The sequence below is a fragment of the Streptomyces sp. NPDC020958 genome, assembly GCF_055562175.1.
Genome location: NZ_JBVHFU010000001.1, coordinates 636993 through 749421 on the forward strand (window position 1 = coordinate 636993; position 112429 = coordinate 749421).

At 71.0% G+C, this 112429-nt stretch carries 104 protein-coding genes and 4 pseudogenes (2 of these 108 only partly in view); 45 read left to right on the top strand and 63 right to left on the bottom strand.

The window, feature by feature from the left end; all coding sequences use genetic code 11:
- From ACZ3KP_RS02920 to ACZ3KP_RS02950, 7 genes and pseudogenes are all read left to right on the top strand, one after another.
- Nucleotides 1–529, top strand: a pseudogene (locus tag ACZ3KP_RS02920) (NADP-dependent oxidoreductase) (its annotated part extends 410 nt beyond the left edge of the window); the annotation flags it as partial.
- 30 nt (nt 530–559) lie between these two features.
- A pseudogene (locus ACZ3KP_RS02925) lies at nt 560–1327 on the top strand (nuclear transport factor 2 family protein); the annotation flags it as partial.
- 37 nt (nt 1328–1364) lie between these two features.
- A complete protein-coding gene (locus ACZ3KP_RS02930; RefSeq protein ID WP_387145379.1) occupies nt 1365–2225 on the top strand; it encodes an MBL fold metallo-hydrolase in 861 nt (286 codons plus the stop codon).
- An 89-nt stretch (nt 2226–2314) separates the two neighbouring features.
- Nucleotides 2315–2893, top strand: a complete 579-nt coding sequence (locus ACZ3KP_RS02935) for a TetR/AcrR family transcriptional regulator (protein WP_387145376.1) — start codon at nt 2315–2317, stop codon at nt 2891–2893.
- A 76-nt stretch (nt 2894–2969) separates the two neighbouring features.
- Nucleotides 2970–3752 (top strand): SDR family oxidoreductase, encoded by a 783-nt coding sequence (locus ACZ3KP_RS02940; protein WP_387145373.1) that lies wholly within the window; start codon nt 2970–2972, stop codon nt 3750–3752.
- A 106-nt stretch (nt 3753–3858) separates the two neighbouring features.
- Nucleotides 3859–4671 carry an oxidoreductase gene (locus ACZ3KP_RS02945; protein ID WP_381161678.1) on the top strand — a complete coding sequence of 271 codons (813 nt, stop codon included), beginning with the start codon at nt 3859–3861 and terminating at the stop codon, nt 4669–4671.
- A gap of 285 nt (nt 4672–4956) precedes the next feature.
- Entirely contained in the window at nt 4957–5670 is a 714-nt protein-coding gene (locus ACZ3KP_RS02950; protein WP_467495825.1) for an SDR family oxidoreductase, read from the top strand.
- A gap of 741 nt (nt 5671–6411) precedes the next feature.
- On the opposite strand, the gene ACZ3KP_RS02955 is transcribed toward ACZ3KP_RS02950, so the two are convergent.
- The 8 genes from ACZ3KP_RS02955 to ACZ3KP_RS02990 form a co-directional block, all read right to left on the bottom strand.
- On the bottom strand, nt 6412–6816 hold the full coding sequence (locus ACZ3KP_RS02955; protein ID WP_387140912.1) for an alpha/beta fold hydrolase: 405 nt from the start codon (nt 6814–6816) through the stop codon (nt 6412–6414).
- A 552-nt stretch (nt 6817–7368) separates the two neighbouring features.
- Nucleotides 7369–8325: a thiopeptide-type bacteriocin biosynthesis protein gene (locus tag ACZ3KP_RS02960; RefSeq protein ID WP_387140918.1), complete on the bottom strand. Its 957-nt coding sequence runs from the start codon at nt 8323–8325 to the stop codon at nt 7369–7371.
- An 11-nt stretch (nt 8326–8336) separates the two neighbouring features.
- Entirely contained in the window at nt 8337–9479 is a 1143-nt protein-coding gene (locus tag ACZ3KP_RS02965; protein WP_387140921.1) for a lanthionine synthetase C family protein, read from the bottom strand.
- The gene (locus ACZ3KP_RS02970) at nt 9476–12508 is read right to left on the bottom strand and encodes a lantibiotic dehydratase (protein ID WP_467495827.1); all 3033 of its coding nucleotides are present in this window, start codon (nt 12506–12508) and stop codon (nt 9476–9478) included. The genes ACZ3KP_RS02965 and ACZ3KP_RS02970 overlap by 4 nt, the downstream gene beginning before the upstream one ends.
- Before the next feature lie 70 nt (nt 12509–12578).
- Nucleotides 12579–12773 (bottom strand): FxLD family lanthipeptide, encoded by a 195-nt coding sequence (locus tag ACZ3KP_RS02975; protein WP_387140926.1) that lies wholly within the window; start codon nt 12771–12773, stop codon nt 12579–12581.
- Between the two features lie 64 nt (nt 12774–12837).
- Nucleotides 12838–14064, bottom strand: a complete 1227-nt coding sequence (gene fxlM, locus ACZ3KP_RS02980; RefSeq protein ID WP_387140929.1) for a methyltransferase, FxLD system — start codon at nt 14062–14064, stop codon at nt 12838–12840.
- A 148-nt stretch (nt 14065–14212) separates the two neighbouring features.
- On the bottom strand, nt 14213–14395 hold the full coding sequence (locus ACZ3KP_RS02985; protein WP_387140932.1) for a DUF5999 family protein: 183 nt from the start codon (nt 14393–14395) through the stop codon (nt 14213–14215).
- Nucleotides 14396–14472: 77 nt separating this feature from the next.
- A complete protein-coding gene (locus tag ACZ3KP_RS02990; RefSeq protein WP_387140934.1) occupies nt 14473–14865 on the bottom strand; it encodes a DUF6415 family natural product biosynthesis protein in 393 nt (130 codons plus the stop codon).
- A gap of 310 nt (nt 14866–15175) precedes the next feature.
- Here ACZ3KP_RS02990 and ACZ3KP_RS02995 point away from each other — a divergent pair, with 310 nt between their 5' ends.
- Nucleotides 15176–16450, top strand: a complete 1275-nt coding sequence (locus tag ACZ3KP_RS02995) for a hypothetical protein (protein ID WP_387140937.1) — start codon at nt 15176–15178, stop codon at nt 16448–16450.
- On the top strand, nt 16447–17004 hold the full coding sequence (locus ACZ3KP_RS03000; RefSeq protein WP_387140940.1) for a GNAT family N-acetyltransferase: 558 nt from the start codon (nt 16447–16449) through the stop codon (nt 17002–17004). The genes ACZ3KP_RS02995 and ACZ3KP_RS03000 overlap by 4 nt, the downstream gene beginning before the upstream one ends.
- A gap of 238 nt (nt 17005–17242) precedes the next feature.
- Here the strand turns inward: ACZ3KP_RS03000 and ACZ3KP_RS03005 are convergent, their stop codons facing one another.
- Nucleotides 17243–17566 carry a pyridoxamine 5'-phosphate oxidase family protein gene (locus ACZ3KP_RS03005; RefSeq protein ID WP_387140943.1) on the bottom strand — a complete coding sequence of 108 codons (324 nt, stop codon included), beginning with the start codon at nt 17564–17566 and terminating at the stop codon, nt 17243–17245.
- Nucleotides 17567–18348: 782 nt separating this feature from the next.
- Between ACZ3KP_RS03005 and ACZ3KP_RS03010 the strand changes: the two genes are divergently transcribed.
- The 4 genes from ACZ3KP_RS03010 (at nt 18349) to ACZ3KP_RS03025 (ending at nt 22069) form a co-directional block, all read left to right on the top strand.
- On the top strand, nt 18349–18885 hold the full coding sequence (locus ACZ3KP_RS03010) for a hypothetical protein (protein WP_467495830.1): 537 nt from the start codon (nt 18349–18351) through the stop codon (nt 18883–18885).
- Nucleotides 18886–18888: 3 nt separating this feature from the next.
- Nucleotides 18889–20004: an MAB_1171c family putative transporter gene (locus ACZ3KP_RS03015; protein WP_387140949.1), complete on the top strand. Its 1116-nt coding sequence runs from the start codon at nt 18889–18891 to the stop codon at nt 20002–20004.
- Nucleotides 20005–20032: 28 nt separating this feature from the next.
- The gene (locus ACZ3KP_RS03020; RefSeq protein WP_467495832.1) at nt 20033–21232 is read left to right on the top strand and encodes a metal-dependent hydrolase family protein; all 1200 of its coding nucleotides are present in this window, start codon (nt 20033–20035) and stop codon (nt 21230–21232) included.
- A gap of 312 nt (nt 21233–21544) precedes the next feature.
- A complete protein-coding gene (locus ACZ3KP_RS03025; RefSeq protein WP_387140955.1) occupies nt 21545–22069 on the top strand; it encodes a peptidylprolyl isomerase in 525 nt (174 codons plus the stop codon).
- Between the two features lie 12 nt (nt 22070–22081).
- Here ACZ3KP_RS03025 and ACZ3KP_RS03030 read toward each other — a convergent pair whose 3' ends face one another.
- Entirely contained in the window at nt 22082–22984 is a 903-nt protein-coding gene (locus ACZ3KP_RS03030; protein WP_387140958.1) for a helix-turn-helix transcriptional regulator, read from the bottom strand.
- A 1196-nt stretch (nt 22985–24180) separates the two neighbouring features.
- Here ACZ3KP_RS03030 and ACZ3KP_RS03035 point away from each other — a divergent pair.
- The 9 genes from ACZ3KP_RS03035 to ACZ3KP_RS03075 all read left to right on the top strand — a co-directional run bounded on the left by ACZ3KP_RS03035 (nt 24181) and on the right by ACZ3KP_RS03075 (nt 31362).
- Nucleotides 24181–25122 carry a hypothetical protein gene (locus ACZ3KP_RS03035; RefSeq protein WP_387140961.1) on the top strand — a complete coding sequence of 314 codons (942 nt, stop codon included), beginning with the start codon at nt 24181–24183 and terminating at the stop codon, nt 25120–25122.
- Nucleotides 25122–25829 (top strand): ATP-binding protein, encoded by a 708-nt coding sequence (locus ACZ3KP_RS03040; protein ID WP_387140964.1) that lies wholly within the window; start codon nt 25122–25124, stop codon nt 25827–25829. Before ACZ3KP_RS03035 ends, ACZ3KP_RS03040 begins: the two co-directional genes overlap by 1 nt.
- 100 nt (nt 25830–25929) lie before the next feature.
- Nucleotides 25930–26526 carry a WhiB family transcriptional regulator gene (locus tag ACZ3KP_RS03045; RefSeq protein WP_387140967.1) on the top strand — a complete coding sequence of 199 codons (597 nt, stop codon included), beginning with the start codon at nt 25930–25932 and terminating at the stop codon, nt 26524–26526.
- A complete protein-coding gene (locus tag ACZ3KP_RS03050; RefSeq protein WP_387140969.1) occupies nt 26523–27548 on the top strand; it encodes a DUF2637 domain-containing protein in 1026 nt (341 codons plus the stop codon). Before ACZ3KP_RS03045 ends, ACZ3KP_RS03050 begins: the two co-directional genes overlap by 4 nt.
- Before the next feature lie 92 nt (nt 27549–27640).
- The gene (locus ACZ3KP_RS03055) at nt 27641–27862 is read left to right on the top strand and encodes a hypothetical protein (RefSeq protein ID WP_387140972.1); all 222 of its coding nucleotides are present in this window, start codon (nt 27641–27643) and stop codon (nt 27860–27862) included.
- A gap of 272 nt (nt 27863–28134) precedes the next feature.
- Nucleotides 28135–28485 carry a plasmid mobilization protein gene (locus ACZ3KP_RS03060; protein ID WP_467495837.1) on the top strand — a complete coding sequence of 117 codons (351 nt, stop codon included), beginning with the start codon at nt 28135–28137 and terminating at the stop codon, nt 28483–28485.
- Nucleotides 28486–28487: 2 nt separating this feature from the next.
- Nucleotides 28488–30233: a relaxase/mobilization nuclease domain-containing protein gene (locus ACZ3KP_RS03065; protein WP_387153205.1), complete on the top strand. Its 1746-nt coding sequence runs from the start codon at nt 28488–28490 to the stop codon at nt 30231–30233.
- Between the two features lie 67 nt (nt 30234–30300).
- Entirely contained in the window at nt 30301–30708 is a 408-nt protein-coding gene (locus tag ACZ3KP_RS03070) for a hypothetical protein (RefSeq protein ID WP_387153203.1), read from the top strand.
- A 129-nt stretch (nt 30709–30837) separates the two neighbouring features.
- On the top strand, nt 30838–31362 hold the full coding sequence (locus ACZ3KP_RS03075) for a proline dehydrogenase (RefSeq protein WP_387153201.1): 525 nt from the start codon (nt 30838–30840) through the stop codon (nt 31360–31362).
- Nucleotides 31363–31510: 148 nt separating this feature from the next.
- Here the strand turns inward: ACZ3KP_RS03075 and ACZ3KP_RS03080 are convergent.
- The 3 genes and pseudogenes from ACZ3KP_RS03080 to ACZ3KP_RS03090 all read right to left on the bottom strand — a co-directional run bounded on the left by ACZ3KP_RS03080 (nt 31511) and on the right by ACZ3KP_RS03090 (nt 33956).
- A pseudogene (locus ACZ3KP_RS03080) lies at nt 31511–33175 on the bottom strand (IS1182 family transposase).
- A 137-nt stretch (nt 33176–33312) separates the two neighbouring features.
- Nucleotides 33313–33489, bottom strand: coding sequence for a hypothetical protein (locus ACZ3KP_RS03085; RefSeq protein ID WP_453293010.1), 177 nt, complete (start codon nt 33487–33489; stop codon nt 33313–33315).
- Between the two features lie 242 nt (nt 33490–33731).
- Nucleotides 33732–33956 (bottom strand): hypothetical protein, encoded by a 225-nt coding sequence (locus ACZ3KP_RS03090; RefSeq protein WP_387140533.1) that lies wholly within the window; start codon nt 33954–33956, stop codon nt 33732–33734.
- 518 nt (nt 33957–34474) lie between these two features.
- Here ACZ3KP_RS03090 and ACZ3KP_RS03095 point away from each other — a divergent pair.
- A complete protein-coding gene (locus tag ACZ3KP_RS03095; RefSeq protein ID WP_387140536.1) occupies nt 34475–34648 on the top strand; it encodes a hypothetical protein in 174 nt (57 codons plus the stop codon).
- A gap of 80 nt (nt 34649–34728) precedes the next feature.
- On the top strand, nt 34729–35202 hold the full coding sequence (locus ACZ3KP_RS03100; RefSeq protein WP_387140539.1) for a hypothetical protein: 474 nt from the start codon (nt 34729–34731) through the stop codon (nt 35200–35202).
- Nucleotides 35203–35368: 166 nt separating this feature from the next.
- On the opposite strand, the gene ACZ3KP_RS03105 is transcribed toward ACZ3KP_RS03100, so the two are convergent.
- The 23 genes and pseudogenes from ACZ3KP_RS03105 to ACZ3KP_RS03215 all read right to left on the bottom strand — a co-directional run bounded on the left by ACZ3KP_RS03105 (nt 35369) and on the right by ACZ3KP_RS03215 (nt 56043).
- Entirely contained in the window at nt 35369–36406 is a 1038-nt protein-coding gene (locus tag ACZ3KP_RS03105) for an SPDY domain-containing protein (protein ID WP_467495841.1), read from the bottom strand.
- Nucleotides 36407–36504: 98 nt separating this feature from the next.
- Complete coding sequence (locus tag ACZ3KP_RS03110) at nt 36505–37299, bottom strand: winged helix-turn-helix transcriptional regulator (protein ID WP_387140545.1); 795 nt, start codon at nt 37297–37299, stop codon at nt 36505–36507.
- A 32-nt stretch (nt 37300–37331) separates the two neighbouring features.
- Nucleotides 37332–37817, bottom strand: a complete 486-nt coding sequence (locus ACZ3KP_RS03115) for a type II toxin-antitoxin system RelE family toxin (protein WP_387140548.1) — start codon at nt 37815–37817, stop codon at nt 37332–37334.
- Nucleotides 37814–38620: a hypothetical protein gene (locus ACZ3KP_RS03120; RefSeq protein WP_387140550.1), complete on the bottom strand. Its 807-nt coding sequence runs from the start codon at nt 38618–38620 to the stop codon at nt 37814–37816. The genes ACZ3KP_RS03115 and ACZ3KP_RS03120 overlap by 4 nt, the downstream gene beginning before the upstream one ends.
- A gap of 1 nt (nt 38621) precedes the next feature.
- On the bottom strand, nt 38622–39221 hold the full coding sequence (locus ACZ3KP_RS03125; protein ID WP_387140553.1) for a DUF4913 domain-containing protein: 600 nt from the start codon (nt 39219–39221) through the stop codon (nt 38622–38624).
- A gap of 95 nt (nt 39222–39316) precedes the next feature.
- Nucleotides 39317–40246, bottom strand: coding sequence for a DNA cytosine methyltransferase (locus ACZ3KP_RS03130; RefSeq protein WP_467496759.1), 930 nt, complete (start codon nt 40244–40246; stop codon nt 39317–39319).
- Nucleotides 40239–40529, bottom strand: coding sequence for a DNA cytosine methyltransferase (locus ACZ3KP_RS03135; RefSeq protein WP_387140556.1), 291 nt, complete (start codon nt 40527–40529; stop codon nt 40239–40241). Before ACZ3KP_RS03135 ends, ACZ3KP_RS03130 begins: the two co-directional genes overlap by 8 nt.
- On the bottom strand, nt 40519–41121 hold the full coding sequence (locus ACZ3KP_RS03140; protein ID WP_387140559.1) for a hypothetical protein: 603 nt from the start codon (nt 41119–41121) through the stop codon (nt 40519–40521). The genes ACZ3KP_RS03135 and ACZ3KP_RS03140 overlap by 11 nt, the downstream gene beginning before the upstream one ends.
- The gene (locus ACZ3KP_RS03145; protein WP_467495845.1) at nt 41118–42305 is read right to left on the bottom strand and encodes a DnaB-like helicase N-terminal domain-containing protein; all 1188 of its coding nucleotides are present in this window, start codon (nt 42303–42305) and stop codon (nt 41118–41120) included. Before ACZ3KP_RS03145 ends, ACZ3KP_RS03140 begins: the two co-directional genes overlap by 4 nt.
- The gene (locus tag ACZ3KP_RS03150; RefSeq protein WP_387140564.1) at nt 42302–42538 is read right to left on the bottom strand and encodes a hypothetical protein; all 237 of its coding nucleotides are present in this window, start codon (nt 42536–42538) and stop codon (nt 42302–42304) included. Before ACZ3KP_RS03150 ends, ACZ3KP_RS03145 begins: the two co-directional genes overlap by 4 nt.
- Before the next feature lie 101 nt (nt 42539–42639).
- Nucleotides 42640–44433: pseudogene (locus tag ACZ3KP_RS03155) on the bottom strand (type IV secretory system conjugative DNA transfer family protein).
- A 115-nt stretch (nt 44434–44548) separates the two neighbouring features.
- On the bottom strand, nt 44549–45250 hold the full coding sequence (locus ACZ3KP_RS03160) for a hypothetical protein (RefSeq protein WP_387140570.1): 702 nt from the start codon (nt 45248–45250) through the stop codon (nt 44549–44551).
- Between the two features lie 19 nt (nt 45251–45269).
- The gene (locus ACZ3KP_RS03165) at nt 45270–45767 is read right to left on the bottom strand and encodes a hypothetical protein (RefSeq protein WP_387140573.1); all 498 of its coding nucleotides are present in this window, start codon (nt 45765–45767) and stop codon (nt 45270–45272) included.
- A 33-nt stretch (nt 45768–45800) separates the two neighbouring features.
- Nucleotides 45801–46571, bottom strand: coding sequence for a hypothetical protein (locus ACZ3KP_RS03170; protein ID WP_387140576.1), 771 nt, complete (start codon nt 46569–46571; stop codon nt 45801–45803).
- 29 nt (nt 46572–46600) lie between these two features.
- Nucleotides 46601–47320, bottom strand: coding sequence for a hypothetical protein (locus tag ACZ3KP_RS03175; RefSeq protein WP_387140578.1), 720 nt, complete (start codon nt 47318–47320; stop codon nt 46601–46603).
- A gap of 86 nt (nt 47321–47406) precedes the next feature.
- The gene (locus tag ACZ3KP_RS03180) at nt 47407–48537 is read right to left on the bottom strand and encodes a hypothetical protein (protein ID WP_387140581.1); all 1131 of its coding nucleotides are present in this window, start codon (nt 48535–48537) and stop codon (nt 47407–47409) included.
- A 264-nt stretch (nt 48538–48801) separates the two neighbouring features.
- A complete protein-coding gene (locus tag ACZ3KP_RS03185) occupies nt 48802–50319 on the bottom strand; it encodes an ATP-binding protein (protein ID WP_387140584.1) in 1518 nt (505 codons plus the stop codon).
- Between the two features lie 21 nt (nt 50320–50340).
- Nucleotides 50341–50796 carry a DUF6238 family protein gene (locus tag ACZ3KP_RS03190; RefSeq protein WP_387140587.1) on the bottom strand — a complete coding sequence of 152 codons (456 nt, stop codon included), beginning with the start codon at nt 50794–50796 and terminating at the stop codon, nt 50341–50343.
- A 43-nt stretch (nt 50797–50839) separates the two neighbouring features.
- A complete protein-coding gene (locus tag ACZ3KP_RS03195) occupies nt 50840–52309 on the bottom strand; it encodes an SCO6880 family protein (RefSeq protein WP_467495850.1) in 1470 nt (489 codons plus the stop codon).
- Nucleotides 52310–52416: 107 nt separating this feature from the next.
- Nucleotides 52417–53799, bottom strand: coding sequence for an SCO6881 family protein (locus ACZ3KP_RS03200; protein WP_387140594.1), 1383 nt, complete (start codon nt 53797–53799; stop codon nt 52417–52419).
- A 31-nt stretch (nt 53800–53830) separates the two neighbouring features.
- Entirely contained in the window at nt 53831–54517 is a 687-nt protein-coding gene (locus ACZ3KP_RS03205; RefSeq protein WP_467495853.1) for a hypothetical protein, read from the bottom strand.
- Nucleotides 54517–54816: a DUF6112 family protein gene (locus tag ACZ3KP_RS03210; RefSeq protein WP_387140609.1), complete on the bottom strand. Its 300-nt coding sequence runs from the start codon at nt 54814–54816 to the stop codon at nt 54517–54519. Before ACZ3KP_RS03210 ends, ACZ3KP_RS03205 begins: the two co-directional genes overlap by 1 nt.
- A gap of 84 nt (nt 54817–54900) precedes the next feature.
- The gene (locus ACZ3KP_RS03215) at nt 54901–56043 is read right to left on the bottom strand and encodes a C40 family peptidase (protein ID WP_387140600.1); all 1143 of its coding nucleotides are present in this window, start codon (nt 56041–56043) and stop codon (nt 54901–54903) included.
- Between the two features lie 634 nt (nt 56044–56677).
- On the opposite strand from ACZ3KP_RS03215, the gene ACZ3KP_RS03220 reads away from it, so the two are divergent.
- Nucleotides 56678–57427, top strand: a complete 750-nt coding sequence (locus ACZ3KP_RS03220) for a DNA-methyltransferase (RefSeq protein ID WP_467495855.1) — start codon at nt 56678–56680, stop codon at nt 57425–57427.
- A gap of 96 nt (nt 57428–57523) precedes the next feature.
- Here the strand turns inward: ACZ3KP_RS03220 and ACZ3KP_RS03225 are convergent, their stop codons facing one another.
- The 7 genes from ACZ3KP_RS03225 to ACZ3KP_RS03255 all read right to left on the bottom strand — a co-directional run bounded on the left by ACZ3KP_RS03225 (nt 57524) and on the right by ACZ3KP_RS03255 (nt 67590).
- Nucleotides 57524–58465 (bottom strand): DUF5655 domain-containing protein, encoded by a 942-nt coding sequence (locus ACZ3KP_RS03225; protein WP_387141384.1) that lies wholly within the window; start codon nt 58463–58465, stop codon nt 57524–57526.
- A 1241-nt stretch (nt 58466–59706) separates the two neighbouring features.
- Nucleotides 59707–60672: a pirin family protein gene (locus ACZ3KP_RS03230; protein ID WP_467495858.1), complete on the bottom strand. Its 966-nt coding sequence runs from the start codon at nt 60670–60672 to the stop codon at nt 59707–59709.
- Nucleotides 60673–60844: 172 nt separating this feature from the next.
- The gene (locus ACZ3KP_RS03235; protein WP_467495860.1) at nt 60845–62578 is read right to left on the bottom strand and encodes an RICIN domain-containing protein; all 1734 of its coding nucleotides are present in this window, start codon (nt 62576–62578) and stop codon (nt 60845–60847) included.
- Between the two features lie 39 nt (nt 62579–62617).
- A complete protein-coding gene (locus tag ACZ3KP_RS03240; RefSeq protein ID WP_358983331.1) occupies nt 62618–63379 on the bottom strand; it encodes a carbohydrate ABC transporter permease in 762 nt (253 codons plus the stop codon).
- A gap of 44 nt (nt 63380–63423) precedes the next feature.
- On the bottom strand, nt 63424–64383 hold the full coding sequence (locus ACZ3KP_RS03245) for a carbohydrate ABC transporter permease (protein WP_467495862.1): 960 nt from the start codon (nt 64381–64383) through the stop codon (nt 63424–63426).
- 7 nt (nt 64384–64390) lie between these two features.
- Entirely contained in the window at nt 64391–65629 is a 1239-nt protein-coding gene (locus ACZ3KP_RS03250) for a sugar ABC transporter substrate-binding protein (RefSeq protein WP_467495864.1), read from the bottom strand.
- A 32-nt stretch (nt 65630–65661) separates the two neighbouring features.
- The gene (locus tag ACZ3KP_RS03255) at nt 65662–67590 is read right to left on the bottom strand and encodes a glycoside hydrolase family 127 protein (protein ID WP_467495866.1); all 1929 of its coding nucleotides are present in this window, start codon (nt 67588–67590) and stop codon (nt 65662–65664) included.
- A 289-nt stretch (nt 67591–67879) separates the two neighbouring features.
- On the opposite strand from ACZ3KP_RS03255, the gene ACZ3KP_RS03260 reads away from it, so the two are divergent.
- On the top strand, nt 67880–68902 hold the full coding sequence (locus ACZ3KP_RS03260; protein ID WP_467495868.1) for a LacI family DNA-binding transcriptional regulator: 1023 nt from the start codon (nt 67880–67882) through the stop codon (nt 68900–68902).
- Between the two features lie 6 nt (nt 68903–68908).
- Here the strand turns inward: ACZ3KP_RS03260 and ACZ3KP_RS03265 are convergent, their stop codons facing one another.
- From ACZ3KP_RS03265 to ACZ3KP_RS03290, 6 genes are read right to left on the bottom strand one after another with little or no spacing between them, the layout of a single operon-like run.
- Complete coding sequence (locus ACZ3KP_RS03265) at nt 68909–69607, bottom strand: GntR family transcriptional regulator (protein WP_360565938.1); 699 nt, start codon at nt 69605–69607, stop codon at nt 68909–68911.
- Between the two features lie 31 nt (nt 69608–69638).
- The gene (locus ACZ3KP_RS03270) at nt 69639–70640 is read right to left on the bottom strand and encodes a proline racemase family protein (RefSeq protein ID WP_467495871.1); all 1002 of its coding nucleotides are present in this window, start codon (nt 70638–70640) and stop codon (nt 69639–69641) included.
- Nucleotides 70641–70688: 48 nt separating this feature from the next.
- The gene (locus tag ACZ3KP_RS03275) at nt 70689–71588 is read right to left on the bottom strand and encodes a dihydrodipicolinate synthase family protein (RefSeq protein WP_467495872.1); all 900 of its coding nucleotides are present in this window, start codon (nt 71586–71588) and stop codon (nt 70689–70691) included.
- 32 nt (nt 71589–71620) lie between these two features.
- Nucleotides 71621–73090, bottom strand: a complete 1470-nt coding sequence (locus ACZ3KP_RS03280) for an FAD-dependent oxidoreductase (protein WP_467495874.1) — start codon at nt 73088–73090, stop codon at nt 71621–71623.
- A complete protein-coding gene (locus ACZ3KP_RS03285; protein ID WP_467495876.1) occupies nt 73083–73382 on the bottom strand; it encodes a (2Fe-2S)-binding protein in 300 nt (99 codons plus the stop codon). The genes ACZ3KP_RS03280 and ACZ3KP_RS03285 overlap by 8 nt, the downstream gene beginning before the upstream one ends.
- Complete coding sequence (locus tag ACZ3KP_RS03290) at nt 73379–74530, bottom strand: NAD(P)/FAD-dependent oxidoreductase (RefSeq protein ID WP_467495878.1); 1152 nt, start codon at nt 74528–74530, stop codon at nt 73379–73381. Before ACZ3KP_RS03290 ends, ACZ3KP_RS03285 begins: the two co-directional genes overlap by 4 nt.
- A gap of 201 nt (nt 74531–74731) precedes the next feature.
- Between ACZ3KP_RS03290 and ACZ3KP_RS03295 the strand changes: the two genes are divergently transcribed.
- Nucleotides 74732–75097, top strand: a complete 366-nt coding sequence (locus tag ACZ3KP_RS03295) for a cupin domain-containing protein (protein WP_467495880.1) — start codon at nt 74732–74734, stop codon at nt 75095–75097.
- Between the two features lie 54 nt (nt 75098–75151).
- On the opposite strand, the gene ACZ3KP_RS03300 is transcribed toward ACZ3KP_RS03295, so the two are convergent.
- Both ACZ3KP_RS03300 and ACZ3KP_RS03305 read right to left on the bottom strand, forming a co-directional pair.
- Nucleotides 75152–76552 (bottom strand): VWA domain-containing protein, encoded by a 1401-nt coding sequence (locus tag ACZ3KP_RS03300; RefSeq protein WP_467495882.1) that lies wholly within the window; start codon nt 76550–76552, stop codon nt 75152–75154.
- Nucleotides 76549–77406, bottom strand: a complete 858-nt coding sequence (locus tag ACZ3KP_RS03305; protein WP_132892505.1) for an AAA family ATPase — start codon at nt 77404–77406, stop codon at nt 76549–76551. Before ACZ3KP_RS03305 ends, ACZ3KP_RS03300 begins: the two co-directional genes overlap by 4 nt.
- A gap of 135 nt (nt 77407–77541) precedes the next feature.
- Between ACZ3KP_RS03305 and ACZ3KP_RS03310 the strand changes: the two genes are divergently transcribed.
- From ACZ3KP_RS03310 to ACZ3KP_RS03325, 4 genes are read left to right on the top strand one after another with little or no spacing between them, the layout of a single operon-like run.
- Entirely contained in the window at nt 77542–78222 is a 681-nt protein-coding gene (locus tag ACZ3KP_RS03310; RefSeq protein WP_467495885.1) for an ABC transporter permease, read from the top strand.
- A complete protein-coding gene (locus tag ACZ3KP_RS03315) occupies nt 78219–78890 on the top strand; it encodes an ABC transporter permease (RefSeq protein ID WP_467495887.1) in 672 nt (223 codons plus the stop codon). The genes ACZ3KP_RS03310 and ACZ3KP_RS03315 overlap by 4 nt, the downstream gene beginning before the upstream one ends.
- Nucleotides 78887–79828: an ABC transporter substrate-binding protein gene (locus ACZ3KP_RS03320; protein WP_467495889.1), complete on the top strand. Its 942-nt coding sequence runs from the start codon at nt 78887–78889 to the stop codon at nt 79826–79828. The genes ACZ3KP_RS03315 and ACZ3KP_RS03320 overlap by 4 nt, the downstream gene beginning before the upstream one ends.
- Nucleotides 79829–79871: 43 nt before the next feature.
- Nucleotides 79872–80480 carry a hypothetical protein gene (locus ACZ3KP_RS03325; RefSeq protein ID WP_467495891.1) on the top strand — a complete coding sequence of 203 codons (609 nt, stop codon included), beginning with the start codon at nt 79872–79874 and terminating at the stop codon, nt 80478–80480.
- 17 nt (nt 80481–80497) lie between these two features.
- Here ACZ3KP_RS03325 and ACZ3KP_RS03330 read toward each other — a convergent pair whose 3' ends face one another.
- The 7 genes from ACZ3KP_RS03330 to rhaI form a co-directional block, all read right to left on the bottom strand.
- Nucleotides 80498–81652: an ABC transporter ATP-binding protein gene (locus tag ACZ3KP_RS03330; protein WP_467495893.1), complete on the bottom strand. Its 1155-nt coding sequence runs from the start codon at nt 81650–81652 to the stop codon at nt 80498–80500.
- A 4-nt stretch (nt 81653–81656) separates the two neighbouring features.
- Nucleotides 81657–82355 (bottom strand): LutC/YkgG family protein, encoded by a 699-nt coding sequence (locus tag ACZ3KP_RS03335; RefSeq protein ID WP_467495895.1) that lies wholly within the window; start codon nt 82353–82355, stop codon nt 81657–81659.
- Nucleotides 82352–83830: a LutB/LldF family L-lactate oxidation iron-sulfur protein gene (locus ACZ3KP_RS03340; RefSeq protein WP_467495897.1), complete on the bottom strand. Its 1479-nt coding sequence runs from the start codon at nt 83828–83830 to the stop codon at nt 82352–82354. Before ACZ3KP_RS03340 ends, ACZ3KP_RS03335 begins: the two co-directional genes overlap by 4 nt.
- On the bottom strand, nt 83827–84582 hold the full coding sequence (locus ACZ3KP_RS03345) for a (Fe-S)-binding protein (protein WP_467495899.1): 756 nt from the start codon (nt 84580–84582) through the stop codon (nt 83827–83829). Before ACZ3KP_RS03345 ends, ACZ3KP_RS03340 begins: the two co-directional genes overlap by 4 nt.
- Before the next feature lie 71 nt (nt 84583–84653).
- Nucleotides 84654–86099, bottom strand: a complete 1446-nt coding sequence (locus ACZ3KP_RS03350; protein WP_467495901.1) for a rhamnulokinase — start codon at nt 86097–86099, stop codon at nt 84654–84656.
- The gene (locus tag ACZ3KP_RS03355; protein ID WP_467495903.1) at nt 86096–88135 is read right to left on the bottom strand and encodes a bifunctional aldolase/short-chain dehydrogenase; all 2040 of its coding nucleotides are present in this window, start codon (nt 88133–88135) and stop codon (nt 86096–86098) included. The genes ACZ3KP_RS03350 and ACZ3KP_RS03355 overlap by 4 nt, the downstream gene beginning before the upstream one ends.
- A 102-nt stretch (nt 88136–88237) precedes the next feature.
- Entirely contained in the window at nt 88238–89398 is a 1161-nt protein-coding gene (gene rhaI / locus ACZ3KP_RS03360) for an L-rhamnose isomerase (RefSeq protein WP_467495905.1), read from the bottom strand.
- Nucleotides 89399–89658: 260 nt separating this feature from the next.
- Here rhaI and ACZ3KP_RS03365 point away from each other — a divergent pair, with 260 nt between their 5' ends.
- The 10 genes from ACZ3KP_RS03365 (at nt 89659) to ACZ3KP_RS03410 (ending at nt 100646) form a co-directional block, all read left to right on the top strand.
- Entirely contained in the window at nt 89659–91176 is a 1518-nt protein-coding gene (locus ACZ3KP_RS03365; RefSeq protein WP_467495906.1) for a sugar ABC transporter ATP-binding protein, read from the top strand.
- Nucleotides 91173–92249 carry an ABC transporter permease gene (locus ACZ3KP_RS03370; protein WP_467495908.1) on the top strand — a complete coding sequence of 359 codons (1077 nt, stop codon included), beginning with the start codon at nt 91173–91175 and terminating at the stop codon, nt 92247–92249. The genes ACZ3KP_RS03365 and ACZ3KP_RS03370 overlap by 4 nt, the downstream gene beginning before the upstream one ends.
- Complete coding sequence (locus ACZ3KP_RS03375) at nt 92242–93219, top strand: ABC transporter permease (protein ID WP_467495910.1); 978 nt, start codon at nt 92242–92244, stop codon at nt 93217–93219. Before ACZ3KP_RS03370 ends, ACZ3KP_RS03375 begins: the two co-directional genes overlap by 8 nt.
- Before the next feature lie 116 nt (nt 93220–93335).
- Nucleotides 93336–94418 (top strand): rhamnose ABC transporter substrate-binding protein, encoded by a 1083-nt coding sequence (rhaS, locus tag ACZ3KP_RS03380; protein ID WP_467495912.1) that lies wholly within the window; start codon nt 93336–93338, stop codon nt 94416–94418.
- Between the two features lie 17 nt (nt 94419–94435).
- Nucleotides 94436–94756 carry an L-rhamnose mutarotase gene (locus ACZ3KP_RS03385; protein ID WP_132892476.1) on the top strand — a complete coding sequence of 107 codons (321 nt, stop codon included), beginning with the start codon at nt 94436–94438 and terminating at the stop codon, nt 94754–94756.
- A gap of 29 nt (nt 94757–94785) precedes the next feature.
- Nucleotides 94786–96216 (top strand): BNR repeat-containing protein, encoded by a 1431-nt coding sequence (locus ACZ3KP_RS03390; RefSeq protein ID WP_467495915.1) that lies wholly within the window; start codon nt 94786–94788, stop codon nt 96214–96216.
- Nucleotides 96217–96326: 110 nt separating this feature from the next.
- Nucleotides 96327–97352, top strand: coding sequence for a LacI family DNA-binding transcriptional regulator (locus tag ACZ3KP_RS03395; RefSeq protein WP_467495917.1), 1026 nt, complete (start codon nt 96327–96329; stop codon nt 97350–97352).
- 97 nt (nt 97353–97449) lie between these two features.
- Nucleotides 97450–98751, top strand: coding sequence for an alpha/beta fold hydrolase (locus tag ACZ3KP_RS03400; RefSeq protein WP_467495919.1), 1302 nt, complete (start codon nt 97450–97452; stop codon nt 98749–98751).
- 80 nt (nt 98752–98831) lie between these two features.
- On the top strand, nt 98832–99728 hold the full coding sequence (gene sigJ, locus ACZ3KP_RS03405) for an RNA polymerase sigma factor SigJ (protein WP_467495921.1): 897 nt from the start codon (nt 98832–98834) through the stop codon (nt 99726–99728).
- 84 nt (nt 99729–99812) lie between these two features.
- Nucleotides 99813–100646 (top strand): pentapeptide repeat-containing protein, encoded by an 834-nt coding sequence (locus ACZ3KP_RS03410; RefSeq protein ID WP_467495923.1) that lies wholly within the window; start codon nt 99813–99815, stop codon nt 100644–100646.
- On the opposite strand, the gene ACZ3KP_RS03415 is transcribed toward ACZ3KP_RS03410, so the two are convergent.
- A complete protein-coding gene (locus tag ACZ3KP_RS03415; RefSeq protein ID WP_467495924.1) occupies nt 100605–102143 on the bottom strand; it encodes a cytochrome P450 in 1539 nt (512 codons plus the stop codon). The genes ACZ3KP_RS03410 and ACZ3KP_RS03415 overlap by 42 nt on opposite strands.
- 108 nt (nt 102144–102251) lie before the next feature.
- Between ACZ3KP_RS03415 and ACZ3KP_RS03420 the strand changes: the two genes are divergently transcribed.
- Entirely contained in the window at nt 102252–102857 is a 606-nt protein-coding gene (locus ACZ3KP_RS03420; protein ID WP_467495926.1) for a TetR/AcrR family transcriptional regulator, read from the top strand.
- A gap of 93 nt (nt 102858–102950) precedes the next feature.
- Nucleotides 102951–103679, top strand: coding sequence for a DUF2470 domain-containing protein (locus ACZ3KP_RS03425; RefSeq protein WP_467495928.1), 729 nt, complete (start codon nt 102951–102953; stop codon nt 103677–103679).
- Here the strand turns inward: ACZ3KP_RS03425 and ACZ3KP_RS03430 are convergent.
- The 3 genes from ACZ3KP_RS03430 to ACZ3KP_RS03440 form a co-directional block, all read right to left on the bottom strand.
- Nucleotides 103647–104849: a lactonase family protein gene (locus ACZ3KP_RS03430; RefSeq protein WP_467495930.1), complete on the bottom strand. Its 1203-nt coding sequence runs from the start codon at nt 104847–104849 to the stop codon at nt 103647–103649. The two genes, ACZ3KP_RS03425 and ACZ3KP_RS03430, sit on opposite strands and share 33 nt — an antisense overlap.
- A gap of 107 nt (nt 104850–104956) precedes the next feature.
- Nucleotides 104957–105985, bottom strand: a complete 1029-nt coding sequence (locus ACZ3KP_RS03435) for a hypothetical protein (protein WP_467495932.1) — start codon at nt 105983–105985, stop codon at nt 104957–104959.
- Between the two features lie 116 nt (nt 105986–106101).
- A complete protein-coding gene (locus ACZ3KP_RS03440) occupies nt 106102–107358 on the bottom strand; it encodes an FUSC family protein (RefSeq protein WP_361338995.1) in 1257 nt (418 codons plus the stop codon).
- 214 nt (nt 107359–107572) lie between these two features.
- On the opposite strand from ACZ3KP_RS03440, the gene ACZ3KP_RS03445 reads away from it, so the two are divergent.
- Entirely contained in the window at nt 107573–108499 is a 927-nt protein-coding gene (locus tag ACZ3KP_RS03445) for a DUF3626 domain-containing protein (protein ID WP_467495934.1), read from the top strand.
- On the opposite strand, the gene ACZ3KP_RS03450 is transcribed toward ACZ3KP_RS03445, so the two are convergent.
- Entirely contained in the window at nt 108427–109074 is a 648-nt protein-coding gene (locus ACZ3KP_RS03450) for a response regulator transcription factor (protein WP_467496761.1), read from the bottom strand. The two genes, ACZ3KP_RS03445 and ACZ3KP_RS03450, sit on opposite strands and share 73 nt — an antisense overlap.
- Before the next feature lie 190 nt (nt 109075–109264).
- Here ACZ3KP_RS03450 and ACZ3KP_RS03455 point away from each other — a divergent pair, with 190 nt between their 5' ends.
- Nucleotides 109265–112429, top strand: the 5' portion of a protein-coding gene (locus ACZ3KP_RS03455) for a cytochrome P450 (RefSeq protein ID WP_467495936.1). Its footprint extends 12 nt past the window's final position; the window shows 3165 of its 3177 coding nt (coding positions 1–3165); it begins with the start codon at nt 109265–109267; its stop codon lies off the right edge, out of view.

A 112429-nucleotide genomic window follows, 5' to 3' on the forward strand; every position in this document is an offset into this window, starting at 1 on the left:
CGCCGACGTCCAGCCCGGCCAGCGCGTCCTCATCCACGCGGCCGCCGGCGGCGTCGGCCATCTCGCCGTCCAGATCGCCAAGTCCCGCGGCGCGTACGTCATCGGGACCGCCAGCGCCGGCAAGCACGACTTCCTGCGCTCCCTCGGAGCCGACGAGCTCATCGACTACCACACGGTCGACTTCACCGAAGTACTCACGGACATCGACGTGGTTCTCGACCCGATCTCCCTGGACTCCGCGGCCCGTGCCCGCTCCCTGGCCGTCCTGCGTCCGGGCGGCACCCTCGTGTCGATCCTGCCCGTTCCCGTCGAGGCGGACGAGCTCGCGAGGATCGCGGAGCTGGGCATCCGCTTCGAGTCCCTCCTCGTCGAGGCCGACCAGGTGGGCATGCGGGCCATCGCCGCCCTCGTCGAGGCCGGTGCCCTGCGCGCCCACGTCGAGGCCGTCTTCCCGCTCGCCGAGGCCGCCAAGGCGCACGCTCTGGGCGAGACCGGGCGTACCACCGGGAAGATCGTGCTGACGGTGGAGGGGTCCCGGCCGGCGGAACTCGTCGCCAGGGTGCTGCGGGCCGCCTTCGAAGCGGGCGACACGAGTGTCATCGACCGGTACATCCGGCCCGACTACATCCAGCACAACCCGCTCGCCGCCGACGGCCCCGACGCCATGAAGGCCTTCGGCGCCGCATGGAAGCAGCAGTACCCGGACGCCACGTACGAGGAGAAGCGGGCCGTCACCGACGGTGACATGGTGCTCCTGCACTCCCATGGCGTCCTGGTCCCCGGCAACCCCGACGTCCCTGAGCTCGCGGTCTTCGACCTCTTCCGTTTCCAGGACGGGAAGATCGCCGAGCACTGGGACATCCTGCAGCAGGTGCCCGCTGCCACGGCCGACGGCCACGACCTGTTCTCCACCCTCAGCGAGCCGCGGACCCGCAAGCCCGCGCAGCCGTGGCTCACCGCGTACAACAAGAAGATCGTCACCGACTACGTCGAACGGCTCATGGTGAAGAAGGACCTGAGCGCCATCGACGCGTACATGAGCCCCGAGCGGCACGAGCACAACCCGGGCGTCCCGGCCGGCGCGGCGGAGCTGAAGGCCGGGCTGCAGGCGTACACCGAAGAGTTCCCGGAGCTGAAGATCAGCCTGAAGCGGGTCATCGGCGAGGGCGACCTGGTGGCGGCCCACCTCCACGTCGTCAACACGCCCGGCGAGCGCGGCACGTCGGTCATCGACCTCTTCCGGGTGCGGGACGGAAAGATCGTCGAGCACTGGGACGCCTCGCAGGACGTGCCGGAGACCGCCGCGAACGCCAACACGATGTTCTGACGGCCACCGGTTCGCTGCACCCAGAGAGGACAGATCCATGACCGGACTGCGCTACGACGTCTTCGTGACACCCGCCATCGCGCAGAGCAGCGGCACCCTGAACCTTCCCGACGGGGAGGCGATGGTGTGGTCGCCGATCGCGACGACGCTGATCTACGGCGAGCACGACGCCATCCTCGTCGACCCGCCCTTCACCACCGACACCACCCGCGAGGTGCTGGCCTGGGTGGAGAAGACCGGCCGCACTCTCACGGACATCTACATCACGCACGGCCACGGCGACCACTGGCTCGGCGTTCCCGTCCTGCTCGAACGCTTTCCCCACGCGGTGGTCCGTGCGACGGCGGGAACCAAGGCCCACATGACCGCCCTGTCCACGCCCGAGGCCCGCGCACCCTTCTGGGAGGCCCTGTTCCCGGGCCAGATCCCGACGGGCCCGGTCGATGTGCGGGTCGTCGGGGAGGAGGGGCTGAGCCTGGAGGGCCACGCGCTCATCCCCGTCGAGGTCGGGCACAGCGACGGCGACGACACGACCGTGCTCTGGGTGCCGAGCCTGAAGCTGGCCGTGGCCGGTGACGTCGTCTACAACGGCGTGCACCCGGCGCTGTCCGACTCCGCGGGCGGAGGCCTCGACGCGTGGCGCCGCGCCCTGGACCAGGTCACGGCGCTGGGCCCCCAGTTCGTGGTGGCCGGCCACAAGGACCCCGCCCGCCCGGACGACCCCGCCGACATCCACCGCACCCGGCGTTACCTCGACGACGCGGACCGGCTGTTGCAGGGTTCGCCCACGCCGACGGAGTTCTTCGAGGAGATGCGGCGCCTGCATCCCGAGCGCATCAACCCGGGCATCCTCTGGTTCGGCGCCCTCAGTCTCCTGGGCGCTGAGCCGGCGCCGTAGGCACTGCTCCTCAGGGAGCTCGCCGGCCTGCGGGTCACGGACCGACCGATATTTGACCCGCAGGTACAGAAAAGCTTACGGTGGGTGTCATGGGAAGGCCCAAGCAATTCGATCCGGACGCGGCGGTCGAGCAGGCGATGCAGGTGTTCTGGCGTCACGGCTACGGCGCCACCACACCTCAAGGCCTGGTTGACGCCCTGGGGATCGGCAAGGGCAGCCTGTACAACGCCTTCGGCGGTAAGCGTCAGCTGTTCGACCTGGCACTGCGCCGCTACCTCGATCTGCAGAACGCGACCGTGGCGCAGCTGCTGGACGGCTCCGGGCCGGTCAAGGAGCGGCTGCGTGAGGCGCTGCACTTCATCGCCCAGACGGACCTCGCCGACCCCGACCGCCGTGGCTGCATGGCACTGAACAGTGCCATGGAGTTCGGCCGCACGGACGCGGCTGTGACGGCGCAGGTGCAGGGCATGTTCGACCGCATGGAGGGCGCGTTCTGCGCCCTGATCGAAGAGGGGCAGCGTACCGGGGAGATCGCTCCCGGGCGTGATGCGAAGGCCCTGGCCAGCCTGCTGCTGAACACCGTGAACGGCATGAAGCTCACGGCCCGCGTCGAGTCGGGACCGGACCGCCTCCGCAGGGTGATCGACACCACCGTCGACCTCATCTGACCCCTGCCACCGGCCTGATCGTGCACGGACCACCTGCGGCCAGATTTTGTACCTACGATTCAAAAAAGGATTGATCATGAACTTCGACCTGGCGAACAAGACCGCCGTCGTGACCGGAGCCAGTCGTGGCATCGGACTGGCCACCGTCCAGGCGCTGACGGCCGAGGGGGTCCGTGTCCTCGGCGCCGCCCGCACGATCACCGGCGAGCTCAAGAAGACCGGAGCCATCACGGTGAGCGCCGACCTCGGCACCGCAGAGGGCGCGCGCACCCTGATCGACACGGCCCTGGCCGAGCTGGGCGGTATCGACCTGCTGGTCAACAACGTCGGCGGCGGCGACGACCTCGCCGTCAAGGGCTTCCTCGACACCGACGACGAGCAGTGGGCGTCCATCCTGGGCATCAACCTGTTCAGCACCGTCCGGGTCAGCCGGGCCGCCCTCCCCAGTCTCATCGAGCGCAAGGGCGCGATCGTCAACGTGTCCTCGCTGGTCGCCCACCTGCCGGGTCTCGGCCCCGTCCCCTACTCCACCGCCAAAGCGGCACTCACCGCACTCGGAAAGGCCCTGGCCGACGAGTTCGGCCCCCAGGGGGTGCGGGTCAACACCGTCTCTCCCGGGCTGGTGCGCAGCTCCATCTACGACAGCCCGGAGAAGTTCGGCGGGCAGATCGCGGCGGCATTCGGAATGGACATCGCCACCTTCGTCGAGCAGGCGCCCGCAGCGATCGGCATGACCACCGGCCGCCTGGTCGAGCCGAAGGAAGTGGCATCCCTCATCACCTTCCTCCTGTCCGGCGCCGCCGGCAGTGTCGCGGGTGCGGACTACGTGATCGACGGCGGGCAGCTCAAGGCTGTCTGACCCTGCTGCACGGCGCGGCCGGCCGGCGGTGTCTCTTCTCGGATGCCCGGAATCCGGCTACCCTCATTAAAGTATGAATGTAATTTAAAAGAGCCAGGAGATAGTCATGACAGCAAACAGGCCGGTGGCGCTCGTGACGGGCGCGTCCTCGGGTGTCGGCAAGGAAGCGGCGCGCGCCCTCGTCGACGCCGGGTTCGACGTGGTCGGAACGAGCCGGAAGGCGACAGGGGACACCACGCGCGGCGTGACGTTCCTCCCCCTCGACGTGACCAGCGACGACTCGGTCAACAGCCTCGTCCGGCAGGTCATCGAGCGGTTCGGACGCATCGACGTCCTGGTCAACAACGCCGGGGTCGGCGCCAACGGTGCCGCCGAGGAGATCTCCGTCGCCCAGGCGCAGTACCTCTTCGACGTCAACGTCTTCGGCCTCATGCGCATGACCAACGCCGTCCTGCCGCACATGCGCGGCCAGGGACGCGGACGGATCATCAACGTCTCCTCCGTAGGAGGGTTCGTCCCCAACCCCTTCATGGCCATCTACGTCGCGACCAAACACGCGGTCGAGGGCTACTCCGAGTCCCTGGACCACGAGGTCCGCGAGCAGGGCATCCGGGTGCTGCGCGTCCAGCCCGGCCCCATCAACACCCCCTTCGACCAGAACATGGTCCAGGCCGACAACCCACTGCCGGTCTACGCACGCCAGCGGGCCGTCTTCGACGAGGTGGTGCAGGAGCAGATGAAGGGCGGTGACCATCCCGCCGCGATCGCCAAGGTGATCGTCGCAGCGGCCACCGCAACGAAGCCGAAACTGAGCTACCCCGCCGGCTCGATAGCCGCGCGCGTGAGCGTGCTGCGCCGCATCGTCCCCGCCCGCGCCTTCGACAAGAGCGTCCGCAAACTCAACCGGATGACCGGCTGACAGCCACGGGGAACCAGAAGCGCCCCACACGTAGATCCCGGTGCGCCTGATGCCGCCCGGTCGGCAGCCCGGGTTCTGCGCGAGAGGCCCGCGGCCGCGACAGCGGCGCCGGTCCGCCGGAATCCACCCGGCCGAAGACCGTCCGACACCGGATGGTTCACGGGCTCGGTGTCTCCGCACTCGGGGAAGCTGATGCGGTGGCGCACCGCGCACGCCTCCCGCCGTTCACACCGCCGGTGGCCGACCGGCCAAAGAACCACACCCGTTGGAAAGAAGGAACACCACATGCCCTCCCTCGATGGAGCAGTCGTCCTCGTCACCGGCGCCAACGGCGGCATCGGCACCCACTTCGTCCACGACGCCCTGGCTCGCGGCGCCGCCAAGGTCTACGCCACCGCCCGCTCCCCCCGCACCTGGGACGACGAACGCATCGTCCCCCTGACTCTCGATGTCACCGACCCCGCGTCGATCGACGCGGCCGTCGCCGCCGCGGCGGACGTCACCGTGCTCGTCAACAACGCGGGCGCGAACCCGCCGAGCGCGAGCCTGCTGGACGTCACCGAGGCGGACATCCGGGCGAACATGGAGACGAACTTCTTCGGACCCGTCCTCCTCGCCCGCGCCTTCGCACCGATCCTCACGGCCAAGCCGGCGTCAGTCCTCGTCGACGTGCACTCCGTCGCCAGCTGGTACGCCTTCGGCGGCATCTACAGCGCGGCCAAGGCCGCACTGTGGTCGGCCACCAACTCATTGCGCATCGAGCTCGCACCCAAGGGCGTCCACGTGACGGGTGTGCACATGGGCTACGTCGACACCCGGATGGCCGCGCACGCCGACGGACCCAAGATGGAGCCGGCCCAGCTCGTGACGACGGTCTACGACGCTGTCGAAGCCGGCGAGTACGAGGTCCTGGCCGACGAGTTGACCGCTCAGGTCAAGGCGGCTCTGAGCGGCCCGGTCGAGGCGCTGTACCCGGACCTGCGCGGCACGGACGCCTGAGCATGTCCTTCGGTCCTGACATGTATCTTTCCACGTCGGGCCCCCGCGATCCATGGCGTTGAAACAGCTGACCGGCGTCGAGGAGGTGTGCACCGCCCAGTTCGCCGAGCCGCCGACGACATCGGCCGCTCGACCCGGCAACAGCCCGATCGGCAGCGCGGCAGCGACCAGGGGGAGGAATGCCCGGTTGATCTGGGCTTTGGCTGAGGCGAGTGAGGTGTGGTCGCACACGTTGATCGCGTCCACCCAGGCCAGCTGTGTCTGCTTGCGTCCGTGCAGGTCGCGAGCGCCGACTGGAAGACGACTTGCGCTACACCGTCGATCTTCCGGTTGTCCGGGGGACCGCGGTCTCGATCCCGTCGGTCACCAGCCATAGGACCGGGTTGTGCTCGGCGAGGCGGATCTGACGATGAGCGGTCGGCCTGACGGGCGCAGGCCCTGCGCCCTCAGCGCCGGCTGGCCGTCCACGGGGCCACCACGGCCGGCGTCTGACCGCGCTTCACCGACGCTGCCGGGCACACGGTCGGTGTTCGCTTCGGGCACCGGCCCAACACGTTCCGACGGAGGCCGGGACGAGGACCACATTCGGACCGCCCCGCCATGGGCTGCGCGCCCCGCGCCTGCACGACACCGTGCGCAACGAGACCTGGAAGGCCGCCGCTCGGCCCGGAACCGCCGTGACGGTTCGCCAGTCGGCCTGGCACCCTCACGGCCTGCGGTCCCGGCACTGCGCCGTCGAAGCTACTCGTCGATGAACTGGACCGCGTGCTTCAGGAACCGCTCGGGGTACTGGAACTGCGCTCCGTGCCCGGCGTCGGGGTAGATGATCAGCTGAGCGTCGGGAATGTTCTGGGCGAGATGCCAGGAGTTGATCGAGGGGATCATCACATCGTTCTCGCCGTTGACGACCAGCGTCGGCTGGGTGATCGCGTTCAGGTAGACGAAGGGCGTCTCGCCCGGTCGCATCGGCGCGTAGCCGTGGGCCGCCTCCGCCTGCGCGTTCATGAGTTCGGGGGAGCTCAGCGGTTCCTGGTTAACTCGCTGGTGACGCTGCTCCCAGAAGGCTTTGCCCGCTTGCCGCGCGGCCTCCGAACGGCCGAAGAACAGGTAGAGGAAGTCATCCGCGCTGATCCGCGAGGCATACACCGATCCGGCCCAAGGCGCCCGGGCGATCGCGCTGTGGGCGCGGAGCCGTCGCCTCGGCGGCCGGCCCGGTCGCGGGAGGCGCGGCTCACAAGCGGAGGCTTCACATCGCGGCTCGCCCAATCGGCGAGACCCGGTCCGCTCCGGTCCAGGCCAGAGCGATCGCCCCGTCGAGGAGTGCTCGCTGCGCCGTGTCGCCCACACAGTGCGCTGCGAACTCGTGCTGGTGGTTGGTGGCGTGCGCCAGAGCCACTCACCATACAGACCCGAATCTACCTGGTGGGAGCAGGACCCGCGGCGGGCGCGTTACCGCTTCGCGTGTGGGCCGGAGGACACCAGAGAGGCAAGCCGATCGAACTCGTTGCACTCTGGCCCCTGTCCGGGGCCGTACCCGGATCCATGACGAGGCGGAAGGCCGACCCGATTGGCACCCGATGCACACCGTGCTCGCTTACGTCGCTGACCAGTCCCGCGCGCTCCCCGAGGCGATCCCGGCAGCGGTGGTGGCCGCCCTCCTTGTAGAGCGGGTGGTGCAGCTGCCGCGCGGCCGCTGCCTCACTGACCGAGCACTGCTTCGCGCGCCGCTCGGGACCAGATGGCCTGCTGCTGGGTCGTGAAGCCCATCCGGTTCCAGTGGAAGATGATGTGCCTGGCCAGGATGGTGCGGAGGCCGAGGCCGAGTTGCTTTGCCCCTGCCGCGTCCGCCAGGGCCTTTCCGCCGTGCTCCATGCCTGTCGTCCAGTCCGTCAACGCCGACAGCGGACCGTCAGCGAGCAAGGGGCCGGCGTCGAGTGTGAGGAGCTTCCGCATCGCGTCGACTATGGCGTTGACCTTGTCGGCGGATACGTCAGCGGGCAGCGCCCGTCTGGCCTCGACCTGACCCCACACGTCTCCCTGTTCACCCCACTCAAGGCCTGCGGCACGTAGGAAGAGGGCGAGTATGAGCAGGGATGTGGCCTTGGCGTCGAGCAACCCGCCCGGGCGCCCTTCGGCCACCTGGTCGTAGGTGAGTACCCCTGCGCTGTCGGTGTGAAATAGACGGTGGGCGATGGCCATCCCCGCCAACCCGCCGAACGCGATGGTCTCCGGCTCGTACATGGAGGTCCGCCACTCTTTCACGACGCCCCAGGAGACAGCCGAGTCCAGTGCCTGCTGCACGCGACCGATGGTGTCCTCCATGTGCGCGGCTGGCGCGGGTTGGACCCTCAGCCTCCAGCAGGGGTATTTCCGGACGAACCACCAGGCGCTCACCTCGCCTTCGCTGAGGGAGGGCAGGAGGTAGGTGCGGAACGTCCGAGCGGCGGACGGGTAGTCGGCGAAGGTGACGTTTGCCTGATACCAGCCTGTTGCTGGGTGCGCGAGCGCGGCACGGCCGGCGGCCTGGTAGCGCTGGACTGCGTCGGCCAGGAGGGCTGGGGGTGCCGGTACGCGTCGGGCCGCTTCCTCGATGGGCATGCCGCCGAGGACGGCTAGGACGGCGACCTCGACTGGGTTGGTGTCGTGTTGCTGCATCTGGGTTCCTCCTAGTTCAGCAACAGGCAGGCGTCCCAGTCCGTCGCGGTCACGGCGCCGGGCTCGGCGCTCATGAACGCGAGGGAGGCGCCGGCCGCGCCCTCCAAGAAGCCGGGCTCCTGCGGTGCTGGGGCGGCGAGGAACCGTTCGGGCGCCCGAAGGAGCCAGTCGTGGAACGGCCGAGAGGTCTCGGTCTCCGCGGCGACGCGCTGCACGGTGCGGATCAGACCTCCGACGCCATGGCATAAGCCGCGGCTGGTGAGCTGGTCGAGTTGCCGGGAGTCGGCCAGGCAGTACAGCAGGGCGCGCTCGGCCATGCGTTGACGGTCGCTGTCGTCGAGGGCGATGGCGGCGAGCTGCTGAGCGCGGACGATGCCGGGGGTGCCGTAGCACCAGGACGGCGCGGCACTCAGGGTGGGGGCCTGCCCGGTTTTGCTGACCCAGCGGGGCCAGCGGATTCCGTGGTGGTCGGTCTGTTGGATGCCGTCCAGCCAGCGCAGAATCCGGTACATGGCGAGTTCGTGCCGGTCCACGGTGATGCCGCGGCGCTTGGCCAGAGCGAGCAGCGCGAGGGGGCCGGTGATGCCGTGGGCGAGGCCGGCGTTGGCGTGCCCGCCCGGGGTCGCTGCCGCGTTGTTCGCCGGCGCGTGGCCGACCCACCAGCCGGGCAGTACCTGCCCACCGGCGCCGGTCACCGGCTCGGTGAGCTGGACCAGGTACTCCAGCACGCTGCGCAACTCCTGGCCCTCGGGCTGTCGACGCAGCAGGAGGGCGCCGATGCCCGTCAGCCCGCGGAAGAGGTCGTACTCGGCGAAGGTGGTGTGGACCCCTTGGTCGATGCGTGTGTGCGCCGCGGCCAGGCGGCGCCGGGCGTGCGCCGCGACGATGTGGTCCAGGGTACGGAGAGCCCCGACGTAGCGGTCACTGCCGACGGCGGCCAGTTGTAGCACGTACGTCATCGCGGGAGCGCCGACGAACAGGTTGGCGTCGTGGCCGTCGATGAGCGGACCTGCTCCGGCGAGTTTCCGATGTGCGACCTGGAAGCTGGCGAGCCCGGCGTGGGCTCGCTCGATGTCGAGGAGGGCGGTGCCGAGCGGGCCGCGTGCCAGGGACTGCCGAGTGGCGGGGTTCATGTCGAGCGGGACGGTGGTCACCGCGGGGCTCCTTCTGCGCGGGTGGTCCAGGACAGTGCGGCGGTGCGGGCCAGACGGCGACAGGCCGCTTCGGCATCCTGGTCGATGCCCGCAACGCGGTTGTGGTGCATGTGAAGCAGGGACGGCAGCACCCCGGAGGGGTCCGTGGCGGCCGCTTCGAGGGCGTGCCGGTATTCGCCGAGGCGCCTTCGGCGCAGCGCCCATACGTCGGCCACGTGAGTGCCGCGCGGAAGTGCCCGCAGGGCGGCGGCCTGGTCGGAGTCCGCGCCGGAAAGGCGGACGGCCAGGGCTTGGACGTCGCGGGGGCTCGCGTCACCCTCGTTCTTCAGGAAGTTCGTCGTCAGCCAGGTCCGGCCGGCCGAGGGAGAGCCGAGGAAGGCGGTGGCGATGTCCACCAGGCTGGCGCTGGTGACGGCTGGCTTGTGGCTGTCGGGCACGGGCATGACGATTTGAGCGATGGCCGCGGCGGAGTCAGCGGCGAAGTAGCGTTCAGCGGCCTCCAGGACGATCCCGGTGCCGTACCGGCCGGTCTCGGGTGTATCGGTATCCCACTGCACTCGCTGGATGAGACCTTCGCTGCGCAGCTCGGTCGCCCATGCCGCGGTCCGTTGCACGACCTCACCGAAGGCCTCGGGAGACGGGAGGCGCAGGCGCAGCCGCAGGTGGCTGTCGGGGTCGGCATAGCGGCTGAACCAGACGTCCGGCGCCTGAGAGCCGAACTCCAATAACAGGCGTGGCAGGTGGGGACTCAGTACCTCGGAGGCCCGGTCGGGGTTGCCGTACAGCTTCAGATACGCCCAGGGGGAGGCGCCGGGAAGCCGGCCTGCGTCCCGGCTCACGACAGCGTCGCGGCGGTATGCGGGCGCGGGGACAGGGGTCTGGCCGGCGGCGAACGGGATTGTCACCTCGTGCGCGCGTCCTACCCAGCCGAACGCGTCCTCCGGCGGTGCCTCGTGCAGTACCACGGCGCCTTCGCGGTCCACATCGGCGCGGAGCAGATGCCCATGGGCTGGGACGTCGAGGTCGAGGCGGAGCCGCTGGTCGTCGCTGCCCAGGTATACGGTCCGGGGGACGCCGTAGCGGGTACGCCAGTTGGTGAAGCGGACGGGCCAAGGTCCACCCCCGTCGAGGTCTCGGGTGCGGAGCCGCCAGCAGGCGGGGGACAGGATGGTGCGGCCGACTCGTATGGCGGGCAGGAACGGCAACTGCGCAGCAGCGCCCCAGGAGAAGGGGAGCAGAACTACGGTGTGTGAGCGGTGGAGTTCGGACACGAAGCGGGCCGCGGGGTGGGTGGCGTTGCTGAGTTCGACGGCGTTCATGATGGAGGGCTCGATCGGTTGGCCGGTGGCCAGCGACACCAGGTAGAGCTGTTGCGCATCGGCGACGACGCCGAGGTCATCCGCCTTGAGGGCAGCGTCGGGGTTGCGTTCGCCGACGGACAATACGTTGGATACGACGGCCGGGGCTCGGCCGACGTTGCGCGTCGGCACCCGCAGGGGCGGGCTGGAGACCTGGCCGCGGCCCGCTCCGGCGGTGAGGGTGGGCAGGCTGGCGTAGGCGGCGATCATCCGTTCCCGGTCCGGCCTCTCCAGCATGGTCAGGAAGCGCCCGGTGGTGGTGCCGGCGCCGAGGGACAGCCCCACGGTGGATAGCTTGAAGTCGCCTCGCTCCACGTCCTGGGCGGAGGCGGCCAGCACGCTGAAGCACAGCTCGATGTGCGCGGGTACCGGGCCGGGCTCGCCCAGGGATAAAGCCGTGATGTCTTCTGGAGCCAGTACGACTTCGCGCTGATGGCTGAGCGCCGCATCCTGGGCGAGGCCGAGGAGGTGTTCGTCGCGGCGGGTGGCGGCCAGCACCGGCCGCTTCAGCATCGTCGCGCGGTAGCCGACGGGGTAGCCGAGACCGGTGTCCGGGTCGATGAGGTCCAGGAGCGGCACAATGGCGCCCAAGCTGTAGCGCTCCAGGAAGCGGACGCGGTAGTCCTTCCAAGCAGGGGAGCCGCTGGGGAACGGCGTGATCCGCGCCATGACCTCCAGCGCCTTCTCGGCCTCGCGGGTCACTACCTCGGGCAAGACGATGTCGCAGTCCTGCCGCAGGTTCACGACGAGCGTCCGGTCGACGATGTCGGTGACCGCGATCATCCTCTCTGTGGCCTGCGCACGCAGGGCCCCTTGTTCGTGCACGGGGCCACTGTCGTGCCAGGTGAGGAGATTACGGATCTGCCGCAACTGCCGCGACGTGGTCGTGGCTACGTCCGCGGCCTCGAGCTGGTCGATGAGATGGCCCAGCGCGTCATCGCACGTCATGGGTGCGTGAAGGCTGCTCAGCAGGACGCGATGGGCGACGAGGTCGCGCAACATGTTCTGGACCATGAGGGGCGGGGCGTCGGGATACTCGCTCACCAGCTTGTCCGCGAGGTCGCCGACCGTTATCTCGCTTCGGGCCATATCCAGCACGGATACGACGGCCGGGGTGCGCCGCAGCCTGGTGTCGGTAGGGCCGTCGACTCCCGGCTGGTGCAGCACCGTGACGTGCCCGCCTCGTACGGTGCACGCGGGATTGACGATCACGGGCAGCCGGCGCAAGACATGCGGGTCGTGTTCGAGGGTTGCGACGACGTCGTGCAGCCACTGGGAGTCGGCTCGCGCGAAGGCGCGATGCCCGCCGTTCCACTCGACTCGCGCCGACGGGCCGATGCGCAGGGGCGCCGGCCCGGCGAGCAGCCCGAACGGCGTGGCGCGGTACTGCATCCGCAGCAGGTAGCGAGCCAGAGACGTGGCAGTGCGCCGGACGGTTCGCGGCCGCTGAGGCTCGTCCTCGAGGACCTGGCGGATGGACCTGACGAGCAGGGGACTGGCGATCTCGATCGCGGAAGTCCGGGTGTCGTCGGCCCAGACCTGGGCGATCCACTCTTTCCACCGGGTCACGTCGGCCGGGGTGTCACCGTCCAGGTCAGGCCAGGGAGGCAGTGCCGCCGACAGAGGGAATGCAGACACTCTGATCATGCCTGCGTCAACTGCGTGGTACATGGCTGTGCCTCCTTCGTGGTCGCGGTGGTTCGGGGGCCGGTCTGGCAGGCCGGCCCCCGGTGCGGCAGTGTCAGCCGCCGATGCAGGTGCTGTTGGAGCAGGCGGACTGGCAGGTCGCGCCGCAGCCGTCGCCGGTGTCGTTCAGCAGCGCCCCGGGCACAGCCACGGACGCGATGGTCTCGATGTGGAGGTCGAAGTCTGACCCGCCGTCGGCCGTGAAGTCGGTCGCGGTCTTCAGGGGGAGGCTGGTGCTCTGCGGTGCCATCTCGTTCTCCTCGTAGTGAGAGGGGTGGATGTGCTCTGCCAACCTGGCTGTGACGCCGGCAGCGTCACGGCCAGGAGATCGTGATCCGCGAGTGCGGCCGGTCGACGACCCGGCCCGCGGGAAGCTGGCCGTCCGGCGTGCCCGCCGGGTAGACCTCGATGTGCGCGCGGTCGCCGCGGTGCTCGCGGTTCCACGTCTGGATCTCCGCGACCAGCCGTTCGGCGACATCCTGGGCGCGTGGTCCGTGCCCGATCGCGCCGAGCTCGAACCGGTCCGGGTCTTCGGTGCGTCGCACGGTGCGGTAGGCGAAGCTGTCGCCGTCCACGAGGGTGGGGATCCCGAGGGGCGAGGCGGAGGCGACCAGGCCACGCTGCCGCGCGGCGGGCTTGGCCGCCATGAGGGGCAGGTTGTCCAGCGCGGTCGTCAGCCACAGGTCCAGGTGCTCGTTGGACTCGTCACCGGCGAGCATCACCGCCGACCACGCCTCGTGGCGCGGCATGTGCAGTGCCTCCGTCAGGGCCTTGGTGTCCGGCTGGGGGTGGTCGTCCAGGCGCAGGCCGATCTCCTCTCCCTGCACGTCGTGGATGAGGGCCACCTGCATGCGGTTCTCACCGGTGCCCTGCATTGGGACGAAGCCGCACAACTCGAAGCCGTCGCTGATCAGCCGGTGGTCGTCGCGCACGAAGGCGACGGTGCGGGTTAGGCCGCGCATGCGCAGTGGAACGACGAGCCTGCCGCCCGTGGTGAGCTGGTGCAGCCACGACGACGGGATGTCGGCAGCCTGAACGGTGACGATGATGCGGTCGAAGGGCTGGAAGTCGATAGCGCCGCTGCCGCCGTCGGCCGTGATGATGGTGACGTTCCGGTACCCGGTCTCCTTGAGGAAGCCTACGGCGCGCTGGGTGACTTCGGGGTCGATGTCCACGGTGACGACGTGGCCGTGCTCTCCGACCAATTCGGCGAGGTAGGCGGCGTTCACCCCGCCGGAACCGATCTCCAGGACGTTCATCCCCGGCTGGATATCCGCCTGCTCGATCTGCATGGCCTGGATGCGGGGCGCCGACACCGAGCTGATGTCTACGCCTGTCTCGTCTGTCTTCGTGATCAGCGCGGACTCGGCGTTGTACGCCTTCTCCATCTCCACCTCGGGCGCGGCGAGGTGCCGGGGGACCGCGCGGAACGCGGCTACCACCTGCGGGCTGCGGACGGCTCCTGTCTCGATCAGGTGCCGCACCATCTGGTTGCGCAGCTCCTGCTCGGAGACGGGTGGGGTCTGGGGGGTGTCGGTCATGCCGGGGACGGTATCCACGTGGGTCTCCTTCTCGGCGCCCGCGCGCCGAGGGGTTGCGGGCTGATGGTGCGTTGGTCGGCGCGGGGCACGCCGGGGAGTTGAGCCGTCCGGCTGCCCACCGTCACTTCAAGGGCGCTGGATGGTCGTTCTAGGCGGCGGGCCGGCGCGGTGCGATGACGCGGCCGTCCGGCAGCAGCTCGCCGGTGTCGTCGAAGACGAGCACGTCGTTGCACAACACCGCCCAGCCCTGAGCGTGGGCCCGGGTGACGACCTTCGCGGCCTCACGATCGGGGGCCTGGGCGGTGGGGCATCGGGGTTCGTGCTGGCACACGGTGCTCGCCCTCTCGGAGGGGCTGTGCGGGTGGGGCCCTCTTCGGCCGTTTCGGGACGATGGGGAAGCCGGAGCGGTCAGCATCCGCTCACACCCTCGACGACACCGAGGCGCTCCAGGCGGTAGACCAGATCGGTAGTGATCGATCCCATGCGTCGAAGGAGACCAACGGCTTTGCGTGGGTCGCCGGACAGCTCTTCGACCCGCACTGCACGAGCCAGCACGATCAGTCGGGCGGCCTCGGTGTCCCTCTCCTCCGCCCTGTCGAGCAGGGCGCGGTTCACCAGCTGCATGAGGGCGCCGCGGAAGCGCTGAGCCAGTTCCTCGGCCGTGTCGTAGTTGGGGAGAAAGGCCACCGGGTGGTCGTCGTCGCCGAGGACGGTGTCCAGCCCCTCGTTGACCTCATCCCAGTCCACGGGCTCCCACCGCCGGGCCGCATTCAGGACGCGTTCCAGGCCGGCCACCTGCATCGGGGGCTCCCACGTCGACGGCGGGACATTCGGGTTCCTGGGACGGACCGGGGGTGCTTCCTGTGCTAACGCTGCTGTGCCGTTCACTGGACCCCCTTGATGACGGTGTCTCCGCTGACGCCTTGCGCGGACGTTTTCCTGTCGATGGCGGGCCCCTCCAGCGATCACGCGGGGAGCGCCTGCCTCACACAGGTAACCGCCCAACTACCGACGGTGGACAGGCAATTCCGCTGAGGCTTCGTTGGCGTACGACCGGAAATTTTTACCGACGAGGATGCTCAGGGACGGTGGACGCGGCTACCTTGACGCCATGACGGGGAACCCGCACCTTGCAGCTCGGCTGGAGAAAGCAGGAATGAAGCAGGCCGAGCTGGCGGACCGACTCAACACCAGGCTCGGCGCGCTGACGGGCCGCCCCGGCAAGCTCACCGACCGCCACGTCCGGAACTGGTTAACCGGAAAAACTCGCTGGCCGCAGGCAAGACAACGCGTCGTTCTCGAAGAAGAATTCGGCGTGCCAGCGGAGCAACTGGGCTTCGTCCCTCCCGCTGCACGAGAGCGAGCACCTTCGGAGGACCCAGTGCGGCGACGGACCTTCACCACAGCGACGGCGTCTCTGACCGCCGCCGCCTTTCTGCCCGCGGTCCCTTCCAACGGATCAGCACGGCTGGGCATGAGTGACGCCGACAGGCTGGAACGCAACTTCGCCGAGCTGGTCAAGGGCGACAACGAAGGCAGCAGTACCGGCATCCGGCTGGAGACACGAGCCCTGGCACACGCCCAGCACGCCCTGGACCTGCAAGCAGTGGGCCAGGCCAGCGCCCGCGTCCGCCGCCGTCTGTACTACCTGGCGGCCGCGTTCACAGGCACCGCACTCTGGGCCGCCGTCGAGGCGCAGGAGACCCAGCGAGCTCAAGGACACCTGCACAAGGCTATGACGCTGTCCGGCATGGCGGGCAGCAGCGAGATGCACATGCGGCTGTGGGGACACGCGGCTCTGCTTGCCTTCCAGCAGCGGCACATGCATGACGCTCTGGCAGCGGCGGAGGCCGGCAGGCGCTCGCACGTGTGCCGCAGCGACGCCCTCTTCCGCTCCCTGGCCAGCGCACGCCTCGCCGGGATCCAGTCCGCGGCGGGTGAGGACTCCGCAGCCTTGCGTACCCTGGCCCATGCCGAGCAGACGTACGAGCGGGCCGACCTCGAAGAACAACGACCTGCATGGATGTCCTTCTTCGACCGCGCAGAACTGGACGGCCTGGCCGCCCTCGTCATGGGGCGGATCGGCCGGCACGACGAGTCCGAGGCCCGTCTGCACCGTACCCTGTCGCTGCTCCGCCCAGAGTTCCACCGCAACCGCACCTACTACTCCATCCAACTGGCGCTGGCCCAACTCGCCCAGGGCGAGGCGGATCAGGCCGTGGCCACTGCGCTGCCCCTCCTGCCAGAAGAGGGTGAACCGCTAATGGCCGGAAGGAACGGGAGACTTCTACGCCAATTCGACCGCACGCTTCACCGGTTGGCACCCGGGGCAGGGTTCGTGATCGAGTGGCAAGAGCGCTTCACCGAAGGAGAGAAATCACTGTGAGTACGGTCGACGTAAAGCACTTCGTTGCTGCGGACCTTCCCGAGATCCGGCAACAGATACTCGACATCCACGTCGAGGTCCGACACCGCGACTTCGGACTCACAGGCCCGTTCTACGACGTCGACCGATTCGACGAGCGGCTGTCGTCCTATGCGTCCCGACCCGGCTGGACTGCGGTGCTGGGCTACGAGGATGGTGAGCCCGTCGGCTTCTGCTTCGGCACCACCCTTGCACCCGACACCAGATGGTGGAACAGCATGCTCACGCCACTGTCCGAGGACACGACCACCGAAGACGGAAACCGTACCGTCGCACTCAACGAGATCGTGGTCCGTAAGCCTTGGCGGGGCCGAGGTGTCGCATGGCAACTCCACGAAGCGTGGCTGACCCACCGGGCGGAACAGCGGGTGACACTCCTCGTGAATCCGGCGAACGGAGACGGGGCCGTGCAGGCTGTATATGAGGCATGGGGCTATCGAAAGATCGGCGACCAGAAGCCCTTCGCGGACTCTCCCGTGTTCTCCGTGATGCTGCGCCCTGTCAAGCAGAGCTGACACGTTCCGCCGGTTGCTCGGCGGCTGGACCAGGAGCCCCGCCGGCGCGGTAGTGCCGACAGCGTCGGAGGGGCGACCGCCATCTCTTGTGAAATCAGAGGTTCCGGTTGCCGTGAGCTTCCCACGTGATCGCACCGCGCGGGCCATCACCTCAGTGGAGGTGGGGCCTTTTCATGCCCTGTCGTCCTCGCCATGGACGCGGCGCAGCCGTCACGCGCGCCGGTCACCTACTACCTGCTCAGGCAGTGCGCGCTGACGGTGTCGGCTGGGAAAGGCTGGTCACTCCCATGGTCCGAGTGATCGTGATCTCGATGACAACTCGCTTCGGATCGGGAGCCGGGGTCCGTCCATGGCGGTGTGCGTAGCGGGCGACAGCGTCTTCCACCGCAGCAGCATCGGTGCGGACCTCCGCTGTGCGCTCCAAACTCGCCCAGCGTCCTGCGTCGACCTGACAGACAGCCACATGTGCTTCACCGGGTCGGTGCGCCTGAATGTTGGCCACCTTCTTGCTTGATTTGCGAGTGGTAACGCGAGCGATGCTTGCATCGATGTCGATGGTCACACCGACGGGCACAACATGAGGGCTTCCATCAGGGCGAAGAGTGGTCAGTGAGCACAAGTGATACCACCCCAAAACTCTGAGTACCCGGGCATCTGGCTGAATCTGTCCGCTCGCATGACCAGGAGGATAACGCGGCGAGGCCGGGGAGACCGCAGACCTCTCGCCACCGCTGCACTCGATGCTGCATCTCACGAGGGTGCCTTTCCGGTAGGTAAATTGATATATGTCTGAAATCTCCCCTCGCTTATCATCTCGAAATGATAACGAATCCGTGCAGCCAGTGGCGGGGAGCGAACAAAATGAACACAAGGGTAAGTGGCAGCTCAGGTGCTTGATCGACATTCTTTTTGACTGATTTAAGCGGATTTCGCCTACCTATTTTCAGCCCTCCTCGGATCCCGTAGAGGGACTTTCGATCGTTGATCACTTACGGGCCTCACGTAAGGTCCGAAGGGTTCCTGGGGGCCTCTCCGGAGGCATTTGTTCGGTTGGCTGCCGTTCGCGCTTGCGACTAAGCGGCTAACGGAGGTCTCGTTCGACCTCGCAATCCGATCGCTTCGGCACGCCGTCACTTCATGTGGGCTGCCCCGGGGACGGAACATCTTTGACCCGTGGTGGCTGACGCACGGCTCCGAGCGCGAGCTCCGTTCAGCCGGTACGAAGGGATTGCACAAATGTCTCCGGGAGAATGCCCTCGTGGCGTGCCGGAATCTACGGGACCCGTGCGGGGGTGGGCGGGACGTCGGCGGCTGGGGCGATGGCGTACGGCCGAGAAGCGCACTGTGGAGCGCGGCCTGCACCGTCGACTGCGGCAGGAGTTGCGCAGCCTCGGTATCGCCCCGCCTCTGGACGTAGAGAAGCTGGCCAGGGCGCTGGGCGAGCGGCGCGGACGTCCGATGGTCCTGCGCCCCTTCGCGTTGGAAAAGCCCGGCCCTTCGGGCCTGTGGGTCGAGATGCCGAAGACTGACGTGGTCCTCTATCAGGAGGAGACGACCCGGCTGCACCAGCGGCAGATCATCCTCCACGAGCTCCTCCACATGATCGTCGATGAGTGGGAGGAAAGTTGTGAGGTCGCTGAGCGTTCCCCGGGCGAGTTCGTCGAGGAGTGGTCAGTCCTGATGCCCGTCCTTGACCCCAAGTTGATCCGGCGGGTCGCCGCCCGATGCTCGTACGAGGACGCGGAGGAGTGCTCGGTCGAGCTGGCGGCCACGATCATCCTGGAGTGGTCCTCGGTTGTGGACGCGCTTCCTCCGTTGTCGGAGGACCCCCGAGTGCGTCGGGTTCAGTCCGCTCTGGGCGACCGACGAGGGTGGTTGTAGGTCGTGGCGAAGTACCTTCTGCTGATCATCGCTGTCGCGGTCGTGTGGCGGCTCTACCTGTGGATCCGTGCTCCGCACGACGCTCCCACGCGGTCGGTGGCACTCGCCTTCCTGTTCATGGGGCTGTCGTATCCGGCGGCCATGCCGGGAGGCGCCAGCGGCATCGACACCCTCGCCGGGCACGGCATGGCCCGGCTCGCCCAGAACCTGTTGCTGTTGCTGGCGGTCTACTTCCTGATGTGCTTCTACCTGTACTCGGCGGACGGGTCGGGAGCGCGTCGTCGTGCCCGGTGGGAAGGCGTCGTCATGACCCTGGTCGCGGTGGGGATCACCCTGGCCGCCGTGACCGTGCCGCGGGATGAACTCGGCAAGCCGTATGTCACCGTGGACATGACGGTCCCGCAGATCTTCGTCTTCTACACCGTCGCCGGCCTGTACCTGATGTACGCGATCGGTGCCGCCGCATGGTGGTCGGCCGCCTACGCGCGCATGTCACGCCGGCCGCACGCCACCGGCCTGTGGATGGCCGCGATCGGCCTGGCCGGGATGGCTGCGGCCTCTGCGATCCGCGCGGTCTTCGTCACCGTGCGGTGGAGCGGTGGTTCTGTGCCGTATCGGGTCAACACCTACGCGTCGCTCTTGCTGGTCGTGTCCAGCCTCCTCTTCGCTGCGGGCGTCACGTACTCGGTGGCCCGCGCCAGGGCCACTGCCATGCGGCTGTGGCTGCGTCGGCGACGCGATCACCGTCGGCTGGCCCCCCTGTGGCAGCTCCTGTTCGAGGTCTATCCCCAGAACCACCTGCGTCCCGCTTCGTTGGGGTTCTGGGATCGGTGGCGGGCCCGTGGTGTCCACCGCCGGTACCACCGCCGGATAGTGGAGTGCCGGGACGGACTGGTCGACATTAGCCCCTACGTGGTGGGCAGGGGAGAAGACGTGAACCTCCTGGACCTTGAGCCCGCTCAGCTGGCCCAGCGTCTGCGCGTCGCCGCCGACATGATCAAGAACGATGTTCCGGCACCGGGGCCGGCTGTCGCCCTCGCGATGCCGAAGGGGGAAGACCGGGACGAGGACGTTCGTCAGCTGATCGCGGTTTCGGACGTACTCCGGCTGACCGCGTGACCACGAGAGAACGAGGAGACGACACGACATGCTGATCACGGCCGACCGGATCCTGACCGGTTCCGGGACGTACCTGGAGGACGGCGCCATCCTCGTCGAAGGCGCCACGATCACCGCGGTCGGACCCCGCACGCAGCTCGCCTTCCGTGCCGACGCGGACGAGACGCACCTCGCGTTTCCCGACGCGACGGTCGTTCCCGGGCTCATCGACACCCACGTCCACCTGGTGTTCGACGGCAGCAGCGACCCGGTGGCCGCTCTCCGTGCTTCGGACGACGAACACCTCCTGTCGGAGATGCGCCGACGCGCGGAGCAACTCGTCCGCAGCGGTGTGACGACCGTTCGGGACCTGGGCGACCGCAATCACCTGGCTCTGCGTCTGAACGAGGAGATCGGCCGAGGCGACACACCTGGGCCTCGTGTCGTGTCCGCGGGCACCCCGTTGACCACGCCCGGAGGCCACTGCTACTTCTTGGGCGGCGAGGTCTCCGGCGAGGCGTCAGTCCGCGACTTGGTGCGACGGAACCTGGCGGCGGGTGCCGGCGTGATCAAGGTCATGGCGACCGGAGGCGGTCTGACCAAGGACGGGCCGAAGAGCTGGCAGAGCCAGTTCTCGGCGGACGAGCTTCGCGCTCTGGTGGACGAAGCACATCAGGCTGGCGTGCCCGTGGCCGCGCACGCCCACGGGGTGGACGGCATCTCGGCGGTCGTGGACGCGGGCGTGGACACCATCGAGCACTGTTCCTGGATGGCGGAGGACGGCTTCGGCCTGCGCCGAGACGTGCTCAAGAAGATCATCGATCAGGACATCGCCGTCTGCCCGGCTGTCAGCCCCCACTGGCAGATGGTGCCGCGTGTCTTCGGCGAGGAGCGGGCGAAGGTCCTTTTCGGGCAGGTCCGGGAGATGGCCGAAGCCGGAGTCAAACTCATCGCCGGCACCGACGCTGGAGTGCAGCGGACCGGGTTCGACGGGTCGCTCGTACCCGCCCTCGCGTTCTACGCGCACCTGGGCATCACGAACGACAGGATCATCGACATGGCCACCGCCCACGCGGCCGACGCACTGGGTGTCGGCACCTCGGCCGGTCGCATCGCCTCTGGTTTCCGTGCCGACCTGCTGGTCGTCGGCGGAGATCCGCTGACCGACCTCGATGCCCTTGGGAGCATCCGTGCGGTGATCGCCGCCGGACAGATGCACGAGCCAGGCTCTGGGACTGATCAGTCGTAGCCCCTCGGGCAGCCCAAGGCTCATGGAGGGCGTCTGGGCCAAGCGAAGCCCCCGTCATCGTCTTCCGATTCCGACGCGAGGACGATGGCCGACGTCGTGATCTTCGGTGACGAGCCGTAGCCAGCCATGCTCCCACAGCCGCCCGGCGGTGACGGTACGTGGACTGTCGTCCGCCGACTCCGAGGGGCGGCGGACGTGCGGGATGGGCTCGGTGGGACCTGATGTTCGAGCGTGCGACGGGCGTGTCCTCGCCTTGACCTGCGCAGTTGTGCTGTTCCATTTGCGGGGACACGGATGACGGGACGGAAGTCCATGGTTCAAGAGCTGACCGCCACGTTGCATACGACACTGGGACAGATCGTCGTGAGGCTGTTTCCGGAGTCCGCGCCAGAGACGGTCGCGAGCTTCAGTGGCCTGGCCCGGGGGACCTGGACGTGGAGAGATCCACGGACGGGCGAACTGGGCTTCGGGCCCCTCTACAACGGAACGATCTTCCACCGGGTGGTGGCCGGCCTCATGATCCAGGGAGGTGACCCACAAGGCGATGGCACAGGAGGACCGGGCTGGGAGTTCCCGGACGAAATCGACCCGTCGGTGAATTTCGACCGGCCGTACATGGTGGCCATGACCACCACGGCTCCGGACACTGTCGGCTCGCAGTTCTTCATCACCCTCAGGCCTGCACCGCATCTCAACGGCCGACACACGATCATCGGCGAGGTGATCCAAGGGCAAGAGGTCGTCGACGCCATCGCGAAGATCCCCGCTGGCCGCAACGGTCGCCCCATCACGGAAGTCATCGTCCAGTTCATCAAGATCGACCGACAGGGGACCTGAGCCAGTCCGGTATCACTCGTTTGTGTTTGTCTCCTTCTCCTCCAGCTCCGCCACCAACTCGTTGACCAGCGCCATCGCTTTGGGCGACAGCCCCTGTGCGCCGAGGCCGCGAGCCCTCACCCGGCCCACGGCTCCCTTCTTGGCGGCTGCCAGGAGCTGAAGGCCCTCGTAGACCTGGGCGGCCACGGCGTCATCGGGTTCGAAGTACATCCGCGAGACGCCGACGACCGTCGCCAGTCCGTCCAATACGGCAGGCGGCGCGGATTCGGCGACGCCGGTACGGAGGTTCCGGAACTCCTCCTCGGTGATGATCTGAGTCCCGGCGTGGGCGTTCACCGCGTTGGCCATTTCCGCGTCGGAGGGAGGGCCAGGGGGGCTGGGGTACGAGTTGTCGAGGAGCAGAGTGATCTTCTCGGCCAATGACTCGGGAGGGCCGCCGGGACGCGAGGCCGCCCTCTTTCCCGACAGCTCGGGTTCGTCGATATGCAGCCCCTGTGCCTTGGCGATTGACCTGTCCTCAGCTCGCCGCAGCTCATCCTCGCTGACCCCGTACGCCGACGCCAACGCCGGGACGTACTTGTCCTTGAGGCGTCGCTCGCCGCGTTCGGCAGCCGCCACTGGCCCGGCGCTCCGGGTTCCGATCAGTTCGGACGTCTCGTACTGGTAGTAGCCGGCGTCGCAGCGCAGATCGGTCAGATCGGGGGGGCCGGACCGCGGGAACAGGTCGTCCAGCTCCCGGCCGAGCGCGCGGGCCAGAGCGGGAAGCTTCTCCGGGTCGGGAGTCTGCGCACCGCTCTCCCAGCTGGCGACCGCGGAGTCGGAGACACCCAGGGCCTCGCCCACGGCGGCCTGGTAGATCTCAGCGGCTCGCCGGACCACACGCAGACGGCTCCGGTCGAAGTGGCGGGCAGGCATCTGACCTCGCTTTTTATGCAAGCTGGAGTCGATCCAGTGTGTTGACTTTTTCTCTAGCCGGGAATAGCTTCAGCTTAGCGAAGAGCGAGCGGCATCGCACGCGGCTCGGTCTTCCTCTTCGACCCCACCAACGCTCCCGGCGGAGGTGGGGCTGCCGGAGTGCAGCCGCGGCATCCCGCGCGCGGGGGGGCTCCCGGAAGGAATCGGTACCGAGGGCTCCGTCCCTCGGGCGTTGGAACGTGTGCGGCTTCGAGCCTTGAGTGGGCGGAAGGCGCACCCTTCGGCCACTCCCTACCCAAAACGGGACCTGTGAGTGGCTGTCACGTGAGGAGTGCCGCATGTCTCTGCTGCGTCGAACGGACGTCGGAAGCCACATCTGGATCCAGATCTCGGGAGCTGTGGATATCCGATCCCGCGCCAATCCCCGCCCCCGCTGAACCTCGCTCACTTAGCGGTGCAGGATTCGGTCCGGAGTGCTATACCCGGCACGACCTTCCGCCGGGAGCATTCTCCAGCCCCAGCGGTATATGTCGAGTTGGCGTCGGCTTCCCGCAGTGCCCGCTGTCCGCTGGAGTGTTCACCACGTGTTGCATATGTTGCTGGTCCAACGCCGGCACCGCCGAACGACGACCCCGCAATGGAGGAAAGCGAAACCACGCCCAGCGTCAACTCTGCGATTTCCAGCAGGAAATGAGGACGGCGCCCAGGAGTTAGTGGCTCCCGGGCGCCGAGCCCGCCACCCCTGAGGGTGCGGATTCATAACCGGGGCGAGTCGGCTGGCCTTTTCGACGAGAACGGCCGTCCCACCCCACCTACGAGTGAGGAATTGTCGCATGCCCGCGTCCCGAAGCGGAAGGGCGATCACCGCCCGGCCCGCCAAGGCTGTTGAACCCCCGGACGATATCCGTCAGCACCGCCTGGCTGTCCTCCTGGCGGACATGGTGCCTGGTGCCCGCATCTTCCGCGTCTCGCAGCGCCAGCCCGGTCAGACCTGGCCGAGTCCCTATACCCGCGCGTACGACGAGCGGGGACAACCCATATCTCTCAACCGGGCCCAGCGAACCGCCGCCGCCCGCTGGGTGATCCGGGCCTTTCCCGGGGCGAACTGGGACGGGGCGCATGACCTCGACCTGACCACCGGGTCCCTGCGTCCCACGGCGAGGGCCTGCGCTCCATCGGACGGGGGCCGCTGACCCGTGGCCCGGATCCGAACTATCAAGCCCGAAGCCTTCGCGTCCGAGTCGCTCGCCGCCGTCTCCCTCGCCGCCGAGCGGACCTTCTTCGGCCTCCTCACCCAGGCCGACGACCACGGCCGCTTCCGCGACCAGCCTGCCGTGATCACCGGACTGCTGTGGTCGCTGCGCCCGGAGCACGGACCCGTGGACGTCGAGGACGACCTGACCCAGCTCGCCGCCGCCCACCTGATCTGCCGCTACGGAGGTGACGACGGCAAGAGGTACCTGCACGTCGTCACCTGGCGCCAGCACCAGAAGATCAACCGGCCGAGCGGCGTCCGCTTCCCTGCCTGCCCGCACCACGATGTCGAGCAGCCCGTTCCGGACGCACCGCGAGCTCACGGAGACGGCACTGAGTCCTCCGTGAAGACCCACGGAGGGCTCAGTGAGGGCTCACGTACCCGGGACGAGATCCCCAACCCTCACAAAACCGCAGCTCAGAACACACTTCGTGAGCCCTTGCGGAGCGCTCACGGAGGACTCAGTGAGCCCTCGATGAGCCCTCACGGTCCGGATCTAGGACCTAGGAACTTGGATCTAGGAACTACTTCTCCTTCGGGGGGCGCAGGCGCCCCCGCATCGGAGACCGTCTCGACTCAGCAGCTCATGGCCGAGTACGCCGCTGCCTGTGCCCACCGCCCGCCCAGCGGCGTACTCGGTCACCTCGGACGGGAGACCGCCAAGCTCCTCGCGGAGGGCATCGATCCGGACCACGTCCGGGCCGGTCTGGCGCGCCACCGGGCGAAGGGGCTGCACCCGAGCACCCTGCCGAGCCTGGTCCACGAGGCCATGAACGCCACCCCCACCAGTTTGGTGCGGACGGAATCGCGGCCTAACGTGCCCGTTCACCGGGCCTGGGCCAATCCCGCCGACCCTGCCGCCGCCTACGCCGAGGAGCTGTGATGCGCGACCACGACGCCCAGCCCGTCGGCGGCATCGCCCGACGCCTGACCAACATCCTCACCTCACGGGGTATCGACCCGGCCACGCAACTCACCGACCCGGTCGAACCGATCCCCGCCCTCCAGGCGGCACAGGCCCGAATCCCGGCCCGCTACCAGGCAGCCGTCGCCGACCACCCGGCGGTCGCCGCCTGGGTCCGCGAGATCGCCGAGGCCGGCCGTCCCGGACCCGAGGGAGCCCGGGGCATCGCGCAGGGCCGCTCGCTGCTGATCGTCGGCACCACCGGCACAGGCAAGACCCACCAGGCGTACGGCGCGATCCGCTCGCTGCTCATCGCCGGCGTACGGCTGCGCTGGAAGGCGACCACGGCCGCCGACCTGTACGCCGAACTGCGACCCCGCCTCGGGCACGACGGCGAGCGGGAGCTGATGGACCTCGCCCGCTGCCCCCTGCTGATCGTCGACGACCTCGGCGCGGCCAAGAACAGCGAGTGGACCGAGGAGATCACGATGCGGCTGATCAACCGCCGCTACAACGAGATGCTCCCGACGCTGATCACCACCAACCTCGGCATGGCCGACCTGCGTCAGCACATCGGCGACCGGGTCGCCTCCCGGCTGACCGAGATGAGCGACAAGGTCATCCTCGACGGCCCCGACCGCAGACGAGCCCTCGCAGCCGAGCGTCGCCGCGTCCCCGCCGTCTGATCCCCGCCGCGACCGGCTGCCACCACCTCCGCCTCCTTCACGCACCAACCCCTGGGACGCGCCTGCCCAAAACGCGCCCGGGGCGACCGGAGACACCCACATGCACAGCACCGAGAACCAGACGCCGCGCACCCTTGGCGACCTCACCTGGCACGACAGCGCCGCCTGCCGCTCGACGACCCATCACCAGGTCGATCCGGACATCTTCTTCCCCGAGCCCGACGAGATGGACCGCATCCGCGCCGCCAAGGCCCTGTGCGCGCAGTGCCCCGTCCGTGCCACCTGCCTGGACGCCGCCCTCGAAAACGGAGACCGCGACGGCATCCGGGGCGGCATGACCGAAGAGGAACGCGACCCCCTGCACCGCAATGTCCACCGCCGCTGCGACTACGCCCGAGTCAACGCCGTACTCGCCGGCCGCGACATCCACCTCACACAGGCCGAGCGCGACGCCGTCGTCATAGCCGCCTACCACGCCGAGGTGCCGGCCGAGCGCCTCGCCTGGCTGCTCAAAATCACCGAGGAACACGCCGAGAAGCTCTACCGACGCACCCGCCGGAAGATCCGCAACCGCGCCGTCGACCACAGGAAGACGGTGAACGAGGGGAAGAAGAAGCCCAAGGCCAGCCCCACCACGGAGCTCAAGGCACCCACAGCCGAGACACCTGCACGTGGCGACCTCGGGACGGCCGCGTGAGTCACAACGCCCCAACACCGGCGCGGATCACCGGCTGGGACCGAGCCGCGATCGTCGCGCTCGGCGGCGCCGGATGCGCTCTCTCGTACGACGCCCTGCAGCAGATGGCCACCGCCATCCACGTCCGAGGACCCCTCACGTTCCTCTTCCCTCTGGTGATCGACGGCTTCATCGCCTACGGAGTGCGCGCCCTCCTGGTCCTGCGCACCGCCACCTTCGCCGCACGCCTGTACGTCTGGACGCTGTTCGGCACGGCGACCACCGCCAGCATCTGGGCCAACGCCCTGCATGCCGTACGCCTCAACCAGCAGCATCCCGGAGGCGGCGGACTCCGACTCGGCGACGTCACCGTCGGCGCCCTGTCCACCCTCGCCCCGCTCGCCCTGGCCGGAGCCGTCCACCTGTACATCCTCATCGCCCGCCGGGTCACCGAGGCCGGTCACCACGGACACCCGGACACCGTCGCCGTCCGCACTGACCGGATCACCGCTGACCGGCCGGAGACCCCGCAGGTGGCGGACGGACGTCGGCCGGTCCCGGTCACCTCCGGGCACTCGGCCGCGCTCTCCCGGCCGGAGAACGGCCGTCCGGCGGTCACTTCCGGCCCGGACATGCCGCGAATGGCTGACCGGGAGGAGGCGTCCGGACACCACCCGGAGAGCGTCCCGGAGCCGGAGTCCACGCACGGCGGAGACACCACTGACCTGGGCGGACGGCCGGTCAGCAGACCTGCCCCGATCACCCGTCTCCGGCTCGCCGCCCCCACGGCCACCGAGCGGGAGACCAGCCGGGACACCGCCTCAGAGGCCTCGGACACTGGCGGCCCGGACACCGCCGCGTCGGCGGACACCCTCCTGCCGATCGCCCGCCAGGCGGTCGCCGACGCGGGCAAGGTCACCCGCGAGGTCGTCGCGGACGCCATCCGCGGACAGGGCAAGACGCTGTCCAACGACCGGCTGACCGCCCTGATGCGACACCTCCGCGCCGAGAGCAGCCACAAGTCGGCCACCAGGACCGGCTGACCGACCGGCCCGGACAGGCGGGCGGCCAGCGGCCACAACCTGGCCGCCCGCCCGCACCCCGCCAACTCTCCTCCACGCACCGGAGACACACATTGCGCACCACACCGACCACCCCGGCCGAAGCGGACGCCTGGATCACCGTGCTCCGGCGGTACGGCCACCTGCACCGTGCCGAACCCGGCCCGGACGGAACCTGGACCGTGCAGCGAACCCCCGCCAGCACGCCCCGCACCCTGCATCACCCGGTCCTCGCGATCGACTTCCTCGCCGAGATCCTCCGCGACGTGCGCCGTACGAAGGCCCGGACGCACTGATGGCACGCTCCGAATCACCCGAAACAACCTCTGACCTGCGGCAAGGTGACTGCCCGGCACGAGGCCGAGCAAGCTGTAGCTTCCGAAACTCCTCCGCGGCCCGTGGCCGCGGAGGAGTTTCGGAAGCGCATGCCCCCGCCCCGGGAGGGGTGGCGGAAGCCCGGCACCAGGGTGCGCCGTGCTCGCAAGCCGCGACCGAGGGCGGATCGCGGCCAGGAGAGGACCCGAACCCGCCCGCCACTACGCGTACGCGCCCCCGCCTGCGCCAGAGCGTGCACCGTGACCAAGTCCGCAGCGTCCGACTGACCTCCGACGAACTCGCGTTGGTGAAGCACGCCGCGGAAGCCGTCGGCCTGAAGACCGCCGGGTTCCTCGCCGACGCCGCGGTCGCGGTCGCCCGGCACCAAGGAGGCCCGCAGCCTTGGCTGTTGGACCAGCGCGGCCGGGTCGAAGAACTGATGGCCGCCAGCGCACAGCTCGCCCGCGCCGGCAACAACCTCAACCAGGTGGCCCGCATCCTCAACTCCGGCGGTCAGGTGGAGTACGCGGACGACGCGGTCGCCCGCGTCCTGCGGGCCGCGGACCGGGTCGAGGCCGCCGCGATCGAGATCGCGCGGCGCTGACGGTGGTCCCCGACATCTCCACCGGCAGCCGCACGTACGGACTCCTCAACTATCTCTACGGACCCGGCCGTCGCGACGAGCACACCGACCCGCACCTCGTCGCATCCTGGGTGCCCGAACTTGCCCACGATCCCGGACGCGATCCGGTCGCCACTCTCAAGCAACTCGCTGACCGGCTCGACCTCCCCGTCCTCGCCCTTCCGAGGGACCGGCGCCCGATCCGGCACGTCTGGCACTGCCCCGTGCGCACGGCACCCGGCGACCGTCACCTCACCGACGCCGAATGGGCCGAGGTCGCCCGCCGCATCGTCCACGCCACCGGCATCGCCGAAGACGGCGACACCAAGGCCTGCCGTTGGATCGCCGTACGCCATGCCGACGACCACATCCACCTCGTCGCCACCCTGGTCCGCGAAGACGGCCGCCGCCCCCGCCGCCACGAGGACGGCATCCGCGCCCAGGCCGAATGCCGAAAGATCGAGAAGGAATTCGGCCTGCAGATCCTCAACGGCGGCGACCGCACCGCCGCCCAGCGCCCCACCAGCGCCGAACGCTCCAAGGCCCAGCGAACCGGCCGGACCGAGACACCCCGCGAAACGCTGCGGGAGAGCGTTCGCCACGCCCTGGCCGGAGCCGCCAGCGAGGAGGAGTTCTTCCACCGCCTCGCAGAAGCCGGCCTTCGTGTCGAACAACGCATCGCCCCGTCCGGCGACACACTCGGGTATAAGGTCGCCCTCCCAGGCGACCGCAACCGCGACGCCGAACCCGTCTGGTTCTCCGGCTCGAAACTCGCCCCGGACCTCTCCCTGCCGAGGATCCGTCAGCGCCTGGAGGCCGGGCGCCTCGATGGCGAGCCCATCACGGACCATGGAGATGACCGAGTACCTCGCCCGGCCCCTGCACGGCGCCAGGCGGTCACGGTCGCCGAACGAGCCGTATCGATCCTCGACGGGGACGATGACGAAGACTCCGCCGCCCAACTCGTCGGCGCCGGCGAACTCCTCGACGCTCTCGCCCAGACCGCCCCGCCCTCGACCCGCGCGGAACTCTCCGAGGCCGCCCGCGCCTTCGAACGCGCCACCCGCTCCCACGTCCGCGCCGAGCGCGCCGACAACCGAGCCATCCGCTCCGCCGCCCGCGGCATCATCCGCGCCGGCAACGCCCTCGGCAAAGGCGAAGACGGCGGCGCCACCGCGATGGTCCTGTCCACGATGGTCCTCGTCACCATCGCCGCCGCGCGTTGGCACTCCGCCCGCGGCCACGCCCAGCAGGCAGCCGCAGCCCAACGAGCCGCACAACACCTGCGCAGCGCCTATCGGTCGGCCGCCGCTGTTCCCATGAACGCGATGCGCGAGCAGGGCCGGCGCCTCCCTGAACCCGTACGAGAGCGGTACGCCGACACTCTCGAAACCCTCCTGCCCGAGCAGTCCGACTCCCTACGCCGCGAACCCGGCTGGGACGCACTCGCGGCCACCCTGGACCAGGCCGAGCGCGCAGGACACGACCCCGATGCCCTGCTCCAGCAGGCCATCGAATGGCGCGAACTGGACACCGCGGACAGCGTCACCGACGTCCTCGTCTGGCGAGTACGACGCATCGGCAAACTCCCCGCCACCATGGACCCGCCACGCGCCCGTACGAACGCGCAGACAACCCGATCACGCCCTCGCCCGTCCCCGCCGCAAGCGCCCTACGCGTCGGCCGACACCTGCCGTGTCGACTCCCGCCACCGGGGACCAAGGCGCTGAGCAGCACAAAGAGCTGGACACCGACGGCCGGCGCCTGTTAGGGCTGGTTGATATGGAGAAGGAGACAATGCAGATACTCGACGAAGGCCTCCACACTCAGAGAACCGTTCTGCCGGAGACGGCCCTCGGCGACGATCCTCTGCTGCGGCTCCAGCAGGAGACGCAACTCGGCGACGGCAGCATCGGTCTCCGCGCCACTACCCACCCCGAGGAAATCGTCATCACCGGGATCCCCGTGATGTGCCCGCAGTGCGGCGCCCGGCGCGACTGGATGGTGATCTGCGACCACGACGAGATCAGCATCCGCTGCCGCTGCGCACACCAGTGGGTCGAGCGCGAACTGACCCGCGCGGACTACGAGGCGATGATCGACGTCGGAGGCCAGGACTACCCGAGCCTGGACGCCGCGGCCCACGCCACAGGCTACGACGGCACGCTCGCCGGCATCTATCTGACCGAGCCCAGGCCCGAATAGCCCTGCGGCCGGGCGCCGCAGACGTCGCGTGCAGACGCATGCACGCAGACCCACGAGGTTCCTTGCGAACGACCTGGTCTCGCCTCTGGACACACGTCAAGCTGGTATGGGCTTAGGCAGAATGGGGCGATGGACGCTGGACTCACCGCGCTGCTCGGCGCCGCCGTAGGCTCACTCGCGACCCTCGGCTCCGCGATGGTCGCCGGACGTGCGGCGGCGCGCTCGCAGTTCGGCCAGTGGCGTCGGCAGCACCGCCGGGACGCCTACGCGAACTACCTTTGCACGCTATACGACCGTGATGTTGCCTTGGACGCGGTACGCGACGCGCTGCGGGTTGACCGGCCGGACCTGCGGGATGTCGACGAGAAAATGGAGCACTTCGTCGCCCAGGCCCGCGGTGTCCACAGGGCCGCCGAGCTTGTCATCCTGGAGGGCCCGACCTCTGTAGTGGGGGCGCTGTACGGCGTGGTTCACGCGTCCGACGACCTCGCCGAAGTCGTGCGGCGGATGGTGCGCGACGCCCGCGCGGAAGACACCTCCGCCAAGGCCGCGGACACCGCGCTCGCCGCCGAGCGGGAACACTTGCTCTACCAGGCCGTGAAGCACCTTCGCAGAGCGGCATCCGACGTCCTGGGCGACAGCGGGACACGCTAGTCCGCTCGTGGGCGCACCGGCGGTTTGCATCAGGAAGGCACCCCGGCTGTCTGGTACAAGGCTGTGATGTCCCAGGCCACGAGGGCTGCCCCAGTCGTGGACACCGTTGGCGAATTGGCCCTCGCAGTGAATCTCCGCCCCACCGGGCTCACCCGGTGGGGCGGAGTGCTGCGAAGTGGCTGGTTCGAGTGGGGGGCAAGGGGCGTGTCGGTGAGCCAGGCATCGAGCCGGACGAGATTGATGCCGGCGGCGGTGAGCAGGTGCTGGAGGTGGGTTTTGGCCCACCCTCGGTAGCGAGATCTGCGCAGGCCAAAAGCCCTGGAGCCTTGGGAGATGGTGCCCTCGACACCGGCGCGGTGCCCGTAGCGTCGTAGCGTCGCAGCCAGGCGGGGTCTTGCTGATTGGCCCGGGCCTGCTGGATGGCTTCGTGCTCAGGCTGTCTGCGTAAGGTGATTTCACGGCCGATGCTGAGGATGGAGCGGGTGCAGTCCGGGCGGGACGGGCAGGGGCGGCAGTCGGTCGGGGAGAACTTCACCCGGATCACCGGCACGTTGCCGCGATGGTCGTCGTACCACTGTCGGCTTGTGGCGCCGTTGGGACAGGTGGCGTGCTGCCGGTCCCAGTCAACGGTGAAGGCGTCGATGCTGTAGCCGTTGCCACGAGCGGCCTGCCATCCGACGTTCGGCCGGACCGGCCCGCACAATTCCACCTCGTGATCGCGGCGGGCCGCGACGATGTTGGCGGCGGTGGCATAGCCGCTGTCGACAAGGTGGGTCTCGGGCAGCAGGTCCCGCTCGGCGAGCTGCTGGTGGATCACGCCGACCTGGGCGCTGTCGTCGGCCGGGGCGGGGGTGGTGGTCACGTTGACGATCAGGTGCGGGGCGTCCGGCTCGCAGGTCTCCGTCAGATGGACTTTGTAGCCGTTCCAGGCGCAGTCCCGCTTGACCCCCACCCGGGCGTCGGGGTCGTAGGGCGAGCACAGGCGGTGTGCTCCGGGCGGCCGGTGCTTGGGCGCGCGCCATGTCACCTCCCCGTCGGTGACCTCGTACTCCTGCACCCAGCTCTGCCGCAGAAGTTCCACCGCCGGCAGTTCCCGCAACCACCCTGGTGCGTCGTTCGACCAGACACCGCGCAACAACTGCATGCCGTCCTGGCCGACCTGGTGGCCGTGTTCGACCCGGGCCGCCCAGCGGCTGGGGATCTTCGACCTGGTGTCGTCGGGCCTGGCCGAGTACCTGTCGAACCACTCCACCGGTGCCCGTTCGGCCAGCCACTTCGGGGCAGCCGCAGCCAGCGCGTTCAGCGCGGCCCGCATCATCTCGACCACGTACTCCAGCCGGTTCAGGTCCCGGACCGCCGCCAGCACGTGTGTGGCATCACTGCGCTGTCGTCCACCGGCCTTGAGCAGGCCGTTTGCTTCAGCGTGCTCAAGGATGGCGTCTAGCATTCGGGCCTCGGCACCACCGGCGATGAGCCGGTCCCGGAACTCGCTGAGCACCGAGAAGTCGAACCCCGCGTCGGTCAGCTCCAGACCGAGCGCGTGCTTCCAGTCGATCCGTGAGCGGACCGCGTGCGCGGCCTGCCGGTCCGAGAAGCCCTCGGTGAACTGCAACACCGAGACCAGCGCAAGCCGGGCCGGCGACATGGCCGGGCGGCCCCGGCAGGAGAACAAGCCGGCGAAGTCCTCGTCATGGAACAGCGGCCCGAGCACGTCCCGCAGCCGGACAGCCAAACAGCCGTGGGGAAAGGCGGCACGGGCCACGCTCGCCGTCGCTTCCGGCACTTCTCCAGGCTCCTCAGGACGCAAGACCACCGTCACCCTCCCCAGAACATGCGTCGGTCCGCACCACCAACGCGGTGGTGCGGACCGACGTCACGCCGGGGCGGAAGGGATTCGCCAACGGTGTCCAGTCGTGGGACAGCCCTCGGAAGTTCGCGGTGAACGGATAGTCAGCGGGTCGCCAGGTGGTTGGCGAGGTGCAGCGCGTCGGTGGCGATGGACAGCGCGGCGTGAAGCCCGATGACCTCGTGAATCGTAGGGTGCACGACGGCGGTCCAGTCGCCGTGGAGGTCAGGCCAGCTGGCGAGGAGGACCTCGGCCGAGGCCAGACGGAGGTGAGCGGTCACATCCATTCCGTCTCCGAGGCAGGGCTCCCAGCTGAGGAGGATGGAGCCGGGTTGGAGGCGGTCGGCGTTGAGGTCGGTTATCCACATCGTGGGGATCGGCTGGGTGGGACGAGGAGGCACGCGGCGGAGGAGAGCGCCACGCGCGGACTGCGGCATGGGGTGACGGACCAGGTCACTGAGGAGCAGGCGTTGCGAGGAGTCGCGGGAGCTGATCGGTGAAGCAACGTGTCGTGGGCGGTACGTCATACGTTGGCCCAGTCCAACTGGTTGCGGACGGCGGGCGGCAGCACGCACTCCTGGCCGTCTTCGGCGATATAGACGGCTCCGTTCGATCCAGTTATCTCTAGAATGCGGCCGATGCGGTGGGCATAGGGCCAGTCGGGATTGATGGCGAGGCACACAGGCAGGTCGGGGTCGAAGTTCTGGAGCTGACGGACCAGTTGGCCAACAGTGATCTTGTAGCGCAAGACAGTCTCCTGGGTGATGAGAGTTCGGAAGCGGATGTCACAGCCAGGTGCAGTAGCAGGTGGGAAGGCGATCAGAGCGGCGAGGAATCCCGCGACGGCCTGTGCCGGGGTGTCTGTCCGAAAGAACAGCGGACGTTGCAGTCCGGGTCGGCGACGACGTCCCATCCCTGGTCCTTGAGAAGGTCGGTCACGGGTCGGGCGCAGTGCATTCGAGGAGCCACTCACGCTCGCCGAGGGTGGGCAGAGGAGGTTCTGCAGGAGGCCGGAACGGGGCGGTGGTGGTGAGCGTCACGAACAGAGAACCCTTCGTTGACCTGCTGTTTTTCCGGGCTCCCGTACGTTGACATGGTCTTGGCCGGTGTCTCCAGTCCGTTGCCCGCAGTGTGCGTCTGCCGTGCGCGAACTGCTGCGGGTGCGAGGACTGCTCTGCGTCCAACGCGGAATGAAACGGAGGTCCGCTCAGCTGGTGCGGGAGCGGCCGGTCGACGGCCGCGTGGAGAGAAGAGTGAGGAGCGGGCTTGAGCAGCGAGGAAATTCGCGCGCACGATGAGGCTGTCGATGACGTTGAGGCGGCGTCGTTGGGCCGGTCCCGGATGGCTGATGGGCGACGGATCGAGCTGAGCGTGGGGGAACTGGCGCGGCTGACAAACGTCGAGACCGACGGTTCCATGATCGGGTTCAACCAGTCGTAACAACACTCCTGATCAGAGAGGTCGTTGAGGGACGACCAGCGGGTTGGATGGCGGAATTGACGGGGGCGGTCAGAGATGTTATGGCCCGGCTGTCGCAGGGCACGGAAACGGTCCGCGTGTTCAAGGGCGGTGACGGGCTGCGCACCCTGGACCACTACCGCGACGGACGGCGTACCGAGAGCGTCGAACTGTCCACCACGCCCGTCGTACGAGGCGAAGGCCCCCACACCCTCGCTTCCGCCCTCCGGCAGGCGCTGCATGCGATCCCCGCCACCGCGAACTCCGGTTCCGCGACTTCGGTCCTTCTCGTCGGCCTGGACATCGTTGTCCGGCATGTCGGCGGAGTGCTCGACGCCCAGACGCTGCGGGGACCTTTGCTGACAGCCTTCCTCCCCGATGCTGATCGCGTGCCACTCCGGCCCGTCCGCCGCCCGCCCACCGGGTCACCATCGCAGACCACGGCGCCTGCCGACGCCCCAGCGGCCAAGCCCGGACGGCAGCTGGGCGTTATGCCTGCTGCCCCAAAAAGCCCCGGCAACCACCATCCCAGCTGAAGCACTCTCGGCCGGCGGGTGACAGCGGGGGCGGTTTCCAGACACCAGAACCCCTCTTCTTTCACGGGCAGCCTTTGTCGAGGGCTCTCGACAGAGGCGGGGTTGACCCGATTCCCTGAGATCTTGCTGAACCGTCCCGTACGCCCTGCCTCCGCCAAGCGGGCCTTCAGGCTGTCGCAGAGGCGTCCTCATCGAGAGAGACACTGTCACTTCCGGCGCGGCAGTCACCGGCATGCCCCTTGACAATTCTGATTCCGCATAAGCGCCAGCTCGTCGTCGTGAAGGGCGAAGCCGTGATCGAGGAGAGGTACCAGGACGGGGTCATCGGTGACGGTGCAGCCGACGAGGGGCAACGCTGCCGTCGGGAACCGGCGTGCGTGGTGAGCGCGGTTGGCGCGGCCGGAGGCGGAGATGAGCGCATCGCCTGGACTTGGGTACTGCGGGCCAGCGCCGCCGTGGACCGTGGGTTGGGCCTGGTCGTTTCGGTGCGGGTGACCGAGACCAGTGAGCGGTGACGGTCGGGAATCTGGTCCAGGGCGCGCGGCACAGGGGTGGGGTCCGTGAACGCGGCGGCGGAGGCCGTGATGAGGTGCTGCGGGGTGTACCGGCTGAAGAAGGCCCGCCAGCTCGGCGTGTACACGGGGTCGGGGCCGGCGGACATGCGCCACGTCGACTTCTCGGGCGTGAGCAGTTCGTCGTACTCGTGCAGCCAGCCGTCGGCCATCCGATAGGCGGCGTGGCCGTCGGGGGAGACCGTACGGAACGGCCGGGTGCCACGTACGGCCTTCCACCGGTGTCGCGCGGTGAGGGACGCGGGGCTGATACCCGTGTGGTGCGGGCCTCCGCTGAGGTAGTCGGCGAAGTTGTTGTGCAGTCCGTCGACGAGGATCTCGGTGAAGGCGGCCACGATCTCGTTGGGCGTGTTCCGGTCGAACGTGGTGATCCAGTCGGGCACGCCGAGCGGGTCCTCGGCGTAGGAGATGGTCCACCCGCCGTAGAAGCTCTCCAGGGCGTTGGCGACGCGTACGCGCTGGCATGGGCTCGTGTAATAGGTGTCGGTGCGGAAGGCGATGGTCTTGGTCCAACCGGGGGCGTGGTCCAGGAGGTCGAAGATGCTGCGGCTGTCGCCGGGACCGGCTAGGTAGCCGGGACTGACCAGGACATTCGAGTGCGGGGCGAGGGCAGGCGGAGCGGGACTGGGCATGAGAGGGCCTTCGGGTGGTGGGGCACGGGCGGCTGAGCGGCCCGTGTGAGGGCGCGAGGGCGCGGTCGCGCGGAGGGGTCTGGCCATGGGCACTGGAGTCACCTGGTCCGGGATGGGCGGGAGAGCGCGGTGACGTACGCAGGCACGCGTGGCTGCGAGTCGGGGACGTGCGAGAACAACTCGGGAGATGTCGCGGGACTGCGGCGCGTAGCCGCGCTCGCCTGTACGGCCTGCTGTGCTGGCGGGCTGAGTTGGGTGGGGCGAGTTGTCGTCGGGTGTGCCTTGCGGGCGAACTCCGCGAGTTCGGCGTACACCGGTGTGAGCCCCCGGGCCGCGGACGTCAGGGTGTACTCGGAGCCTTGACCGGAGAAGGGGCTCCTGCGGGTGATGAGCTGGTCGGTCTGGAGCTGCGTGATGCGGTAGTGGAAGGAGCCGGTGGCGAGTGCGGCTTCGGTTCGCAGCGCACCGTTGGGAAGGGGGCCGTGCTGCGCGAGGGCGTGGAGGAGGGGGATCGTGCCCTTCCCGCGGAGCCGGCCGAGGGAGTCTTCTAAGCGTTCCGCCTCCGCGAGTGACGCCGTGCCGTCAGCGAGGTGGTTACGGTGCCAGGCCGAGAGCGCACGGTGGACGTGTCGGGTGTCGCGGGCGAGCGGTGTGAGGTCGTATACCCCGACCTGGGGCCGGTCCAGGAGGCTGCTCGTCTGCATGCGGCGCACGATCTGGGCCATGGCGTGGACGCCTACCCAGGGAAGTGCGGAGTTGATGTCGGCGAGGCGCATGGGGCCGTGCTGCTGGATGGTCTGCAGGGTCCAGGTGGTCCAGCGGGGCGAGAGGAGGGCGACGGCCTGGTCGACGAGGTCGGTGTGACGGGTGGGTGCGGTGGAGAGGACGGGCACGGTGGGGTTCTCCGAAGGGTGGTTGAGCGCCGTCAGCGGGACCGCGTGGCGCGTTCCGACGCGGTGCGGTTCGTGACAGCGGTCGTTGCCGCAGGCTGCTGGGTTGTGGTGGCCGGTCGTCCGGCGTGGTGCTGGGGGGAGCGGGCCCTGGCGGCTTGGGCTCGCCGGTCGTGCGGGGACATGGCGGTGGCCGTCCGTTCGCGCTCCAGCCGGAGTGCCGCGGTGCGGTAGGCGGCCTGGTCCTGGCGTTCGCCGACCGCGAGGAGGTAGATCTCCCGTTTGTGCTGGGAGGAGGCGGGAGCGTCCCGGTACTGGATGACCAGCCGCCAGCGGGTCTCCGGGTCGACGTAGACCTTGTGGCAGCCCGTCAGTTCGCGCTGGAGGGCGGCGCCGCGTTCGTTGCCGTGGACCAGGTGCTGCAGTTCGAGCAGGGCCAGGTCGCGGATGGTCTCCGGTACGGCGCGCAGGTCGGCCAGTGCCTCGGGATGGGCGGCGAAGGCGTACCGTGCCCGGCTCATCGCGCGCTCCGTCGGGAGTGTGTCGGAGCAGGTTCCGTTGATGGCGGTGGGAAGACGGCCGCGGGAGCTACGGCGAGGCCGTCACCGTTGATCGTGGAGCGAGCGCGGGCGGCTGCCGCCCGGCGGCCGACGGCGTGCGGTGGGGCGGGCGCGAGAGGGAGCGGCGAGTTCCGCTCCACCATCCACGTGTCCGCCTCCTCGGCGCTGGCGAAGACGCCCTCCCGGACGGTGTAGGTGCGCATGTCTTTGGTTGTCTCTTCGAGGAAGAGGCGGTACGGCGCAGCTGAGGACTCGGGATGCCTGTCGTGGACGAGGGTGCGTACCTCGACGCTGACGTCGAAGGAGCACGGGTTGTCGGTGTAGTGGTCGAGGACCTCGTACCGGTTGCCGGGGTTGGTCCGGAGCAGGTCCTCAAGGCGTGCCGTGAGGGCGTCGGCGGGACGGGGCCCGTGGCCGTGGGACACCTCGGCGGCTTCCTGTGGGCAGCCCCGGCGGATCAGCCAGTTCTGCGCCAGCGGAACGACCGGGTGGCGCTCGGACGCGAAGTCGAACGTGCGCTGCTCGACGTCCCGGGTGATGTGCAGCGTGACGTACTCCGCCGCCCCTGGGATGTCCCAGATCGCGGACCGGTCGTACAGCAGCAGGTAGCTGTCGCGGCCGTCGCCGCTGTGGTGCTCGGAGAAGGGGACGAACATGTCGTCCGAGAGCGTGACGGAGAAGAAGTCGTCCTCGATCCGCTCGGTGGCGGCTTGGAAGCCGTCGAGCCGGTAGTTCGGCGCAGAGGGTTCGTACGCGTCGGCCATCTCAGACTCCGGCGGGCTCGGGGGAGGCCAGCAGCCGGTGGTGGGGGCGGGCCGCGCTGGTTGTGCAGGCTCCGAACGGGCCTTCCGGGGTGCGGAGTTGGAGCAGAGCCGGATCGAGGTGATCGCGGTGCCAGGTGGAAGGGCCGGTGAGGCCGGCCTGGACGTCGGTGAGTTGCTGCCAGGCGAGCCAGAGGGCGTGGAGCCGGGCCACGGCCTCGGGGTGCTCCTGCCACTGTCGGCACCACGGGCGGCCGGTGGTGATCTCCCGTCCGTAGACCGGCAGGAGCAGGTTGTGCACCCAGTTGGTCAGCGCGGCCAGTTCCTCGGTGTAGGCCTTGGCGCCGAGCGCCAGGATGAAGACGGAGGCCGGGCCGCCGTCGGCGTTGCCTTCGGCCGGGGCGGAGGCCGATGCCGGGCTTTCGGGGTGGACGGGATCGGCCGCTTCGGCGACGTCCTCGGACGGCTGGTCGTCGGTGAGCCGGGCGAGCGTCTCGCTCTGTTTGCGGCTCTCGGCGGTGAGCCGGGTGACCGTGGCGACGAGGTCGTCGAGGTCGTGGTCCGGTACGCGCACCGGCTCGTTCTCGTGGGCGGGTTCGGACATGGCTACCCCTGGTGCGAGTTCTGGTGGGTGAGGTGTCGAGGTTCCGGAGAAACGGGGGTTTGGCCCTGCCGGGAAACGGGTGTAGATGGCGCAGGTCAGTGCGGCGCACGATGGCGGCACACGGTCCGGGGCGGGGCCAGGATCCGCAGGGCGCGGGCCGCCTGCTGGGGCACGACTCCATTGCCCAGAGCGGTTAGTTGTGCGGGACGGCCCAGCCCGGGTGTGCCGGTCACCCAGCCGGGAGGAAGGCCTTGCATCCACTCCACGAACCGCGGGTTGAGGCGGCCCGCGTCGTCGGTCGGCCGGGGCGCGGGACGCGTGGCGTGCTCCCAGCGGGTGATCGCGGCGGTGTACGGCCCCCAGATCTCGGCCCGTCCTCCGTGGCCGACGGATCCCCGAACAACGGCGCTGGCAGCGACCGCGTGAGCGGGGTCCCGTCCGTGGCACCCTTCCACCGACCGGCCATGCGTGTGGGTGGAGCAGCCGGGGTGGGCCGCAGGCGCGCTGCCGCCGAGGGCAGGGTCAGGTCCCCATTGCCGTGGCGCTGGTTGGGCGAGCCCTTGGTGCCGTCCGAGGCCTTCGGGGTGGGCAGGAGCCACTCGACCTCGTCCGCCAGGTTCGGGCCGTGGCCGCCCTGCTTGCGTTTCGCCGGGTGCTGGCTGCCCCCGTTGGCCCCCAGGTTGCTGGTCGGCGTCTTGAGCAGCGGTGATCCGTCCGGACGGCCAGGCGGCGAGGAAGATCCGCTCTCGGCGGTGCGGGGCTCCGACGTCAGAGGCGCGAAGCACACACCAGCGCGCATCGAACCCGAGGTCGGCCAGGGAGCCGAGTACGGCACCGAGTGCGCGCACAGCAGACTGGCCTGCGGTGTCTCCCAGACACCACGGGCAGGGTTCCACGTCGCCAGGGGAACCGGCGGGCGAGGTGAGGAGCCCCCGGACATTCTCGATCACCACCAGACATGGGTTGAGGGTTTCGATGGCACGGACGACGTGCAGCCACAGGCCGGACCGGGTGCCGTCAGCCAGTCCGGCGCGACGGCCGGCGACCGAGACGTCTTTGGCAGGGGAACCCGGCCGTCAGGACGCACACCTCCGGGGCTTCGGCCCAGTTCACAGCCGTGATGTCGCCGAGGTTCGGCACGGCCGGCCAGTGCCGGGACAGGATCCGGGCCGGTCCCGGATCGATCTCGGCATGCCAGGCGATCGTTCCGCCGATGACCGCCTGGATGCCGAGATCCAGGCCGCCGTACCCGGAGCACAGGCTCCCGATCAACGGCGACGTCTGGACCGGGGTCAGGTCAGCGGCCATGGCGGGGCGCCGGGGTGTAGGCGAGCCGGACCGGGCCTGGGGCGGGAGGCTCCACGGGCAGGCGGTAGATCGAGTTCGTCGGTCGTGCCGAGCGGCTCAGCGCAGCGAGGACCCGGGGCGGGGTGCCGTCGATCCGGTCGGCGGAGTGCCGCAGCGTGACGAAGGTTTCCTGCAGCGCGTCCACGGTGAGGTCCAGTCGGTCCTGTGCGACGTCGAAGGCGTCCTGGCGGGCCACGCGTAGATTCGCCGAGGCCGGGGCTTCCGCGTACCTGCGCAGGAACCCGAGCTGTTCGAAGGCCTCGGTGTAGTTGTTCACGGCAAGTCCCGCAGGGGCGGACGCGTCGGTGTAGGCGGCGATGACCGGGCCGAAGTCGAGTCCCGGGTCGCTGTCCGTGGCGCGGAGGAGGACCTCGTCCGACAGGTCCTTCACCAGTCCTGTCAGGGCGCGGAGATGACGGGACGCGGTGGCAAGGTCGGGCAGGGAGGTCTGCGTGTAAGACCGCGCTATGTCGGAACGGAGCATCTCGAACTTCCTTGCCAGAGCGTGTAGTTCGTCCTTCTCCGCGCCCGCGCGGCCGGTGCGGTCGGTCATGACGGACTCCGATGGCTGTGTCGTTCGGGAAGCGCAGCGCAGGCGGCCTCGACCGGTACCGAGGGCGCGGGGGTGGCCGCGAGGCGGCTGCGGGCTCGGGCCGCGTCGACGCGGGCGGCGGGCGGCGACGCACCGGGGCGGCTGGCCGGCCGCCGCTGGGCGGGCTCGGATTCTGGTTCGTTCGCGAGGCGTAGGCGGCGGCGCACGTCGTCCAGCGGACCGAGGGCGTTCAGGGCGTAGCTGATCAGCCGCCCCGGGGCCAGGGACTCGTCGTCGGCGAGCGCGCGCACCTGCCGAGCGACGGCGGCGGCCGTGCGGACGAGCGAGGCCTGGACGACCTGCTCGCCGAAGTGCTCGGCCACACCGGAGAAGGACAGCGGGTCGCAGATCCGCAGGACGCGTTCTGCGTCCAGTATTCCGTCGGACAGTGCGCCCCGGCGCTGGGTTTCCCACAGCACGGTCAGCTGATCGATGGGTTCGCCCCGGTGATGCAGTGCGCCCAGGGCGCGGTAGATCTGCTGATGGCCGCTGTCCACGAAGTCGCCGGGATGCAGCCAGCCGACGACTTCGAGCAGTTGCTCTGGCCGGGCGCTGATGCACCCGAGGAGGAACTCCTCGTCGGCGAGGACCTGCTCGTCGACAACTTGCGGCTGCTGTGCTGGCGACGTGACCGGCTCCGGGGACGGCACAGGTCGCGGCTCGGTGCCCCACCGGTGGGCGAGATCGGCGAGCACGTCGGCCAGGACCCGGGCATGGCGGACCGTCTCCTCGACCCCACCGCGGACGGCGTCGGCACGCGCGGCCTGGTGCAGGCGGATGGCGTGCTGGGTGACGCTGCGGTGGATGGCGCCCTCCAGGACCATCCGCCCGTAGACGGGCGCATGGTCGGGGCGCGGGCATGCGGAGATCAAGGAGTGGGCGTACGACGCGGTGAGCCCACGGGTCCGGGTGCCGGCCTCCTGGACGGTGTCCGTCACCCAGGACAGCGGGATCGGGTCTCCGCTCTTGCCCGTTGTGGCCGGGTGGCCGTCGGCGTGGAGCCTGAGCATCGCGGCGTAGAGAGCAGCGTGTGCAGGACGGTGGAAGTGTTCGGGCCGTAGCCAGGGCGAGAGATGGTCGAGTTGGGAGGGGTCGAGGAAGACCGAACCCAGGACCGCCTGCTCGGCCTGGACGAGCGGCGTCACCGTCGCTCCCTCAGCGCGGACGTGCGCTCGGTACGCAGCTCTGCGACGGCACGGTGGGCGGCGGCCATGTCGGCGGCGAAGCGGTCGAGTTCGCCAGTGAAGACGGGGTCCGCGGCGGATATGGTGCCGTTCGGGGTGACCAGCCACCATGCGCTCCCGCGACGGACAGCGGGAGTGCCGGCGAGCCGCTCGGAAGGGCGGACGGATGCCCAGGTTGGAACGGGGTGGGACATGGGAGCACCTCAAGAAGAAGGGGAGGCCGAGCATCGACTCGGGGATGCGACGGGCTGTACTCCCGTGCGTCTCGTGTGCGCGACGCGCTGTTCCGGGGCGGTCATGCCACTGGGCCGAAGTCGTCGCGGTGCAGCTGCTTGGCCAGCGCACGCTCGGTGATGGCCGCGCTCGCCTGGGCGGAGGCGGCGCCGAGCCGCTCGGCGTCGGGCTCGCGGTACCAGGGCTTTAGGTCGAGGAGGGCGGGGCGCACGCCGGTGGCCAGCAGCAGCGCGGAACCCTTGGGCAGGGCCCGGATCGCGTCGGCCGGCAGCACGCGCTCCTGACGCATCGACACCGACGTGGACCTGCCCGACTCGCTGGTGGACACGGAGACGGTGCGTACGTCGTGGTCGCCGACGAGGCGGGAGAGCTTGTCCGCGAAGTCGGCGTCGTCGATGCCGGAGCCGACCAGTTTGATCGTCGCGGCGGACCAGAGGGCGTCCATGCCGGCCTCGCCCTAGACCCGTACGCCCTGACGGTAGGACTGCAGGATCGTGATCGGGATGACGCCGCGCGAGCCGAGGTGGGAGTAGAGGTCCGGGAGGTCGGAGATCTTGCAGACGTTGGCGGCCTCGTCGAGGATCGCGAGCAGTGGGGCGTCGAGGCGCCCGCCGTCGCGCTCGGCCTGGATGACGGCCGCGCGCATCACCGCGTCGGCGGCCGCGGCGATGATCGCCGAGGCGGAGCCGCCGCCGTCCTTCGACAGCAGGAACAGCGTGTCCTTGCTGGTCGCGAACGCCTCCGGCTTGAACTCCCTTACCTTCTCCAGGCCGTCGGGAGGGGTGACCCAGGCGGCGATGCCCGGGTCGAGGAGGCAGCTGGCGTACTGCCGGGCGGTCTCGAAGATGCCATCGCGGGTTTCGACGGCTCCGGCCACGGTGCCCTGGAGCTGGGCGGCGACGCCGTCGAGGTCGGCGTCCTGCAGGAGGTCGATGGGAGTGCGGTCGGCGGGGGAGGCGAGCCAGGCCAGCACGTCGGTGATCGGCCGGTGGTCGCGGGCCGCCGCGAGGAACAGCGCGGTGAGGGTGTTGGCGGCGGCCGTGGACCAGAAGTCGCCTGCGCTCGACTCGTCCACGGAGGCGGTCACGAAGTGCCCGGCCAGCCGCCGGGCCCCGGCGAGATCGTGGGCGTCAGCGAGGATGTCCCACCACATGGTCCGCGGGGCATGGGCGATCTGCTGCGGGTCCAGCGTCCACACGGTGCCCACCCGGGCGCGCTCGTCGAGCGTCGCCGTGAAGGCGTCGCGGGCCGCCTTGTTGGAGGTCAGCAGGACCGGGCCGGGGGCGCGCAGGATCGCGGGGATCGCGAGTCCGGAGGTCTTCCCGGAGCGGGGCGCCATGATCGCGAGGAGAACGTCCTCCCAGGAGGAACGGACCTCGGTGGCACCTGGCTTCAGCGTGCCGAGGAGGACGCCGCGGTCGTCCGGGGCGACGGCTTTGGCCTTGGTGCCCTTCAGGCTGGGCCGCAGGGCGATGGCTTTCGCGGCGATCTTCCTGGGCAGCAGGTCGGCCAGGTCCCGTTGATCGGCCAGCCCGTTGGGGTTCCGGCGAACGCGCAGCCACAACCGGGCGCAGAGGACGGCTGCCGTGGTGAGCGTGGCGGCGGGCAGCAGGTAGCAGCCGGTGAGAACGGCAGGCCGGGCGAGATGCGGCCAGACGCGTTCGGGATGCATGAGCGCGTCGGTCGGCTGGAAGGCGGCCCACGGATCGGAGCCGGCCACGGCGTTGGCGAGGTTGCCGAACAGCCAGGCCAGCGAGCCTCCCACCATGCCGAGACCGGCGACGCCGATCAGGAGATAGAGGAGGAAGTCGGTGCCGGTGGTGGTCGAGGGCGTGCTGGTACGCGGAGATGGCAAGACGGGATCCAGAGGGATGCGGACCTACGGGTGGCTGCGGGGCGGCAAGTTGCTCTCGTGATCACGAGCGGGCTCCTGGTGGCTGCGGCTGTGAGCAGGAACGGCCGGGTGTCGGTCAGCGCGACCGGCCAGGCCGGGGCGCGGTGGGAGGAGTCGCAGCGGGCTCTTCGGCGCCGGGCGCGGCTCCGGTGTGCGGGCGTGGGGCGGTCGCGTAATAGCTGGCGACGCCGTCCTGCCAGCCCTGCTTCCGGGGCGATCCGAGCGCCCGCATCTGATGGCCGGCGCCGCGCACGTCCTCGGCGAGAGATATGAGCGTGGCAGCGGCGTCCTCGCAGAGGTGGGACAGGTCCCAACCGGCATCGGTGTCGGTGACGTTGGCCTGCACGGCCGCGGCCTCGAAGAACTCACCGAGGCGGACGAGGACACCGTCGTCCGGGGCCACGACGTGCTCGACGACGTCGGCCGCCCCCGCGTATGTCTCGGCTCCGTTGAGCTGATCGGTCAGGGAGAGGATCTGCTGCCCGTAGACGCGTGTGCCGAGGGGATCGGTGGGCGTAGTGATCCGAGTGACGTCCAGGCCGGGATCGAGTTCGACCCGGTAGCCGACCACGGTGAGCATCCGGGCGGCATGGCTGGCCATCTGGTTCTCGCGCTTCTCACCCATGTCCCAGGGCAGGCGGTACCAGAAGGAGAACGGGGCGGTCTCGATGACGAAGCCGGCGCGCTTGAGGAGCGTGAAGGCCAGTTCGTCCCCGCCCTCGGCGGTGACGTTGCCGGTCGGCTCACGGGTGATGACGACATGGGGCGTGGTGGACATGGGTGCCTCCGCGGGCGGGTCAGAAGTGAGGGTTCTCGGTGGGCCGATCGCCCTCGGTGGCGGCGGTCAGCAGTTCGGGCAGGTCGCCTGGATCGGCGTCGCGCTGGTCCAGCCACCACCCAGCGCGCGTCAGGGGCCGCGCGGTGTCCTCGATGGCCGCCCACTCCGCTTCGCTGGTGGTGCCTTCGAGTACCAGGGCGGTGTACGCGCTGGCCATGATCTGGTGGCGGCAGCGGGTTCCCCAGGCGATTGCGCGGTCGGTGCCCTCCAGCGGGGGCATCCGGTACTGCGTCGACCATTCCTCGGCCTCGGCCTGCTCGGCGGCCCGCTTCTTCGCCAGCCACTCGGCCTTGGACCCGGTGTCGTCGCCCTGGGTGGCGCGCCAGCAGTCGGTGCAGTCGCGCTCGGCGAGCCAGCGGGCGTAGCCGGCACGCCGGTCGGCCGGACGGTCGGACAGATCGGCCTGAGCGGTGTCCCCGCAGGCGTGGTTGATGGTCCAGATCTTCTTGACGGCCATGAGCCGGACTCCTTCGCGGAATCGAGAGGAAGGTCAGCGCGTACGACGGGTGCTGGACGGGGGAGCCGGTGAACGGGCTACTTCATCCGCAGAAGTGGGCAGGGCGGCCGGGCGGCTCGGGGAGGATGCGAGAGCGGCGCGGGCGCGGGCGGTGTGCGTGACCGACGGGAGCTCGTATCGGGGCAGCAGCGGTACGTCGGCCAGGGGCGGGGCGCCTTCCGGGGTCACGTCCGGCATGACCGCCAGGTCGAGTTGGGCGGTGACGAGCTGATCGCCGAGGAACGCGACGTGGTGGGCGATGGTGCGCAGGTGCTGGCCCAGCTCGCGGCCGTTGGAGGTGTCCAGCCGATCGCACCAGGCGGCGGCCGTGTCGATGAACTCCTCCAAGTCGCCGACAACGCCGTGATGTTCGTCCAGGATCTGCTCCAGGACGTCGGCGACATCGGCCGAGCGGCGCAGCTCGTGCAGTTCCCCGGTCAGGGCGGTCAGCGACTGCCCGGGCAGCGTCTGGCGTTCCGGCACCCCGTCCGGCGCCGGGATCGGCGGCGGCAGCATGATGCGGGGATCGGCGGCGACCGAGAGGCCAACGTCCTGGAACTCGCGGCTGGCACGCGCCACGGCCCGCACCGCCGCGTTGTGCGGGGTGTCGTCGGACAGCACGTAGAGATCGAGGGCACTGCTGTGGCGGAAGTGGTGCTTGCGCAGTACCTCGTCGAGGAACGGGTGATCGTCCGATACGGCGGCGACCACACCGAACTCCGGGTGGACACCGAAGGCGACGTCGGGTTCGAGCTGTAGTTTCATGCGGAAGATTCCCTTCGGGTTCGGATGACCTAGCGGGCGTGGATCGGCTGCCGGGGTGCCTGGGCGGGATGGAAGGCGACTGTGACGTCGGGCCGCTGCGGTACCGGAGTGCTCGCGCGCGCCGGGGAGATGGCGGTGGCTGCCGCCTGAGCCCGGCGCTGCCAGGTCGCCCGAGTCGGATCGGGACGTCCGTTGCCGCGGATGTAGGAGAACGCGTCGGACGCGAGGGCCGTGCTGTCCAGCCGCGTTTCGACGTACCGCAGATCGCCCTCACCGTGCAGCAGCACACCCTCGCCGGTGCGTGTGTCGGTGCCAACCGCGCGCAACGTGCCGTCGGGATCGCGGACCTGGTCGTGCACGACGATCCGGGCGGCCCGGATGTCGGCATCGAGTGTGCGGGCGGAGGCGAAGACCGCCTCCCCGCCGCCGAGGACCTCCGCGACGGGGCTGTTCTCTGACTCCTCGAAGAGACCTCGACCGGGATCGGGCCGTGTGGCGGGCTTGAGGTCGTACGCGGCGTCGGAGGTGACGCTGTACCGCGCAGCGCGCAATGACCGGACCGCCAGCTGTCCGCGCCGCGTCAGGTCGCGGTCAGGCTCGGTCAGCGCGTACAGGCGGCCGCCGGGCAGTCGCTCGAAGCCGACCCGCCGCAGCAGGTGATCGGCGACGTGGTGCTCGTGGGACAGCGCGGCGACGACGCCGTACTGGGTGTGGTGGGCGACGGTGATGTGCGGGGGTGTTTCCGCCACGAGAGGTGCACCTCGCAGAGGTCGGGGCCATGCGGAGGACGAGGATGTGGCCCGAAGACGGATTTGGCGGGGCCGGGGAATCTGCGCTAGCGGGATCGGCGTACGCGATCGTGTGCGAGGAGGCCGGACTGCGCTGCAGCGGCGGACCCCGTCGCTGGCGCGGCGCGATGGCGGACCGCGTGCGGCGATCGGGCACGGGCGGCCTGGACCTGTGCGGACTGCTGCGACTGTTCAGGTCGGCCGCGCATGGCTCGCTCGGCTCGTGCCATCTCGACGAGCACGCCGCCGCTCTCCACCCAGGTCAGGGCGTAGTGCCAGCCCTCGGCATCGCGCTCGGCGACAGCCTTTGCGAACGCGTCCTCGGCGCGGGGGTGACCCGGCACGAGCGCACCGGTGACGAACTCGAAGTCGGCCTGAACACGGGCGCCGCCCTCCAAGGCCTCGCGGAGCAGTCGCAGCCGGTACGCCCATCGCCCATCCATACGATCCTGCGGCTCCAGGAACGGGAGCGTCTCCACGGCGTGGGCGACCAGGGCGGGACCGTGGTCGACGAAGGGGGCGAACACAGCCCACATCTCCGCGTCCCGCCGCTGCTGGCGCAGGTCGTAGCGCTCGTCGAGGGGCCAGTGATCGGCGTCGCACAGGCTGTCGGAGATCGCGTCCCACTTGGCGAGGACCCGCTCGCCGGCAACTACCGCGACGGCGACCTGTTCGATGCGTGCCTCACGCACGGCTTGCGCGTAGCGGGGAAGCAGCCGGTCGGCCACCGCTGAGGCCGCGCGCGCCGGGTCCGCGCCGACGACGATGCCGTGGGGTGCCTTCACCCGGTCCTCGACGTCACCGCCGCTGGGCTGCAAGGCGGCGACCAGGAACTCCCGTGTGCGCCGCGGGCGATCAACGACGACCAGCTTGCAACCGGTGTCGCAGGTGAGCACCGCACTCCGGGACAGAACGAACTGCTCGAAGACCCACCGCGCATGCCCGAGGTCCCAGAGCCGGTCCGCGAGCGGCAACTGATCGGCGTATGCGGCGTGCTCCTGGGCGACGACGGTCCAGGAGCCGGGCAGCCGGGCGGCGAGACCCTGGGCGAACGCGGCAAGGTCCGCGCGCTTGTTGCTCCTGCGAGCCGCGGCGGAGGCCCGGTGTTCTGAGGCTGACGCGCCGGAACGAGACACAGACGAGGTGGCCTCGTACGTCGTCTGTGTCCGTTCAGCCATGACGGAGAGCCGATGCGTTGGGAGGCGGAGCCTGGCGGGCGTCGCGCCGCCGGGATTCATCAAGGACGCCGAACGGGCCCGTAGTCAGGGGGATATGGCCGTGAGAGGCGTTGGCCGCGGTAGCGCGGAGGTAGTGCTGGACGAGCCGATGCACCACGTGGCGGATCTTGTACTGCTGAGGCATGAGGGCGGAGTTCCTAGGAGCGCTCTGAGCGGGGAGAATGTGGGGGCTGAGACGTGGCACCGGCCCCCGAGCGGTATTGATCAAGGACGAGTGATCGCTCCCATCCGAGCGTCCGTGTCGAACAGCTCGCGCTCCCGCGGATGCAAAAGATGTTGAGTAATGAACGACCGGCCTGCCACCTTCCACAGGCCTCGCCCCTTGGTGAGCGCGGAGACCGCCTGCGTCTCGACGCCGGTGAGCCCCAACAAGGAGGCGGCGGAGAAGAGCTGGTCGGCTTCCTGGCGGTAGACGATCCGCGTTGAGCAGTCGGTGAGCAGGCCCTCGGCCAGGGCTCGGCCCCGGGAGCCGGCGTCACCTGCGGCCAGCAGGTCGCTGAGGCGGTGGATGACCATCAGGTTCGCGATGCCCAGGCCGCGGGAGAGCTTCCACTGGCTCTGCATCCGTTCCAGCAGGGCGACGTGCCGCATCACGCGCCACGCCTCGTCGTAGATCACCCAGCGCTGTCCTCCGGCGGGGTCGGCGAGGGCGGACTCCATCCAGGCGGAGGCGCAGGTCATCGCCAGGACGAGTGCGGTGTCATCGCCCGCGCCTCCGAGGCGGGACAGGTCGATGGACAGCATCGGCGCGCTCGGGTCGAACGCCACGGTGCTCGGCGCGTCGAACATCCCCGCCAGGTCGCCGTGCACGAGCCGGCGCAGTGCGTGGGCGAGGTCCTCGGCGGCATGCCCGAGGCGGCCGGACAACTCGCCGAGCGCGGCGTCGAGCCGCTCGGGGGAACCAAGGACATGGGCGACCTCGCCCAGCAGCGGCGTGGTGCCGTTGGCCTCGGCGTGGGCGACGACCTGGTCGAGCGCCACGTCGAGAGCGGTGTGCTCCATGGGGTGCAGCTCGCGCCCCAGGACCGTCTTCGCGAGCGAGCCGAGCAGCAGAAGGCGCCGCTTACGGACCTCGCCCGTCCAGTCGTCATCGCTGACGCCGTACGGCCGGGCGGGCGCATCCAGGGGATTCAGGCGTCCGGGCAGACCTGGGCCGAGCGCGATGGTCTGCCCGCCCAGCCCCTGGGCGACGACAGTCCACTCGCCCTTCGGGTCGCAGGGCACGTAGATCCGGTATCCGAAGGCCACCGCGCGCACCGCGAGGGACTTGGCCAGGGCGGACTTGCCCATGCCGATGACCCCGGCCAGCAGGATGTTGGGGTTGGTGAAGCCATCGAGACGCCCGTACAGGGCGAACGGGTCGTACGTGAACGCCGCTTCCGCGTGTACGTCGCGGCCGATGTAGATCCCCTGGGCGCCGAGGCCGCCCTCCGCGAGGAAGGGGTAGGCCCCGGAGACGGTGGCCGTCGTCATCCGGTGGGCGGGCAGCTTGAGACGGCCGCCGCGGGTGGAGGACGGGCCCGGTCGGCCGGCGGCCGGGTAGGTGGCACGCAGCTCGGGGTCGAGACCGGGCGCGGTGGAGAGGGCTTCGGGGCATGCGGCGTGCCGGGCCTGTTCCCGGGCGGCGGCGTACTGATGGCGGGCGGCGCGTGCCGTACGGCGGTCGCTCTTGCGCGGGACGAACAGCGGGCTGGCGCTCGCGCGGATGGTACGAGTGGGCATGGTGGTGGTGCTCCTGGGAGTTCAGTGTCGGGTGAGGCCGGTGAAGGGGTCGCGCAGGTCGGCCGGGGTGTGATCGCGGCGGACGTGGGCGGCGGTGGCCAGGTGGCGCTGGCACAGGGTGAGTTCGGGCGCCCCTTCGGGCCGCCGGGCCCGGCACGCCTCCCGGGTGGGGAGGCGGCCGGTGCCGGGGTGCGGGGCGGAGTGGAAGGCGGCGTGGAGGTGCTCGGCTGCCTGCCACAGCCGTATCCGGCACGCCCGAAGGTGGTCGCCCTCCGCCCTGGCCACCGGGGTGGTGCGGGCGGTGTGGGCGTCGAGCAGCCCGTACAGCGCGACGACGTGGGCGTGCAGGGAGTCGAGTTCGGCACGGCCGGCGGCGATGGGGGCGACCGGCATGTTGATCGCCCGGTGGAAGTCGAGCGCGGCGGTGGCGAACGGGACGAAGTCCGGAGCCAGTTCTGGCAGGGGCTCGGTCGGCATGAGGGTGCCCTTCGGTAGAGCGCGAGGCGTGGTGCGGAAGCGCCTATGGGCGGGCGAGGGGCAGGGCGGCGTTGGTGAAGGCCTCGGCCTGCTGCCAGGTCAGAAGGCGCAGGTCGACGAGGGCGGCGACGGCGGCGGTCTCGATCGCGGCACAAGCGGCGTTGAGCTGCTCGTCGGTGTCGGCGCTGACGGTGAGCAGGCCGGTGAGCGCGACATCGGCGTGGCCGGCGATCAGCTGGCGCTCGCGCTGCTTGATGTCGGCGTACTCGACCGAGTCCTCCTCGGAGTCGACCTGGCCCTTGCGCTGCCGCTCGGCGGCGTCCGCGATCACCGTGGCCTTGCGGCGCTGCACGTCCTTGAGTGCGGAGTCCAGGCCCTTGGGCTCGTAGGTCAGCGAGAGCGTGCGGCGCACGCCGGAGGTGAACAGGAGCTGGTGCAGGAAACCGGGGGAGGTTTCGATGCGGGGCCAGTTCTCGATCCAGAACGTGGCGTGGTGGGCCGAGTCGGTCTGGATCCGGTCGGCCTTCTCGACCAGGACGACGGGGCCTGCGGCAGCGGGCTCGGCCTGCGGGCGGCCCGAGTCTGACCACTGGTCCAGGGCGGCGGACGCCTTCGGGTCGTAGGCGGTACGGATGACGGCGGCGATCTCGGTCGCGTTCAGCCAGCCACTGGGCGCCAGGCCGGAGTTGCGGGCGGCCTGGTCGAAGGTGGCGGTGAGCTGGGCCAGGACAGCGAAGCCGCCGGTGAGCCCGCCGCCGGCCTGGTTGATCAGTCGGCGAGCGGCCTTGAGATCGAGGGCGAGTGCGACGTACGCCTCGTGCGGGGCGGCGGCCGGGCCGGCGGCGGCCAGCAGGTCGCGGTAGATCGGTCCGGCGAGGTGGGTCGCCTCGTTGCCGTGCTCGTGCCAGTAGCGGTTGAGCGCGTCGCCGGAGTCGGGCACCGTGCGCTCCAGGACCTGGACCCGGGCGATGTGCCCGGTGCGCGACAGCGCCGCCAGCGTCCGCCCCCAGCCCGCCACGTTGCTGGACTGGCTGGCTGGGTCGAGCAGAGCGAAGGCGCGCGAGGAGACCTTCACGACAGCGGTGAGCGTGCAGTGGTGCGGATCGTGCACGGCGCCGAAGTGTCCGCGCGGGGCGGTGACCACGCGCAGGGACGCCGCCGTGCCCGGGAGATGGAGCAGGCCCTCTCGGCGCGGCCGGGCGGACGGCCGGGCGAGCCAGACCAGCTGGCCCCGGAAGCGGCGCAGCATGTACCGAGCGGCGATGGGTGCCCAGTCGGCGAGGGACCGCCCACGATGGCGGACGAACACCGCCGCCAGAACGACCGCCCACAGCGGGATGAACTTGAACGCCCCGGTGACGCCGGAAGTGAGCAGTACCGCGAGCAGCAGCAGCCCGGTGAGGGCGACGACGGTCAGCTGGGGAGCCGACAGGCCGAGCAGGACACCGCGCCGCGAGCGATGCGGGAACTTCACGGTGGCCGGGCCGTCAGGCTGAGAGGTGTCGGAGAGCATGGGCGAAGCCGTCCTTGGAACTTGGAGAGCAAGAAAAAGAAGGGGAGAAGACGGGGCGGACGGCGTCGGAGACGACAGGGGCCGCCCGCCCCGTAGCAAGACGAGGGCTACGAGCCCGATCCACCCGGCGGCTCGGGGTAGACCCACCGCTGAGGCGTGGCAGCACCCCGCGGCGAAGGACCGCTCACCGGTCCTGGACGCCGGGGTGCCGGCGGATCCAGGTGCGTGGTGCGCGGCTGCGCCACCGTCGCGCCCTGGGGAGTCGGCCCGAAGGAGACCGGAGCCGTGTCGGCCGCCGCCTCCTGGCCGGGCCGCTGGATCAGCGCCTGCCCGCGGTCACCGTCGCTGGGAGGCCGCCGGATCAGGGCCCGGCCCTTGTCGCCGGTGGCGTTCGGGTCCTCACCGAAGCGGAAGTGGGTCTGCTTCGGCTGGTCGCCGTCGGCCGACCCGCCGGTCGGGTCGATACCGGAGGCGACTCCACCCGAGCCCTGGCCCGGAACCTTCGACGGGCCCTGCGGAGCCCGCATACCGGTGCCGGCCTGCATCGCGAGCTGGCCCGCCGTCTTCGCCGCGCCGGCAGCCACCGCGACGCCGGCGACCCCCGAACGGTGCAGGTCGTCCTGGCCGCCGCCGTCGGCCGCCCAGTGCACGAACTTGTAGGTGGCGTAGGGGCACAGCATCACCAGAACCATGACGACGATGCCCGCCATGGCGTCGGACAGGGCGGCGAGCCCGTCGGAGGCGTCGCTCTTGCCCATGGCCGAGACGCCCAGCAGGAACACGATCGTCATCAGCAGCTTGCTGACGATCAACGTGGCGGTGGCCTCGATCCACCCGCGCCGCCAGCGCCGCGCGACTTCCCAGCCGCCGCCTGCGCCGGCGAACACCGCCAGCGTCACCAGGACCAGGATGCCGACCTTGCGGGCGACCATCACCGCCCAGTACAGGAACGCGCCGATGGCACATCCCAGGCCGACCATGGCGGGTATCGCCCAGCCCAACTCGTACATCGGACCCAGGTCGTTGACCTCGATGACGCGGCGGATCGCGTCGTCGACCGACGTGTCCGCCGCCTGGAACAACCCGGCGGACAGTGCGTCGACCACGGCCAGCGCGACGGTGGTGCACGCGATCGCGGCGAACGCGAACAGGACACCCGCCACCGTCCCCGTCACCGCCTGCGCGAGAGCGCGCTCGTCACGGCGCCAGGCGGCCCGCATCAACTGCAGACAGAACGTGCCGACGGTCAGCACGAGACCGATGGGCAGAAGCAACTCGTAATTACCGCGGAACCACTCGGCGTTGAGATCGACAGCTGTGGTCTTGTCGACCGCCGTCGAGGCGAGATCCGCGGCGGACTGGGCCAGCTCGCCCATCGACTTGGCGATCCAGGCGCCGATGCCATCGGTGATCGCCTCGCCGGTCGAACCGACGACGCCGCCGACGGTGTCGCACACCGCGCTCATCAGGGGAAGGTCGCAAGCCCCCATGAGGGCACCTCCTTACGGGAATTGGGGGCGATTAGGGCGCGACGCTCGGCAGTACGCCGACCAGGGCACAGGCTTTGTCGGGGCGGCACTGCACGGCGAGCGTCGTGGAGCGGGACTCGGACCCGGACCCGGAGCCCTTCCAGGCGATGGACTGCTTGCCGGTGACTGTGACGGCGTAGACGTACGCCTCTGTGATCGCGCCGGGATCCTGCGCCAGGGCCGTTTTGAACGCCTGAGGGAAGTGGCCCTCGCCGACCCTCGCGGTCGCGTGCTGGCGGTTGTCGTGCATCCGCGACCACAGCACCGGGCCGGGAACCTGGTCGGAGACGGACTCCCAGTCGGCGTACTTCTTCTCGCCGGTCATCCACCGCTTGAGCCCGGCGACGTGCTCGGCCCGGGAAACGGAGCGGGTGTCGTACGTCCACAGCGCCTTGGTGGCCGCATTGGCGAAGACGATCGGATCGCTCGTCTTGGGCGGTGCCGCACCCGCCGCACGCCCGCTGGGGGTTGCCGTCGGCGAGGCGGGCCGCTGCGTGGATGCCGGAGTCGGGGAGGGCTTAGCCGAGGCGGGGCTCTCCGCGCGGGTCAAATACGCGAGGAGCCCGGCGACGGCCAGCAGTACGGCCAGGACGACGCCACCCAACAGGGCACGCCGCAGGACCGAGGACGGCGCCCCGTAGGTGCGCTCCTGGGCGAAGAGGGATCGTTTCCTCGACATCAGTGAACCTGCGTCCCCATCGCCGAGAAGAACGCGACGATGCCGTTGGCCGCGCCCAGCAGCAGCGCGCACCCGGCGGCGATGACCGTGCCCTTCTTCCCGTTCGCCTCGGCCTGGTGGCCACCGCTGTGGTGACCCCACGCCCAGACCATCGCCGAGATGGCGAGGGCGCCGACCACCGCGACGATCCCGAAGAGGTTGATCGAGGAGACGACGTCCTTCAGCACGCTGAGGCCGGGAAGACCGCCCTCCTTCGGCGTGATGCCGGGGTTGTACGCCAGATACTGGGCGTGCTGCATGAGCTTCACTTGGAACTCCAGTGCGATTTTGGGCGCGCGAGGGCCCGAGGGGAGATGGAGCGGGGGAGGGGGAGAGGCGGCCGGTCAGACGATCCGGCGGGCGGCGACGATGTCTGCACGCCAGTCAGCGAGGGTCGAGATCTTGACCACGTCGCCGGTGTGCGGGGCCTGCAGGATCAATCCCTGGTCAATGAACATCCCGACGTGTTCGGGCACCGCGGCCGTGCCCCGGGTGAACAGGAGGTCACCCGGCCGGAGAGCATCGACGCTGACCGCCTTGCCTTCCTTAACCTGCGTGTACGTGGTCCGGGAGATTGAGATGCCGCCGGCCTTGTACGACGCCTGCATCAGGGACGAGCAGTCGCACCGGCCCATCGGGTCCTGACCGTGGGGAGCGGAACAGGTACCGCCCCATTGATACGGCGTACCGAGCTGACCGAGGCCCCAACGGATCGCCGTACGCACCGACTTGGGTGCGCTGGCCGGGATCTCGTAGCCCTCGGGCAAGGACCCCGCGGGAATCGAGCCGAAGGAGGACCCGTCGTCGCCGGTGCCGCACACGGCAGCTGCCGAGGAGGTCGGCTGTTCGGCCTCATCGCCGGTGTCGCTGTCCGTGCTCGAACTCCCGACCATGCCAAGCGACTTGGCGACGGCCTTCTGGAGGGCCGTGGCCAGCGGTTCCCACTTCGCGTACGCGTCGCGGTAGCCGCTCTTCTGGACCGTCTGCGCGGCCTGGGTGATGGTCATCGACTGCCAGCCCTTGACCTTGAGCAGGCCCTCGTAGAATTTCGTGGAGGCGTGCACAGGATCACGAACCTCAGCAGGCGTGCCCCAACCCTGGCTGGGGCGCTGCTGGAAGAGGCCGAGGGAATCCCGATCGCCGTAATCCAGGTTCCGCAGCCCCGACTCCTGCAGAGCCGTGGCCAGGGCGACGATCTGCCCCCGCGCCGGCACCTTCATCGCGATGCCGGTGGCCTGGATCGTCTCGGCATTCGGAATCTGCTCCTCGGGGTCATCCAGCCCCGAAACGGACACGGACCCCTTGTCGTCGCCCTTGAGGATCGACTTCACCAGCTTCGCGACCGCCGTGCTGTCCACAGCCTTTGCACCGTCTGCGGAACAAGCGGCCTGAGCACTGCTGGAACCAGCGAGAGCGACGGCGACCGGCGCGATCAACAGCGTCGGGCAGAGCGCCACGGCCCCAGCTATGGCTACGACCTTCTTCACGGACGACGGCCGAACGCCGAAACGTAGGACGGAGAACTGGGTCCCGGGAAGGGATACGCCTGGGCATGCTGCATCGGCAGCTCCTTACTCGTAGGCAGCGCGGCGCAGGCGTTCTCGTCGAAAAGGCCACCGGCACCACGCCGGTCATGAATTCGCCATCCCTGAGGGAGGCAGGGGAACCAGGGCCGGGAGCTGATAAATCCCGGTCGCTGGCCCCCTGCTTACTGAAAAGCGGCAGCCAGCCGCGCTCGTAATCTCACTCTCCACATGCGGAGTTCCCTTCGCCGATAGGGAGCCGGTCGGTGGGGTGTCCGGCGGTGCTGTCCCTTGGACGGGACAGTACGCATTGACACAGGTCAGCAGGGGCGGAGCCAGGTCCCGTCCTGCGAACACGGCGAGACTGTAGGGACGAAATCCGGCCGCACCAAACTGGCTTGTGCCTCGGGCGGTTTCGGGTAGCTGAGCCGAGGGCCGCCTCATTGGGTGCGGCCGGAATTCGGCGTTAACCTCCGGCGCATTGATCGCCACGGCGGCTGCTTCCGCAGTTCCGCGGAGCGATCCATGCCGACGTGCGCAGCCCTCCGTACGCGGAGAAACAGGCGCACGACAGCCCCCTGAAAGAGAGAACCGCGCAATGCCGTACACCCTGCTCCGAGGCGACGCGCTGACCGCCCTCGCCGGCATTCCTGACAACAGCGTCGATGCCGTGATCACCGATCCGCCCTACAACAGCGGCGGCCGAACCAGCGGCGAGCGCACCGGCCGCTCCGCGCGCGCCAAGTACACCTCGGCCGACGCCGAGCACGACCTCGCCAACTTCCCCGGAGAGAACCGAGACCAGCGCTCGTACGGCTTCTGGCTCACCCTCCTGCTCACCGAGTCCTATCGCGCGACCGTCGAGTCCGGCAGCGCGCTCGTCTTCACCGACTGGCGTCAGCTGCCGACGACGACGGACGCACTCCAGGCCGCCGGGTGGACGTGGCGGGGGATCGCGTCGTGGCACAAGCCGGTCGCGCGGCCGCAGAAGGGCCGACTCAAGCAGTCGTGCGAGTACATCGTGTGGGGAACCAAGGGACCCGTCGACGCCAACCGTAACCCCGTCTACCTGCCCGGTCTCTACACCGCGAGCCAGCCCCGGAAGGACCGCGTGCACATCACACAGAAGCCCGTGGAATTGATGCAGGAGCTGGTGAAGATCTGTCCGCCGGGCGGCACGGTCCTCGACCCCTTCGCTGGCTCCGGGACCACCGGCGTCGCCGCCTTGCGTGAGGGGCGCCAGTTCATCGGCGTCGAGCTCTCCGATCACTATGCAGGCATCGCAGAACAGCGGCTGCGCGCCGAGCTGACGAAGGACGACTTCGAACTGGCCGGACCGGAGGCATGAGCACCAGAGCGGAGGGCCAGGGGCCGGCGGCCCGCAGACGCCGAAGGGCGGCTGGCGCATCGAGTGGCCGATGCGCCAGCCGCCCTTCTCGTTGCGTCAGGCCGCTTCGAACGCCCGTCGGATGAGCGGCGCCACCTTCTCCAGGTCGGCCGCCGAGACGACCCGTACCTCCAGGTCTCCGGTCCCGAGGTGCCCGATGCCGCGCATATCCCGGGTGAAGCCCTCCTCCAGCTCGACCGAGTCCGGGTCGAGTCTGAGATACACGAGGATCACCTCGTGCTTCGGACGGAAGATCACCGATGCCACGTTCACCAGCCGCCGGTAGGCGATGTAGTGCCGCAGCGCCGCGACCTCGACCTCGCCCCACGCCGTGAGCGCCTCGTCCAACTCCCCGTAAAGGCCTCGCAGACACTCGGGAACGCGGCTGGCCCCTGTGGGCGAAGGAACCACCGGTACCGCCGAAGCGCCGTCGACCACCGCGTCCCGGCCCCGATTCCGCCTGGTGAGAGCGGTGCTCGGCAAGCCGGGTGAGGAGTCGACGAGCAGCAGGCTCAACAGGCCGCCCTCGAAGACCCGATAGCGCACCAAGTCGATCCGCTCGGGCAGCCACCGCACGGCCACGCGATCGTGGTGGGAGAAGCCGGCCGCGATGCAGACCATCCGAGGTCGACGCCAGTCGATCGACTCGGCGGCCTCGCCGCCCAGCACCTTCCGGACCAACGCCTCGAACTCGTGCTGCGCCGAGCGCAGCCAGGACAGATACGAGACGGCCTGCGACAGCACTCCGCTGTCGGAGCCCTTCTTGAACTCGATCACCACCGGGCTGCCGTTCTCGTCCAGCCCCAGGGTGTCGATCCGCCCCCGGTGCCACGGACCGGTCGCGTACTCCGACGCCACGAACCGTATGCCCAGCATCTGCTCCAGGCCGGCCTCGACCCGCCTCTGCAGCTCCACCTCCAGAGCCACCGTCGAACCCCGCAGCTCGATGTCCCGGCCATCGGCACCCAGCCGGAACACCTTGAGGTCGGTCACCAGCATCCCCCTCCTACGACCACTACGGTAGGAGCAATCGAAAGCGACGTACCGCTATTCCTGGTCTCGGGCGGGAGAGTAGGGAGAGTAAGGGTTAACGCCTCCACACTCCCGGTTCAGTGGTGATCAGCCTCTCCCATCGCATGCTTTGCAGTCGCCGCTGCCCTTGCAGCTGGAGCGTTCCCCGCGGGCGCGGGGAGCAGGCGTCGCTGGGGATGACGACGGTGGCGGTGGTGGGATCATCCCCGCGTGTGCGGGGAGCAGACCATCGGCGACCGCATCCGCAGCCTGCGCGAAGGAACATCCCCACGCCCGCCGGGATAATCCCGAGGGCGAGATCAAGAGGTTGTTCGACGCTGCATGCTCCCCGCGCCCGCGGGGATGATCCCGCGATCATCGGCGCGGGCAACATGTCGATGGACTGCTCCTCGCGCCCGCGGGGATGATCCCACTGCCGTGGGCAACCTGTCCCCTGCGGCGATCTGCTCCCCGCGCCCCCGGGGATGGTCCGTCGACGTCGACACCCAGGCCTGGGTCAACGCCTGCTCCCCGCGCCCGCGGGGATGATCCCGAGCCGACGTTCGTTCGCGCTGAGGGGGTGCTCTGCTCCCCGCGCCTGCGGGGACCATCCCTTGGCGACGGCGATCTGCGAGAGGGCCACGACCTGCTCCCCGCGCCCGCGGGGGTGATCCCGGGTATGGCGCCCGGGTCCACTACGGGTTCCACTGCTCCACACGCCCGCGGGGATGATCGCCGTCCGCGCGCCCAGTACGGGCCGCTGACGCCTGCTCCCTCGCCCGCGTGGATGACCCCACCCCCGTCGACAGTCCGACTGCGACATAGCCAGGTTGTCCGGTGCCATGAGCCAGGGCTGCGGCGTGTTCCGTTTATGGGGACCCTACAACCGGGTCTGCGGTCAGCATGGTTCCTCAGGAGGAAGGGATTCTCGCTGCCCGCAGGAGGAATGGTCCGTAGGCGACTCGCCGTGCGAGTCCGGGAACGGCGAGGTGAGTGTGGCGCGCGAAGCGAGAGCGCAGCCCTCTCCGGAGGTGTGACTACCTGTCAGTAAAGTCAGCATTGGGTCAGCATCAGTCCGATCAAAGCTGACTACGGCTGACGAAACCTGCACTTCGAGGTGTGCTGGAGCGAGGGGTGGGGCGGGGGTTTGCTCCGGCTGTATGCGTGAACCGGGCGGGGTGTGATTGACCTCGCCCGGCATGCTGTGCGTCAGGCTGTGAAGTTCCTGCTCAGCGCACTCGACCCCGCGGTTTCAGCGGCACCGGCGGCAGTTCGGGAGCAGGTAGAGGCGCTCCGTCGTAACCCTTCACTTCCCCAAATCGCGACCCGCTCATCCAGTCCTCGCGGGCCTGTTTGATATCGTCCTGGGTACGCCCGACGAAGTTCCACCACATGACCAGCTCTTCCTCGAACGGCTCGCCGCCGAGCAGCATGATCGCCGCGTCCGACTCGGCGCGGAGCGGGAGTTCGGTGCGGCCGCAGCCCAGGTAGAGCATGGAACCGGGGAGCACCGGTACGCCGTCGACGTGTACCTCGCCGGACATCGCCAGGACGCCGTACTCGAAGTCCGGTTCCAGGGGCAGGCGCAGGTCCGCACCCCGGGTGAGGGACAGGTCCGCGCCGACGATCGGGGTGAACGTCGTGCCGGGGGACGCCGCCCCGTCCAGCGTGCCGAGGATGACCGTGGCGGTCAGGCCGGGCGCCGTGACCGTAGGCAGGTCGGGATGGTGCTCGAACCTCGGGTCCGTGTGCCGGTGGGCGTCCGGGAGCGCCACCCACAGCTGAGCGCCGTGCAGGTACCGGGCGTGCGACCGGGGGCTCTCCTCGGAGTGGCTGATCGCCCGTCCCGAGGTCATCAGTCCCAGCTCGCGCGGGCGGATCGTCTGGAGGCTGCCGGTGGAGTCACGGTGCAGCACCTCGCCCTGGTGCAGCCAGCTGACCGTCTGCAGCCCGATGTGCGGATGCGGCGGCACCTGCATCCCGGGCTCGTCGGCGATGTCGTCGGGCCCGTAGTGGTCGACGAACGCCCAGGCGCCGATCATGCGGCGCCCGAGGTTCGGCAGCAGTCGGCGCACCTCGGTGGACTCCCCGAGCCGCACGTGGCGGGGGCTCAGCAGTTCGCGGACGGGTTCGGCGACGACGAATCCGCGGCCGCCGCACACGCTCGGCACGGGAGCGCGGTCAAGGTTGCTCATGCCGCCAAACTTAGCGGGCGCCGGTCCCTGTTGCCGAGCCGCCAGCGGGTCGTACGGAACCCGTCCGGCGGTCGGCCCTCGGTCACCGCCCGGCCCTCCGTCAGCTCTGTCCGCCTTCGATCGGGCCCGTCACCGGTGCGGTGCGCCGCGGTGCGGTGCGCCGCGGTGCGCGTCAGCGGGCCGTGAGTTTCCACAGGTGGTCCGCGGTGCCGTTGTCGTCCCACTGGAGGACCTGGGCACCGGTCGAGGTGCTCATGCCGTTCACGCCGAGCAGCAGCCCGCTGTTGTAGTTCGCGATCTTGTAGTAGCCGTCCCCGGACGGGATCAGCTGCCAGAGGTGGTCGGCGGTGCCGTTGTCACCCCAGATCAGGGCCGTTCCCCCGGCGGAGGTGCTCATGCTCGTGATACCGAGGAGCAGCCCGCTCGCCTGCTGCTGGATCTTGTAGAGACCGTTGCCGGCGGCCACCAGGGTCCAGTTCTGGTCGGTGCCGCTCGTGCCGGTGGCCTGGACGACGGCGGTGCCCTGGGCGGTGCCCGCGCCGCTGGTGTCCAGGGCGAGACCGCTGTTCCTGTTGGTGATCCGGTAGCGCCCGGCCAGCGAGCCGGCGGCGCCGGTCGGGGTGATGGTCAGGTGGTAGCCGTCGGAGGCGTTCATGGCCACCGGGACGGTGATCGAGCCGCCGCTGACCGGGTAGTCCGTGTCGGAGATGGTGATCGGCCCGGAGACCGCGGTGGTACGGCCCTTGGACGGCGTGTACTCCAGCTTCACGTGCACCGTGCTGCCGAAGGCCGACAGGGACGACAGCCCGTTGACGGTCACGGCGCACGCACCGGTGCAGCCTCCGGTGACGACACTGATCTGGTCACCCGCGGCGTTGCGGGCCGCGAAGCCGTCGATGCCCGTCTGTGCCGGGGGCGTGGTGACCAGCATGTTCCCGGACATGTCGCCGTACCACTTGTACAGCCAGTACGCCCCGTTCGGCGAGCCGCCGGTGTCGGTGAGGGTGTCGCCGAGGGTGCCGTAGTGGTTCCAGAAGGCCAGTTCGGCGTCGTGGACTCCGGCCCGCTCGAACTTGGCCACGTAGCCCGCGAGCGGTCCGGGAACGCCGACCTCGCTCGTGGTGCCGTACTCCTCGATGGCGATCGGGCGCGGGCTGATGCCGAGACCGGTCTCCAGGGCGCGGTAGGCGGCGACATGGGCGGCGATGTTCTGCGAGCCCTGCAACTCGTGCCAGGAGACGATGTCGGGGAGCGTGCCGGCGGCCTTCGCGTCGGTGAGGAAGGTGGTCATCGAGCTCTGGTTCCAGGCCGAGTAGCTCGGGCCCTGGATCGGGGCGGTGGAGTCCTTGGCCCGGACCTCCTGGTAGGTTCTCGCCCACCCGGAGTCGAAGCTGCCGGCCGCCGAGGTGTCCCAGGTCCAGTCCGGCTCGTTCCACAGCTCGTAGGCGGCGATGTTCGTGGCCCCGGAGGACTTCACCGAGGCCACCTGCTTGTCCACGGCGGCCAGCCAGTCGCTCCAACTCACCCACCTGTAGGGAAAGTTCGGATACCAGTCCGGCATGCGTACGACGACCTTCGCGCCCGCCCTGGCCGCTTCGGGGGCGACGGTCAGGGCGTCACCGCCGGGGGCCGGCTCGCCGTTGGGCAGTTGCCTGCCGCCGGGCGCCATCTGCACGAAGGTGTGGGGCCTGAACGGTTCGACCAGGCTGTCGGCCGGGACGCTCGCGGTGTCCAGGCCGTACAGGCTGCCCGTCGCCACATGGGTGACGGGCCGCAGGGTCTGGTTCGCGTTCACCACCAGGGTGGTCGAGGACGTCGGCGCCGCCTGGGCGGGGGCCGTGGTGCCGAGGGCGGCCGCGGCGAGGGCCACCGCGCCGAGTGCGGCTCTGCGGGAGGTGCGGCTCATGACAGGGGTCTCCCTTACGGAGTACGAGGGGGTCGGTGATCAGTCCTTCACCGCGCCCGCGGTGACGCCCGCGGCCACGTAGCGCTGGGCGAGGACCAGGAGGACGGCCGCGGGGACGGACGCGACCACGGCGGTGGCCATGATCGCGTTCCACTCCTGGTTGTTGTTGCCGATGTACTTGTAGATGCCGAGCGTGATCGGCTTCCAACCGCCGCCGCCGTCCAGGGTGTTGGCGAAGACGAAGTCGGACCAGGCCCACAGGAAGCCGAACAGCGAGACCGTGACGATCGCGTTGCGGCTCAGCGGGAGGACGACCGAGCGGAAGGTGCGCCAGGTGCCGGCGCCGTCGATCCGTGCGGCCGAGATCAGTTCGCCGGGGATGCCCGACATGAACGCGGTGAAGATCATGACGCCGAACGGCACGGCGATGGTGGAGTCCGCGACGATCAGCCCCCACCAGGAGTTGAGCAGGCCGAGGTCGAGGAAGACGCCGTAGAAACCCATCGCCATCACGATCCCGGGGATCATCTGTGCGATGAGCAGCGCCAGGCCGAGCGCGCCGCCGCCGCGCGGGCGCAGCTTCGCCAGCGAGTAGCCGGCCGGGGCGGCGATGAGCAGGGTCAGGGCGACCGTGCCCAGGCCGATCAGCAAGCTCGTGCCCAGATAGGGGAGTTGGTCATCGAGGACGGCCCGGTAGCCCTCGAAGGTGGGGTGCAGCGGGAACAGGTCCGGCGGGTCCTTGCGCATGTCCTGCTGCGGGGTCAGGGAGACGTTGACCATCCAGTACACCGGGAACAGCATCAGCGCGGTGAGGAGGAGGCCGATCAGGGTGTGACCGCGTGACTTCACGCTTCCTGCCTCCTCTGGACGCGGATGTACAGGAGCCCGAAGACGAGCGCGATGAGGATCAGGATGTCGCCGACGGCGGCGCCGGGCCCGAACTTCGGCAGCAGCGTGCCGAAGCCCAGCTGGTACGACCAGGTGGCCAGGGTCGAGGAGGCGTCACCCGGACCGCCCTTGGTCATGATCCAGATCAGGTCGAACACCTTGAGGGTGTAGACCAGCCCGAGCAGCAGGGTGATCGCCGACACCGGGCGCAGCAGCGGGAAGGTGATCCGGCGGAACTGCTGCCAGGCGCCCGCCCCGTCCAGGGCCGCCGCCTCGTACAGCTCACCGGGGATGTTCTGCAGCCCGCTGTAGAGGATGACCAGGTTGAAGGGGATGCCGATCCAGATGTTGGCGACGATCACTGCCGTCAGCGCCCAGTCCGGCGAGGTCAGCCAGCCGACCGGGTCGATCCCGACGAAGTGCAGGAAGTAGTTCACCACTCCTGACTCGCTGTTGAACATCCACGACCAGGTCGACGCCGACACGATCAGCGGCAGCAGCCAGGGGATCAGGAACAGTGCCCGCAGTACGGTCGACAGCCTGAAGTGCCGGTTGAAGAAGACCGCGAGGGCGAGGCCGCTGACGTACTGGAAGGCGATCGACACGAAGGTGAAGACCAGCGTGTGCCGCATCGCCGGTCCGAACGTCGGATCGTCCAGCACGGTACGGAAGTTGTCCCAGCCGGAGAAGGGCGCGTCACCGGCCACGAAGGAGCGGACGGTGTAGTCGCGCAGGCTCAGGTCGAGGTTGCGGTAGAGCGGATAGACGTAGAAGGCGGCGAGGTAGGCGAGCAGGGGCGTCACGAAGGCGAGTGCGGTCAGCCGCCGTCTGCGCCGCATGGAGCGGGCGCCGGTGTCACCGGCCCCCGCCGCGGCGGCCGGTGCCCGCCGCGGACGGTCGACCCGGGCGATGGTCATGCCTGCCCTAGCCCTTCTGCGCGCTCGACTGGGCCGTGGCCAGGGCGTCCTGCGGGCTCTTGGTGCCGGACAGCGCCGCCTGTACGGCGGTCCACATCGGCTGCGAGATCGTCGGGTACTTGGTGCCCAGCCCGCCGCTGGTCCGGCCCCGGGCCGCCCCGACCGCCGTCACCCAGGGCTGCAACTCGGCGTTCTTCTTGACCTGTTCGGCCTGTACGGCGGCGGTGGGTGCCACGTACATGAGCGTGGTGTCGGTGGCCAGCAGGTTGGTGGGGCTGGTGAGGCAGGTGACGATCTTCTTGCTGACGTCGTAGCGCGAGGTGTCCTTCTGCACGGGCACGGTGACGAACTCGCCGCCCGTCGGCACCGGCGCCGAACCGCCGTTCTGACCGGGGATGTTGACGACGCCGTACGGGAATCCGGCCTTGTCGGCGTTGCCGAGCTGCCAGGTGCCGTTCTCGCTGAACGCGTACTCCCCGGTGGCGAACTCCTGCCAGCTGGTGGTCTGGGTGTTCTGCAGCACGTCCTTGGGGGCGTACCCCGCGTCCACCCACTGCTTCCAGAGCGTCAGCGCCGCGACCCCCTGGGCGGAGTCGAGCTTCGTCAGGTCACCGCCCGCGCCCCAGAACCAGGGCAGGAACTGGAAGCTGCCCTCCTCCGTGTTGATGGCGGAGAAGGTGATCCCCTTCTTCCCGGCCGCCTTGACCTTCTTCAGCGCGGCCGTCAGTGACGCCCAGTCCTTGACCGAGGCGGGGTCGACACCGGCGGCGGAGAGCACCTTCTTGTTGTAGTAGAGGGCGAGGGTGTTGGCGCCGATCGGGACGCCGTAGGAGGCGCCGCCGATGGTGCCTGCACCGATGATGTTCTTCTGGATCGACGCGGTGCCGAGTCCGAGATCGCTGGTCTTGGTGAGAATCCCGGCCTCCACCAGGGTGGAGACGACCGGGTTGTCGACCAGCATCAGGTCCGGGGCGTTGCCCTGCTGCGCCGCCAGGAGTGCCTTGTTGCCCAGGTCGGTGGTGTCGTACGCGGTCCGCTTGAGCTTCACCCCGGCCGCGGTGCCGCACGCGGTGACCCGCTTGCCCCAGTCCGAGGAGGCGTCGAACTGCGGGTACGGGTCCCAGAAGGTGTACGTGCCGCCGGCCGAGGACGACGATCCCGAGGAGCCGGAACCGCCACCGCAGGCGGTGAGGGGGAGCAGAGTGGCCACGGTGACGGCCAGGAGGGTACGGCGGGTGGGTATCACGGGGTGACCTCGTTGTCGTAGGACGGGGTGTTTCAGGAGGTGGGGAGCCAGACGCGCATGCTGCCGTCCTCGCGGTTGGCCCACACGTGGTACGGGACCGCGGTCAGCTCGACCGGTTCGCCGTCGCTTTCGGCCTCCGTGCCGGTCGCGGCGGCGTACGGCCACCAGCCGCGGTCCGGGACACGGCGCCGGCGGCCCGCGGCGACCACGGTGGTGACACCGCCGAGCAGGTCCGGGCGGTGTTTGACGGCGAGCGGACGGGAGGGATCGAGGACGATGTCGTCCAGCCCGCCGCCGGGGTGGTCGGCCTGCTCCAGGCAGTGCACCAGCGGCCCGCGCTCGATCGCCACACAGCCGCGCACCGCGTCCACGCGCGGGTCGGCAGCGGTGAGCCGGGGTTCGAGACCGAGTTCGAGGACGACCCGGTCGCCCGGCGTCCAGTCGCGGGTGAGCCGCAACCAGCCGTTATCGACGGGGGCGTCGGACTGGTCGCAGGAGTCGGTACCGCAGCGCACCCGGAACTCGCGGCACCACTGCGGGATGCGCAGCGACAGCGTCCAGGGGCCGTCGGCGGGGGTCTCCTCGACGGTGAACGCGACGGTGCCGTGCCAGGGGTAGTCGGTCTCGGCGCGTACCCGGACCTGCCCGGTCGCGTACGTCCCGGTGACGAACTGGTGGATCTGCAGGCCCTGTCCGTCGCCGGACGCCAGATAGTGCTCCAGGCTCGCCAGCAGCCGCATCACGTTGGGCGGGCAGCAGGCGCAGCGGAACCAGCGGGTGCGGCGGGCCGACTGGTCGCCTCCGGTGTCGGTGTGGCCGTCACGGACCTGGAGCGGGTTGACGTACAGCCACTGCTCGCCGTCCAGCGAGACCCCGGCGAGGAAGCCGTTGAAGAGGGTGCGCTCGATCAGGTCGGAGTAGCGGGCCTCGCCGGTGAGCAGGGCCAGCCGCCAGCTCCACTGGACCGAGGCGATCGCCGCACAGGTCTCGCAGTAGGCGCGCTCGTTGGGGAGTTCGTACGGGTCGCCGAAGTCCTCCTGGTCGTGGTGGGCGCCCAGACCGCCGGTGAGGTGCGTCTTGGTGGTCGTCATGGCCTGCCACAACCGCTCGCCGGCCGACAGGAGTTCGTCGTCGCCGGTCTCCGCCGCCAGGTCCGCTGCAGCCGCCAGCAGGTACAACTGCCGTACGGCGTGCCCCTCGACGTTTGTCGCCTCGCGCAGCGGCACGCGGTCCTGGCAGTAGGCCGCGCCGCCGAGCAGTCCGTGGCCGTGCCGGTCCACGAAGTAGCCGGCCAGGTCCAGGTAGCGGCGCTCGCCGGTCTCCCGGTACAGCTCCACCAGGGCGGTCTCCACCTCCGGGTGGCCGTCGACGCCGTCGAGGGGCCTGCCACTGCCGGGAAGTCCGAACACCGAGTCGATGTGGTCGGCGAACCGCCGTGCCACGTCGAGGAGTTCCGGGCGGCCGGTGGCCCGGTGGTGCGCCACGGCCGCCTGGATCAGGTGACCCGCGCAGTACAGCTCGTGGCCCCAGCGCAGGTCCTCGTACCGCGCCCCGCCCTTGACCAGCTGGAACCAGGTGTTGAGGTACCCGTCGGGCTGCTGGGCCGCGGCCACCAGGGCGATGATGCGTTCGACGTCGGCCGCCAGTGGTGCGTCGGCGCCCTGGGCGAGCTGCCAGGCGGCCGCCTCCAGCCACTTGTAGACGTCGGTGTCGACGAACGGGTACGCGCCCTGGAACTCGCCCTCGGCCAGGCCCGCCGCCAGCCGCAGGTTGTGCAGGTTTCCCGCGGACTCCAGCAGGTCCGGGCCCTGGGGGAGGGAGACCCGGGCGTTGACCGCGCGCCGGTCGTGCCAGAAGCCGCCGTCGATGACGACGGCCGCCGGGCGCAGCGCGGTGCGGGCGTCCGGCGTCAGACGGATCGGGCCGGTGGGGGAGGGCGGGGCGGTGCGGGTGCGGGGCATGGCTCTCCGGGGTCGGGAGGGACTGGGGCCGGGCGCAGGTGCGTCTTTCGGTATGTCGAACGTCGTCCGGTGCATGGGGCCTGGTGCGGCGCTGGACCACCTTGCGCAACCGTTTTCTCGCCGAGAAGTACAGGGCAGTGGGAGAGAGGGGTCAAGACGCCCGACAGAGGTTTTTCGCATTTCCCTGGAGGACTGGTGCTGGTCGTGGACGGCTGCGACCATGTGGGGCGGCTCTGTCGTCGTCGGCTCGACGGCATGAGTGGGAAACCGCCTAGGAAAAGGTTTGCTCGTGACCTCTGCTCCCGACTCCCCGCCCACCGGCCGGGCCAGGCTCGCCGATGTCGCCGCCCTCGCCGGTGTGAGTGTGGGCACGGCGTCCAAGGCGCTGAACGGCGCGGGCCGGATGCGCCCGGAGACCCGGCAGCGGGTGCTGGACGCGGTGGAGGCGCTCGGGTTCCGGCCCAACCAGCACGCGCAGAGCCTGCACAGCGGCCGCAGCTGGACCGTCGGCCTGATGACGACGGACGGCATCGGCCGCTTCAGCACCCCGGTGCTGCTGGGCGCCGAGGACGCGCTCGGCGCCGGGAAGATCTCGGTGCTGCTGTGCGACACCCGCGGCGACGCCATCCGCGAGCAGCACCACCTGCGCAACCTCACCGACCGTCGGGTGGACGGCGTCATCGTCACCGGCCGCCGTACCGACCCCCGGCCGCCGCTGACCGGCATCGACCCGGCGATCCCCGTCGTCTACGCGCTCTCCCCGTCGACGGACCCGGAGGACACCTCCGTCGTCACCGACGACCGCGGTGGCGCCCTACTCGCCGTGGGACACCTGCTCGCCACCGGCCGTACCCGGATCGCCCATGTCACCGGCCCCGAGCACCACCAGGCCGCCCGTGACCGCGCCCGGCACGCCGTGGCGCACCTGGCCGGGTCCGGTCTCACGCTCGCCGGCGGACGTGTGCACTTCGGGGAGTGGAGCGAGGCCTGGGGGCGGCGGGCCGCCGACGCGGTGCTGCGCACGGCGCCCGACGTGGACGCCGTCTTCTGCGGGAACGACCAGATCGCCCGGGGGGTCGCGGACGCGCTGCGCGAGCGCGGCAGGGACGTGCCGGGGGACATCGCCGTCGTGGGGTACGACAACTGGGACACCATGGCGCTCGCCAGCCGTCCGCCGCTGACCACGGTCGACATGAACCTGGCCGAGATCGGCCGGATCGCCGCGCTGCGGCTGCTCCAGGCCATCGACGCCGTACCGGAGCCGGGCGTGCACACGGTGCCGTGCCGGCTGGTGGTCCGGGAGTCCAGCTGACGTCGGTCAGTCGTCCGTGGGCTGCCGGGCCGCCCACAGCCCGCGGACGTGGCCGAGGTGACGGGTCATCACCTCGCGTACGGCCTGCTCGTCGCGGGCCAGCAGGGCGTCGAGGAGTTCCAGGTGCTCCTCGGCGGAGGCGGTCAGCCGGCCGGCCCGCGCCAGGGCCGTCAGGCCGAACAGCCGCGAGCGGCGCCGCAGGTCCCGTACGACCTCCACCAGGTGGTCGTTGCCCGCCAGGGCCAGCAGCCCCAGGTGGAACGTCAGGTCGGCCTCGACATAGGCGATCAGGTCGCCCTTCAGCGCCGAGCCGACGATCTCCTGGGCGACCGGGCGCAGCGCCTCCAGATCGGCGGGGTCCGCGGTGGCCGCCAGGCCCGCGGTGGTCGGGATCTCGATCAGGGACCGGACGTGGGTGTACTCGTCCAGCTGCTTCTCGGAGACGGCGGTGACCCGGAACCCCTTGTTGGGGACGATCTCGACCATGCCCTCCTTCACCAGCTCCAGCATGGCCTCCCGTACCGGCGTCGCCGAGACGCCCAGCCGCGGCGCGAGACCCGGCGCCGAGTACACCTCGCCGGGCCGCAGTTCACCGGCGATCAGCGCGGCACGCAGGACGTCCACGACCCGTTCCCGGTAATTGGGCCGCCGGCCGCCCAGGGAGGGCAGGGCGGGGGCGGCAGGGCTGGCGGGCCGGTCGGTCATGGGGGAACTCCTGGTGGCGGTGCGGGGGACATCAGAGTACGAAGCCGGCCGGGAAGGGGTCGGTCGGGTCCAGCAGGTACTGCGCGGTACCGGTGATCCAGGCCCGGCCGGTGAAGGTGGGCAGGACGGCGGGGATCCCGGCCACCTCGGTGGTGCCGATGAGTCGGCCGCTGAACCGGGTGCCGATGAAGGACTCGTTCACGAACTCGGTGTCCAGGGGGAGTTCGCCGCGCGCGTGCAGCTGGGCCATGCGCGCGCTGGTGCCGGTGCCGCAGGGGGAACGGTCGAACCAGCCCGGGTGGATGGCCATCGCGTGCCGGGAGCGGCGGGCCGTGGCGCCGGGGGCGGTCAGATGGACGTGGTGGCAGCCGCGGATCGACGGGTCCTCGGGGTGCACCGGCTCCGCCTCGGCGTTGATCGCCGCCATCAGCGACAGCCCGGCGGCCAGGATGTCGTCCTTGCGGGCCCGGTCGAAGGGCAGGCCGAACTCGTCCAGCGGGAGGATGGCGTAGAAGTTCCCGCCGTAGGCGAGGTCGTAGGTCACCGTCCGCCCGTCCGGGAGGGTGATCCTGCGGTCGAGTCCGACGGCGAAGGACGGCACGTTCCTGAGGGTGACGCTCGTCGCGGCGCCGTCCGCCACCGCCACCTCCGCGACGACGAGACCGGCCGGGGTGTCGAGCCGGATGGTGGTGACCGGCTCGACCACCTCCACCATCCCGGTCTCCACGAGCACGGTCGCCACCCCGATCGTGCCGTGCCCGCACATCGGCAGATAGCCGGAGACCTCGATGTACAGCACGCCCCATTCGCAGTCCGGCCGGGTGGGCGGCTGCAGGATCGCCCCGCTCATCGCCGAGTGCCCGCGCGGCTCGTTCATCAGCAACTGCCTGACGTCGTCGCGGTGTTCCCGGAAGTACAGTCGCCGCTCGTTCATGGTCGCGCCGGGAACGGTCCCGATCCCGCCGGTGATCACGCGGGTGGGCATGCCCTCGGTGTGCGAGTCGACGGCGTGCAGGACGAGTGTGCTGCGCATGACGCTCCTGGTGGTCGCTGCGGACGCTACGGGCCGTTTCGAGGGGGGTCACGAAAGGCCGGCCGCCACCGCCTTCTCGGTGGCCGCGCGGACGGCGGCCTCCTGCTCGGGCAGCAGCGGCACGCGCGGCGGGCGGCAGACACCGCCGTGGCGGCCGACGATGTCCATCGACGCTTTGATGGCCTGCACGAACTCGACCCGGGAATCCCAGCGCAGCAGCGGATGCAGCTGCCCGTACAGCCGCTTGGCCGTGTCCAGGTCTCCGCGCACCGCCGCCCGGTACAGCTCGACCGTCGCCGCCGGCAGCGCGTTGGGGTAGCCGGCCACCCAGCCCTTGGCCCCCGCGACCGCCAGCTCCAACAGGACGTCGTCGGCGCCGACCAGCAGGTCCAGTTCCGGGGCGAGTTCGGCGAGCCGCCAGGCGCGCCTGACGTCACCGGAGAACTCCTTGACGGCGTGGATGTACCCCTCGCCGTGCAACGTGGCGAGGAGCTCCGGGACGAGGTCGACCTTGGTGTCGACGGGGTTGTTGTACGCCACGACCGGCAGGCCGGCCTTCGCGACCTCCGCGTAGTGCGCGAGGACCGAACGCTCGTCGGCCCGGTAGGCGTTGGGCGGCAGCAGCATCACCGCGTGGCAGCCGGCGTCCCGGGCCTGCTCCGCCCAGCGGCGGGCCTCGGCGGAGCCGTAGGCGGCGACTCCGGGTACGACCCGGGCTCCGCCGACCGCTTCCACGGCGGTCGCCACGACCTTCGCGCGCTCCTCGGGGGTGAGCACCTGGTACTCGCCGAGCGAGCCGTTCGGCACGACACCGTCGCAGCCGTTGCCGACCAGCCAGGCACAGTGCTCGGCGTACCGCTCGTGGTCGACGGAGAGGTCGTCGCGGAAGGGGAGGGCGGTGGCGACGAGGACGCCGCGCCAGGGGCGGGTCCGCGGGGTGGGGGTCATCGGGCTCCTCGGGTGCCAGGGGACTGGTGACGTCACTTCATGTCGTGCTGCTCGACCGGCCGTTCGCGGTGCTGCTCGCCGTGCCGTCCGTCGTGCTGTTCGTCGTGCCGTTCGTCGTCCTGGCCGGCTCGCGCGAGCACGCCGAGCGGCACCGGCCGGGCGAACGGTCCGCGGGACGCCGTCTGCGGGCACCGGGCGAGCCCGGCGACCGCCGTCCCGCACATGCGGCCCTGGCACCAGCCCATCCCGGCCCGCGTGAGCAGCTTGACGGTTCGTACGTCCCCCGCGCCCAGCTCCGTCACGGCCCGCCGGACCGCGCCGCCGGTGACCTCCTCGCAACGGCACACCACCGTGTCGTCCGTGACGAGTTCGGCCCAGTGCGCGGGCGGTGCGCAGACCTCGTCCAGCGCCGCCGCGAACCTGCGCAGACCCGCCCTGCTCCGGGCGGCCCCGGCCCAGCCGCGGGGGTCGGGCACCGCACCCGACAGCCGTGCGGCGGCCGACCGTCCGGCGATGTGGCCCTCGGCGAGGGCGAGTTCCGCGCCCCCGATGCCGGTCGCCTCACCCGCCGCCCACACCCCCGGCACGTCGGTGCGCTGTTCGTCGTCCACGTGCACGGCGACACCGTCGACGCGGCAGCCGAGGCCCTGGGCCAGATCGGTGCCCGGCAGCATGCCGTGCCCGACGGCCAGGGTGTCGCAGTCGACGCGCCGCCGGGTGCCCGGCCGCACCCGGCCCCCGGAGTCCAGTGCCGCGACGGTCACGGCGGCCAGCCGCTCGTCCCCGTGCGCCTCGACCACGGTGGCGCGGACCAGGACGCGGACCCGGTGCCGTAGCAATCCGGCCGCGTATCCGGCGGCTTCGGCGAGTTTCACCGGCTGGGCGGTCAGGGCCGCGGGCCGTCGCAGCAGGGCCCGCGGGTCCCCGGACTCCACCAGCGCCGCCACCCGGGCGCCCGCCGCCGCGAGCCCGGTCGCGACGGGCAGCAGCAGCGGCCCGGTGCCGGCGACGACGACGGTACGGCCGGGCAGCACCAGGCCGCCTTTGAGCATGGCCTGCGCACCGCCGGCCGTGACGACCCCGGGGAGCGTCCAGCCGGGGAAGGGCAGCACCTGCTCGTGGCCGCCGGTGGCGAGCAGTACCGCGTCGGCGCGCACCTCGACGGCCCGCTCCTGGGCCGGGCCGCGGAGCGCGTGGACCGTGAAGCCCTGCGGTCGCCGCTCCACGAACCACACGTGGTGCTCCCGGAGGTGGGTCACGTGTCCGGCCGCGAGGTGCCGGTCGAGCCCCTCGCGCAGGCGCCGCCCTGCGTGCCACCGGTGGTGCAGCGCCTGTGGACGGCGCGCCCCGAGCCCGGCGGCGGGCTGCCGGTGGAACTGGCCGCCCGCCTCGGGTGCCGCGTCGACCAGGGTGACGCGCAGACCGTGCCGGGCGGCGGCCAGGGTGGCGGCGAGACCGGCCGGGCCCGCCCCGATCACGGCGAGGTGCCGGCGCTCAGTCATCGTGCCCGGTGCCCTGCTGGGTGCGGATCACATCGCCCGGACGCAGCGGCACCAGACAAGCGCGCCGGTTGGGGCGGTCGTTGACGACGACCAGGCAGTCGAAGCAGACCCCGATCCCGCAGAAGACGCCCCGTGGCCGGCCCGCGCCGCGGGTGGACCGCCAGGACGTGACACCCGCCGCCCAGAGTGCCGCCGCGACCGTCTGGCCGGGCAGCGCCTCGATCTCCCGGCCGTCGAAGGTGACGGTGAAGGCGGGACCCGGCCGGGCCCGCACCAGCTTCAGGGGGTTCACGCGGCCTCCTCGGCGAAACGCTCGGGACGGAACGGGGTCAGGTCCAGCGCGGGAGACGTGCCGCTCAGGACCTGGGCGAGCACCTGCCCGGTGCCGGTGGCGAGTCCGATGCCGGCGCCCTCGTGTCCGCAGGCGTGGAAGAGGCCGGGGGCACGGGGGTCCGGGCCGATGGCGGGGAGATGGTCCGGCAGGTACGGGCGGAATCCCAGGTAGCCGCGCACGGCCCGGACGTCCGACAGGAAGGGGAACAGCCGGGTGGCGCCCGCCGCCAGCGCCCGGAGCACGGGAAGGGCGAACGACCGGTCGAAGCCGACGCGTTCGCGGCTCGCGCCGATCAGGACCGGCCCGGCCGCGGTACCCTCGACGACCGGCGAGGTGTGCAGGCCCGCCGAGCCGCTGGCCACGTCGGCCACGTAGGCGGCGGCGTACACCTTGTGCCGCACCCGGCGCGGCAGCGGCTCGGTGACCAGCACGAAACCGCGCCGGGGCAGGACGGGCAGGTGGGCACCGGCGAGCGCGGCCAGTTCACCGCCCCAGGTCCCGGCCGCGTTCACCACGGCCGGGGCGTGCAGGTCGCCGTGGTCGGTGCGGACGCCCCGCACGGCGCCGTCGGCGCCGCGCAGGACCCCGGTCACGGTGCGGCCGGCCGCCAGCCGGGCGCCCGAGGCCCGGAGCAGGTGGGCGGCGGCCAGCGTCGGCATCACCTGGGCGTCCTGCGGGTAGTGGACCGCGCCCGCCAGGCCGGGTGCCAGGTACGGTTCCAGGTCGTGCAGCCGGTCCGCGCCGACGGTCTCGGCCCGTACCCCGGCGGCCCGTTGCCCGGCCGCGAGCAGCTCCAGCGCGGTCAGTTCCGCGGGCGACGCGGCCACGACCACCCCGCCCTTGGCCTCGTACTCGATCCGGTCGCCCAGCCCGGCGGCCAGGTCGGCCCACAACCGACTCGACAACAGGGCGAGTTCGAGCTCGGGCCCCGGCTCCTTGTCGGAGACGAGCAGATTGCCCTCACCGGCACCCGTCGTGCCGCCGGCCACCGGGCCACGGTCCACCACGACCACGTCGAGCCCCGCCCGGGACGCGTACAACGCGCACGCCGCGCCCGCCATGCCGGCCCCGACCACCACGACATCGCAGGTCAGTCGCATGCTCACGACAGTAATATGTCACATGGCACAGCCCGGGGGAACACCCCGGACACCGGGTCGCCGCACGGCCGGGTGTTCGCCTGAGCGGCGCTCCCCTGAATGGCGCTCTCCGCTTGACAGGTCGACGATGGAGTGGTGGGGCCGTGGCCTCCGGGCGGCGGAGGCCGGCCCCGGCCGTGGTGAGCGGCCGGAAGGGAGGACACCGGCATGCTGGAGATCAAGACGGTCGACAAGCCGGACGAGCGGCGTGACTTCCCCCGCGGCCACCTCGAAGCCGTGCACATGACCGGCCTGGACTTCGCCGTCGCCACCTTCGAGCCGGGCTGGCGCTGGACCGAGTCGGTGGGACCGATCGCGGGAACCGGGACCTGCATGGTCCACCACAACGGGTACGTGGTGCAGGGCCGGATGCACCTGGTCATGGACGACGGCGGCGAGGGCGAGATCGGCCCCGGCGACGTCTTCGTCTGCCCGCCGGGGCACGAGGCCTGGGTCGTGGGCGACGAACAGGTCATCCTCTACGACTTCGCCGGCGGTATGGCGACCGACTACGCGAAGGCGAAGGAGGGCTGAGAGCCGGCGAACGGGTGCCGTCACCCGTGGGGCGACGGCACCCCTGCCTGTGCGCTACACCGGCAGCAGCCGCCCGACCAGTCCGCTGAGCTGGCGGGCCGTGCGGCACTCGTGCATCTCCACCAGCGCCGCGTACTCGGGCGCCGCCGAGTCACCGGTGCCCCACAGCGAGCGCTGCTCCGGGTTCAGCCAGTAGACGCGCCGTGCCTGCCGGGCGATCTCGCGGACGGCGCCCAGGTTGGGGTCGAGGTTGTTGGTGCGCGCGTCCCCCAGCACGAACACGGTGGTGCGCGGCCCCACCGCGGCACCGTACCGCTCCGCGAACTCGCCCAGCGCCATCCCGTAGTCGCTGCTGCCGTGCCAGCCGGTGAGCGTCGCCTCGGCGCGGATCCGGGCGCCGAGCCCCTCCGGGTCGGCCCGGCCGTGTTCCAGCAGCCCGGTCACCTCGTCGATCCGGTTGACGAAGGCGAACACCCGCACCCTGCTGAACTGGTCGTGCAGCGCCTGCACCAGCAGCATCGTGAAGTCGGAGAACCCGGACACCGAGCCGGAGACGTCGCACAGCAGGACCAGCTCGGGGCGGACCGGCCGGCGGCGGCGCAGCACCGGCCGCATCGGCACCCCGCCGGTGGACAGTGAGCCGCGCAGGGTGCGCCGCAGGTCGATCGTGCCCCGTGCGGCCCGGCGGCGGCGCGCGGCCAGCCGGGTCGCCAGCTTTCGCGCCAGCGGCTGGACCGCCCTGCGCAGCTCGGTGAGTTGATCACGCCCGGCGAACAGGAAGTCCACCCGGTCGGCGCTCGGTGGCACCGCCCGCCGGGCGATCTCGTCCCGCCCGCGCCGCTCCGCCACCCGGCGCCTGGCCTCGGCCGCGACCATGCCCCTGAACGCCTCGATCCGCCGCCTGATCTCGTCGTCGAGCAGCCGGTCCGTGAACCCCGCGGCGTTGACGTCCCGGGCCCGGACGTCCGCCCGCACCCGCGCCAGCAGCGTCTGCGGCCGCACCCGGTCCAGCGTCTGGTACGACGACCAGCCGTCCGAGCCCGGTGAACTCCCGTACCCGCCGAAGCCGTCCACGGCCCGCGCCGCCAACTGCCTGAGCTGTGCGGTGTCGTCGTCGGCGAGCGCGGCGGCGAGCCGCTCCCGCAGCTCGTCCCGGTCGGCGGCCTCGGCGCCGGGACCGCCCACCCCGCGCGGGAAGTAGAGGTCGAAGACCTGGTCGAACACGGCCCGTTGCCCGGTGCCGTGCAGCAGCGTCGCGGCCAGCCCCTCGCGCAGCAGCTCCCGCTCGGCCAGGCCCAGCGCCTCGACCGCCCGCCCCGCGTCCACGGTCTCCCCGGTGCCGACCCGCACCCCGTGCGCCCGCAGCGCCCCGACCAGCCCCGTGAGCCGGTCGGCGAGGTCGGCGAGGTCGGCGGCGTCGGCGGAGCCGGCCCGGGCGTCCGCCCCCGCGCTCACAACGCGTCCAGGTCCAGCTTGGCGGCTGCCTTCTGGATGTCGTCCTGGTGCTTGAGGATCACGCCCAGGGAGTCCCGTACGACCTGCTCGTCCAGCGTGTCGGCGCCCAGCGCCAGCAGGGTGCGCGCCCAGTCGATCGTCTCCGCGACCGACGGCACCTTGCGCAGGTCCATCGCGCGCAGTGCCCCGACCACCCGGACGACGGACTCGGTCAGCGCCGCGGACAGGCCCGGCACCTTCAGCCGCACGATCCGCCGCTCCAGTTCCTCGTCCGGGAACCCGATGTGCAGGAACAGGCAGCGGCGGCGCAGCGCCTCGGACAGCTCACGGCTGGCGTTGGAGGTGAGCACCACGAAGGGGCGGCGGGTCGCGGTGACCGTGCCCAGCTCGGGGACCGTCACCTGGAAGTCGCTGAGCACCTCCAGGAGCAGGCCCTCCACCTCGACGTCGGCCTTGTCGGTCTCGTCGATCAACAGGACCTTGGGGTCGTCGCCGCGGATCGCGGTGAGCAGCGGACGGGGGAGCAGGAACTCCTCGCTGAAGATGTCGGTGCGGGCCTCGTCCCAGCTCTCGTCCCGGCCCGCGCTGATCCGCAGCAGCTGCTTGGCGTGGTTCCACTCGTACAGCGCCCGGGACTCGTCCACGCCCTCGTAGCACTGCAACCGGACCAGGCGGGCCCCGGCGACCTCGGCGACGGCCTTCGCCAGCTCGGTCTTGCCGACCCCGGCGGGCCCCTCGACGAGCAGCGGTTTGCCCAGCCGGTCGGCCAGGAAGACGGTGGTGGCGACCGCGGGGGAGGCGAGGTAGCCGGTGTCCGCGAGGCGCGCGGAGACGTCGTCGACGGAAGTGAACAACGGGGCCTCCGACCTGGGGGCGTAATCTCTGACCCAGCTATCTAAGCGCTTGTTCAGCTCCCGTGCCACCCTCCGTGACCCCGGACGGATCACCACAACGCGCCGGGCACCTCGCCCCTCCGGTGCAATGGACGCGTGACCGCGCCCCCGAACGACTGCCTCGCGCGCAACGAGTGGATCTGCGGCGCCTACCTCTCCAGCCGCCGGCAGATCCTGCTCGACACGGTCGGCCAGCACCTCCGGCTCACCGTCGTCTCGGTGGCCGTCGGGCTCGTGATCGCCGTGCCGCTGGCCGTGCTCGCCCGCCGCTGGCGCTGGGCGTCCGCACCCGTCCTCGGGGTGACCACGGTCCTGTACACCATCCCCTCCCTGGCGATGTTCTCCCTGCTCCTGCCCCTGTACGGCCTCTCGGCCACCCTCGTCGTCGCCGGACTGGTGCTCTACTCGCTCACGCTGCTGGTCCGGAACATCCTCGCGGGCCTGCGCGCCGTCCCCGAGGAGACCCGGCAGGCCGCCCGCGGCCTCGGCTACGGCCCCGTCCGCCTCCTGCTCACCGTGGAACTGCCCCTCGCCCTGCCCGCCGCGATGGCCGGGCTGCGCATCGCCACCGTCTCCACGGTCTCCCTGGTCACCATCGGGGCGATCGTCGGCTTCGGCGGGCTCGGCAACCTGATCTACGCCGGTATGAACACCTACTTCAAGGCCCAGGTGCTCACCGCGTCCGTGCTGTGCGTGGTCATCGCCGTCCTGGCGGACCTGCTGCTGCTCGGCGTCCAGTGGCTGATCACCCCGTGGGTCCGGGCGGCCCGCGCATGAGGACGCTCGCCGACGCCTGGGCCTGGCTCACCGACACCGCGCACTGGGCGGGCGCCGACGGCATCGGCAACCGGCTGCTCCAGCACCTCGTCCTGACCGTCGTCTGCCTGGTCGTCAGCTGCCTGGTCGCCCTCCCGGTCGCGCTGGTCCTCGGCCACCTCGGCAGGGGCGGCGCGCTCGCCGTCAACATCTCCAACGTCGGCCGGGCGGTCCCCACCTTCGCCGTCCTGGTCCTGCTGCTGCTCACCCCGATCGGCCGCTGGGGCGAGGGCCCCACGGTGGTGGCGCTCGTGCTGTTCGCCGTACCGCCCCTGCTCACCAACGCCTACGTCGGCATGCGCGAGGTCGACCGGAGCGTCGTACGGGCCGCACGGGGGATGGGCATGACCGGGCGGCAGATGCTCTTCCGGGTGGAACTGCCCCTCGCGCTCCCCATGGTCCTCACCGGGGTGCGGATCGCCGCCGTCCAGCTCGTCGCCACCGCCACCATCGCCGCGCTCGCCGGCGGCGGCGGACTCGGCCGGATCATCACGGCCGGCTTCAACCTGGCCAGCACGCCCATGGTGGTCGCCGGGGCGATCCTGGTCGCCGCGTTCGCGCTGGTCGTCGAGGGCGTCTTCGAGGCCGCCGAACGGCTCGCCCCGGGGTGGACGCGGGGCTCGCGGTGAGGTGGCGCCCGGCGGGCGCGGCCGCGCTGCTGCTCGCCCTCGCCGCCTGCACCACAGGACCGTCCCTTGAGCACCGCGGCGAGGTCACCGCACCCCCGGGCGACAGCCGGCACCTGACCATCGGCTCCGCCGGGTTCACCGAGAGCGACCTGCTCGCCCAGCTGTACGCCCGGTTGCTGGAGCAGGCCGGCTACCGGACCTCGCTCCTCACCGTCGCCAACCGGGAGATCTACGAACCGGCCCTGGAGTCCGGGCAGATCGACGTCGTCCCCGAGTACGCGGCCACCTTCGCCGACTGGCTCGACGCCAGGACCAACGGCCCCGGCGCACCGCCCGCCGGCTCCCCGGACCTCGCCACCACGATGACGGCGCTGCGCCGCCTGGCGACCCCCCGCGGCCTCACCGTCCTGGACCCGGGCCGGGCCGTCGACCAGAACGCCTTCGCGGTGACCGCCGCATACGCCCGCCGGCACCGTCTCAGGACCCTGAGCGACCTCGGTGCCTCGGGCCTGCGGGTGCGGCTCGCCGCGGGCGACGAATGCGTGCAACGGCCGTACTGCGAGCCCGGGCTGAAGAAGGTCTACGGCATCGACATCACCGCCGTCGACCCCAAGGGCGTCGGAACCACGCAGGCCAAGCGGGCCGTGCAGAACGGTCAGGACCAGATGGTGCTGACCACGACCACCGACGCCACCCTCGGCCGGTTCGGCCTGGTCCTCCTCGCCGACGACCGGCACCTGCAGAACGCCGATTACGTCGTCCCGGTCGTCAACCGGTCGCGAGCGGGCGGCGAACGGGTGGTCAGGGCGCTCGGCCGACTCAACGACGTCCTGACGACCGCCGATCTGGCCGCCATGAACCAGCAGGTCGACAGCTGGCGGCGGCTCGCCTCGGACGTCGCCCGGACCTGGCTCAGGGACAAGGGCCTGGTGAAGTGAGGGCCGGGGGCTGTTGTCAGTGGCGGGCGGTACGTTGCGGGGCATGGGGATCTATCTGGTGAGCATCGGTGCGCAGGACTGGTTCGGCGGTGCCGACGGCGACGAGGCCGACGAAGACGGCCACGGTGCCCTCGCCGCGGCCCTCGACGCGGAGTTGCGGCGCCGCGGTATGGCGCCGTACACGTCGGTGCCCGAGCAGGCCGGCCTCGTCCGGGGCTCCGGGCAGTCGTTCGAGGAGAAGCTGGTACCGCCCATGGACGGGTTCGGCGAGCTGTGCCGTGCGCACCTGTCGGAGCGGGCGGCGGGGCTGCTGCTGAGCTGGTCGGTGCTGGTGCCGTTCGCCCTCGACGAGGAGATCCGCCTGCCTGTGGAGAACGCCTACGCCGACGAGACGACGGTCGCGGGCGCACCCCAGGTGCTCGCGCTCGCCGAGCGGCTGGCGGCGGCGATCCGCCTTCCCGTCGACGTGATACCCGAGGCCTGCGACAACCTCGATCTGACCATGTGGTTCCTGGACGGCGCGGCCCAGAGGGCGGCCACCACCCGTCCCGGGCCGTGGGCCGAGGACCTGGACGCCGCCTTCTACGTCGCGCTGTACCTGCGGGCCGCCCAGCACTGCGTGCGCCGCGGCTGCCCGATGACGTACTGCTGACGCCCGCCCGCCGCCGGTCAGGCGTCGGACACCGAGTCGAACGGCACCTGGCCCCGCGGGATCCCGCGCGCGTCCGCGTCCACCGAGCGGCGCAGCGCCTCGTGCAGCCCCGCCGGGGTCAGCACCCCGAGGAAACGCGAGCCGTCCAGCACCGCGACCCATCCGGCGTCGTACTGGAGCATCACACCGAACGCCTGCTTCAGCGGGGCGCCCACCGGTACCCAGGCGGTCATCCGGTGGACGCGCTCGCCGACCCGGCCGCCCGCCGCCAACTCGTCCAGGCCCACCCAGCCGTGCAGGTCGCCCCGCGCGTCGAGGACCACGGCCCACCGGGCACCCTCGGCCCGCATGCGTGCGACGGCACCCTCGGCCGGCTCGTCCAGCCGCACGACCGGCGGCTGCTCCAAATCGTCCGCCTCGACGTCGGTGACGGAGAGCCGTTTCAGCCCCCGGTCGGCGCCCACGAACCCGGCGACGTACGCGGTGGCGGGCGTACCCAGCACCGCGCCGGGCGTGTCGAACTGCTCGATGCGCCCCTGCCCGTACACCGCGATCCGGTCGCCGAGCCGGACCGCCTCCTCGATGTCGTGCGTGACCAGCAGCACCGTCTTGCGCACGGCGGCCTGCATCCTCAGGAACTCGTCCTGCAACTGCTCCCGCACCACCGGGTCCACGGCGCCGAACGGCTCGTCCATCAGCAGCACCGGCGGGTCGGCGGCCAGCGCCCGCGCCACGCCGACCCGCTGCCGCTGACCGCCGGAGAGCTGGTCCGGATAGCGCGGCCCGTAGGTGCCGGGGTCCAGACCCACCAGCTCCAGCAACTCCGCGGCGCGCGCCCGGGCCTTCGCCCGCTTCCAGCCGAGCAGAGCCGGGACGGTCGCGGTGTTGTCGAGGACCGTGCGGTGCGGGAACAGGCCCACCTGCTGGATGACGTAGCCGATCCGGCGCCGCAGTCGCACCGGATCGGCCTCGGCGACGTCCTGGCCGTCGACGAGGATCCGGCCCGACGTCGGTTCGATGAGCCGGTTGACCATCATCATGGTCGTGGTCTTGCCGCAGCCGGACGGGCCGACCAGCGTCACGAGCTCACCCTCGGCCACCTCGAAGGAGAGGCCGTCCACGGCGGTCGTGCCGTCCGGATACCGCTTGGTGACCTGCTCGAACCGGATCATTCCCTCACGCTAGCCGCGACCCGTCCGGGCCGCGCGCGCCCGTCCCCCGACCGGCGTCGGCACTCGGCTGGTCGCCGGTGACCAGTACCACCTCCAGGGTGCGGGGGCCGTGCACCCCCTCGACCCGGTCCAGTTCGATGTCGCTGGTCGCCGAAGGGCCGGAGATCCAGGTCAGCGGGCGGGCCGGGTCGAGGCGCCCGAGTGCCTGCGGCACCGAGGAGACGACCTGGTCCGGGACGCGGACGACGCAGATGTGATGGTCGGGGATGAGCGTGATCCGGCGGCGGCCCTGGTCCGGGGCGCCGTCCAGCACGAGGGTGCCGGTCTCGGCGACGGCCACCGCGCACCCGGTGACCACGCTCCCGATCCGGTCGAGCTCGTAGGGGGTGCTGTCGGCGCGGTCCGTGACCTGTTCGGCGTCGGTCGCCGCGAGCCACCCCTGGTCCAGCCCCGGCGGCACCACCACCTGCGTCGAACCCCGTTCGGCGATCAGCCGCCCGAGCACGGCGGCCAGTTCGCCCTGGGCGCAGCGGTGCACGACGGCCCGGTAGTCCGCCAGGTTCTCGGCGAGCAGTTCCACCGTCTCCTCGACGCTCCGCCGCCCGTGCTCGCGCAGGTACGACCGCTCGACGGGCGTGTCCTCGCCGTGCACGTCGGCGAGCGCCCGCCGAACCCGGCCCAGGATCCGTTCCCTGCTGCTCACTTGGCGTCACCCTTTCCGCCGCCGGTCCGCTGCCACCAGTCCCGGAACGGCTCCGCCGGTACGGCGGGCAGGTCCCGGGTCTCGCTCCACGCCCGGCCGGGACCCGGCAGCGTACGGGGATGCAGGCGGCGGCTGCGGGAGGCGAGCCGCTGCCCGGTGCGCAGCGCGGCCGGGTGCGAGAACGCCCAGCGGGCCGCCCACATCGCCGCCCGTTCGGCCGCGTGCCCCTTGGCCGGCTTGAGCACCACCTTGTTGCCGTTCCGGACCGCCTCGCCGCCCTCCACCACCCGCTCCCGCAGGTGCACCAGCACCTCGGGGATGTCGATGGCGACCGGGCAGACCTCGTAGCAGGCCCCGCACAGGGAGGAGGCGTAGGGGAGCGAGGCGTCGATCTCGCTGGCCGTGCCCCGCAGTTGGGGGCTGAGGATGGCGCCGATCGGGCCCGGGTAGACGGAACCGTAGGCGTGGCCGCCGGCCCGTTCGTACACCGGGCAGACGTTCAGGCAGGCCGAGCAGCGGATGCAGCGCAGGGCCTGGCGGCCGACCTCGTCGGCGAGGGTGTCGGTGCGGCCGTTGTCGAGGAGGACCAGGTGGAAGGTCCCCGGGCCGTCGCCGTCGGTGGTGCCGGTCCAGGTCGAGGTGTACGGGTTCATGCGTTCGGCGGTCGAGGACCGGGGCAGGGTCTGGAGAAAGACCTCCAGGTCCTGCCAGCTCGGCACGATCTTCTCGATGCCGACGACGGAGATCAGGGTCTCGGGAAGGGTCAGGCACATCCGCCCGTTGCCCTCGGACTCGACCACGACCATGGTGCCGGTCTCGGCGACCATGAAGTTGGCGCCGGAGACGCCGACCTTGGCGCGCAGGAACTTCTCCCGCAGGTGCAGCCGGGCCGCCTCGGCGAGTTCGGCGGGGGTGTCGCTCAGGCCTTCCGGCGCCGGGCGCCCCCACGCGCTCATCTCGCGGCGGAAGATGTCGCGGATCTCGCCGCGGTTGCGATGGATCGCCGGGACCAGGATGTGCGAGGGGCGGTCCTTGCCCAACTGGACGATCAGCTCGGCCAGATCGGTCTCGTAGGCCCGGATGCCCTCGGCCTCCAGCGCCTCGTTGAGCCCGATCTCCTGGGTGGCCATCGACTTGACCTTCACGACCTCCGTCTCGCCGGTGGCCCTGACCAGGTCGGCGACGATCCGGTTGGCCTCGTCGGCGTCCGCGGCCCAGTGGACCGTGCCGCCCGCGGCCGTCACCGACTCCTCCAACTGGACCAGGTAGCGGTCGAGATGGCGGAGCGTGTGGTCCTTGATCCGTTTGCCCGCCTCGCGCAGCTCCGCCCAGTCGGACACCTCGGCGACGGCCCTGGCCCGCTTGGCGCGGATGGTGCCCGTGGCATGGCGCAGATTCCCGCGCAGGGTCGGGTTGCCGACGGCCTCGTGCGCGGCCTTCGGAAAGGCGGGCATGCCGACGAATGTTCCGCTCATGCGGCCGGTTCCTCCTTGGTGCTCGCCAGGATCTCCGCGATGTGCACCGGCCGCATCCCGCTGCCGAGCCGGGTCATGGTCCCGCCGATGTGCATCAGGCAGGAGTTGTCGGCCGCGCACAGCATCTCGGCACCGGTGGACTCGGCGGCGCGCACCTTGTCGGTGCCCATCGCCGCCGAGACGTCGGAGTTCTTCAGCGCGAACGTGCCGCCGAAACCGCAGCACTCCTCCGCGCCGGGCAGCTCCACCAACTCCAGGCCCTTCACGGCGTGGAGCAGCCGGCGCGGCCGGTCGCCGAGTCCCAGGCCGCGCAGCCCGTGGCAGGTCGGGTGGTACGTGACCCGGTGCGGGTAGTAGGCCCCGACGTCCGTCACCCCCAGCACGTCCACCAGGAACTCCGTCAGCTCGTACGTCTTCGGCACCACCGGCGCCAGCGCCGCCGCGAGGCCGCCGCCGCGTCCCTCCGCCCGCGCCCGCTCGCCCATCCGCGGATACAGCTCCCGCACCATCGCCCCGCAGGACCCGGACGGGGTCACGATCGCCTCGTACTCCCCGAAGACATCGGAGAAATGCCGGGCCAGTGGCTCCGCCTCATGGCGATAGCCGGTGTTGTAGTGGGCCTGCCCGCAGCATGTCTGCGCCATCGGGAAGTCGACCTCGACGCCCAGCCTGGTCAGGAGTTTCACCACGGCGCGACCGGTGTCCGGATACAGCGTGTCGTTGACACAGGTCAGGAACAGGGCGACACGCATCGCGGCTCCTAGAGGTCGATCATCGGATGAGTGCAGAGTAGTAGGCCCGTCCGGGCGGCGGGAGACCCCGGTCACCCCGCGGCGAGTCGGGTCTCGGCCGCCGCCCACCGCGCGGAGTCCCCGCGGGGGGTGTACCGGGTCAGCGGCTGGGTGCGGGTGAGCAGCCCCCGCAGATCGGCGAGATCCCCGACGAGGCCGTGGGTACGGGCCTGTACCAGCACGTTCCCCAGGGCCGCCGCCTCCGTCGGGCCCGCCACCACCGGCAGCCCGCAGGCGTCGGCCGTCAGCTGGCACAGCAGTGCGTTGCGGGTGCCGCCGCCGACGACGTAGACCGTGTCCACCGGGTGGTCGGCGAGCCGCTGGGCGTCCGCGACGGCCCGCCGGTGGGCGAGCGCGAGGGAGTCGAGGATGCACCGGGTGATCTCGCCCGGCGTGCCGGGCACCGGCTGCCCCGACGCCCGGCACGCCTCGGCGATCCGCTCCGGCATCCGGCCCGGCGCCAGGAACGCGGCGTCCTGCGCGTCCACCACCGACCGCAGGGCCTCCGCGGTGGCCGCCGCCCGCAGCAGCCCGCCCAGATCCGGGTCGCCCCAGGCCCGTACGCACTCCTGGAGCAGCCACAGCCCCATGATGTTGCGCAGGTAGCGGACCGTGCCGTCGAGCCCCAGTTCGTTGGTGAAGTTGGCGGCCCGGCTCTCCTCGGTCCGTACCGGGGCGTCGAGTTCGAGTCCGGCCAGCGACCAGGTACCGGTGCAGATGTAGGCGAACCGTTCACCGGTCGCCGGTACGGCGGCCACCGCGGAGGCGGTGTCGTGCGAACCGACCGTGGTCACCGGCACCGGTCCCGTCAGTCCGGTCTCCTCCAGCACCCCGGGCCGCAGCAGCCCGGCCGGGTCCCCGGGCCGCCGCAGCGGCGCGAACAGCCCGAGGTTGATCCCCAGCCGGTTCGCGACCTCGTACGACCAGTCGCGGGTGCCGGGGTCGATCAGCTGGGTGGTGGAGGCGTTGGTCAGCTCGGTGCCCTGCTCCCCGGTCAGCCAGTACGACAGCAGGTCGGGGATCAGCAACAGCCGCTCGGCGTGCCGGAACTGAGCGGTCGAACGCGCCGCCACCAACTGGTAGAGGGTGTTGAAGGGTGCGTACTGGAGCCCGGTGCGGCCGTACAGCTCCGCCGCCGGCAGGGTCGCCCACACCTTCTCGGCGACCCCCTCGGTGCGGGCGTCCCGGTAGTGCACCGGGTTGCCGAGCAGTGCCCCGTCGGCGTCCAGCAGGCCGTAGTCCACGGCCCAGCTGTCCAGGCCGACGGAATCGACCTGACCGGCCGCCCGCAGCCCCTCGAGCACCCCCGCGTACAGGGCGAGCACGTCCCACCGCAGCCCTTCGGGCACCCGCACCGGCCGGTTGGCGAACCGGTGCGCCTCGGTCAGCTCCAGCGAGTCCGGGCCGACCCGGCCGACCATGACCCGTCCGCTGGACGCGCCCAGGTCGACCGCGGCGTAGGACCTCGGGCCGCTCATCGCAGGAACGCGGCCGCCACACCCGCGTCGACGGGGACGTGCAGTCCGGTCGTGTGGGTGAGCTCCCCGCCCGTCAGCGCGAACACGGCGTTGGCCACGTGCTCGGGCAGCACCTCACGCTTGAGGATGGTGCGCTGCGCGTAGAACTCGCCCAGCTTGGACTCCTCCACCCCGTACACCGCGGCCCGCTGGGCGCCCCATCCGCCGGCGAAGATCCCGGACCCGCGCACCACACCGTCCGGATTGACCCCGTTGACGCGGATGCCGTGCTCACCCAGCTCGGCGGCCAGCAACCGCACCTGGTGGGCCTGGTCCGCCTTGGTCGCCGAATAGGCGATGTTGTTGGGCCCGGCGAACACGGCGTTCTTCGAGGCGATGTAGACGATGTCGCCGCCGATGCCCTGCGCGGTCATCACCCGGGCCGCCTCCCGCGACACCAGGAAGGACCCACGGGCCATGATGTCGTGCTGGAGGTCCCAGTCCTTCGCCGAGGTCTCCAGGAGCGGCTTGGAGATGGAGATACCGGCGTTGTTGACGACCAGGTCGACGCCGCCGAAGGCGAGCACCGCCGCCCGGAACGCGGCGGCGATCTGCTCCTCGGAGGTCACGTCGACGGTCACGGCGACCGCCTTGTCCGGCCCGCCGAGTTCCGCGGCGACCGCACCGGCGGCGTCCGCGTTCAGATCGGCGACGACCACGCAGGCCCCCTCCGCCACCAGCCGCTCGGCGATGGCCCGGCCGATCCCGCTGCCGGCCCCGGTCACCAGCGCCACCCGGGTCGCCAGCGCCTTCGGCTCGGGCATCCGCCGGAGCTTGGCCTCCTCAAGGGCCCAGTACTCGATCCGGAACTTCTCCGACTCCTCGATCGGCGCGTACCTGGAGACGGCTTCGGCCCCGCGCATCACGTTGATCGCGTTGACGTAGAACTCGCCCGCGACCCGGGCGGTCTGCTTGTCCTTGCCGAAGGAGAACATGCCGACGCCGGGCACCAGCACGATCGCCGGGTCGGCGCCGCGCATCGCGGGGGAGTCGGGCAGGGCGTGCCGCTCGTAGTAGGCGGCGTACTCCTCGCGGTAGGCGGCGTGCAGTTCCGTCAGCCGGGCGACCGCCTCGTCCACCGGGACGTCCGGCGGGAGATCGAGCACGAGCGGCCGTACCTTCGTGCGCAGGAAGTGGTCGGGGCAGGAGGTGCCCAGTGCCGCGAGCCGCGGGTGCTCCGCGCGGGCCAGGAAGTCGAGCACCACCTCCGCGTCGGTGAAGTGCCCGACCTGGGCCCGGTCCCGCGAGGCGAGCCCGCGGATGTGCGGTGCCAGGGCCGCGGCCCGCTCCCGCCGCTCGGCCTCGGGGAGCGCGCCGTACCCCTCGATCGCCGGGCCGAACGGCTCCGCCTTGCCGTGCTCGGCGAGGAAGGCCTCGGCGGTGCGGATGATGTGCAGCGAGTTGGCCTCGCACTCCTCGGAGCTGTCGCCCCAGGCGGTGATCCCGTGGCCGCCGAGGACGCAGCCGATCGCCTGCGGGTTGGCGGCCTTGACGGCGGCGATGTCCAGGCCGAGCTGGAATCCCGGCCGCCGCCAGGGCACCCACACCACACGGTCCCCGAAGCACTCCGCGGTCAGCTTCTCCCCGTCGGCGGCACAGGCGAGCGCGATCCCGGAGTCGGGGTGCAGGTGATCGACGTGCGCGGCGTCCACCAGCCCGTGCATGGCGGTGTCGATGGAGGGCGCGGCGCCGCCCTTGCCGTGCAGGCAGTAGTCGAAGGCGGCGACCATCTCGTCCTCGCGCTCGACGCCCGGGTAGACCCCGGCGAGCGCCCGCAGCCTGTCCAGCCGCAGCACCGCCAGTCCGCCCTCGGTGAGGGTGCCCAGGTCACCCCCGGACCCCTTCACCCAGAGCAGCTCGACGTCCCCACCGGTGACGGGATCGGACGCGGTGCCCTTGGCGGACGTGTTCCCGCCGGCGTAGTTGGTGTTTCGGGGATCAGCACCGAGCCGATGAGACCGGGCGAGCAGAGCAGCGGCTTCCGGATGCGTGGTCATGACACTTCCCAAGTTTCTCGAAGGAGGGGGTAGGGGCGCGGGGAACTGCGCGACCAGCCACGAACGGCCCGCAGCCCGCGAATCACAGATCCCGGCAGACGCTTACGCACCCCACCCCGCCTGCTCCCCGCCCACCCGCTCCGCGACGATCTTCTCGGCCCACCCCGACCGCCGGTACGCCGCGATGGGATCGGCGTCCAGCCCCATCTCCTCCCGCACCTCGGCCAGCAACGGCCGCACGTCCGTGTTGTAGGCGTCCATCAGCACCGCGTTCGCCTCCAGCACGTCCCCGGCCCGCTGGGCCGCGGCCAGCGCGTCACGGTCGACGAGCAGCGCCTTGGCGGTGGCCTCCTGCACGTTCATCACGGACCGGATGATCGCCGGGATCTTCGCCTCGATGTTGTGGCACTGGTCGAGCATGAAGGCCACGTCGGGAGTGAAGCCGCCGCCCCGGATCACCTCGTACATGATCCGGAACAGCTGGAACGGATCCGCGGCCCCGACCATGAGGTCGTCGTCCGCGTAGAACCGGGAGTTGAAGTCGAACCCGCCGAGCTTCCCCTCGCGCAGCAGCGTGGCGACGATGAACTCGATGTTGGTGCCCGGCGCATGGTGGCCCGTGTCGACCACGACCTGCGCCTTCGGGCCCAGCTTCAGACAGTGGGCGTAGGCCGTCCCCCAGTCCGGCACGTCGGTGGTGTAGAACGACGGCTCGAAGAGTTTGTACTCCAGCAGCATCCGCTGCCCCTCGCCGAGGCGCTCGTACACCTCGGCCAGCCCTTCCGCGAGCCGGTCCTGCCGGCCCCGGATGTCGTCCTGACCGGGGTAGTTCGTCCCGTCCGCGAACCAGAGCTTCAGGTCGCCGGACCCCGTCGCGTCCATGATGTCGACGCACTCCAGCAGATGGTCCACGGCCTTCCGGCGCACCGCCGCGTCCGGATGGCAGATGCTGCCCAACCGGTAGTCGTCGTCCTGGAAGGTGTTGGAGTTGATCGCGCCCAGCTTCACCCCGCGCTCCTCGGCGTGCTCGGCCAGGTCCGCGTAGTCGTCGACCCTGTCCCACGGGATGTGCAGCGCCACCGTCGGCGCCACCCCCGTCACCGCGTGGACCTGCGCCGCGTCGTCCAGCTTCTCCTTCGGCGAGCGCGGCACGCCCTCCTGGGCGAACACCTTGAAGCGGGTCCCCGAGTTTCCGTACGCCCACGACGGCGTCTCGACGGCCTGGGTCTTCAGCGCGGCCTTCACCGCGGCGGAGTCGGTCACTTCGGAGCTCCTGTGGGACGGGGATGATGAAACGATTCAGAACGGCAAAGTATGAGGCCTGAGCAGGGGTGTCAAGCGATGCGACCGACCCTGTTCTCCGTGACTTCGCCGTGACCTTCGGCTATCGAAATTTTTTCGACACGGACCCATTGACGTGACATGCCCGTGGTGCCTACGGTCCCGGCAATCCAGTTGAAACCTTTCACGACGCCGTGGGGTCGGTCGGAGCACCTTCCGCCCGGTGTCGTCGAGGAGCCTCCATGACCCACCCGTCCGACACGGGACCGGCCCCGGTGCTGGCGCTGAAGGACGTCTCCAAGTCCTTCGGCGCCGTCCGCGCCCTGCGGGACGTCTCCCTGGAGCTGTTCCCCGGCGAGGTGCACGCCCTCGCCGGGGAGAACGGCGCGGGCAAGTCGACGCTGATCAAGACCCTCGCCGGAGTGCACCGGCCGGACGCCGGCCAGGTGCTGCTCGACGGCGAGCCCGTCGTCTTCCACGGCCCCGGCGACGCCCGCGACGCCGGAATCGCCGTGATCTACCAGGAGCCCACGCTCTTCCCCGACCTGTCGATCGCCGAGAACATCTTCATGGGCCGGCAGCCCCGGCGCGCGCTCGGCAGGATCGACCACAAGGCCACCCGCGCGGCCACCGCCGCCCTGATGAAGCGGCTCGGCGTCGCCCTCGACCCCGACCGCCCCGCCCGCGGCCTGTCCATCGCGGACCAGCAGATCGTGGAGATCGCCAAGGCGCTCTCCTTCGACGCCCGGGTCCTGATCATGGACGAGCCGACCGCGGCCCTGACCGGCAGCGAGGTGGCCCGTCTCTTCGGGGTCGTCCGGGCGCTGCGCGAACAGGGCGCCGCCGTGCTGTTCATCTCGCACCGCCTGGAGGAGATCTTCCAGATCTGCCGGCGGGTCACCACCCTGAGGGACGGTGCCTGGATCGCCAGTGAGCCGGTCGACGGCATGACCGAGGACGACCTCGTACGCCGGATGGTCGGCCGCGACCTGGACGAGCTCTACCCCAAGCAGGACGTGCCCGCCGGCGAGGTCGCGCTCAGCGTACGGCGGCTGACCCGCGAGGGCGTCTTCACCGACGTCTCCTTCGACGTGCGCTCCGGTGAGATCGTCGGACTGGCCGGACTGGTCGGCGCCGGACGGACCGAGGTCGCCCGGGCCGTGTTCGGCGTCGACCGGTGGGACGCCGGCGAGGTCGAGGTCAGGGGACGGAAGCTGACCAGCGGCGCGCCGTCCGTCGCGATGTCCGCGGGCCTCGCCCTCGTCCCCGAGGACCGGCGCGCCCAGGGCCTGGTGATGGACATGTCCATCGAGCGCAACATCGGCCTCACCGGACTGCGTACGACCGTGAAGGCGGGCCTCGTCGACCGTGGCGCCGAACGCAGCCGCTCCCTCGACTGGGCGGTGAAGCTCCAGGTGAAGTACGCCCGGATCGCCGACGCCGTCTCCACCCTGTCCGGCGGCAACCAGCAGAAGGTCGTCCTCGCCAAATGGCTGGCGACCGGCCCCAAGGTGCTGATCGTGGACGAGCCCACCCGCGGCATCGACGTCGGTACGAAGGCCGAGGTGCACCGGCTGCTCAGCGAGCTGGCCGCCGACGGGGTCGCCGTGCTGATGATCTCCTCCGACCTGCCCGAGATCCTCGGTATGGCCGACCGCGTGCTGGTGATGCACGAGGGCCGTATCACCGCCGAGATCCCGCGCTCCGACGCCACCGAGGAAACCGTGATGGCCGCAGCCACCGGGAGGGCGGCCGCATGACCGCCACCACCTCCGAACACACCCCCGTCGCCGAGGCACCCGGGTCCGGCGGGACCCGGCTCGTCGACCGCGTCTTCAAGATGCGCGAACTCGCCATCCTGGTCGTCTTCCTGGTGATGATCGCCGTCACCCAGGCCGGCAACAGCGAGTTCCTCTCCGTGCAGGGCATCAAGGACCTGCTGCTCAACGCGACCATCCTGGTGCTGGTCGCCACCGGGCAGTCCCTGGTGGTGATCACCAGGAACGTCGACCTGTCCGTCGGCTCCACCCTCGGCATCACCGCCTTCGCCGCCGGCGACCACCTGCACGGCGGCGGCGACGCGGTCGTCGCGATCGCGCTGGCCGTGCTGCTCGGCATCGGCTGCGGGCTGCTCAACGGCACCCTCGTCAGCTTCGGCCAGGTCCCCGCCCTCGTCGTCACCCTCGGCACCCTCTACATCATCCGGGGCGTCGACTCCATCTGGGTCGGCTCCCGGCAGATCACCGCGGCCGACCTGCCCGGCGGCTTCAACGACTTCGGCTCCGGCGGGCTGTCCGCCATCCCCTGGCTGGCCCTGATCGCCCTCGCGGTCCTGGTCGCCACCGCCTACTACCTCAAGCACTTCGGCAGCGGCCGGGAGCTGTACGCCCTCGGCTCCAACCCCGAAGCGGCCCGCCTCGCCGGCATCCCGGTGCGCAAGCGGATCATCGCCGCCTACACCGTCTGCGGCGCCCTCACCGGTCTCGCCGGGGCGATGTACCTGGCCCGGTTCGGAAACGTCGACTCCAGCACCGGCAGCGGCTACGAACTCACCGTCGTCAGCGCCGTCGTCGTCGGTGGCGTGGTCTTCACCGGCGGCTCCGGAAGCGTCTACGGCGCCGCCCTCGGCGCGCTCCTGCTCACCTCCGTCAACAGCGTCCTGCCCGCCCTCGGCGTCAGTTCCGTGTGGGTCCTCGCCATCAACGGCCTGCTGCTGCTGCTCGCCATCGCCGTGGACCGGATCGTCGCGCTGCGGGTGGCGGCGGCGCTGAAGAAGAAGTCGGCCCTGAAGAGGACGACCGCGACCAGCAAGGAGAACCCCAGCCATGCCTGAGTCCCTGACGCGCGCGGTCCGCTGGGACACCGTGGTCGGCGCGCTGCTGATCCTCCTGCTGCTGTTCTCCTTCGGCTTCGTGGACGGCTTCGGGAACTCCCTCAACCTGTCCTTCCTGATCGGCAACACGCTGCCGATCGCGCTGGTCGCCCTGCCGATGACCCTGCTGGTGGTCGCGGGGGAGATCGACCTCTCGGTCGCCTCGACCGCCGGCCTGTCGGGGGCGGTCATGGGCAAGCTCTGGAACGAAGGCATGGCGATCGAGACGATCATCCCACTGTGCCTGCTGCTGGGAGTGGTCTGCGGGCTGGCCAACGGACTGCTGGTGACCCGGCTCGGGCTGCCGTCGCTGGCCGTCACCATCGGCACGCTCGCGGCCTACCGGGGCATCGCCCAGATCGTGCTCGGCTCCGACGCGGTGACCGACTTCCCGACGCAGTACCTCGACTTCGCGGCGGGCCGGCTCGGTGACACCTTCCTGCCGCGGGCCTTCCTCCCGTTCCTGGTGCTGCTGGTGATCGCCGTGGTGGTGCTGCACGCCACGCCGTTCGGACGGTCGCTGTTCGCCGTCGGGGCGAGCGAGGAGGCTGCCCGGTTCGCCGGGATCCGGGTGAAGCGCAACAAGCTGATCCTGTTCGTCGCCACGGGCTTCATGGCCTCGCTCACCGGGATCTTCTGGGCCCTGCACTACGCCAGCGCGCGGTACGACAACGCGACCGGGCTCGAACTGAGCGTGATAGCCGCGGTGCTGCTCGGAGGCATCGACTTCGACGGGGGCAAGGGGACGCTCGGTGGGGCGATCGCCGGGGTGTTCCTGCTCGGGGCGCTGCAGAACGTGATGAGTCTGCTGAATGTGTCCGCGCAGTCCCAGATCGTCGTGACCGGTGTGTTGCTCGTCGTCTCGGTGCTGGGGCCTCGCGTCGGCCGACAGATCTCGTTGGCTCGGCAGAGGGCTGCGAAGGCCGTCTGAATGCTGCGGGCCGTGTGTGGCCGGTCGCGCAGTTCCTCCCCCAGCCTTCGGCCGGGGGTACCCCCAGCGCCCCTGACGGGGCGCTCTCCTGAACCCTTCTTGCAAAGGAACCCGTCATGCGTAAGTCCTCGCTCCGGCGTGCCGCTGTGGCTCTCGCCGTCGTGTCCTCCCTCGCCCTCGCCGCCACCGCCTGCGGCGGCACCACCAAGAACAACTCGGGCAGCGACGAGTCGGCGGCGGCCGGCTCCACCGCCAAGGCCGACCCGAACGCCGCGCTCAAGAAGGGGCTCACCGTCGGGTTCCTGCCCAAGCAGGTCAACAACCCCTACTTCACCTCCGCCGACAAGGGCGGCGAGAAGGCGCTCACCGAACTGGGCAACAAGTACAAGGAGGTCGGTCCGTCCAGCGCCACCGACACCTCCGGGCAGGTGTCGTACGTCAACACCCTCACCCAGCAGCAGGTGAACGCGATGGCGGTGTCGGCGCAGGACCCGGGCGCCCTGTGCACGGCGCTCAAGCAGGCCATGAGCAACGGCATCAAGGTCGTCACCTACGACTCCGACACCAATGCCGGCTGCCGCAACGCCTTCGTCTCGCAGGCGTCCGCCGAGGACCTGGGCCGTACCGAGGTGCAGCTGCTCGCCCAGCAGATCGGGTACAAGGGCGAGATCGCCATCCTGTCCGCCGCGCAGACCGCCACGAACCAGAACACCTGGATCGGGTTCATGAAGGACGAGCTGAAGGACCCGAAGTACAAGAACGTCAAGCTCGTCAAGATCGCCTACGGCAACGACGACGCCCAGGCGTCCTTCCAGCAGACCCAGGGCCTGCTCCAGCAGTACCCGAACCTGAAGGGGATCATCTCCCCGACCACCGTCGGCATCAAGGCGGCCGCCCAGTACCTGTCCGGCTCCAAGTACAAGGGCAAGGTCAAGCTGACCGGTCTGGGCACGCCCAACGACATGCGCCAGTACGTCAAGAACGGCACCGTCGACGCCTTCGAGCTGTGGGACCCGGCCAAGCTCGGCGACCTCGCCGCCCGTACCGCCGTCGCGCTCGCCTCCGGGCAGATCACCGGCAAGGAGGGCGAGACCTTCAAGGCCGGCGACACCACGTACACCATCGGCAAGGACGGCGTGATCAGCCTCGGCAAGCCGACCGTGTTCGACGCGAAGAACATCGACCAGTTCAACTTCTGAGGCGGGAGCGGTACTTCATGCAGCGCGTCTGTTTCCTCCTCAAGGTCCGGCAGGACCGCATCGCCGAGTACCGCGAACGCCACGCCGCCGTGTGGCCGGAGATGCGCGAGGCGCTCTCCGCCACCGGCTGGCACAACTACTCGCTCTTCCTGCGCGACGACGGTCTGCTCGTGGGCTACCTGGAGACCGAGGACTTCGAGGCCGCCCTCGCCGGCATGGAGGCCACCGAGGTCAACGCCCGCTGGCAGGCCGAGATGGGCCCCTTCTTCGAGTCCCTCGACGGCGCCCGCCCCGACGAGGCGATGAAACCGCTCACCGAAGTGTTCCACCTCGCCTGACGCACGTCCGTCCCCCCCAGGAGCCGCTCGTGAAAAGACGTACCGTCCTCGGTGCCGCCCTCCTCGGTACCGTTGCCGCCCCCGCCCCCGCCCTCGCCGCCGGCCCGGCCCGCGCGGCCGACCCCGGACCGTCGGTGAACAAGAAGCAGAGCACACTGCTCGACGCCCAGGCGATCTTCTTCGTCTCCTACGACGGGCTGGTCAACAACAACTCCTTCCAGAAGAACGGCCTGTTCACCTACAAGGGCCACCAGTACGCCGCCTGGTACACCTCGACCGGCTCCGCGGTGATCGGCCGCCGGGTGCTCGACGGCTCCTCCTGGTCGACCGTCACCCTCTCCCACCGGCTGAAGTCCAGCGACTCGCACAACGTCATCTCGATGGGTGTCTCGAAGGTCGACGGCCGCCTCCACATCACCATGGACTCCCACAGCGACGGCTTCTTCTACGTGAAGTCGGTCGCCGGGCTGCTCGACGACCCCGCCGCCACGGCGTGGACTCCGGCCGTCTTCGGCGCCGTCCAGACCTCGCTCGACGGGGTGCCGCTGACCTCGCAGTTCACCTATCCGCAGTTCGTCGCGACACCCGAGGGGAAGCTGCAGCTCAGCTACCGGGTGGGGATCTCCGGGAACGGCCGCAACGCCCTCGCGGAGTACGACGGTTCGAGCTGGACCGCGCTGGGGGAGTGGAGCAGCTCGACCGGGACCTACACCAGCGCGCACGGCTCCAGCACCGCCCGGAACATGTACCTGCACGGCATCGACTACGACGTCGACGGGCGGCTGCACGCCTTCTTCACCTGGCGTGAGCAGTCGGCGTCCGTGATGTGCGACAGCGGTGGCATCACCAACCACGACACCGGCTACGTCCACTCCACCGACCGCGGCCGCACCTGGCGCAACGACGCCGGCGCCCTGGTCGCCACCACCGGCACCGCGGACACCGTCGCCGTCACCGACTCCGGTCTGGTCGTCGACCCCCTCGACCCCGACCACTCCCTGATGAACCAGGAGAGCCAGTGGACGGACTCCGCGGGCCTCCCGCACGCGATCATCAGCTACGTCCCCGGCCGCTTCGGGCAGTGCACGACGAACTACGTCGGTGACCGCACCGCCCACGGCCGCGCCTTCCACGTCCGCAAGAACTCCGCCGGCACCTGGCAGAAGACCGAGATCCCCCTCGCACTGAACTCCAGCCAGCGCACCAAGCTGGTCCTGGACCGGTACGACAACGCCTACGCGGTCTTCCCCCGCGGCCGGATCGCCGGCGCCTCCCGGTCCTCCGGGTACACCGACTGGGCGCTGCTCTACGACGGGAGCGATCTGAACGCCTTCGGCGAGGTGGTGATCGACGAGCTGCGGGTCAGGACGGACGACGTGCTGTCGTTCATGTACCAGGAGACGTCGAGCGGTACGACCCCCTCGGCGCTCCATGTCGTCGACTTCGCCCTGCCCGCCTGACCGGCTCCGTATGCGAGTCATGTCGTAATGTGAAGCCCTTCCCGGGACGGATTCGCCGCCCGGTGTGAGGGTCTTCCCGCCGCCCGCGTTCTCCTGGAGGTCTCCGCCCGATGGCCCAGTCGGTGGGTATCAAGGACGTCGCCCGCGCCGCCGGAGTGTCGGTGGGTACGGTCTCCAACGTCATCAACCGCCCGGACACGGTCGCCAGTGAGACGCGGGCGCGGGTGCAGTCGGCGATAGACCGGCTCGGCTACGTCCGCAGCGAGTCCGCGCGGCAGCTGCGCGCGGGCCGCAGCCGGATCATGGGGCTGCTCGTCCTCGACATGGGCAACCCCTTCTTCGTGGACGTCGCCCGGGGCGCCGAGCGGGCGGCACGTGAGGCCGGACTCGGCGTGATGGTCTGCAACAGCGCGCAGAGCGCCGGTGAGGAGGCCGAGTACCTCGCGCTCTTCGCCGAGCAACGGGTGCGCGGCGTCCTGCTCACCCCGGCGGACGCCACCGGCCGCAACATCGAGGCGTTCCGCCGGCACGGCATCCCCTTCGTGCTGGTCGACCGGGTCGCCGAGGGCACCACCGAGTGCTCGGTCAGCGTCGACGACGTCGCGGGCGGCGCGCTGGCCGTCCGGCACCTCGTGGACGCCGGTCACCGCTCCCTCGCGTACGTCAGCGGACCGCCGGGGTTCAACCAGGTGCGTGACCGCCGCACCGGCGCGCTGAACGCCCTGGCCGAGGCCGGGCTCAGTCCCGACGCGCTGCGCGAGCTGCCCACCGAGCGGCTCGACGTGGCCGCGGGCCGGGACGCGGGGGCCCGGCTGCTCGGCCTCTCCGACCGGCCCACCGCGGTCTTCTGCGCCAACGACCTGCTCGCCCTCGGCGTCCTCCAGGCGATGTACGCGGCCGGCGTGGTCGTCCCCGACGACCTGGCCATCGTCGGCTACGACGACATCGAGTTCGCCGCGGCCGCCGCCGTCCCCCTCACCTCCGTGCGCCAGCCCGCCGTCACCATGGGCGCCATGGCCGCGGACCTCCTCCTGGAGGAGACCGAGGAACACGACGGGAAACGCCCCCACGAGCACCGCCGGGTGGTGCTCCAGCCGGAACTCGTGGTCCGCCGCTCCAGCCTCGCCGCCCGCTGATCGGAGATTCAGTAACGATTGCGTGATCCCGGGGGCGGACCACCGCCTGACATATGCTGAACTGGGACGCGTCCGTCCGACCGTCCCGGGAGAACCGTTGAGCCTCAGCTACCGCCAGCCCGGCGTCGTCCTCACCGACCGCCACTTCACCGTGCCGCTGGACCACGCCGACCCCGGCGGCGAGACCATCGAGCTCTACGCGCGGGAGGCGGTCGCGAGCGACAAGGCGGACCGGGAACTGCCCTGGCTGCTGTATCTCCAGGGCGGACCCGGTTTCGGGGCGAATCGTTTCGTCGGTCGGCAGGCCTGGCTCGACCGGGCCCTGAAGGAGTACCGCGTCCTCCTGCTCGACCAGCGCGGCACCGGCCGCTCCACCCCGGTCAACCGGCAGACCCTCCCGCTGCGCGGCGGCCCGGCCGCCCAGGCCGACCACCTGGCCCGGTTCCGTGCCGATTCGATCGTCCGGGACTGTGAGGCGATCCGCCCGGGGATCACCGGCGGTGCCCCCTGGACCACCCTGGGCCAGAGCTTCGGCGGCTTCTGCACCCTGACCTACCTGTCGTTCTTCCCCGAGGGGCTCAGTACCTCCGTGATCACCGGCGGTCTGCCCGCCCTCGACGCGCACGCCGACGACGTCTACCGGGCCGCCTACCCGCGCATGGAGCGCAAGGTCGCCGCGCACTACGCGCGCTATCCGATGGACGTCGAGCGGGCCCGCCGGATCGCCGAGCACCTCCTCGACCACGAGACGGTGCTGCCGAACGGCTACCGGCTCACCGTCGAGGCCTTCCAGTCCCTCGGCCAGCTGCTCGGCATGAGCGACGGCAGCCACCGCCTGCACTTCCTCCTGGAGGACGCGTTCGTCCGCACCCCGGCCGGCGCCGAACTCTCCGACGCCTTCCAGGAACAGGTCCAGGGCCTCCTGTCGTACGCGGCCAACCCGCTCTACGCCCTGGTCCACGAACCCGTCTACGCACAGGACGCCCGCCCCACCGCCTGGGCGGCCGAGCGGGTCCGCGCCGAGTTCCCGCAGTTCGACGCGGCCAAGTCGCTCGCGGGCGACACCCCGGTGCTCTTCACCGGCGAGACCGTGCACCCCTGGGTGTTCGACACCGACCCGTCCCTGCGTCCGCTGAAGGAGGCCGCGGACCTGCTCGCCGCCCGCACCGACTGGCAGCCGCTGTACGACCCGGCCCGCCTCGCCGTGAACGAGGTCCCGGTCGCCGCCGCGGTCTACCACGACGACCTGTACGTCGACGCCGGGCACTCGCTGCGGACCGCCCGGGCCGTCCGGGGCCTGCGCACCTGGGTCACCGACGAGTTCGAGCACGACGGACTGCGCACCGGGGCGCCGCGGGTACTGGACCGGCTGCTGGCCCTGGCAAGGGACGAGACGTGAAACACGCGCCCGAAGGGACGCGGCTGACGGCGCGACGGGCCACGATGGACTGATCGGCCGACAGGGGAGGCACGGGGGACATGACCACGGACACGGAACGACTCGCCGAGCGCTTCGAGGAGCACCGCGACCACCTGCGCGCGGTGGCCTACCGGATGCTCGGCTCGCTCGCCGAGGCCGAGGACGCGGTCCAGGAGGCGTGGTTCAGGCTCGGACGCACCGACCCGGACGAGATCAGGAACCTGGGCGGCTGGCTGACCACGGTGGTCGGCCGGGTCTGCCTCGACCTGCTGCGTTCCCGCACCGCGCGCCGCGAGCAGCCGATGGACGACACCTTCGTCCCGGATCCGGTGCTCAGGCCGCTCACGAGCATCGACCCCGAACAGGAGGTGCTCCAGGCCGACTCGGTGGGGCTCGCCCTGCTGATCGTCCTGGAGACGCTGGAGCCCGCCGAGCGGCTGACGTTCGTCCTGCACGACATGTTCGCGGTGCCCTTCGACGACATCGCGCCGATCGTGGAACGCACTCCGGCGGCCACCCGGCAGCTGGCCAGCCGGGCCCGCCGCCGGGTGCAGGGCGCCGCCCCGTCGGCCGATCCCGACCTGGGCCGGCAGCGTCAGGTCCTGGAGGCCTTCCTGGCCGCCTCCCGCGGCGGTGACTTCGAGGCGCTGGTCGCCCTGCTCCACCCGGACGTGGTGCTGCGCGTCGACTCGGGTGCCCTGGTGCGTGGCGCCGCCGCCTCCAAGGTGCTGCGCGGGGCCCGGACGGTGGCCGAAGGCGCCTTCACCTTCCGGCAGTTCGCGGGCACCGCCCGGCTCGCTCTGGTCAACGGCGCGGTGGGCCTGGTCAACGCGCCGGAGGGCGGTCCGCGGTCGGTCATGGCGGTCACCGTCGAGGACGGCCGGATCACCGGGATGTACATCCTCGCCGACCCCGAGCGGTTGGACCGCCTGGAGTTCACCGCCAGGGAGGACTGACGGACGACCCGGGCCGCGAGGGGCCGGTCAGTGGCGCCGAGAAACGCGGGGGACGAGGTACGCGCAGGTCCGTAAACTGGTTCGATGCAAGAACAGATGTCCGACCGGTCGCGGCTGCGCGGGGACTGCTCCCGCTGCTTCGGGCTGTGCTGCGTCGCCCTGCCGTTCACCGCCTCCGCCGACTTCGCGGTGTCCAAGCCCGCCGGGACGCCCTGTCGGAACCTCGGCGGCGACCACCGCTGCGGCATCCATGCCGAGCTGCGGCAGCGGGGATTCCCCGGCTGCACCGTCTACGACTGCTTCGGCGCGGGTCAGCGGGTGTCCCAGGTGACCTTCGGCGGCCAGGACTGGCGCACCGGCTCCGCGCAGCAGGCGCGCCGGATGTTCGACGCCTTCCCGGTCGTACGACAGCTGCACGAACTGCTCTGGTATCTCACGGCCGCGCTCGACCTGCCCGCCGCGCGTCCCGTCCACGGCGAACTGCGGGCGCTGCTGGGGACCGTGGAGGCGCTGGCCCTCGGGACGCCCGGCGAACTCGCCGCCCTGGACGTGGCCGCGCACCGGCGGGAGGCCGACGTGCTGCTGCTGCGCGCCAGTGAGCTGGCCCGCGCGGGCATCCGGGGGCGCCGGAAGGACCGGCGGGGCGCGGATCTGATGGGCGCCCGGCTCAGGGGAGCCGACCTGCGGGGCGTGAGCCTGCGCGGGGCCTACCTCATCGCGGCCGACCTCACCGGGGCGGATCTGCGCGACACGGACCTGATCGGAGCCGACCTGCGCGACGCCGATCTCACCGACGCGGACCTCACGGGTGCGTTCTTCCTGACCCAGCCGCAGGCCGACGCGGCGCGGGGGAGCGCCGGGACCCGGCTGCCGGAGTCAGTCACCCGCCCCGTGCACTGGGCAGCCGCCGTCCGTTGACGCGGACGTGTCCGGCACGGGCACCGGAGCCGGGGCCGGCCGGCGCCGTTCGAGCCGCAGCCGCAGCCGTTCCGGCATCACCGTCAGCCGCTCGGTCACCTTCAGCCGGTAGCCGGGGTCGGGCGTCAGCTCGTAGCGGCGCAGCAGCAGACCGAGCACCAGGGTGGCCTCGTGCAGCGCGAACTGGCGGCCGATGCAGGCGCGGGCGCCCGTACCGAACGGCTTGAAGGTGTGCGGGGCGCGGCCCCGCGCGGCCTTCGGCTCGAAACGGTCCGGATCGAAGCGCTCGGCGTCCGGACCCCACACCTCCGGGTCCCGGTGCAGCATCGGCGTCAGGACCAGCGCCCAGCCGCCCCGGCGCATCGGGTGCTCCCCGGCGAGCACGGTGTCCCGGCGGGCCTCGCGGGCGAAGGCGGGGGCGGTGGGCCACAGCCGCAGCGACTCGTCGAGGACCCGGCGCAGATAGCGCAGCTTGGCGACCTGGTCGTAGCCCGGCGCGGGGGTGTCGCCCCAGACCCGGTCCACCTCGGCGGCGGCCCGGGCGGCGATCTCGGGGTGCAGGGCGAGGTAGTGCAGGGCGAAGGAGAGCGCGCCGGAGGTGGTCTCGTGGCCGGCCACCAGGAAGGTGATCACCTGGCGGCGCACGTTCTCGGCGGACAGCCGCTCACCCGTTTCCGGGTGGGCCGTCTCCAGCATCCGGTCCAGCAGGTCGCCCTGCCCGCGGCCGGTCCGGCGCCGCTCGGCGACCAGGCCGTCGACCGTGCGGTCGAGGAAGGCGATGTCGGCCGCGTTGCGCCGCGAGGCCTCCCGCAGCAGCAGCGGGGCCAGCGGTGAGGGCACGCTGTTGAGGCGCTGCGCGTAGCTGAGCGTGCCGATCATCGCGGTCACGAAGGGGTGCGGGCGGTCCCGTTCGAACGAGCCGAAGTCGTGTCCGAACCCGGTCCGCGCGATCGTCTCCAGGGTCAGCTTGGTCATGTCCCCGGGCACGTCGACCCAGCGCCCGGCGGCCTGCTCCCGGTCCCAGTGATCGGTCAGCCGGCCCGCCACCGACACCATCATGGCGTGGTAGCCCGCCATGGCCTCCCGGCTGAAACCGGGGGCGAGGACGTCGTGCGCGAGCTGCCAGTTCGGCTCGTGGTTGTACGCCGTGAACAGGCCGTCGCCGGCGACCGGGCGCAGGTTGGCGACGCCCAGGCCGACATGCTTGGCGAACCGTGACTCGTCGGCCATGTCGGCGGCGAGCCGGGCGCCCCACACGAACACGAACTCGTTGCCGAACGCCTTGCGCCGGAAGATCGGGCCCAGCTGCCCGGCGAGACGCATCGAGTCCTGGACCGGGGTGCGCCGGTCGACACCGAGGACGTCACCGAGGAACGGCAGCCGGCGCGGCGGGTGCGGTATCCGGTGCAGCTCGGGCCAGCCCTGCTCGGCGCCCCGGAACCCCTTGGGCAGCGGGCCGCCGGTACCCGTACCCGGCTGCGTGACCGTCTCCGCCATGACGCGATCTCCCTCGATGCTGCGGCAGGTTGAGCCAGTTGTACGTGGGTTCAATAGGCGGTCACAGTCTCGTCCCGTTGTTGAACCCGCGTCAAGTAAAGTGCCGACATGGTCGCGAACCAGGGTGAGCGCAGCCGCCGCAGACTCAGCACCGCGGAGCGCCGTGAGCAACTCCTCTCGGTCGGGGCCCGGCTCTTCTCCGAGAGCCCGTACGACGACGTGTGGATCGAGCAGGTCGCCGAGATCGCTGGGGTCTCCCGCGGTCTGCTGTACCACTATTTTCCGACCAAGCGTGATTTCTTCGCGGCGGTGGTGCAGCGGGAGAGTGAGCGGATGCTGCGGATGACGGCGGCCGAGCCCGGCGTCCCCGCCCGGGAGCAGCTCACCGCGGGCCTCGACGTCTACCTCGACTACGTCCGTGCCCACGCCCACGGCTTCCGTGCCTTCCATCGCGCCGAGGCCTCCGGCGACCAGGCGGTGCGCCGGGTGTACCGGCAGGCCCAGGCCGCCCAGGAGCGTCAGATCCTCGCCGCCCTTGCCGCCGACCCGGAGTTCGGTCCCGCCCTGGCGCGGCGCCCCGACGCCCGCCTCGCGGTGCGCGGCTGGCTCGCCTTCACCACGCACGTCTGCCTGGAGTGGCTGCGCACCGAGGAGCTGACGCGCGAACAGGTGCGGGACCTGTGTGCGCGGGCCCTGCTGGGTGTCATCTCCTGACGTGCCGGACACTCCCTGCCTCGCGGGGGGCGCTGTTGGCGTACCCCTCGGACTCCGCTAACTTAGGTGAGGCTTACCTAATGGAGGTTCTGGATGGGTGACGAACAGGCGGTCCGGTCGGCCGGGCCCGGCGCGGCGGAGCAGGCCCGCTCCCTGCTGGCCGTCGCGTGGTCGTGCAGGGTCACCGCGGACGGCGGACGCGAGGAGTTGTGCGGCGCGCACACCGTCGCCGACGACGGCCGGGTGCTGCTGCGCGCGCCCGAGGACGGCGTCCTGCGCGCGGCGGCGCTCTGCGCGCCGCGCGGCGAGCCGTCCGCGGTGCTGGAGTTCGCCGACGTGGCACCCGTCCCGGTACGGGGCCGGATCCGGGCCCGGCTCTGGATGGCCGGCTGGTTCATGCCCGCTGACGGACACCTCGCCTTCCGTCCCACCCGCGTCGTGCTGCGCCGGCCCTCCGGCGCGGTGGTCGTCGACCTCGACGAGTTCGCCGCCGCGCGCCCCGACCCGCTGGCCGCTGCCGAGGCGGGACTGCTGACCCACCTCGCCGACGCCCACCCGGACGCCGTCGAACGGCTCACCCGGCTCGTCGCGCCGGAGAGCCTGCACGCCGCGACCCGCGTCCGGCCCCTCGCCGTGGACCGGCACGGGCTGACCCTGCGCATCGAGCGCACCCGGACCCACGGCGACGTACGGCTCCCCTTCCACGCGCCCGCCGACGACGTCGCCCAGCTCACCGAACGCGTCCACGTCCTGCTGGCCCGGGCAGCCGCCGCGTCCTGCCCGCGGACACTACAGCGGCAGCGCGCAGACGGCGACCGGTGACGCGAACGGCGCGCCCGCGAGCCGGAGCGCACCGCTGCCCGCATCGACGGTGAAGACGCTCACCGTGCCGGACCGCTGGTTGGCCGCGAACAGCAGCCGGCCGTCGGGGGAGAAGGCGATCTGCCGGGGGAAGTCCCCGTGCACCGGCACCGTGCCGATCAGCCGCAACCGGGCGCCGTCCGCCTCGACCGCGTACCGCGCCAGCGTGTTGTCGCCCCGGTTGGCGAGATAGGCGTGGGCGCCGTCCGCGGTGACCAGGATCTGGGCCGGGTAGTTGGTGGCGCCCGCCCTGCTGCCGGAGGACTGCGGCTCGCCGACCGTGAGCCGCCCCTCGGCCGGGTCGTAACCGCACACCGTGACCGTGTCGGCCACCTCCTCGGCCAGGTACGCGTACCGTCCGCCCGGATGGAAGGTCAGATGGCGCGGGCCCGCCCCCGGCTTCGTGTGCGCCTGCGAGACCTCGGTGAGCGTGCCCGTGGCGAGGTCGAGACGGTAGGTGTAGACGGTGTCCGTGCCCAGGTCGACGGCGAGGACGTGGCCGCCGTCCGGGCTGGTGAGGACCTGGTGGGCGTGCGGGCCCTGCTGACCGGGTCCGGGCGCCGGACTGGTGTGCGTGACCAGGGCCGTGCGCTCGCCGAGGGCGCCCGTGGCGTCGATCGGGTGCACGGCCACGCTGCCCGAGGTGTAGTTGGCGCTCAGCAGCCAGCGGCCGGTGGGGTGCACCGAGAGGTGACACGGTCCCGCCCCGCCCGTGCTCCGGCTGCCGAGCACCTTGCGGTCCGCGAGGCGTACGGCGGTGACCCTCCCGTCCGGCTGCTCGTCCACCGCGTACAGCGTGCGGCCGTCCGGGTGTACGGCCAGGTAGGACGGGTCGGTGACACCGGTCAGCGTGCCGGTTCCGGTGATCTCGCCGGTCGCCGGGTCGTAGTCGGCGAGGCCGATGCCGGCGCCCCCGCCGGTCACGGAGGTGTAGGTGCCGAGACAGAGCGGGCGGGGGCCGGAAGCCGGCTGCCCCGGGGCCTTCGCCACCGGGCGGGGCGCGGCGCGGGGTTCCCGGGCGGGCGGCGCCGCCGGGGCCGGGACCGCCACCACCGCCGCGGCGCCCGCCACCGCGCCGACGAACCGGCGCCTGCTCCAGCCGCCGCGCGCCGCCTGCGTACCACTGCCCATGCCCGCACCTCAGGTCGTCGGTCGCCCCCGTCGTCACGGCAACCTTGGCGTGCGTCCACGGCCGAGCGCAAGAAAGGCAACGTGCGTTGCGTATGGTGCAACGAGGGTCACCAGTCGCCGTCCTCCACCGGCTTGTCCGCCGCGTCCTTGAGCGGGACCACCTGCTCCGGGGACGGCTGCTGCCAGGGCTCCAGGTCGTCGCCGAGCCAGTCGCCGACCGGTTTCACCGCACGCAGGGCGTCCGTGGGGGCGAGATCCCGGGCGTCCTCGTCGTAGTAGTCGTACCAGGGCAGGCCCGCACGGGTGTACGCGGACCGGTCCACCGGGGACGGCGGGGGCGCCTCACCCGTGATCCGGCGCCACTGCGGGGGAGTGACCAGGTGCACGAACACGCGCCCCGCCGGGGTTTCGGCCCAGTCCCGCAGCGGCCGGTCGTCCGTGTACACCTCCTGGCGCATCGACCCGCCGACACCCAGACCCATCGCCGCCGGAGCCGCTCCGGGCGCGGCCGCCGCCAGGGGCATGGCCGCGCCGAAGCCCCCGGCCGAGCGTGAGTTGCGGGTCCGCTTGCGGACCAGCCGCTCCCGCCGCAGCCGCTCCTGACGGTGGTACGCGGCGAGCGCCTCCTCGGACAGCGGGAAGGACTGGAGCTGCACCCCGCCCCACACCTCCTCGCCGGTGACCTGCCCCTCCACCGTCGCACCCAGGCCGAGCGGCACCGACACGAACTGGCGGACCGTGCCCCTGCCGGAGTTGATGCCGTCCAGCCACGGCTGCCGGGGCAGGACCAGGTAGTTCTGCGGCCGCTGCGCGAGCCGGTCGCTCCACGGCTTGCCGGACACCGCGCACACCTTGCCCACGCCGACCTGGAGAGCCACCGGCCGCGCTGAACCCGCGAAGCTCAGCCACATCGCCTCGCGCAGGTACACCGGCAGCATCACACCGCCCCGGGCCCGCCACTCGGGCGGGACCGTGTCCGGATGGTCGGCCACCCGCCGGACCGGGAACTCGCCCAGTCCCGGCGGCAGCGGGTGCGTGCCCGTCTCCGGCAGCCGCAGCGTGCGGACGAACCGCACCGCCGCCCCGCCGGGCAGCCGCAGAGTGTTCCCGTCGATCCGCACCGCCGCGTCCGTCACCGGCGTGCCCCCTTCCCCGTCCCGCGGCGCCGTCCGGCACCGTGCCGTACGTCGCCTTCGGGCACCCCACCGTGCGCGGCTGTCACCGCCCGTCCCACGCGGTCCGTCCGCGTCCCTCACAGAGAACGCCCCGGACCACCCGTCCGGTTCCGCCGCAGCTGCTCCGGCACCCCGACCCGCTCGCGCAGCCAGGTCAGCCACGGCGGCCGCTTGGCGCGCTGCTCGCCGGAGACCCGGTCCAGCTCCTCCAGCAGCCGGCGGGTGCGGTGCTCGGTGTCCAGCTCGTCGATCATCCGGTTGACCTCGGTCAGTACGGCACCGAGCAGCTGCCAGTTCCGGTCGTCGCGGCGGATCTCGTCCTGGAGCAGTTCGGCGAGCTTGTCACGGGTGCCGGTCGCGGTGTGCAGTTCGGCGGCCAGCCGGGCCTCGGCCGACTCCGCGTTCTCGCTGATGCTCGTGGTGACCAGCACCGCGAAGCTGACCACGGCGTCGGCGATCTGGGACAGGAGCTGCTCCACGGCCGCCCCGGAGTCGGACGCGAACATCGGTTCCGGTTCGCGGGCCTTGGCGAGGTCGGTGAAGGTCCGGGCCAGCACACGCAGCACGACCGTGCAGATCTCCAGCGTGTCCAGGCCGGTGCGCAGCACCACCCGGTGCAGCAGCCCCTCCCTGACCCGCGGATTGAGCCGCAGGCTGTCCTCGGCCTGCCGCAGCGCCGCGTCCACCTCGATGATCGCGTGATCGAGCCGTCGGGCCTCGTGCAGCCGCTCGGCGGCCCGCTGCCAGGGGGTGAGCTCCGCCGCCTCGTCGCCCATGCGCAGCATCAGCTGACGCAGCCGGCGGGCCAGCCCCTCGATGGACTCCCCGGCCTCGTCGACCCACACCGGGGGCGGCAGCAGCAGATTGCAGGCCATGCCGACCACCGCGCCGATCAGGGTCTCCACGATCCGCGCCCAGGCCGTACTGCTGATCGTGGTGACCCCGAGCACCAGCATGGCGCTGATCGCCACCTCGGGGATGTACTCGTCGACGCGCACCAGGTGCCCCACCCCCAGTGAGGCCACGATCAACAGCGCCAGGCTCCACCAGGTCAGCCCCACCAGCTGGCTGAAGGCGATGGCGACCAGCACACCGGCCACCACCGCGTTGACCCGGCGGAAACCGTTGGTCAAAGTGGCGTACAGGGTCACCTGCACGACCAGCAGCGCGGTCAGCGGGGCGGTGAGCGGCGCCGGTTCCGGGCTCAGGCGGAGCGCGACGACGTAGGCGATCGTGGCCGCGGTGGCCGATCGCAGCGTCTGGACGACCACCGGGTCCCGATGCCGCCGCAGCAGCCGCGGCAGGCTCTCGGCCCACTTCCGTACGTCTTGCATCCCTTGGCCTGTTCCCACTCGCGCGGCACGTCGAACGTATTGTCCACAGATCACTCACGCGCGCTTATGCCTGGATGACCACAGCCGATTACGGAGGGTGCCCGGCGGCCGTGCCCCCGGGCGCACCGCGGAAATCGCCGTGCCCCGGAAGAGCGTGATCGGATACGGTCGGCGGACATCGGGAGTGGGCCGCGGGCAGCGCAGGGGGTGGCGGATGGGACTCGCGGACCTCGGGTCGGTGCGGGCCGTGGCGGCGCTGCGTCATGTGGCCGCGCTGTCCTGCGGACCGGCCCTCGACCCCGGTCTGCGGATCACTCTCAACTTCCACCCCGACCGGCTGTCCGCCGGACGGGCGATCCTGCGCTCGCTGGCCCGTGACGGCGCCTACCACTCGCAGTTCGTCACCGGCACCAGCAACGGCGGGCTCACCGCGCACCCCGGCGGTGACCGCCGGCGCTGGGAGAGCCGGATCTTCGGCGGGAGCTACGACGACGCCGACCCCGCCGAGCGTCCGGTGTACGGGGCGCTGAACTTCCGCCGCCAAGTCGTGGGCGCGGCGCCGCGGTTCGGCTCCTCGCACCTGCGGCTGACCGGTGCGGCACTGCACCGGGCCACCTTCTGCTACCCCGACAGCGCGGCCGAGCCGACGGATTTCGGAGTGGCCGCCGGAACCCACCTCATCGCCCTGGCCGAGGCCGACGAGCAGGACGCCCTGAACGACTACATCGAGACCCAGGTGCACGGCGGGGTACGGCTCGACCGGGACGTGGAGGCCCTCGTCCTGGACGCCTGCTACCGGGGCACCCCCGTGGAGCGGGCCGCCCGGTCGCTGCCGTTCCCGGTCGAGTGGCACCCCGGCTACCGGCTCAGCGTGCCGGAGCTGCGCCGCCACGCCGACTACCGGGGCGCCGAGTACGCCGAACTGGGCGCCCGGATCGCGCAGCAGGGCGTCGTGGACCCCCGGATCATCGGGGACGCGGCCCGCACCGGCAGGTACGAGGTGCAGGACCTGAAGATGGTGTGGCACACCCTGGCCCGCTTCGGCGCCCCGCAAGGCGCGGGCACGGCCTACTCGGCCGAGGTCCTCGACCCGGCCGGGTCCGGCGGCCACACGCCCGGTCTGAGTACGCCCAAGGCATAGGCGCGCGCGACCAGTTCGGTGCGGTTGGCCGCGTCCCAGCGGGCCGACAGCCGGCGCAGATGGTAGGCCACGCCGTCCCTGGTCAGCCCCAGTTCACGGGCGGCCTGGGCGGTGGTGGCACCCCGGGCCAGCAGGGCCAGCACCCGGCCCTCGACCGGGCTGACCCGCGCGGGCCCCGTCTCGGGCGCCTCCCGCTCGCCGGCCACCCGCAGCATCACCAGCAGCGACGGCGTCCCGCCCACGGACTCGCTCACCGGGTCCGCCGTCAGCTCCCCGTACCGCTCGGCCCCGTGGGGCGCCCGCCACCGCACCGACACCTGGTAGCGCGACCGGTGCCGCAGCCGCAGTGCCTCAGCGATCCGCTCCACCTGGGCCTCCTCCTGCGGCCGGAACAGCTCCAGCACGTCCCGGCCGCGCAGCCGCCCCGGAGTCGTACCGCACTCGGCGGCCATCGCCGGGTTGGCGAGCACCACCAGCCCGTACACGTCGCACACCGCCACCGGCACCGCCACCCGGTCGAACAGGGTCAGCGCGCGATTGCGCCACACCACGCCGTCGAGGCCGCCCGTCGCCATGCCCACCACCGCTCCTCTCCCCCTCATCCAAGGCGGCCACCCAGGTCAGAGGCAACTCCATCGGCACGGCGCAAGAACCGAAGGCGACTTTCGACTGCACGTTCGTGTAGTGCCACGGCCGCGTGGCGCGCTCCCCGAGGACCACGCTGGAACGCAGGACTTCCGTACCGCGAAAGGCAGTTGTCGCGCCATGCCCCCCACCGCGCCGCACCCCGACACCACAGACACCCTGCCCGGCGTCCCCGTCGTGGACATCACCGCCACCGGACCCGGCCGCACCCCCATCCAGCAGGTCATGAACCTGATGCGGGAGCACGGCCCGGTCCTGGTACGACGGCTGCACGGACGGGACACCCTGTTCGTCGCCGACACCGACCTGGTCGCGGACCTCGCCGACGAGCAGCGGTTCGCCAAGCACATCGGGCCCGCCCTGGAGAACGTCCGCGCCTTCGCCGCCGACGGGCTGTTCACCGCCTACAACGACGAGCCCAACTGGGCCAGGGCGCACGACATCCTCATGCCCGCCTTCGCGCTCGGCTCGATGCGCACCTACCACCCGGTGATGCTCACGGTCGCCCGCCGCCTGATCGAGGCCTGGGACCGCGCCGCCCGCGACGGCCGCCCGGTCGACGTGCCGGACGACATGACCCGGATGACCCTCGACACCATCGGCCTCGCCGGGTTCGGCTACGACTTCGGCTCCTTCGAACGCACCGAACCCCACCCCTTCGTCGAGTCCATGGTCCGCTGCCTGGAGTGGAGCATGACCCGCCTGGCCCGCACGCCCGGCACCGACCACTCGGCCGCCGACGCCGCCTTCCGGGACGACGCCGGCTACCTCGCCCAGGTCGTGGACGACGTCATCGCCTCCCGCACCGGCACCGACCAGAGCACGGCCGAGGACCTGCTCGGCCTGATGCTCTCCGCCCGGCACCCCGCCGACGGCGCCACCCTGGACCGGGCCAACATCCGCAACCAGGTCATCACCTTTCTCATCGCCGGGCACGAGACCACCTCCGGCGCGATGTCCTTCGCCCTGTACTACCTCGCCAAGCACCCCACCGCGCTCCGGCTGGTACAGCGCGAGGCGGACGCCCTGTGGGGCGACACGCCCGACCCCGAGCCCACCTACGACGAGGTCGGCCGCCTCGCCTACACCCGTCAGGTGCTCAACGAGGCACTGCGGCTGTGGCCGACCGCCGCCGCGTTCAGCCGGCACGCCCTCGACGACACCCTGCTCGGCGGACGGGTGCCGCTGACGGCGGGGCAGTCCGTGACCGTGCTCGCCCCGATGCTGCACCGGCAGCCGGTCTGGGGCGACAACCCCGAGCTCTTCGACCCCTCCCGGTTCACCCCGGAGGCCGAGGCGGCCCGCCCGGTGCACGCCTTCAAGCCCTTCGGCACCGGTGAACGCGCCTGCATCGGCCGGCAGTTCGCCCTGCACGAGGCGACCATGCTGCTGGCCCTGCTGGTGCACCGTTACCGGATCCAGGACCACGCGCGGTACGCCCTCACCGTCAAGGAGACCCTCACCCTCAAGCCCGAGGGCTTCACCCTGACCCTCGTCCCGCGCACCCCCGCCGACCGCCTCCACCCGCCGCTGCCCGGCACCGCGCCGACCGCCGACCGGAACCCGGGGGAGGCAGCCGCTCTCCCGGCCCGCGTCCGCACCGGCACCGGCGCCCTCCTGCTGCACGGCAGCAACTACGGCACCTGCCGGGACCTCGCCGCCCGGCTCGCCGACGAGGCCGCCGACCTCGGCTGCGACACCGAGGTGGCGGCGCTGGACGCGTACGCCACCGGTCTCCCGGCGAACCGCCCCGTCGTCATCACCGCCGCCTCCTACAACGGCCGCCCCACCGACGACGCCACCGCCTTCGCGGCCTGGCTCGACAGTGCCCCGGACCTGACCGGCGTCACCTACGCGGTGCTCGGCGTCGGCGACCGCAACTGGGCCGCCACCTACCAGCACTTCCCCACCCGGATCGACACCCGCCTGGCCGAGCTGGGCGCCCGCCGACTCACCGACCGCGTCGCCGCCGACGCCTCCGGCGACCTGCCCGGCACGGTCCGCGACTTCACCGCACGGCTGCGCACCGCCCTGCTGGAGCGGTACGGCGACCCCGACGCGGCCCCCTCGACGGACCCGGAGCCCACCACCGCGTACCAGGTCAGGACCCTGACCGGCGGCCCCCTCGACGCCGTCGCCGCACGCCACGGTCTGGTCCCGATGACGGTCACCGAGGCGTACGACCTCACCGCCGCCGGCCACCCCCGCACCAAACGCTTCCTGCGGGTGGCGCTGCCGGACGGCGTCACCTACCGCACCGCCGACCACCTGACCGTGCTCCCCGTCAACGCCCCGGCGCTGGTCACTCGCGCGGCCGCCGCTCTCGGTGCGGACCTGGACGCCGTGCTCGACATCCGCGCCACCCGGCCCCGGCGTGACGGCCTCGCGGTCGACCGCCCGCTGACGGTGCGCGAACTCCTCACCCACCACGTCGAGTTGCAGGAGCGGCCGAACGCCGGGCAGCTGTCCCTGCTGGCCGAGGCCAACCCCTGCCCGCCGGAGAGGGCCGCGCTCGCCGCCCTGGCCGACGACCCGCGCACCCCGGCCGACGACCCGCGCACCCTGGTCGAGGTCGTCGAGGACCACCCGGCACTGCGCGGCGCCCTCGACTGGCCCCGTCTGCTGGACCTGCTGACCCCGCTCAGGCCGCGCCACTACTCGATCTCGTCGTCCCCGGCCGTCGACCCCCGCCATGCCGACCTGATGGTCTCCCTCCTGGAGGCCCCCGCCAGGTCCGGCAAGGGCCGCTACCGGGGCACCGGCTCCGGCCACCTGACGTCGCTGCGCCCCGGCGACACCCTGCTCGCCCGCGTGCAGCCCTGCCGGGAGGCCTTCCGCGTCGACCACACCGTCCCGGTGGTCATGATCGCCGCGGGCACCGGCCTGGCCCCGTTCCGCGGCGCCGTCGCCGACCGCGCGGCAGCCCGCGCCAAGGGCGCCGAACTCCCGCCCGCACTCTGCTACTTCGGCTGCGACGCGGCCGACGCGGACTTCCTGCACGCAGGGGAGCTGCGCACGGCGCAGGCGGCCGGTGCCGTCTGCCTGCGCCCGGCCTTCAGCACGGCGGGCACCTTCGTCCAGCACCGCGTCGCCGCCGAGGCCGACGAGGTGTGGGCCCTGCTGGCGGCGGGTGCGAAGGTGTACGTCTGCGGCGACGGCGGCAGGATGGCGCCGGGCGTCCGGGAGGCGTTCCGTACGATGTACCGCGACCGCACGCCGGGAGGCGACGCCGAGCAGTGGCTGAACTCCCTGGTGGCGGAGGGTCGCTACGTGGAGGATGTGTAC

Excerpts from the sequence above, each read along its gene's own strand:
- ACZ3KP_RS02930 (WP_387145379.1), top strand. The coding sequence starts at position 1,365 with ATGACCGGACTGCGCTACGACGTCTTCGTGACACCCGCCATCGCGCAG.
- ACZ3KP_RS02935 (WP_387145376.1), top strand. The coding sequence starts at position 2,315 with ATGGGAAGGCCCAAGCAATTCGATCCGGACGCGGCGGTCGAGCAGGCG.
- ACZ3KP_RS02940 (WP_387145373.1), top strand. The coding sequence starts at position 2,970 with ATGAACTTCGACCTGGCGAACAAGACCGCCGTCGTGACCGGAGCCAGT.
- ACZ3KP_RS02945 (WP_381161678.1), top strand. The coding sequence starts at position 3,859 with ATGACAGCAAACAGGCCGGTGGCGCTCGTGACGGGCGCGTCCTCGGGT.
- ACZ3KP_RS02950 (WP_467495825.1), top strand. The coding sequence starts at position 4,957 with ATGCCCTCCCTCGATGGAGCAGTCGTCCTCGTCACCGGCGCCAACGGC.
- ACZ3KP_RS02960 (WP_387140918.1), bottom strand. The coding sequence starts at position 8,325 with ATGCAGCAACACGACACCAACCCAGTCGAGGTCGCCGTCCTAGCCGTC.
- ACZ3KP_RS02970 (WP_467495827.1), bottom strand. The coding sequence starts at position 12,508 with ATGTACCACGCAGTTGACGCAGGCATGATCAGAGTGTCTGCATTCCCT.
- ACZ3KP_RS02975 (WP_387140926.1), bottom strand. The coding sequence starts at position 12,773 with ATGGCACCGCAGAGCACCAGCCTCCCCCTGAAGACCGCGACCGACTTC.
- fxlM (WP_387140929.1), bottom strand. The coding sequence starts at position 14,064 with ATGACCGACACCCCCCAGACCCCACCCGTCTCCGAGCAGGAGCTGCGC.
- ACZ3KP_RS02990 (WP_387140934.1), bottom strand. The coding sequence starts at position 14,865 with ATGCAGGTGGCCGGCCTGGAACGCGTCCTGAATGCGGCCCGGCGGTGG.
- ACZ3KP_RS02995 (WP_387140937.1), top strand. The coding sequence starts at position 15,176 with ATGACGGGGAACCCGCACCTTGCAGCTCGGCTGGAGAAAGCAGGAATG.
- ACZ3KP_RS03020 (WP_467495832.1), top strand. The coding sequence starts at position 20,033 with ATGCTGATCACGGCCGACCGGATCCTGACCGGTTCCGGGACGTACCTG.
- ACZ3KP_RS03025 (WP_387140955.1), top strand. The coding sequence starts at position 21,545 with ATGGTTCAAGAGCTGACCGCCACGTTGCATACGACACTGGGACAGATC.
- ACZ3KP_RS03030 (WP_387140958.1), bottom strand. The coding sequence starts at position 22,984 with ATGCCTGCCCGCCACTTCGACCGGAGCCGTCTGCGTGTGGTCCGGCGA.
- ACZ3KP_RS03040 (WP_387140964.1), top strand. The coding sequence starts at position 25,122 with ATGCGCGACCACGACGCCCAGCCCGTCGGCGGCATCGCCCGACGCCTG.
- ACZ3KP_RS03045 (WP_387140967.1), top strand. The coding sequence starts at position 25,930 with ATGCACAGCACCGAGAACCAGACGCCGCGCACCCTTGGCGACCTCACC.
- ACZ3KP_RS03070 (WP_387153203.1), top strand. The coding sequence starts at position 30,301 with ATGCAGATACTCGACGAAGGCCTCCACACTCAGAGAACCGTTCTGCCG.
- ACZ3KP_RS03075 (WP_387153201.1), top strand. The coding sequence starts at position 30,838 with ATGGACGCTGGACTCACCGCGCTGCTCGGCGCCGCCGTAGGCTCACTC.
- ACZ3KP_RS03100 (WP_387140539.1), top strand. The coding sequence starts at position 34,729 with ATGGCCCGGCTGTCGCAGGGCACGGAAACGGTCCGCGTGTTCAAGGGC.
- ACZ3KP_RS03105 (WP_467495841.1), bottom strand. The coding sequence starts at position 36,406 with ATGCCCAGTCCCGCTCCGCCTGCCCTCGCCCCGCACTCGAATGTCCTG.
- ACZ3KP_RS03115 (WP_387140548.1), bottom strand. The coding sequence starts at position 37,817 with ATGAGCCGGGCACGGTACGCCTTCGCCGCCCATCCCGAGGCACTGGCC.
- ACZ3KP_RS03120 (WP_387140550.1), bottom strand. The coding sequence starts at position 38,620 with ATGGCCGACGCGTACGAACCCTCTGCGCCGAACTACCGGCTCGACGGC.
- ACZ3KP_RS03125 (WP_387140553.1), bottom strand. The coding sequence starts at position 39,221 with ATGTCCGAACCCGCCCACGAGAACGAGCCGGTGCGCGTACCGGACCAC.
- ACZ3KP_RS03135 (WP_387140556.1), bottom strand. The coding sequence starts at position 40,529 with ATGGCCGCTGACCTGACCCCGGTCCAGACGTCGCCGTTGATCGGGAGC.
- ACZ3KP_RS03140 (WP_387140559.1), bottom strand. The coding sequence starts at position 41,121 with ATGACCGACCGCACCGGCCGCGCGGGCGCGGAGAAGGACGAACTACAC.
- ACZ3KP_RS03150 (WP_387140564.1), bottom strand. The coding sequence starts at position 42,538 with ATGTCCCACCCCGTTCCAACCTGGGCATCCGTCCGCCCTTCCGAGCGG.
- ACZ3KP_RS03160 (WP_387140570.1), bottom strand. The coding sequence starts at position 45,250 with ATGTCCACCACGCCCCATGTCGTCATCACCCGTGAGCCGACCGGCAAC.
- ACZ3KP_RS03165 (WP_387140573.1), bottom strand. The coding sequence starts at position 45,767 with ATGGCCGTCAAGAAGATCTGGACCATCAACCACGCCTGCGGGGACACC.
- ACZ3KP_RS03170 (WP_387140576.1), bottom strand. The coding sequence starts at position 46,571 with ATGAAACTACAGCTCGAACCCGACGTCGCCTTCGGTGTCCACCCGGAG.
- ACZ3KP_RS03180 (WP_387140581.1), bottom strand. The coding sequence starts at position 48,537 with ATGGCTGAACGGACACAGACGACGTACGAGGCCACCTCGTCTGTGTCT.
- ACZ3KP_RS03185 (WP_387140584.1), bottom strand. The coding sequence starts at position 50,319 with ATGCCCACTCGTACCATCCGCGCGAGCGCCAGCCCGCTGTTCGTCCCG.
- ACZ3KP_RS03190 (WP_387140587.1), bottom strand. The coding sequence starts at position 50,796 with ATGCCGACCGAGCCCCTGCCAGAACTGGCTCCGGACTTCGTCCCGTTC.
- ACZ3KP_RS03195 (WP_467495850.1), bottom strand. The coding sequence starts at position 52,309 with ATGCTCTCCGACACCTCTCAGCCTGACGGCCCGGCCACCGTGAAGTTC.
- ACZ3KP_RS03200 (WP_387140594.1), bottom strand. The coding sequence starts at position 53,799 with ATGGGGGCTTGCGACCTTCCCCTGATGAGCGCGGTGTGCGACACCGTC.
- ACZ3KP_RS03205 (WP_467495853.1), bottom strand. The coding sequence starts at position 54,517 with ATGTCGAGGAAACGATCCCTCTTCGCCCAGGAGCGCACCTACGGGGCG.
- ACZ3KP_RS03210 (WP_387140609.1), bottom strand. The coding sequence starts at position 54,816 with ATGCAGCACGCCCAGTATCTGGCGTACAACCCCGGCATCACGCCGAAG.
- ACZ3KP_RS03220 (WP_467495855.1), top strand. The coding sequence starts at position 56,678 with ATGCCGTACACCCTGCTCCGAGGCGACGCGCTGACCGCCCTCGCCGGC.
- ACZ3KP_RS03225 (WP_387141384.1), bottom strand. The coding sequence starts at position 58,465 with ATGCTGGTGACCGACCTCAAGGTGTTCCGGCTGGGTGCCGATGGCCGG.
- ACZ3KP_RS03230 (WP_467495858.1), bottom strand. The coding sequence starts at position 60,672 with ATGAGCAACCTTGACCGCGCTCCCGTGCCGAGCGTGTGCGGCGGCCGC.
- ACZ3KP_RS03235 (WP_467495860.1), bottom strand. The coding sequence starts at position 62,578 with ATGAGCCGCACCTCCCGCAGAGCCGCACTCGGCGCGGTGGCCCTCGCC.
- ACZ3KP_RS03240 (WP_358983331.1), bottom strand. The coding sequence starts at position 63,379 with ATGCTGTTCCCGGTGTACTGGATGGTCAACGTCTCCCTGACCCCGCAG.
- ACZ3KP_RS03245 (WP_467495862.1), bottom strand. The coding sequence starts at position 64,383 with ATGACCATCGCCCGGGTCGACCGTCCGCGGCGGGCACCGGCCGCCGCG.
- ACZ3KP_RS03255 (WP_467495866.1), bottom strand. The coding sequence starts at position 67,590 with ATGCCCCGCACCCGCACCGCCCCGCCCTCCCCCACCGGCCCGATCCGT.
- ACZ3KP_RS03265 (WP_360565938.1), bottom strand. The coding sequence starts at position 69,607 with ATGACCGACCGGCCCGCCAGCCCTGCCGCCCCCGCCCTGCCCTCCCTG.
- ACZ3KP_RS03270 (WP_467495871.1), bottom strand. The coding sequence starts at position 70,640 with ATGCGCAGCACACTCGTCCTGCACGCCGTCGACTCGCACACCGAGGGC.
- ACZ3KP_RS03275 (WP_467495872.1), bottom strand. The coding sequence starts at position 71,588 with ATGACCCCCACCCCGCGGACCCGCCCCTGGCGCGGCGTCCTCGTCGCC.
- ACZ3KP_RS03280 (WP_467495874.1), bottom strand. The coding sequence starts at position 73,090 with ATGACTGAGCGCCGGCACCTCGCCGTGATCGGGGCGGGCCCGGCCGGT.
- ACZ3KP_RS03295 (WP_467495880.1), top strand. The coding sequence starts at position 74,732 with ATGCTGGAGATCAAGACGGTCGACAAGCCGGACGAGCGGCGTGACTTC.
- ACZ3KP_RS03315 (WP_467495887.1), top strand. The coding sequence starts at position 78,219 with ATGAGGACGCTCGCCGACGCCTGGGCCTGGCTCACCGACACCGCGCAC.
- ACZ3KP_RS03325 (WP_467495891.1), top strand. The coding sequence starts at position 79,872 with ATGGGGATCTATCTGGTGAGCATCGGTGCGCAGGACTGGTTCGGCGGT.
- ACZ3KP_RS03330 (WP_467495893.1), bottom strand. The coding sequence starts at position 81,652 with ATGATCCGGTTCGAGCAGGTCACCAAGCGGTATCCGGACGGCACGACC.
- ACZ3KP_RS03340 (WP_467495897.1), bottom strand. The coding sequence starts at position 83,830 with ATGAGCGGAACATTCGTCGGCATGCCCGCCTTTCCGAAGGCCGCGCAC.
- ACZ3KP_RS03345 (WP_467495899.1), bottom strand. The coding sequence starts at position 84,582 with ATGCGTGTCGCCCTGTTCCTGACCTGTGTCAACGACACGCTGTATCCG.
- ACZ3KP_RS03350 (WP_467495901.1), bottom strand. The coding sequence starts at position 86,099 with ATGAGCGGCCCGAGGTCCTACGCCGCGGTCGACCTGGGCGCGTCCAGC.
- ACZ3KP_RS03355 (WP_467495903.1), bottom strand. The coding sequence starts at position 88,135 with ATGACCACGCATCCGGAAGCCGCTGCTCTGCTCGCCCGGTCTCATCGG.
- ACZ3KP_RS03365 (WP_467495906.1), top strand. The coding sequence starts at position 89,659 with ATGACCCACCCGTCCGACACGGGACCGGCCCCGGTGCTGGCGCTGAAG.
- ACZ3KP_RS03370 (WP_467495908.1), top strand. The coding sequence starts at position 91,173 with ATGACCGCCACCACCTCCGAACACACCCCCGTCGCCGAGGCACCCGGG.
- ACZ3KP_RS03375 (WP_467495910.1), top strand. The coding sequence starts at position 92,242 with ATGCCTGAGTCCCTGACGCGCGCGGTCCGCTGGGACACCGTGGTCGGC.
- rhaS (WP_467495912.1), top strand. The coding sequence starts at position 93,336 with ATGCGTAAGTCCTCGCTCCGGCGTGCCGCTGTGGCTCTCGCCGTCGTG.
- ACZ3KP_RS03385 (WP_132892476.1), top strand. The coding sequence starts at position 94,436 with ATGCAGCGCGTCTGTTTCCTCCTCAAGGTCCGGCAGGACCGCATCGCC.
- ACZ3KP_RS03395 (WP_467495917.1), top strand. The coding sequence starts at position 96,327 with ATGGCCCAGTCGGTGGGTATCAAGGACGTCGCCCGCGCCGCCGGAGTG.
- sigJ (WP_467495921.1), top strand. The coding sequence starts at position 98,832 with ATGACCACGGACACGGAACGACTCGCCGAGCGCTTCGAGGAGCACCGC.
- ACZ3KP_RS03410 (WP_467495923.1), top strand. The coding sequence starts at position 99,813 with ATGCAAGAACAGATGTCCGACCGGTCGCGGCTGCGCGGGGACTGCTCC.
- ACZ3KP_RS03415 (WP_467495924.1), bottom strand. The coding sequence starts at position 102,143 with ATGGCGGAGACGGTCACGCAGCCGGGTACGGGTACCGGCGGCCCGCTG.
- ACZ3KP_RS03420 (WP_467495926.1), top strand. The coding sequence starts at position 102,252 with ATGGTCGCGAACCAGGGTGAGCGCAGCCGCCGCAGACTCAGCACCGCG.
- ACZ3KP_RS03425 (WP_467495928.1), top strand. The coding sequence starts at position 102,951 with ATGGGTGACGAACAGGCGGTCCGGTCGGCCGGGCCCGGCGCGGCGGAG.
- ACZ3KP_RS03430 (WP_467495930.1), bottom strand. The coding sequence starts at position 104,849 with ATGGGCAGTGGTACGCAGGCGGCGCGCGGCGGCTGGAGCAGGCGCCGG.
- ACZ3KP_RS03440 (WP_361338995.1), bottom strand. The coding sequence starts at position 107,358 with ATGCAAGACGTACGGAAGTGGGCCGAGAGCCTGCCGCGGCTGCTGCGG.
- ACZ3KP_RS03445 (WP_467495934.1), top strand. The coding sequence starts at position 107,573 with ATGGGACTCGCGGACCTCGGGTCGGTGCGGGCCGTGGCGGCGCTGCGT.
- ACZ3KP_RS03450 (WP_467496761.1), bottom strand. The coding sequence starts at position 109,074 with ATGGCGACGGGCGGCCTCGACGGCGTGGTGTGGCGCAATCGCGCGCTG.